General features: G+C 66.1%; 114 protein-coding genes, 9 tRNA genes and 1 other RNA gene (2 of these 124 only partly in view). 71 read left to right on the top strand and 53 right to left on the bottom strand.

The genetic code is table 11. From position 1 onward, the window contains the following. A protein-coding gene (aptA, locus tag AC3DET_RS02715; RefSeq protein ID WP_488390640.1) for an omega-aminotransferase AptA crosses the window boundary here: on the bottom strand, positions 1–304 show its start. 1,067 nt of this gene lie to the left of the window's left edge; the window shows 304 of its 1,371 coding nt (coding positions 1–304); its start codon is at positions 302–304; the stop codon falls past the left edge of the window. Between the two features lie 245 nt (positions 305–549). Between aptA and AC3DET_RS02710 the strand changes: the two genes are divergently transcribed. The 3 genes from AC3DET_RS02710 to AC3DET_RS02700 all read left to right on the top strand — a co-directional run bounded on the left by AC3DET_RS02710 (position 550) and on the right by AC3DET_RS02700 (position 4,311). Then, complete coding sequence (locus AC3DET_RS02710) at positions 550–1,098, top strand: cupin domain-containing protein (RefSeq protein WP_446537421.1); 549 nt, start codon at positions 550–552, stop codon at positions 1,096–1,098. A 153-nt stretch (positions 1,099–1,251) separates the two neighbouring features. Beyond that, positions 1,252–2,754, top strand: coding sequence for an aldehyde dehydrogenase (locus AC3DET_RS02705; RefSeq protein ID WP_488390639.1), 1,503 nt, complete (start codon positions 1,252–1,254; stop codon positions 2,752–2,754). Between the two features lie 279 nt (positions 2,755–3,033). Beyond that, a complete protein-coding gene (locus tag AC3DET_RS02700) occupies positions 3,034–4,311 on the top strand; it encodes an MFS transporter (RefSeq protein WP_337730196.1) in 1,278 nt (425 codons plus the stop codon). 51 nt (positions 4,312–4,362) lie between these two features. On the opposite strand, the gene AC3DET_RS02695 is transcribed toward AC3DET_RS02700, so the two are convergent. The 4 genes from AC3DET_RS02695 to AC3DET_RS02680 form a co-directional block, all read right to left on the bottom strand. Continuing rightward, complete coding sequence (locus tag AC3DET_RS02695; protein ID WP_337730195.1) at positions 4,363–4,824, bottom strand: bacteriohemerythrin; 462 nt, start codon at positions 4,822–4,824, stop codon at positions 4,363–4,365. 282 nt (positions 4,825–5,106) lie between these two features. Then, positions 5,107–6,411 carry a diguanylate cyclase gene (locus AC3DET_RS02690; RefSeq protein WP_488390638.1) on the bottom strand — a complete coding sequence of 435 codons (1,305 nt, stop codon included), beginning with the start codon at positions 6,409–6,411 and terminating at the stop codon, positions 5,107–5,109. A gap of 95 nt (positions 6,412–6,506) precedes the next feature. Further along, entirely contained in the window at positions 6,507–7,796 is a 1,290-nt protein-coding gene (locus tag AC3DET_RS02685) for an NAD(P)/FAD-dependent oxidoreductase (RefSeq protein WP_488390637.1), read from the bottom strand. A 154-nt stretch (positions 7,797–7,950) separates the two neighbouring features. Beyond that, positions 7,951–9,330, bottom strand: coding sequence for a glutamine synthetase family protein (locus AC3DET_RS02680; RefSeq protein ID WP_488390636.1), 1,380 nt, complete (start codon positions 9,328–9,330; stop codon positions 7,951–7,953). Between AC3DET_RS02680 and AC3DET_RS02675 the strand changes: the two genes are divergently transcribed. The 11 genes from AC3DET_RS02675 to AC3DET_RS02625 all read left to right on the top strand — a co-directional run bounded on the left by AC3DET_RS02675 (position 9,329) and on the right by AC3DET_RS02625 (position 21,673). Further along, positions 9,329–9,508 carry a hypothetical protein gene (locus AC3DET_RS02675; RefSeq protein WP_488390635.1) on the top strand — a complete coding sequence of 60 codons (180 nt, stop codon included), beginning with the start codon at positions 9,329–9,331 and terminating at the stop codon, positions 9,506–9,508. The two genes, AC3DET_RS02680 and AC3DET_RS02675, sit on opposite strands and share 2 nt — an antisense overlap. Positions 9,509–9,538: 30 nt before the next feature. Continuing rightward, positions 9,539–10,300 carry a gamma-glutamyl-gamma-aminobutyrate hydrolase family protein gene (locus AC3DET_RS02670; protein WP_488390634.1) on the top strand — a complete coding sequence of 254 codons (762 nt, stop codon included), beginning with the start codon at positions 9,539–9,541 and terminating at the stop codon, positions 10,298–10,300. Between the two features lie 104 nt (positions 10,301–10,404). Continuing rightward, positions 10,405–11,796: a glutamine synthetase family protein gene (locus tag AC3DET_RS02665; RefSeq protein ID WP_337730190.1), complete on the top strand. Its 1,392-nt coding sequence runs from the start codon at positions 10,405–10,407 to the stop codon at positions 11,794–11,796. 150 nt (positions 11,797–11,946) lie between these two features. After that, positions 11,947–13,311, top strand: a complete 1,365-nt coding sequence (locus AC3DET_RS02660; RefSeq protein ID WP_488390633.1) for an aspartate aminotransferase family protein — start codon at positions 11,947–11,949, stop codon at positions 13,309–13,311. 91 nt (positions 13,312–13,402) lie between these two features. Then, positions 13,403–14,518 carry a polyamine ABC transporter substrate-binding protein gene (locus AC3DET_RS02655; protein ID WP_337730188.1) on the top strand — a complete coding sequence of 372 codons (1,116 nt, stop codon included), beginning with the start codon at positions 13,403–13,405 and terminating at the stop codon, positions 14,516–14,518. Between the two features lie 204 nt (positions 14,519–14,722). Beyond that, on the top strand, positions 14,723–15,844 hold the full coding sequence (locus AC3DET_RS02650) for a polyamine ABC transporter substrate-binding protein (protein ID WP_192200704.1): 1,122 nt from the start codon (positions 14,723–14,725) through the stop codon (positions 15,842–15,844). A 101-nt stretch (positions 15,845–15,945) separates the two neighbouring features. Then, complete coding sequence (locus AC3DET_RS02645) at positions 15,946–17,091, top strand: ABC transporter ATP-binding protein (RefSeq protein ID WP_298124188.1); 1,146 nt, start codon at positions 15,946–15,948, stop codon at positions 17,089–17,091. Continuing rightward, positions 17,088–18,002, top strand: coding sequence for an ABC transporter permease subunit (locus AC3DET_RS02640; RefSeq protein WP_192200706.1), 915 nt, complete (start codon positions 17,088–17,090; stop codon positions 18,000–18,002). The genes AC3DET_RS02645 and AC3DET_RS02640 overlap by 4 nt, the downstream gene beginning before the upstream one ends. Beyond that, entirely contained in the window at positions 17,999–18,841 is an 843-nt protein-coding gene (locus tag AC3DET_RS02635) for an ABC transporter permease subunit (protein WP_446537411.1), read from the top strand. The genes AC3DET_RS02640 and AC3DET_RS02635 overlap by 4 nt, the downstream gene beginning before the upstream one ends. Positions 18,842–19,295: 454 nt before the next feature. Beyond that, the gene (locus AC3DET_RS02630) at positions 19,296–20,657 is read left to right on the top strand and encodes an NAD-dependent succinate-semialdehyde dehydrogenase (protein ID WP_488390632.1); all 1,362 of its coding nucleotides are present in this window, start codon (positions 19,296–19,298) and stop codon (positions 20,655–20,657) included. A gap of 155 nt (positions 20,658–20,812) precedes the next feature. Next, positions 20,813–21,673 carry a pirin family protein gene (locus AC3DET_RS02625; RefSeq protein WP_337730185.1) on the top strand — a complete coding sequence of 287 codons (861 nt, stop codon included), beginning with the start codon at positions 20,813–20,815 and terminating at the stop codon, positions 21,671–21,673. 45 nt (positions 21,674–21,718) lie between these two features. On the opposite strand, the gene AC3DET_RS02620 is transcribed toward AC3DET_RS02625, so the two are convergent. The 5 genes from AC3DET_RS02620 to AC3DET_RS02600 form a co-directional block, all read right to left on the bottom strand. Next, positions 21,719–22,180 carry a hypothetical protein gene (locus AC3DET_RS02620; protein WP_337730184.1) on the bottom strand — a complete coding sequence of 154 codons (462 nt, stop codon included), beginning with the start codon at positions 22,178–22,180 and terminating at the stop codon, positions 21,719–21,721. Between the two features lie 246 nt (positions 22,181–22,426). After that, positions 22,427–23,149 (bottom strand): aquaporin Z, encoded by a 723-nt coding sequence (gene aqpZ / locus AC3DET_RS02615; protein WP_142123942.1) that lies wholly within the window; start codon positions 23,147–23,149, stop codon positions 22,427–22,429. A gap of 148 nt (positions 23,150–23,297) precedes the next feature. Further along, positions 23,298–24,161, bottom strand: coding sequence for a pirin family protein (locus tag AC3DET_RS02610; protein WP_337730183.1), 864 nt, complete (start codon positions 24,159–24,161; stop codon positions 23,298–23,300). Positions 24,162–24,284: 123 nt separating this feature from the next. Beyond that, positions 24,285–24,950, bottom strand: coding sequence for a deoxyribonuclease V (nfi, locus tag AC3DET_RS02605; RefSeq protein WP_488390631.1), 666 nt, complete (start codon positions 24,948–24,950; stop codon positions 24,285–24,287). Continuing rightward, positions 24,947–25,510 (bottom strand): SixA phosphatase family protein, encoded by a 564-nt coding sequence (locus AC3DET_RS02600; protein WP_488390630.1) that lies wholly within the window; start codon positions 25,508–25,510, stop codon positions 24,947–24,949. Before AC3DET_RS02600 ends, nfi begins: the two co-directional genes overlap by 4 nt. Before the next feature lie 80 nt (positions 25,511–25,590). Between AC3DET_RS02600 and AC3DET_RS02595 the strand changes: the two genes are divergently transcribed. Further along, positions 25,591–27,162: a phospholipase D-like domain-containing protein gene (locus AC3DET_RS02595; RefSeq protein WP_488390629.1), complete on the top strand. Its 1,572-nt coding sequence runs from the start codon at positions 25,591–25,593 to the stop codon at positions 27,160–27,162. Positions 27,163–27,309: 147 nt separating this feature from the next. On the opposite strand, the gene mfd is transcribed toward AC3DET_RS02595, so the two are convergent. From mfd to AC3DET_RS02565, 6 genes are all read right to left on the bottom strand, one after another. Next, positions 27,310–30,897 carry a transcription-repair coupling factor gene (gene mfd, locus AC3DET_RS02590; RefSeq protein ID WP_488390628.1) on the bottom strand — a complete coding sequence of 1,196 codons (3,588 nt, stop codon included), beginning with the start codon at positions 30,895–30,897 and terminating at the stop codon, positions 27,310–27,312. Between the two features lie 104 nt (positions 30,898–31,001). Next, positions 31,002–31,274 (bottom strand): DUF4242 domain-containing protein, encoded by a 273-nt coding sequence (locus tag AC3DET_RS02585; RefSeq protein WP_488390627.1) that lies wholly within the window; start codon positions 31,272–31,274, stop codon positions 31,002–31,004. Positions 31,275–31,294: 20 nt separating this feature from the next. Then, positions 31,295–32,344 (bottom strand): class I SAM-dependent methyltransferase, encoded by a 1,050-nt coding sequence (locus tag AC3DET_RS02580; RefSeq protein WP_488390626.1) that lies wholly within the window; start codon positions 32,342–32,344, stop codon positions 31,295–31,297. 114 nt (positions 32,345–32,458) lie between these two features. Next, on the bottom strand, positions 32,459–33,007 hold the full coding sequence (locus AC3DET_RS02575) for a GNAT family N-acetyltransferase (RefSeq protein ID WP_192200719.1): 549 nt from the start codon (positions 33,005–33,007) through the stop codon (positions 32,459–32,461). 55 nt (positions 33,008–33,062) lie between these two features. After that, on the bottom strand, positions 33,063–34,016 hold the full coding sequence (locus AC3DET_RS02570; RefSeq protein ID WP_337730176.1) for a DUF808 domain-containing protein: 954 nt from the start codon (positions 34,014–34,016) through the stop codon (positions 33,063–33,065). Between the two features lie 79 nt (positions 34,017–34,095). Further along, positions 34,096–34,953, bottom strand: coding sequence for a 23S rRNA (adenine(2030)-N(6))-methyltransferase RlmJ (locus AC3DET_RS02565; RefSeq protein ID WP_488391159.1), 858 nt, complete (start codon positions 34,951–34,953; stop codon positions 34,096–34,098). Between the two features lie 25 nt (positions 34,954–34,978). On the opposite strand from AC3DET_RS02565, the gene creB reads away from it, so the two are divergent. The 7 genes from creB (at position 34,979) to AC3DET_RS02530 (ending at position 40,909) form a co-directional block, all read left to right on the top strand. After that, positions 34,979–35,662, top strand: a complete 684-nt coding sequence (gene creB / locus AC3DET_RS02560) for a two-component system response regulator CreB (protein ID WP_446537402.1) — start codon at positions 34,979–34,981, stop codon at positions 35,660–35,662. A 1-nt stretch (position 35,663) separates the two neighbouring features. Continuing rightward, a complete protein-coding gene (creC, locus tag AC3DET_RS02555) occupies positions 35,664–37,103 on the top strand; it encodes a two-component system sensor histidine kinase CreC (protein WP_337730173.1) in 1,440 nt (479 codons plus the stop codon). 89 nt (positions 37,104–37,192) lie between these two features. Beyond that, the gene (gene creD / locus AC3DET_RS02550; protein WP_337730172.1) at positions 37,193–38,566 is read left to right on the top strand and encodes a cell envelope integrity protein CreD; all 1,374 of its coding nucleotides are present in this window, start codon (positions 37,193–37,195) and stop codon (positions 38,564–38,566) included. 88 nt (positions 38,567–38,654) lie between these two features. Next, positions 38,655–39,059, top strand: coding sequence for a hypothetical protein (locus tag AC3DET_RS02545; RefSeq protein WP_488390625.1), 405 nt, complete (start codon positions 38,655–38,657; stop codon positions 39,057–39,059). Then, positions 39,059–39,355, top strand: a complete 297-nt coding sequence (locus AC3DET_RS02540; RefSeq protein WP_488390624.1) for a hypothetical protein — start codon at positions 39,059–39,061, stop codon at positions 39,353–39,355. Before AC3DET_RS02545 ends, AC3DET_RS02540 begins: the two co-directional genes overlap by 1 nt. A 61-nt stretch (positions 39,356–39,416) precedes the next feature. Further along, a complete protein-coding gene (locus tag AC3DET_RS02535; RefSeq protein WP_488390623.1) occupies positions 39,417–40,022 on the top strand; it encodes a GNAT family N-acetyltransferase in 606 nt (201 codons plus the stop codon). Continuing rightward, on the top strand, positions 40,019–40,909 hold the full coding sequence (locus AC3DET_RS02530) for a carbon-nitrogen hydrolase family protein (RefSeq protein WP_488390622.1): 891 nt from the start codon (positions 40,019–40,021) through the stop codon (positions 40,907–40,909). Before AC3DET_RS02535 ends, AC3DET_RS02530 begins: the two co-directional genes overlap by 4 nt. Before the next feature lie 36 nt (positions 40,910–40,945). Here AC3DET_RS02530 and AC3DET_RS02525 read toward each other — a convergent pair whose 3' ends face one another. The 5 genes from AC3DET_RS02525 to AC3DET_RS02505 all read right to left on the bottom strand — a co-directional run bounded on the left by AC3DET_RS02525 (position 40,946) and on the right by AC3DET_RS02505 (position 43,938). After that, positions 40,946–41,158, bottom strand: a complete 213-nt coding sequence (locus AC3DET_RS02525) for a helix-turn-helix transcriptional regulator (protein WP_488390621.1) — start codon at positions 41,156–41,158, stop codon at positions 40,946–40,948. Continuing rightward, complete coding sequence (locus AC3DET_RS02520) at positions 41,151–41,582, bottom strand: DUF2178 domain-containing protein (protein WP_488390620.1); 432 nt, start codon at positions 41,580–41,582, stop codon at positions 41,151–41,153. The genes AC3DET_RS02525 and AC3DET_RS02520 overlap by 8 nt, the downstream gene beginning before the upstream one ends. A 135-nt stretch (positions 41,583–41,717) precedes the next feature. Further along, positions 41,718–42,269: a phosphatase PAP2 family protein gene (locus AC3DET_RS02515; RefSeq protein WP_192200729.1), complete on the bottom strand. Its 552-nt coding sequence runs from the start codon at positions 42,267–42,269 to the stop codon at positions 41,718–41,720. Further along, complete coding sequence (locus tag AC3DET_RS02510) at positions 42,247–43,392, bottom strand: glycosyltransferase family 4 protein (RefSeq protein ID WP_488390619.1); 1,146 nt, start codon at positions 43,390–43,392, stop codon at positions 42,247–42,249. The genes AC3DET_RS02515 and AC3DET_RS02510 overlap by 23 nt, the downstream gene beginning before the upstream one ends. A gap of 93 nt (positions 43,393–43,485) precedes the next feature. Continuing rightward, positions 43,486–43,938 (bottom strand): helix-turn-helix domain-containing protein, encoded by a 453-nt coding sequence (locus AC3DET_RS02505; RefSeq protein ID WP_488390618.1) that lies wholly within the window; start codon positions 43,936–43,938, stop codon positions 43,486–43,488. Positions 43,939–43,995: 57 nt separating this feature from the next. On the opposite strand from AC3DET_RS02505, the gene AC3DET_RS02500 reads away from it, so the two are divergent. Both AC3DET_RS02500 and AC3DET_RS02495 read left to right on the top strand, forming a co-directional pair. After that, positions 43,996–44,487: a DUF2938 domain-containing protein gene (locus tag AC3DET_RS02500; RefSeq protein ID WP_488390617.1), complete on the top strand. Its 492-nt coding sequence runs from the start codon at positions 43,996–43,998 to the stop codon at positions 44,485–44,487. Positions 44,488–44,514: 27 nt separating this feature from the next. Further along, positions 44,515–44,739, top strand: a complete 225-nt coding sequence (locus AC3DET_RS02495) for a DUF2798 domain-containing protein (RefSeq protein WP_337730164.1) — start codon at positions 44,515–44,517, stop codon at positions 44,737–44,739. 27 nt (positions 44,740–44,766) lie between these two features. Here AC3DET_RS02495 and AC3DET_RS02490 read toward each other — a convergent pair whose 3' ends face one another. The 11 genes from AC3DET_RS02490 to AC3DET_RS02440 all read right to left on the bottom strand — a co-directional run bounded on the left by AC3DET_RS02490 (position 44,767) and on the right by AC3DET_RS02440 (position 57,040). Then, on the bottom strand, positions 44,767–45,189 hold the full coding sequence (locus AC3DET_RS02490; protein ID WP_488390616.1) for a hypothetical protein: 423 nt from the start codon (positions 45,187–45,189) through the stop codon (positions 44,767–44,769). Positions 45,190–45,331: 142 nt separating this feature from the next. Further along, complete coding sequence (locus tag AC3DET_RS02485; protein ID WP_488390615.1) at positions 45,332–45,763, bottom strand: hypothetical protein; 432 nt, start codon at positions 45,761–45,763, stop codon at positions 45,332–45,334. Positions 45,764–45,768: 5 nt separating this feature from the next. After that, positions 45,769–46,152 (bottom strand): YbjQ family protein, encoded by a 384-nt coding sequence (locus tag AC3DET_RS02480; protein ID WP_337730161.1) that lies wholly within the window; start codon positions 46,150–46,152, stop codon positions 45,769–45,771. 200 nt (positions 46,153–46,352) lie between these two features. Then, positions 46,353–46,730, bottom strand: coding sequence for a GFA family protein (locus AC3DET_RS02475; RefSeq protein ID WP_488390614.1), 378 nt, complete (start codon positions 46,728–46,730; stop codon positions 46,353–46,355). A 97-nt stretch (positions 46,731–46,827) separates the two neighbouring features. Further along, complete coding sequence (locus AC3DET_RS02470) at positions 46,828–47,796, bottom strand: aldo/keto reductase (RefSeq protein WP_488390613.1); 969 nt, start codon at positions 47,794–47,796, stop codon at positions 46,828–46,830. 51 nt (positions 47,797–47,847) lie between these two features. Continuing rightward, the gene (locus AC3DET_RS02465) at positions 47,848–49,104 is read right to left on the bottom strand and encodes a sensor domain-containing phosphodiesterase (protein ID WP_488390612.1); all 1,257 of its coding nucleotides are present in this window, start codon (positions 49,102–49,104) and stop codon (positions 47,848–47,850) included. A 166-nt stretch (positions 49,105–49,270) separates the two neighbouring features. Beyond that, positions 49,271–50,791, bottom strand: a complete 1,521-nt coding sequence (ppx, locus tag AC3DET_RS02460; RefSeq protein WP_192201266.1) for an exopolyphosphatase — start codon at positions 50,789–50,791, stop codon at positions 49,271–49,273. Positions 50,792–50,871: 80 nt separating this feature from the next. Continuing rightward, positions 50,872–52,959, bottom strand: a complete 2,088-nt coding sequence (ppk1, locus tag AC3DET_RS02455; RefSeq protein ID WP_446537388.1) for a polyphosphate kinase 1 — start codon at positions 52,957–52,959, stop codon at positions 50,872–50,874. After that, on the bottom strand, positions 52,956–54,296 hold the full coding sequence (gene phoR / locus AC3DET_RS02450) for a phosphate regulon sensor histidine kinase PhoR (protein ID WP_192200739.1): 1,341 nt from the start codon (positions 54,294–54,296) through the stop codon (positions 52,956–52,958). The genes ppk1 and phoR overlap by 4 nt, the downstream gene beginning before the upstream one ends. 314 nt (positions 54,297–54,610) lie before the next feature. After that, the gene (gene phoB / locus AC3DET_RS02445) at positions 54,611–55,300 is read right to left on the bottom strand and encodes a phosphate regulon transcriptional regulator PhoB (RefSeq protein ID WP_142123972.1); all 690 of its coding nucleotides are present in this window, start codon (positions 55,298–55,300) and stop codon (positions 54,611–54,613) included. A 99-nt stretch (positions 55,301–55,399) separates the two neighbouring features. Next, positions 55,400–57,040, bottom strand: a complete 1,641-nt coding sequence (locus tag AC3DET_RS02440) for a M48 family metalloprotease (RefSeq protein ID WP_488390611.1) — start codon at positions 57,038–57,040, stop codon at positions 55,400–55,402. 188 nt (positions 57,041–57,228) lie between these two features. Between AC3DET_RS02440 and grxC the strand changes: the two genes are divergently transcribed. From grxC to AC3DET_RS02420, 4 genes are all read left to right on the top strand, one after another. Further along, the gene (gene grxC / locus AC3DET_RS02435) at positions 57,229–57,519 is read left to right on the top strand and encodes a glutaredoxin 3 (protein WP_225590822.1); all 291 of its coding nucleotides are present in this window, start codon (positions 57,229–57,231) and stop codon (positions 57,517–57,519) included. Beyond that, entirely contained in the window at positions 57,516–57,908 is a 393-nt protein-coding gene (locus AC3DET_RS02430; protein ID WP_192200742.1) for a carboxymuconolactone decarboxylase family protein, read from the top strand. The genes grxC and AC3DET_RS02430 overlap by 4 nt, the downstream gene beginning before the upstream one ends. A 243-nt stretch (positions 57,909–58,151) precedes the next feature. Beyond that, on the top strand, positions 58,152–59,159 hold the full coding sequence (locus tag AC3DET_RS02425) for an isocitrate dehydrogenase (RefSeq protein WP_055941972.1): 1,008 nt from the start codon (positions 58,152–58,154) through the stop codon (positions 59,157–59,159). A gap of 130 nt (positions 59,160–59,289) precedes the next feature. After that, the gene (locus AC3DET_RS02420; RefSeq protein WP_488390610.1) at positions 59,290–60,633 is read left to right on the top strand and encodes a Na+/H+ antiporter NhaC family protein; all 1,344 of its coding nucleotides are present in this window, start codon (positions 59,290–59,292) and stop codon (positions 60,631–60,633) included. 45 nt (positions 60,634–60,678) lie between these two features. On the opposite strand, the gene AC3DET_RS02415 is transcribed toward AC3DET_RS02420, so the two are convergent. After that, the gene (locus tag AC3DET_RS02415) at positions 60,679–61,443 is read right to left on the bottom strand and encodes a Bax inhibitor-1/YccA family protein (RefSeq protein ID WP_337730151.1); all 765 of its coding nucleotides are present in this window, start codon (positions 61,441–61,443) and stop codon (positions 60,679–60,681) included. Between the two features lie 148 nt (positions 61,444–61,591). On the opposite strand from AC3DET_RS02415, the gene AC3DET_RS02410 reads away from it, so the two are divergent. The 13 genes from AC3DET_RS02410 to AC3DET_RS02350 all read left to right on the top strand — a co-directional run bounded on the left by AC3DET_RS02410 (position 61,592) and on the right by AC3DET_RS02350 (position 71,662). Next, a tRNA-Pro gene (locus AC3DET_RS02410) sits at positions 61,592–61,668 on the top strand. Between the two features lie 56 nt (positions 61,669–61,724). Beyond that, positions 61,725–61,801: transfer RNA gene (locus tag AC3DET_RS02405), tRNA-Arg, on the top strand. 36 nt (positions 61,802–61,837) lie between these two features. Further along, positions 61,838–61,914 (top strand) — tRNA-His (locus tag AC3DET_RS02400). Positions 61,915–61,988: 74 nt separating this feature from the next. After that, positions 61,989–62,064: transfer RNA gene (locus tag AC3DET_RS02395), tRNA-Lys, on the top strand. Positions 62,065–62,211: 147 nt separating this feature from the next. Then, positions 62,212–62,297: transfer RNA gene (locus AC3DET_RS02390), tRNA-Leu, on the top strand. Positions 62,298–62,706: 409 nt separating this feature from the next. Beyond that, on the top strand, positions 62,707–63,999 hold the full coding sequence (gene tig, locus AC3DET_RS02385; RefSeq protein WP_446537386.1) for a trigger factor: 1,293 nt from the start codon (positions 62,707–62,709) through the stop codon (positions 63,997–63,999). 76 nt (positions 64,000–64,075) lie between these two features. Continuing rightward, the gene (clpP, locus tag AC3DET_RS02380) at positions 64,076–64,702 is read left to right on the top strand and encodes an ATP-dependent Clp endopeptidase proteolytic subunit ClpP (RefSeq protein WP_142123980.1); all 627 of its coding nucleotides are present in this window, start codon (positions 64,076–64,078) and stop codon (positions 64,700–64,702) included. Between the two features lie 128 nt (positions 64,703–64,830). Then, entirely contained in the window at positions 64,831–66,114 is a 1,284-nt protein-coding gene (clpX, locus tag AC3DET_RS02375) for an ATP-dependent Clp protease ATP-binding subunit ClpX (RefSeq protein WP_142123981.1), read from the top strand. Between the two features lie 184 nt (positions 66,115–66,298). After that, positions 66,299–68,755, top strand: a complete 2,457-nt coding sequence (gene lon, locus AC3DET_RS02370) for an endopeptidase La (RefSeq protein WP_446537385.1) — start codon at positions 66,299–66,301, stop codon at positions 68,753–68,755. 184 nt (positions 68,756–68,939) lie between these two features. Beyond that, positions 68,940–69,245 (top strand): HU family DNA-binding protein, encoded by a 306-nt coding sequence (locus tag AC3DET_RS02365; protein ID WP_343227171.1) that lies wholly within the window; start codon positions 68,940–68,942, stop codon positions 69,243–69,245. 38 nt (positions 69,246–69,283) lie between these two features. After that, positions 69,284–69,358 (top strand) — tRNA-Val (locus AC3DET_RS02360). 84 nt (positions 69,359–69,442) lie between these two features. Beyond that, positions 69,443–69,519 (top strand) — tRNA-Asp (locus AC3DET_RS02355). 166 nt (positions 69,520–69,685) lie between these two features. After that, positions 69,686–71,662 (top strand): peptidyl-prolyl cis-trans isomerase, encoded by a 1,977-nt coding sequence (locus tag AC3DET_RS02350; RefSeq protein ID WP_488390609.1) that lies wholly within the window; start codon positions 69,686–69,688, stop codon positions 71,660–71,662. A 68-nt stretch (positions 71,663–71,730) separates the two neighbouring features. On the opposite strand, the gene AC3DET_RS02345 is transcribed toward AC3DET_RS02350, so the two are convergent. Continuing rightward, a complete protein-coding gene (locus AC3DET_RS02345) occupies positions 71,731–72,912 on the bottom strand; it encodes a lytic transglycosylase domain-containing protein (protein WP_488391158.1) in 1,182 nt (393 codons plus the stop codon). Between the two features lie 14 nt (positions 72,913–72,926). Further along, the gene (gloB, locus tag AC3DET_RS02340; protein WP_488390608.1) at positions 72,927–73,706 is read right to left on the bottom strand and encodes a hydroxyacylglutathione hydrolase; all 780 of its coding nucleotides are present in this window, start codon (positions 73,704–73,706) and stop codon (positions 72,927–72,929) included. 312 nt (positions 73,707–74,018) lie between these two features. Here gloB and AC3DET_RS02335 point away from each other — a divergent pair, with 312 nt between their 5' ends. Genes AC3DET_RS02335 through dnaQ form a run of 4 tightly spaced genes read left to right on the top strand, consistent with a single transcriptional unit; the run spans position 74,019 to position 76,177 of the window. Next, on the top strand, positions 74,019–74,423 hold the full coding sequence (locus AC3DET_RS02335; protein ID WP_192200748.1) for a methyltransferase domain-containing protein: 405 nt from the start codon (positions 74,019–74,021) through the stop codon (positions 74,421–74,423). A 19-nt stretch (positions 74,424–74,442) separates the two neighbouring features. Then, complete coding sequence (rnhA, locus tag AC3DET_RS02330) at positions 74,443–74,892, top strand: ribonuclease HI (RefSeq protein ID WP_142123987.1); 450 nt, start codon at positions 74,443–74,445, stop codon at positions 74,890–74,892. Then, complete coding sequence (locus tag AC3DET_RS02325) at positions 74,889–75,449, top strand: GNAT family N-acetyltransferase (RefSeq protein WP_488390607.1); 561 nt, start codon at positions 74,889–74,891, stop codon at positions 75,447–75,449. The genes rnhA and AC3DET_RS02325 overlap by 4 nt, the downstream gene beginning before the upstream one ends. After that, the gene (gene dnaQ / locus AC3DET_RS02320; RefSeq protein ID WP_488390606.1) at positions 75,449–76,177 is read left to right on the top strand and encodes a DNA polymerase III subunit epsilon; all 729 of its coding nucleotides are present in this window, start codon (positions 75,449–75,451) and stop codon (positions 76,175–76,177) included. The genes AC3DET_RS02325 and dnaQ overlap by 1 nt, the downstream gene beginning before the upstream one ends. 15 nt (positions 76,178–76,192) lie before the next feature. Here the strand turns inward: dnaQ and AC3DET_RS02315 are convergent, their stop codons facing one another. Continuing rightward, positions 76,193–76,897, bottom strand: a complete 705-nt coding sequence (locus tag AC3DET_RS02315) for a PP2C family protein-serine/threonine phosphatase (RefSeq protein WP_192201270.1) — start codon at positions 76,895–76,897, stop codon at positions 76,193–76,195. Between the two features lie 215 nt (positions 76,898–77,112). Here AC3DET_RS02315 and AC3DET_RS02310 point away from each other — a divergent pair. Then, positions 77,113–77,203: transfer RNA gene (locus AC3DET_RS02310), tRNA-Ser, on the top strand. Between the two features lie 267 nt (positions 77,204–77,470). After that, positions 77,471–78,346, top strand: coding sequence for a DUF4365 domain-containing protein (locus AC3DET_RS02305; protein WP_488390605.1), 876 nt, complete (start codon positions 77,471–77,473; stop codon positions 78,344–78,346). Between the two features lie 32 nt (positions 78,347–78,378). Here the strand turns inward: AC3DET_RS02305 and AC3DET_RS02300 are convergent, their stop codons facing one another. The 9 genes from AC3DET_RS02300 to AC3DET_RS02260 all read right to left on the bottom strand — a co-directional run bounded on the left by AC3DET_RS02300 (position 78,379) and on the right by AC3DET_RS02260 (position 85,561). Next, positions 78,379–79,053 carry an AbiU2 domain-containing protein gene (locus AC3DET_RS02300; RefSeq protein ID WP_488390604.1) on the bottom strand — a complete coding sequence of 225 codons (675 nt, stop codon included), beginning with the start codon at positions 79,051–79,053 and terminating at the stop codon, positions 78,379–78,381. A gap of 66 nt (positions 79,054–79,119) precedes the next feature. After that, positions 79,120–81,360: a hypothetical protein gene (locus AC3DET_RS02295; RefSeq protein WP_488390603.1), complete on the bottom strand. Its 2,241-nt coding sequence runs from the start codon at positions 81,358–81,360 to the stop codon at positions 79,120–79,122. A 33-nt stretch (positions 81,361–81,393) separates the two neighbouring features. Continuing rightward, a complete protein-coding gene (locus AC3DET_RS02290; RefSeq protein WP_488390602.1) occupies positions 81,394–81,804 on the bottom strand; it encodes a hypothetical protein in 411 nt (136 codons plus the stop codon). A gap of 112 nt (positions 81,805–81,916) precedes the next feature. After that, the gene (locus AC3DET_RS02285; protein WP_488390601.1) at positions 81,917–82,111 is read right to left on the bottom strand and encodes a hypothetical protein; all 195 of its coding nucleotides are present in this window, start codon (positions 82,109–82,111) and stop codon (positions 81,917–81,919) included. Further along, complete coding sequence (locus AC3DET_RS02280; RefSeq protein WP_488390600.1) at positions 82,108–82,518, bottom strand: hypothetical protein; 411 nt, start codon at positions 82,516–82,518, stop codon at positions 82,108–82,110. Before AC3DET_RS02280 ends, AC3DET_RS02285 begins: the two co-directional genes overlap by 4 nt. Beyond that, complete coding sequence (locus AC3DET_RS02275; protein ID WP_488390599.1) at positions 82,515–82,883, bottom strand: PhoU domain-containing protein; 369 nt, start codon at positions 82,881–82,883, stop codon at positions 82,515–82,517. Before AC3DET_RS02275 ends, AC3DET_RS02280 begins: the two co-directional genes overlap by 4 nt. A gap of 60 nt (positions 82,884–82,943) precedes the next feature. Beyond that, positions 82,944–83,774, bottom strand: coding sequence for a hypothetical protein (locus AC3DET_RS02270; RefSeq protein ID WP_488390598.1), 831 nt, complete (start codon positions 83,772–83,774; stop codon positions 82,944–82,946). Next, positions 83,764–84,186: a helix-turn-helix transcriptional regulator gene (locus AC3DET_RS02265; protein WP_488390597.1), complete on the bottom strand. Its 423-nt coding sequence runs from the start codon at positions 84,184–84,186 to the stop codon at positions 83,764–83,766. The genes AC3DET_RS02270 and AC3DET_RS02265 overlap by 11 nt, the downstream gene beginning before the upstream one ends. A gap of 148 nt (positions 84,187–84,334) precedes the next feature. After that, positions 84,335–85,561: a tyrosine-type recombinase/integrase gene (locus AC3DET_RS02260; protein WP_488390596.1), complete on the bottom strand. Its 1,227-nt coding sequence runs from the start codon at positions 85,559–85,561 to the stop codon at positions 84,335–84,337. A 293-nt stretch (positions 85,562–85,854) separates the two neighbouring features. Here AC3DET_RS02260 and AC3DET_RS02255 point away from each other — a divergent pair, with 293 nt between their 5' ends. Beyond that, complete coding sequence (locus tag AC3DET_RS02255; protein ID WP_446537380.1) at positions 85,855–86,262, top strand: DUF6165 family protein; 408 nt, start codon at positions 85,855–85,857, stop codon at positions 86,260–86,262. A gap of 12 nt (positions 86,263–86,274) precedes the next feature. Here AC3DET_RS02255 and AC3DET_RS02250 read toward each other — a convergent pair whose 3' ends face one another. After that, a complete protein-coding gene (locus AC3DET_RS02250) occupies positions 86,275–87,321 on the bottom strand; it encodes a glycosyltransferase family 9 protein (protein ID WP_488390595.1) in 1,047 nt (348 codons plus the stop codon). Between the two features lie 19 nt (positions 87,322–87,340). Here AC3DET_RS02250 and AC3DET_RS02245 point away from each other — a divergent pair, with 19 nt between their 5' ends. From AC3DET_RS02245 to AC3DET_RS02215, 7 genes are read left to right on the top strand one after another with little or no spacing between them, the layout of a single operon-like run. Continuing rightward, positions 87,341–88,090: a 3-deoxy-D-manno-octulosonic acid kinase gene (locus tag AC3DET_RS02245; RefSeq protein ID WP_192200752.1), complete on the top strand. Its 750-nt coding sequence runs from the start codon at positions 87,341–87,343 to the stop codon at positions 88,088–88,090. Position 88,091: 1 nt separating this feature from the next. Beyond that, entirely contained in the window at positions 88,092–88,844 is a 753-nt protein-coding gene (locus AC3DET_RS02240; protein WP_337730139.1) for an MBL fold metallo-hydrolase, read from the top strand. After that, positions 88,841–89,854: a GTP 3',8-cyclase MoaA gene (gene moaA / locus AC3DET_RS02235; protein WP_488390594.1), complete on the top strand. Its 1,014-nt coding sequence runs from the start codon at positions 88,841–88,843 to the stop codon at positions 89,852–89,854. Before AC3DET_RS02240 ends, moaA begins: the two co-directional genes overlap by 4 nt. A 15-nt stretch (positions 89,855–89,869) precedes the next feature. Further along, positions 89,870–90,352, top strand: a complete 483-nt coding sequence (gene moaC / locus AC3DET_RS02230; protein ID WP_488390593.1) for a cyclic pyranopterin monophosphate synthase MoaC — start codon at positions 89,870–89,872, stop codon at positions 90,350–90,352. Next, positions 90,349–90,594: a molybdopterin converting factor subunit 1 gene (gene moaD, locus AC3DET_RS02225; RefSeq protein ID WP_337730863.1), complete on the top strand. Its 246-nt coding sequence runs from the start codon at positions 90,349–90,351 to the stop codon at positions 90,592–90,594. The genes moaC and moaD overlap by 4 nt, the downstream gene beginning before the upstream one ends. A 2-nt stretch (positions 90,595–90,596) precedes the next feature. Next, complete coding sequence (locus AC3DET_RS02220) at positions 90,597–91,025, top strand: molybdenum cofactor biosynthesis protein MoaE (RefSeq protein WP_488390592.1); 429 nt, start codon at positions 90,597–90,599, stop codon at positions 91,023–91,025. Beyond that, positions 91,022–92,044: a beta-propeller fold lactonase family protein gene (locus AC3DET_RS02215; RefSeq protein WP_488390591.1), complete on the top strand. Its 1,023-nt coding sequence runs from the start codon at positions 91,022–91,024 to the stop codon at positions 92,042–92,044. Before AC3DET_RS02220 ends, AC3DET_RS02215 begins: the two co-directional genes overlap by 4 nt. Before the next feature lie 39 nt (positions 92,045–92,083). On the opposite strand, the gene ffs is transcribed toward AC3DET_RS02215, so the two are convergent. Together ffs and AC3DET_RS02205 are read right to left on the bottom strand one after the other, a co-directional pair. Further along, an RNA gene (ffs, locus tag AC3DET_RS02210) (signal recognition particle sRNA small type) lies at positions 92,084–92,180 on the bottom strand. Positions 92,181–92,254: 74 nt separating this feature from the next. Further along, positions 92,255–92,347, bottom strand: a tRNA-Ser gene (locus tag AC3DET_RS02205). A 131-nt stretch (positions 92,348–92,478) separates the two neighbouring features. Here AC3DET_RS02205 and dnaX point away from each other — a divergent pair. From dnaX to AC3DET_RS02185, 4 genes are read left to right on the top strand one after another with little or no spacing between them, the layout of a single operon-like run. Next, positions 92,479–94,212, top strand: a complete 1,734-nt coding sequence (gene dnaX / locus AC3DET_RS02200; protein ID WP_488390590.1) for a DNA polymerase III subunit gamma/tau — start codon at positions 92,479–92,481, stop codon at positions 94,210–94,212. A 7-nt stretch (positions 94,213–94,219) separates the two neighbouring features. Beyond that, entirely contained in the window at positions 94,220–94,540 is a 321-nt protein-coding gene (locus AC3DET_RS02195) for a YbaB/EbfC family nucleoid-associated protein (RefSeq protein WP_488390589.1), read from the top strand. Positions 94,541–94,598: 58 nt separating this feature from the next. Then, positions 94,599–95,195 (top strand): recombination mediator RecR, encoded by a 597-nt coding sequence (gene recR / locus AC3DET_RS02190; RefSeq protein WP_337730132.1) that lies wholly within the window; start codon positions 94,599–94,601, stop codon positions 95,193–95,195. Between the two features lie 29 nt (positions 95,196–95,224). Continuing rightward, entirely contained in the window at positions 95,225–95,578 is a 354-nt protein-coding gene (locus tag AC3DET_RS02185) for a histidine triad nucleotide-binding protein (RefSeq protein WP_337730131.1), read from the top strand. Positions 95,579–95,650: 72 nt separating this feature from the next. On the opposite strand, the gene AC3DET_RS02180 is transcribed toward AC3DET_RS02185, so the two are convergent. From AC3DET_RS02180 to AC3DET_RS02165, 4 genes are read right to left on the bottom strand one after another with little or no spacing between them, the layout of a single operon-like run. After that, positions 95,651–96,160 carry a Slp family lipoprotein gene (locus AC3DET_RS02180; protein ID WP_142124002.1) on the bottom strand — a complete coding sequence of 170 codons (510 nt, stop codon included), beginning with the start codon at positions 96,158–96,160 and terminating at the stop codon, positions 95,651–95,653. A 17-nt stretch (positions 96,161–96,177) separates the two neighbouring features. Beyond that, a complete protein-coding gene (locus tag AC3DET_RS02175; RefSeq protein ID WP_488390588.1) occupies positions 96,178–98,124 on the bottom strand; it encodes a transglutaminase TgpA family protein in 1,947 nt (648 codons plus the stop codon). Continuing rightward, positions 98,111–99,076 carry a DUF58 domain-containing protein gene (locus AC3DET_RS02170; RefSeq protein ID WP_488390587.1) on the bottom strand — a complete coding sequence of 322 codons (966 nt, stop codon included), beginning with the start codon at positions 99,074–99,076 and terminating at the stop codon, positions 98,111–98,113. Before AC3DET_RS02170 ends, AC3DET_RS02175 begins: the two co-directional genes overlap by 14 nt. A 2-nt stretch (positions 99,077–99,078) precedes the next feature. Further along, on the bottom strand, positions 99,079–100,032 hold the full coding sequence (locus tag AC3DET_RS02165; protein WP_488390586.1) for an AAA family ATPase: 954 nt from the start codon (positions 100,030–100,032) through the stop codon (positions 99,079–99,081). Positions 100,033–100,076: 44 nt separating this feature from the next. Between AC3DET_RS02165 and AC3DET_RS02160 the strand changes: the two genes are divergently transcribed. Beyond that, positions 100,077–101,918 carry a glycosyltransferase family 39 protein gene (locus AC3DET_RS02160; protein ID WP_488390585.1) on the top strand — a complete coding sequence of 614 codons (1,842 nt, stop codon included), beginning with the start codon at positions 100,077–100,079 and terminating at the stop codon, positions 101,916–101,918. Positions 101,919–101,922: 4 nt separating this feature from the next. Here AC3DET_RS02160 and AC3DET_RS02155 read toward each other — a convergent pair whose 3' ends face one another. Beyond that, on the bottom strand, positions 101,923–102,492 hold the full coding sequence (locus AC3DET_RS02155) for a Maf family protein (protein ID WP_488390584.1): 570 nt from the start codon (positions 102,490–102,492) through the stop codon (positions 101,923–101,925). A 124-nt stretch (positions 102,493–102,616) separates the two neighbouring features. On the opposite strand from AC3DET_RS02155, the gene AC3DET_RS02150 reads away from it, so the two are divergent. The 11 genes from AC3DET_RS02150 to AC3DET_RS02100 all read left to right on the top strand — a co-directional run. Beyond that, complete coding sequence (locus AC3DET_RS02150) at positions 102,617–103,123, top strand: YceD family protein (RefSeq protein WP_488390583.1); 507 nt, start codon at positions 102,617–102,619, stop codon at positions 103,121–103,123. A 67-nt stretch (positions 103,124–103,190) separates the two neighbouring features. Further along, entirely contained in the window at positions 103,191–103,385 is a 195-nt protein-coding gene (gene rpmF / locus AC3DET_RS02145; protein WP_192200767.1) for a 50S ribosomal protein L32, read from the top strand. Between the two features lie 87 nt (positions 103,386–103,472). Next, a complete protein-coding gene (locus tag AC3DET_RS02140) occupies positions 103,473–104,468 on the top strand; it encodes a beta-ketoacyl-ACP synthase III (protein ID WP_488390582.1) in 996 nt (331 codons plus the stop codon). Between the two features lie 166 nt (positions 104,469–104,634). Next, on the top strand, positions 104,635–105,579 hold the full coding sequence (fabD, locus tag AC3DET_RS02135) for an ACP S-malonyltransferase (RefSeq protein ID WP_488390581.1): 945 nt from the start codon (positions 104,635–104,637) through the stop codon (positions 105,577–105,579). Between the two features lie 69 nt (positions 105,580–105,648). Continuing rightward, positions 105,649–106,392, top strand: a complete 744-nt coding sequence (gene fabG, locus AC3DET_RS02130; RefSeq protein ID WP_488390580.1) for a 3-oxoacyl-ACP reductase FabG — start codon at positions 105,649–105,651, stop codon at positions 106,390–106,392. 143 nt (positions 106,393–106,535) lie between these two features. Continuing rightward, on the top strand, positions 106,536–106,775 hold the full coding sequence (gene acpP / locus AC3DET_RS02125; RefSeq protein ID WP_014161144.1) for an acyl carrier protein: 240 nt from the start codon (positions 106,536–106,538) through the stop codon (positions 106,773–106,775). A 110-nt stretch (positions 106,776–106,885) separates the two neighbouring features. Next, on the top strand, positions 106,886–108,127 hold the full coding sequence (gene fabF, locus AC3DET_RS02120) for a beta-ketoacyl-ACP synthase II (RefSeq protein WP_488390579.1): 1,242 nt from the start codon (positions 106,886–106,888) through the stop codon (positions 108,125–108,127). A gap of 145 nt (positions 108,128–108,272) precedes the next feature. After that, positions 108,273–109,634, top strand: a complete 1,362-nt coding sequence (locus tag AC3DET_RS02115; protein ID WP_488390578.1) for an aminodeoxychorismate synthase component I — start codon at positions 108,273–108,275, stop codon at positions 109,632–109,634. A 125-nt stretch (positions 109,635–109,759) separates the two neighbouring features. Then, positions 109,760–110,827, top strand: coding sequence for an endolytic transglycosylase MltG (mltG, locus tag AC3DET_RS02110; protein WP_446537363.1), 1,068 nt, complete (start codon positions 109,760–109,762; stop codon positions 110,825–110,827). Then, entirely contained in the window at positions 110,824–111,486 is a 663-nt protein-coding gene (tmk, locus tag AC3DET_RS02105) for a dTMP kinase (RefSeq protein WP_488390577.1), read from the top strand. Before mltG ends, tmk begins: the two co-directional genes overlap by 4 nt. Positions 111,487–111,488: 2 nt before the next feature. Continuing rightward, a protein-coding gene (locus AC3DET_RS02100) for a DNA polymerase III subunit delta' (protein WP_488391157.1) crosses the window boundary here: on the top strand, positions 111,489–111,760 show its start. Its footprint extends 706 nt past the window's final position; the window shows 272 of its 978 coding nt (coding positions 1–272); the start codon lies at positions 111,489–111,491; its stop codon lies off the right edge, out of view.

Genomic DNA, 111,760 nt, shown 5'->3' with positions numbered 1-111,760 from the left:
GCGAACTCATCGAAAAATTGGGCGCGAAGTCGAGCGTGCCGATCTGCTGCCTTACCGCTTCGACGATGCGGGGCCGCGCATGGCCGGCGTTGCAGCACCACAGGCCGGCGGTGGCATCCAGCACCTCGTTGCCGTCGACATCGCGGTAGTACATGCCGGACGCGCTGGCGAGCAGCCGGGGCTTTGCCTTGAACTGCCTGTTGGCCGTGAACGGCATCCAGAAGTGGTCGAGCGAGGCGGGTGCCTCCAGGTTCTGGCGGGCGTAGTGGTCGGCCAGGGCGGAGGAGGTGTCGTCGGCGCTCATCGCGGCTCCAGGGGACGGGACGGATGCGGGCAGCTTAGCGCGTTGAAAAAACTTTACAACTGATGTGCCGTGGGTCCCCCTGAGCGCATCGCTGTTGCAGGAGGGGCTTTAGCCCCGACGCTTTCACACCAGAAGCCTCGGGGCTAAAGCCCCTCCTGCAAATCGCCGGTCCGGGGCTTTCCAGCAGGGTTGCCCAGGGGTGTAAAGTATCCCGCAACACTTTCCGCTTTCCTGCAAGGGTGGTGATGGACATCGGCGCACGCCTGCAACTGGTCCGCAAATCCAAAAGCCTCAGCCAGCGCGAGCTGGCCAAGCGCGTGGGCGTCACCAACAGCACCATTTCGTTGATCGAGCAGAACAAGGTCAGCCCGTCGGTGAGCTCGTTGAAGAAGGTGCTGGACGGCATCCCCATTTCGCTGGCCGACTTCTTCACGCTCGACCTGGAAAAGGGGCTGCCCGACAGCCCGTTCTATGTGGCCGACGAATTGCCGGACGTGGGCAGTAACGGCATCCATTACTTCCTCGTCGGCCAGCACCGCCCGCAGCGCCAGATGTGCATCCTGCGCGAAGTGATGCCGCCGGGCAGCGATACCGGCGACAGCATGCTGGCGCACGACGGCGAGGAGGGCGGGGTGGTGATCGCAGGCGAAGTCGAGGTCACCGTCGGCGACCAGGTGCGCGTGCTGAAGGCTGGCGAGGGCTATTACTTCGAAAGCCGTACGCCGCATCGCTTCCGCAACGTCGGCGACACCGATGCCGTGATTGTCAGCGCCAATACACCGGCGACGTTCTAGATGATTCGAGCCCCTCTCCCGTCGGGAGAGGGGTTGGGGTGAGGGTCCGGCGAAGCCAGTGAGTTACCGGCATCGTGGACTCCGCCGAACACTCATCCGGCGCTTCGCGCCACCTTCTCCCGGTGGGAGAAGGGAACACAGCCAGGAGCTTCCATGAGCAACCCCCGCACGCAACAGGACTGGCAAGCGATGGCCGGCACGCTGTCGATCCGCACGCAGGCCTTCATCGACGGCAAGTACGTCGATGCCGCCTCGGGCAAGACCTTCGACTGCGTCAGCCCGATCGACGGGCGCGTGCTGGGCCGGGTCGCCGATGGGCAGGAAGAGGACATCAACCGCGCCGTCGCCGCCGCGCGACGCAGCTTCGATGCAGGCGCGTGGTCCAACGCGCGGCCGACGCATCGCAAGAAAGTGCTGCTCAAGCTCACCCAGTTGATCGAACAGCATGCGGACGAGCTGGCGCTGCTGGAATCGCTCGACATGGGCAAGCCGGTCAGCGACGCGCGCAGCGTCGATATCGCCGCCACCATCCGTTGCATGGGATGGACCGCCGAAGCGCTGGACAAGGTATATGGCGAAGTCGCCGCCACCGGCCAGGACGAACTGGGCCTGGTGACGCGCGAACCGTTGGGCGTGATCGGCGCGATCGTGCCGTGGAATTTCCCGCTGCTGATGGCGTCGTGGAAGCTCGCCCCGGCGCTGGCGATGGGCAACTCCATCGTGCTGAAGCCGTCGGAGAAATCGCCGCTGACCGCGATCCGCCTGGCCGAGCTCGCGATCGAAGCCGGCATCCCGGCGGGGGTGCTCAATGTGGTGCCCGGCTTCGGCAAGACCGCGGGGGAGCCGCTGGCGCTGCACATGGACGTGGACGGGCTGGTGTTCACCGGCTCCACCGCGGTCGGCAAGCGGCTGCTGCAGTGCGCGGGCCTGTCGAACATGAAGCGCGCGTACATGGAGTGCGGCGGCAAGAGTCCCAACCTCGTCTTCGCCGATGCGCACGACCTGGACGTAGCCGCGAAGGCCGCGGCGGGCGGCATCTTCTACAACCAGGGCGAAGTCTGCACCGCGGCCTCGCGCCTGCTGGTGGAGCGGTCGATCAAGGATGAGTTCGTCGCCCGCGTGGTCGAGGCCGGCAAGGCGATGCGTCCGCGCCATCCGCTGGATCCCGGCGCGCCGATGGGCGCGATGGTGGACGAAGGACAGACGCAGCGCGTGCTCGACTACATCGAGAAGGGCAAGGCCGAGGGCGCGAAGTTGGCGCTGGGTGGCCAGCGCGCCGACGTGGTGAGTGGTGGGTGCTATATCGAGCCGACCGTGTTCGACGATGTGGCGCACGAGCACACCATCAGCCGCGAGGAGATCTTCGGGCCGGTGCTGTCGGTGATCGCCTTCGACAGCGAGGAACAAGCCCTGCGCATGGCCAACGACAGCGAGTACGGGCTGGCGGCGGGCGTGTGGACGCGCGACATCAGCCGCGCGCACCGCGTGGCACGCAAGTTGCGTGCGGGCAGCGTGTGGGTGAACTACTGGGACGGCGGCGACATGACCGCGCCGTTCGGGGGCTACAAGCAGTCCGGCAACGGCCGCGACAAGTCGTTGCATGCCTTCGACAAGTACACGGAGATCAAGGCGACGTGGATCAATCTGGGGAGCTGACGAGGTACTCTTTCTCCCGGCAAGCGGGGGCCACGCTGTTCTTTCTCCCCGCGAGGCGGAAGACATGCTGTTCCTTCTCCCCGCAAGCGGGGAGAAGGTGCCCGGAGGGCGGATGAGGGGCGGGCGCGGCAATGAGCCGGGCGCGCAGCTCTCGCATCTCCGTTCGCCCCTCACCCGCCTTCGGCACCCTCTCCCCGCAGGCGGGGAGAGGGAAGTCCCAGCAAGCACCTCGGCTTGTGGTTCTGCCAGAATCGCCCCGACCCACCGATCGGCTACTCCATGACCGCCAGCGCCGCCGCTTCCACGCCCACCAACTCCCCCGGCCGCGTGCTGTTCGCCAGTCTGATCGGCACCACCATCGAATTCTTCGATTTCTACATCTACGCCACGGCGGCGGTACTGGTGTTTCCGCACCTGTTCTTCCCGCAGAGCGATCCGACGACGGCCACGCTGCAGTCCTTCGCGACCTTCGCACTGGCGTTCATCGCGCGGCCGGTGGGCTCGGCGTTGTTCGGGCACTTCGGCGACCGCGTGGGGCGCAAGGCGACGCTGGTGGCGGCGCTGCTGACGATGGGCATCTCGACGGTGGTAATCGGCCTGCTGCCGACCTACGCACAGGTCGGCATCATGGCGCCGATGCTGTTGGCGTTGTGCCGGCTGGGACAAGGCATCGGCCTGGGCGGCGAGTGGGGTGGCGCCGTGTTGCTGGCGACGGAGAACGCGCCGCCCGGAAAGCGTGCGTGGTACGGCATGTTCCCGCAACTCGGTGCGCCGATCGGCTTCCTCTGCTCCACCGGCATCTTCCTGCTGCTGACCCAGGTGATGACGGACGCGCAATTCCTGGCATGGGGTTGGCGCATCCCGTTCGTCGCCAGTGCGGCGCTGGTCTTCGTCGGTCTGTGGGTGCGGCTGCGGATCACCGAGACACCCGATTTCCAGAAGGCGCTGGATCGCGACGAGCGCGTCAAGGTGCCGATGCTCACCACGGTGCGCGAACATCCCTTTGCGCTGCTGACCGGAACGTTCGCGCTGGTGGCGACGTTCGTGCTGTTCTATCTGATGACCGTGTTCGCGCTGAGCTGGGGCACGTCGAAGCTGGGCTACTCGCGCGAGCATTTCCTGCTGCTGCAGATGGTCGGCGTACTGTTCTTCGCGCTGACGATTCCGCTGTCCGCACTGTATGCCGACCGCTTCGGGCGTCGCAACGCGATGATCGTGGCCACGCTGCTGATCATCGGTTTCGGGTTCGTTTTCGCCCCGCTGCTGGAATCCGGCAGCGACCTCGGCGTGCTCGCGTTCCTGGCGCTGGGGCTGGGCGCGATGGGGCTGACGTACGGTCCCTGCGGGACGATCCTCGCGGAGATGTTTCCCACAGCGGTGCGCTATACCGGCGCGTCGCTGGCATTCAACCTGGCGGGCATCCTCGGCGCGTCGCCCGCGCCCTACATCGCCACGCGCCTCGGCGAACGCTATGGCCTGGCATCGGTGGGCGGGTATCTGGCCGCGATGGCGGTACTGACATTGCTGGCGCTGCTGGTGATGCCGCGCCGCAGGTAGCGTGCGCCATGTGCGGGGCCGTGCGATGCGGGTGAGCGCGCGCGGTGCACGCTAGCCGAACAGTCGCTTCACGGTGCGGCTCAGCCAACCGCCCTGCTGGTGGTCCTTCACGAACTGGTTGAGATGGCGCTTCACGGAATCCGCGTAGGCCTTGTCGTCGTTGCGGATGTGATTGAACAGCCAGCGCGACAGCATGCTGCGCAGTTCGTCCACGATGTCCTCGCCGGCCTCGAAGCGCAGGCGGTATTCGGAAACGCGCTTGGTGAACACTTCATGCACGCGCTTGTGCGCAGCGCTGAAGGGATAGCCCGCTTCCTCCATCAGTTCCTCCTCGAATGCGAAGTGCGATAGCGTGTAGTCGACCAGTTCATCGATCACCTCGGCCACGGCGAAGCGTTCCATCGACTTCTGGGTGATGTGCAGGTGGTTGATCATCTCCACGATGCGGCGGTGCTGGCCATCGATGATGTCGATGCCCGTATCCATGTCGTCCTGCCAGATCAGCAGTGTCATGAGCGTGTCCCCTGCCGGCGGATGCCGGAATGCAGGGGCAATCTAGGTGTGCGCCTGTGTCGCGGCATTGATCGGGATCAATGCCGCGACAGGTGGCCGCAGCAGAGGTTGGCCCTTGTAGGAGCGACGTGAGTCGCGACCATAGACCCAACGGATTCGGCAGACTCGGGTTCTGCCGACGTCGTTCTCGGTGTTGTGCCGGCTTTTCCAGCGTCGACCCGACGCGGTTGTATCGACTTTGCGGTCGCGACTCACGTCGCTCCTACACAAGAGCAACGCCCGTCAGCCGCTGGACACCACCCGGTTCCGCCCACCCGCCTTTGCCAGGTAGAGGCGTCGGTCAGCTTCGCTGAGCAGGTGATTGAGCGTCTGGCCCGGGAAACGCGTCCGGAAGACGCCGATGCTGACCGTCATGCGCAGCTTGTGGCTGCCGATGTCGACTTCCAGCGCTTCTATCGCGGTGCGCAGCGATTCGAAATACTCCACCGCTTCGCTTTCACCCAGGTAGGGCACCAGTGCACAGAACTCCTCGCCGCCGAAACGGGCGACCAGATCCTGCGTGCCGGCGTGACGGGCGATGGTCTGGGCCACCGCCTTGAGCGCCACGTCGCCGGCTTCGTGGCCGTAGGTGTCGTTGATGTGCTTGAAGTGGTCGATATCGATGATCGCCGACGTCACCGACTGCTGCCGTCCCAACGTATTGGGCAGCAGTGCGTGGCATTCGGCCAGGAAGTGGCGGCGGTTGGGCAGGCCGGTGAGGAAGTCGCGCGTGGCCAGGTCCTGCAGCGTGCCAATCAGTTCCAGCTGGTCGATGTTCTGCGAGACGCGGCAGAAGAATTCTTCGCGCGAGAAGGGCTTGTGCAGGAAGTCGTTGGCGCCGCTCTTGAGGAAGCGCGGCACCAGGCTGCCATCGCTGGTGCCCGAAATGCCGATGATCGCCAGGTGGTCGCGCGCATGCCGTGCACGCAGGCGCCGGGTGAACTCATGCCCCTTCATGCCGGGCATTTCCTGGTCGACGATGGCCAGACGGATGTCCGGGTTGGCATCCAGCATCGTCAGGCCGGCCTCTCCATCCGCCGCTTCCACCACGCGGAAACCGTACATCGACAGCAGCGCCGCCGCATGCTGGCGGGCCGAGCGCGAGTCGTCGACGATCAGCGCGGCGATGCGGCGATTGCGTTCCAGCCGCTGCACCAGCCAGACCAGGTAATCGATGCTGCCCGGCGTGTTCTTGAGTACGTAGTCCACGACCTGCCGTCGCAGCACCTGTTCGCGCAGGCCGTCGTCGTAGACGCCGCTCACCACCACCGTGGGCAAGTGGCGCGAGAGGAAGAACTCCACCACCTCGTCGTGGCTGCCGTCGGCCAGCACCAGGCTGGTGACCACCATGAACCAGTCCGGATGCTTCTCCAACGTCGCGCGCGCCTCGCCGAGGGTCGAGGCATAGACCACCGGGAGACTGAGTTTCTGCTCGATGGCCTCGCCGATCAGCCGCGCATGCGTGCGCGAGTTCTCCACCACCAGGATGCGTTGTGGCAGGGGCGAATTGCTTGCAGGGGCGGTTGGAACACGCAGGGGTGTCGGCATCGTCATCGGCGCCACGGGGTATCCATGTACCCGTTATCGGCCGCTCCGTGAGGGACTTGAGAGCGCCGTCACGAAAACCGGTGCGTGCAGCGGCGTCACCAGAGGGCGTCGCGAAGCTTGTACCAGGCCATCGCGGCGACCAGGAGCGGGGTGCGCAGGGCGCGTCCGCCGGGGAAGGGGTGATGGCGGATCCTGGCGAACAGGTCCAGCCGTTCGGCCTGTCCGCGGATGGCATCGGCGATCACGGTACCGGCCAGCCCGGCGGCGATCACGCCATGGCCCGAGAAGCCCTGCGCGAAGTACAGGTTCGGTGTCAGACGGCCCCAGTGCGGGGCGCGGTTGAGGGATATGTCGATCATTCCGCCCCACAGATACTCGATGCCCACGTCGCGCAACTGCGGGAAGACGCGATGCATGCGCCGCGTCATCACGCCGCGCAGGTTGGGTGGCGTCATCGTCGAGTAGCTCGCGCGCCCACCGAACAGCAGGCGGTGGTCGCGGCCAAGACGGAAGTAGTCCAGCGCCCAGTTGGTGTCGGCCACGGCCATGTCGTTGCGGATCAGCTCGCGCGCACGCGCCTCGCCCAGCGGGGGCGTGGCGGCGATGTAAGTGCCGACCGGCATCATCCGCGATTCCAGTTCGGGCGCGATGCCGCGCAGCAGCGCGTTGCCGGCGAGGATGACCGTGTCGCAGACGACTTCGCCGCGGGCGGTCTTCAGCACGGGTCGCGCACCACGGACCAGTTGGATGACGCGCGAGCCTTCGAAGATCCGCGCGCCGGCGGCCAGCGCCGCACGACCCAGGCCAAGCGCATAGGCGAGCGGATGCAGGTGGCCGCTCAGCGGGTCGTACATCGCGCCCAGGTAGCGGTCACTGGCCAACTCGGCGCGCAGCCGCTCGCGGCTCCACCACTGCACGGGGTGGCCGTAGCGTGTGTTGAAGTCCTCGATCGCGTGCTCGACCTCGCGCTGTTGGCGCGGCTTGATCGGCACGGTGGCGTGGCCATCGCGCCAATCGCAGTCGATCCCGTGCCGGTCGATGCGACCCCGCAGCCAGCGCAGGCCGTCCAGCGACAGGTCGAACATCTTCTTCGCGTCGTCGAAACCGACCAGCGCTTCCAGCTTCGCTTCGCCGCAGCTGAAACCGGCGATCGCCTGCCCGCCGTTGCGCCCCGACGCGCCCCAGCCGATGCGCTCGGCTTCCAGCACGACGACCTTGTAGCCGGCTTCCGCCAGTTCCAGAGCTGCCGACAGGCCGGTATAGCCGGCACCGAGGATGCAGACATCGGCGTCCACGCGCCCCTGCAGCACCGGTTGCGCAGGTAATGGCGTGGCGCTGGCGGCGTACCAGCTGTCGGGGTAGGACATGCCGGGGGAGACGGTCATGACGTTTCCCTGCCGTCATTCCGGCGGACGCCGGAATCCACGTTGCTGTTTCGCTGTCCGGCAGCAGCGAGAGCAAGATGGATGACCCGCCATTCGGCGGCTGAGAGCCCGGCGTACGCCGGAATGACGGCTGGAAGAGCGCGCGACATTCGTCTCACACCGACCGCAGGTACCACGCGTACTCCAGATCCGTCACCTCGGTATAGAAGCTGTGCATCTCCTTGAGCTTCTGCTGGCCGTAGATGTGCTGGAACGACGTGCCGAACTGCGCGCGGATGAACTCGCTGCCCATGAACGATCCGATGGCCTCGCGCCAGAACGGAGTGCGGATCTCGGTCTGGTCGTAGGCGTTGCCGGTCACCGGAGGACCGGGGTCGAAACCCTCCTCCATGCCGTGCAACATGCCGGCGAGCACCGCTGCGGTGACCAGGTAGATGTTGGCATCGGCACCGGCGATGCGGTGCTCGATGCGCGTGTTGGCTTCGTCGCTGTGCGGGATGCGCATGGCGACGGTGCGGTTGTTGTAGCCCCACACGTCGTTGAGCGGCACGAACGCATTCAGCACGAAGCGGCGGTAGCTGTTGGCATGCGGTGCGAACAGCAGCAGGCAGTCCTGGTCGCTGCGCTGCAGGCCGCCGATGGCGTGCTTCAGGGCCTCTGCCGGCGCTGAAGGCGGCGAGGCGAAGATGTTGCGATCGCTGGCATCCAGCACGCTGGCATGGATATGCATGCCGCTGCCGGCCTGCTCGGCGAACGGCTTGGCCATGAAGCTGGCCATCAGTCCCTGCTGCTGCGCGGCGGCCTTGATCGCGCGCTTCAGGTAGATCGCATCGTCGCAGGCGAGCAGGGCGTCGTCGCGGTGCTTGAGGTTGATCTCGAACTGTCCCGGCGCGTACTCGGCCACCGCCGTGTCGGCGGGAATGCGCTGCGCCCGGCAGATGGCGGCCACCGCATCGGTGAAGCCCCGGTAGTCGTTGAGGTCTTCCATGTAGTAGACCTGCGTGCTGGTGTTGCGCTGGCCGGTCGCCGGATTGATCGAGGTGCGTGGGCGGCCGGCGTCATCCATGCGCTGGTCGAACAGGTAGAACTCCAGTTCCACCGCCACCACCGGCTTCAGCCCGCGTGCGGCGTAACGCGCCAGCACGCGCCTGAGCACTTCGCGCGGATTGGCCTCGAACATGCCGCCCTGCGCATCCTCCATGCTCAACAACAGTTGCGCAGCCGGGCGTGGCGACCACGGCACCGGCCGCAGCGAACCGGGCACGGGCCGGCACACGCGGTCCTCGTCGCCGATGTCGTAGCCCAGGCCGGTTTCCTCCACGGTGTTGCCGGTGATGTCGGTGGCGATCAGCGACATCGGCAGGCACACGCCGTCGCGGTACACCTTCTCCAGTGCATCACGGGTAACGCGCTTGCCGCGCAGCAGGCCGTTCATGTCCGGCAGCAGCAGGTCGATCTGCTCGCAATCGGGGATCGAGGCCAGCGTGGCGGCGTCGTCGACAGGCAGGGAAGGCGCGGCGGAATCGGGGCGCATGATGGTGTTCCTGGAGGCTGCGGGCAGCTTAGCAGAGCTGCCGGTGCGTCAAGAATACTCAACGCCTGAATTCCTTCAGGTCGATGAAATGCCCGAAATTGGTGCCGCAGCGCACCATATCGGCGCCGAAAACGCCATCCTGGCGTGTCGTGTTGTAAAAATAAAACGGCCGGGTTAACTTGCCTGCAAGCCACTTCGGGCTTCCTGCATGACCCCGCTGCCGCGGGTCGGTCTGCCGACCGACCACAAGCAAATCGGTGCACATCCCTTCCTCGCTGTCGGCGAGAAATATGTGCGCGCGGTGGTCGACGGGGCAGGCTGCCTGCCGCTGCTGGTGCCCACGCTGGACCCGGTGCTGCCGCTGCGCCAGGTGCTGGAGGGACTCGATGGCCTGCTGCTGACCGGCGCGGTCAGCAATATCGAACCGCATCATTACAGCGACGAATCCAGCTACGAAGGCAACCTGCTGGATCCCCGCCGCGATGCCACCAACCTGCCGCTGATCCCGCTGGCGATCGAGATGGGTGTGCCGGTGCTGGCGATCTGCCGCGGCTTCCAGGAAGTCAACGTCGCCTTCGGGGGCAGCCTGTACCAGAAAGTGCACGAGCAGCCCGGCTTCATGGATCATCGCGAGAACAGGGACGATCCGCTGGACGTGCAGTACGGCCCTGCGCACGACATCGCGCTGGTGCCGGGTGGCGTGCTGGCCACGCTGGTCGGTGACACGCGTGCCACCGTCAATTCGCTGCATGGCCAGGGCGTGCGCCGCCTGGGCGAAGGGCTGGTCGTCGAAGCGCAGGCGCCGGATGGACTGATCGAGGCGTTCCGCCACGACGGCGCCGCCTTCATGCTGGCCGTGCAGTGGCACCCCGAATGGAAGGTCGCCGAAAACCGGTTCTACCTTGCGCTTTTCCGGGCATTCGGCGACGCCTGTCGCGCCCGTGCGGCAGGGCGCGGAGGCGTGGCATGAAGCGGCGGCATCCACCGCCATGGGAGGGCGGGCGCTGAAGCGCCCGTATCCAATGCCGCCGGCCGTCCCGCGCCGGTGCCTCCCTTCCCAGGACCGTGTTCCCCATGAGCCAGAAACAGACACAGCGAAAGAAAGCCGCCGCCGCCGAGCCTTCCGAGAGTTCACTGCGCCGCTGGCTGAAAGAGCGCAGCATCACCGAGGTCGAGTGCCTGGTACCCGACATCACCGGCATCGCGCGCGGCAAGATCATCCCCGCCGACAAGTTCAGCCATGACTACGGCACGCGCCTCCCCGAAGGCATCTTCGCCACCACCGTCACCGGCGATTACCCCGACGACTATTACGAGCTGACCTCGCCGTCGGACTCGGACATGTTCCTGCGGCCCGACCCCGACACCGTGCGTATGGTGCCGTGGGCCACCGACCCCACCGCGCAGGTGATCCACGACTGCCACACCAAGGATGGCAAGCCGCACGACCTGGCCCCGCGCAACGTGCTGCGGCGTGTGCTGGCCGCGTACGAGAAGGAAGGGCTGCGCCCGGTGGTGGCACCGGAGCTGGAGTTCTTCCTGGTGCAGAAGAACACCGATCCGGATTTCCCGCTGCTGCCACCCGCCGGTCGCTCCGGCCGCCCCGAAACCGCGCGGCAGTCGTACTCCATCGATGCGGTCAACGAGTTCGACCCCATCCTTGACCTGATGTACGACTACTGCGATGCGATGGAGCTGGACGTGGATACGCTGATCCACGAATCCGGCGCTGCGCAGCTGGAAGTCAACTTCACCCACGACGATGCCCTGTCGCGCGCCGACCAGGTGTTCCTGTTCAAGCGCACGATGCGCGAAGCGGCGATGCGGCATGGCGTGTACGCCACCTTCCTGGCCAAGCCGATGGAAAACGAGCCCGGCAGCGCCATGCATATCCACCAGAGCCTGCTGGACGTGAAGACCGGCCGCAACGTGTTCACCGGCAAGACCGAGGGCAAGGGCAGCAAGCTGTTCGGCCATTACCTGGGCGGCCTGCAGAAGTACGTGCCGATGGCGATGGCGTTCTTCGGTCCCAACGTCAACTCCTACCGGCGGCTGGCGCTGGGTCAGGTGGCGCCGATCAACGTGCAGTGGGGTTACGACAACCGTACCTGCGGCCTGCGCGTGCCGATGGACACGCCGGAAAACATGCGGGTGGAAAGCCGCTTTGCCGGTTCCGATGCCAATCCGTATCTCGCCATGGCCGGCACGCTGGCCTGCGGCCTGCTGGGCATCCGCGAACAGCTCAAGCCGACCGAACCGCTGTCCAGCAGTGCGCAGGACATCGGCTTCGAGCTGCCGCGCTCGCTGGGCGAGGCGCTGGACGAACTGGAAGGCTGCAAGCCGCTGCAGGACCTGATGGGCGCGCGTTTCGTGCGTGCCTACGTGTCGGTGAAGCGCAAGGAATACGAGACCTTCTTCCGCGTGATCAGTTCGTGGGAGCGGGAGTTCCTGTTGTTGAACGTCTGAATGCTGTTCCCTTCTCCCGCCGGGAGAAGGTGGCGCGAAGCGCCGGATGAGGGTACGGCGGCATCGGGATGATTCACCGCCGATGGTTCTGCCGGACCCTCACCCCAACCCCTCTCCCAATGGGAAAGGGGCCCAATCATTGGAGCGTGTATGAACCAACTCGACACCCGCACCCTGCAGAAGCTCGATGCCGAGCACCACCTGCATCCGTTCAACGACAACGCCGCGCTGGCGAAGAAAGGCACGCGCATCCTCACCAAGGGGGAGGGTTGCTACGTGTGGGATGCGGAAGGCAACCAGCTGCTCGATGCGTTCGCCGGCCTGTGGTGCGTCAACATCGGGTATGGGCGCAAGGAACTGGGCGAGGTGGCGTCGAAGCAGATGACGCAGCTGGCCTACTACAACAGCTTCTTCCAGTGCACCACCGAGCCGACGATCGCACTGGCGGCGAAGCTGGCCGAGCTGGCGCCGGGCGATCTCAATCACTCCTTCTTCGTCAATTCCGGGTCGGAGGCCAACGACACCATCCTGCGCCTGGTCCGCCATTTCTGGGCCGTGCAGGACAAGCCGCAGAAGAACATCTTCATCGGCCGCCACGATGGCTACCACGGCACCACCATGGCCGGCGCCAGCCTCGGTGGCATGAAGGGCATGCACAAGCAGGGCGGGTTGCCGATCCCCGACATCCACCACATCGATCCTCCGTTCTGGTTCGCAGACGGCGGCGACATGGACGAGGACGAGTACGGGCTGGTCGCCGCGCGCCGGCTGGAGGACAAGATCCTCGAACTCGGCCCGGACCGCGTGGCCGCCTTCATCGGCGAGCCCATCATGGGTGCCATCGGTGTCTACATTCCGCCGAAGACCTACTGGCCCGAGATCGAGCGCATCTGCCGCAAGTACGACGTGCTGCTGGTGGCCGACGAAGTGATCTGCGGTTTCGGCCGCACCGGCGAGTGGTTCGGTTCGCAGTACTTCGGTTTCCAGCCGGACATCATGCCGGTGGCCAAGGGCATCACCTCCGGCTACATCCCGCTGGGCGCGGCGATGTTCAACGACCGCGTGGCCAAGGTGCTGAAGGAGCAGGGCGGCGAACTGGCGCACGGGGCCACGTACTCGGGCCACCCGGTGTGCGCGGCGGTGGCGCTGGAGAACATCCGCATCCTCCAGGACGAGAAGATCGTCGAGCGCGCGAAGACCGAAGTCGCGCCCTACCTGGCGCAGCGCTGGGCCGAGCTGGGCGAACACCGGCTGGTCGGGCAGGCGCGCATCGCCGGCATGGTCGGCGCGCTGGAACTGGTGCCGGACAAGCGCAAGCGCGCGTTCTTCCCCGAGCGCGGCACCGTCGGTCCTCGCTGCCGCGACCACGCGCTCAGGCACGGGCTGATCCTGCGCGCCACCTGGGACGCGATGCTGCTGTCGCCCCCGCTGGTGATCACCCGTACGCAGGTGGACGAGCTGTTCGACAAGACATGGAAGGCGCTCAACGACACTGCCGACGATCTGGGGCTGTGAGGCCGCGCCGCGATGCGTGCGCTGCGTCACGGCGTCGCGGCCCGGGCGTATGATGTTTCCATCCCCCGATCCTGATTCCATGGAGACCCCGATGAAGCTCAAGACCCTCACCGTCATGCTGGCCGCCGCCGTGCTGGCAGCCTGTGGCGGCAAGGACGGGCAGGCCACGGCCGACGCGCCCTCGAAGACCCTCAACGTCTACAACTGGTCCGACTACATCGCCGAGGACACGATCCCGAACTTCGAGCAGCAGTCGGGCGTCAAGGTCACCTACGACGTGTTCGACAGCGACGAGATGGTCGAGACCAAGCTGCTGGCCGGCAGCAGTGGTTACGACGTGGTGGTGCCTTCGCTGAGCTTCCTGGGACGGCAGATCCAGGCCGGTGTGTTCCTGCCGCTGGACAAGAGCAAGCTCCCGAACCTGAAGAACCTCGACCCGAAGATGCTCGAGCGCATCGCGCTGCAGGACCCGGGCAACCAGTACGCCGTGCCCTACCTCTGGGGCACAAGCGGCATCGGCTACAACGTCGACAAGATCAAGGCCATCTTCGGCGACACCGCCGTGACCGGCAGCTGGGACGTGGTGTTCAAGCCGGAGAACGCGGCCAAGCTGAAGGACTGCGGCATCACGGTGCTGGACACGCCGTCGGAGCTGATCCCGATTGCGCTGAACTACCTGGGCGAAGATCCGCACAGTTTCGATCCGGCCACCATCGACAAGGCGGCGGCGCTGCTGAAGTCGATCCGCCCCTATATCCGCAACTTCCACTCTTCCTCGTACATCAACGACCTGGCCAACGGCGATGTCTGCCTGGTGGTGGGCTGGTCGGGCGACATCATCCAGGCGCGCGACCGCGCCGCCGAAGCGGGCAACGGCGTCAACGTGGCGTACTCGATCCCGAAGGAAGGCGCGCCGCAGTGGTTCGACATGCTGGCCATCCCGAAGGATGCGAAGAATGTCGACAATGCCTACGCCTTCATCAACTACCTGCTCGACCCGAAGGTGGCGGCGGCGAACACCAACTACGTGACCTATCCGAACCCGGTGCCGGCGTCCCGGCCGCTGGTCGAGAAAAGCATCGCGGATGATCCGACGATCTATCCGCCGGCGGACGTGGACGCGAAACTGTTCACCTTCGCGGTGCTGCCGCCGGAAGTGGATCGCCAGTACACGCGCATCTGGACGGAGCTGAAGACCGGACGCTGACACACACGAGGGCGCGGGCCATGACGGACGCGCCCTTCGTCATCGTGGCGTCACCCACGGGAGCGGGTGGCGACACAGGGGAGGGGAGAAGGGGAGCAACGCCGGCACGGAACAGGCCATTGCAATGACAGCATGCCCGCGGCGGCCCCAGGCCGGTACGGGACCACATCAAGCCGCCCTTGCGGGCCGAACGGAGAGAGATTGATGAAACTGCGCGTACTGGCAACCACCCTGGCCCTGTGCACCCTCGCCGCATGCGGCGGAAAACCCGCCGGGGAAGGCGGCACCGACACCGGCGGCGCCAAGCAGGTCAACGTCTACAACTGGTCCGACTACATCGCCGAAGACACCATCCCGAACTTCGAGAAGAGCACCGGCATCAAGGTGACCTACGACGTGTTCGACAGCAACGAGGTGCTGGAAACCAAGCTGCTGGCGGGCAGCAGCGGTTACGACGTGGTGGTGCCGACGATGAACTTCCTCGGCCGGCAGATCCAGGCCGGCGTGTTCCTGCCGCTGGACAAGAGCAAGATCCCCAACTACGCCAACCTCGACCCGGCCATCATGAAGCGGCTGGAGAACCAGGACCCCGGCAACCAGCACGCCATTCCCTACATGTGGGGCACTACCGGCATCGGCTACAACGTCGACAAGGTGAAGGCGGCCTTCGGCAACACCGACATCGCCAACAGCCTGGACATCGTGTTCAAGCCCGAGAACATTTCCAAGCTGAAGGACTGCGGCGTGACCTTCCTGGATACGCCTTCGGAGATCATCCCGATTGCGCTCAACTACCTGGGCGAGGATCCCAACAGCCAGGACGCGGCGGTGATCGACAAGGCCGCCGCGCTGCTGAAGACGATCCGCCCGTACATCACCAATTTCCATTCCTCGCAGTACATCGATGCGATGGCCAATGGCGACACCTGCCTGGTGGTGGGCTGGTCGGGTGACATCATCCAGGCGCGCGACCGCGCCGCCGAAGCGGGCAACGGCGTCAACATCGCCTATGCCATCCCGAAGGAAGGCGCGCCGCAATGGTTCGACATGCTGGCCATCCCGAAGGGCGCCAAGCACATCGATGAGGCCTATGCCTTCATCAACTACCTGCTCGACCCGCAGGTGATGGCGAACAATTCGAACTTCATCAGCTATCCGAACGCGATCCCCAAGGCGAAGGACCTGATGGAGAAGACGATCACCGAGGATCCGACGATCTATCCGACGCCCGAGGTGGAGGCGAAGCTGTTCACCTTCGCCATCATCCCGCCGGAAGTGGACCGCCAGTACACCCGCATCTGGACGGAACTGAAGACCGGCAAGTAAGCGCCGCGGCCGGTACGGGCGATGCCCGTGCCGGTGTCCGGCGGACCCACGCGATATATCGATGGCCGGCGCCCACGCGGTCCGGCGACCAGGGGAATTCCATGGCGGCAGAACAGGGCAACGGCGGCAAGGACGCGGGGCAGGGCGGCAAGGCGAACCCGCAGGAGTACCTGCGCATCGTCGACGTGCGCAAGGAGTTCGACGGCTTCGTCGCCGTGGACGACACCAACCTGACGATCCGCAAGGGCGAGATCTTCGCGTTGCTGGGTGGATCGGGCAGCGGCAAGTCGACGCTGCTGCGATGCCTCGCCGGTTTCGAGAAGCCCTCGTCCGGCAAGATCTACCTGGATGGGCAACTGCTCAACGACCTGCCGCCGTATGAGCGGCCGCTCAACATGATGTTCCAGTCCTACGCGCTGTTCCCGCACATGACGGTCGAGCAGAACATCGCCTTCGGCCTGAAGCAGGACGGCCTGTCGAAGGACGCGATCAGGAAGCGCGTGGAGGAGATGCTGGCGCTGGTACAGCTGGGCAAACTGGCCAAACGCAAACCGCACCAGTTGTCCGGTGGCCAGCAACAGCGCGTCGCGCTGGCGCGCTCGCTGGCGAAGGGCCCGAAGCTGTTGCTGCTGGATGAACCGATGGGCGCGCTGGACAAGAAGCTGCGCTCGCAGATGCAGCTGGAGCTGGTCAGCATCATCGAGAAGTCGGGCGTGACCTGCGTGATGGTCACCCACGACCAGGAAGAGGCCATGACCATGGCCACCCGCATCGCGCTGATGGACCAGGGCTGGATCCGCCAGGTCGGCACGCCGGACGAAATCTACGAGCAGCCGACCAGCCGCTTCGCCGCCGAGTTCATCGGCTCGGTCAACCTGATCGAAGGCGTGGTGGAGGAAGACGAAGCCGACTACGTCACCATCCGTTCGCCGCAACTGCCGGACCCGATCTACATCGGCCATGGCATCTCGGGCTTCGAAGGACAGGAGGTCGGCTTCGCGGTACGGCCGGAAAAGCTGGGCATCGGCAAGCAGGAACCCGAACAGCCGCACAACAAGGCGAAGGGCGTGATCGAGGACATCGCCTATTTCGGCAGCCACTCGGTCTACCACGTGCGCCTGCCGAGCGGGTACAAGTTCATGGCCAACTTCGCCAACGTGCAGCGCTGGGCCAGCGAAGGCCTGACCTGGAACGACGAAGTCTGGGTGTGGTGGGGCGACAACGACGGCGTGGTGCTGACCTCATGAACATCCTCCGTTCCCTGGGCAAGCGCCTGCCGGGGCCGCGCTGGGGCGTCATCTCGGTGCCCTACGTGTGGCTGCTGCTGTTCTTCGCCATCCCGTTCCTGATCGTGCTGAAGATCTCGTTCGCCAAGCTGGCGATCGCGATGCCGCCGTACACGCCCATCCTCGAGTACATCGACGAGGCGTTGACACTCAAGCTCAACCTGGGCAACTACACCGCGCTGTTCACCGACTCGCAGTACATCCAGGCGTATCTGAGCTCGATCAAGATCGCCGCCATCTCCACCTTCCTCGCGCTGCTGGTGGCGTACCCGATCGCCTACGTCATCGCACGCCTGCCACCGTCGTCGCGCAACATCGCGATGATGCTGGTGGTGCTGCCGTCGTGGACGTCGTTCCTGATCCGCGTCTACGCATGGATCGGCATCCTCAAGAACAACGGCCTGCTCAACAACCTGCTGATGAAGATCGGCATCATCGACGAGCCCCTGCAGATCCTGTACACCCCGCTCGCGGCGTACATCGGCATCGTCTACTGCTACCTGCCGTTCATGGTGTTGCCGCTGTACACCAACCTAGTGAAGCACGACAACCGCCTGCTGGAGGCCGCCTACGACCTGGGTGCGAAACCCTGGAAGGCGTTCTTCACCATCACGCTGCCCCTGTCCAAGGCCGGCATCATCGCGGGGTGCATGCTGGTGATGATCCCGGCGGTGGGGGAATTCGTGATTCCCGAACTGCTCGGTGGCCCGGACACGCTGATGATCGGCCGCGTGCTGTGGGGCGAGTTCTTCAACAACCGCGACTGGCCCGCGGCGTCGGCGGTGGCCATCGTCATGCTGATCCTGCTGCTGGTCCCCATCCTGATCTTCAACCGCGTACAGCAACGCGAGCTGGAAGGGAGGCTGACATGAGCCGCGTCGGACAACGTACCGTCAACTGGCTGGTGCTCGGGCTGGGTTTCGCTTTCCTGTACGTGCCGGTCTTCATCCTGATGGTGTACTCCTTCAACGAATCGCGCCTGGCCACGGTGTGGTCGGGCTTCTCGTTCAAGTGGTACGGCGAGCTGTTCCGCGACGAGAAGATGCTGCGTGCCGCCTGGATCAGCATCAAGGTGGCGTTCTGGACCGCCAGTGCCGCGGTGGTACTGGGCACGATGGCGGCGCTGGTGATGACCCGCATGCGCCGTTTCCCCGGCAAGACCCTGTTCGGTGCGCTGATCACCGCGCCGCTGGTGATGCCGGAGGTGATCATCGGCCTGTCGATCCTGCTGATGTTCGTGTCGCTGGGGCAATTCATAGGCTTCAAGCCGGGCGGCATCCTGTCGATCTGGATCGCGCACGTCACCTTCACCCTGGCCTTCGTCACCGTCGTCGTGTCCTCGCGCCTGTCGGAACTGGACAAGTCGCTGGAGGAAGCCGCGATGGACCTGGGTGCCAACCGCATCAAGGTGTTCTTCCTGATCACGTTGCCCATCATCGCGCCCGCCCTGGTGTCCGGCTGGCTGCTCGCCTTCACGCTGTCGCTGGACGATGTGGTGATCGCCAGCTTCGTCGCCGGTCCGAGTTCGACCACATTGCCGATCGAGGTGTTCTCGTCGGTGCGGCGGGGCCTGAGCCCGAAGATCAATGCGCTCGCCACCTTGATGATCCTGGTGGTCAGCGTGGCGGCATTCCTGGGCTGGTGGTTCATGTATCGCGAGGAGAAGCGTCGCCAGCGCGACGTGCAACTGGCGTTGCAGGAGAACGGATAGCAATCGGGAGGAGGATGGGCGGGTCGCCGATGGCACGTCGCAGCGCTTGCCCGTCATCCCAGCGTAGGCCGGGATCCAACTTGCTTCTGTCCTGGATCCTGTGGGATTACGCGAAAGTCAAAATGGATCCCGGCTTGCGCTTGGATGACGGTGGAGGAGTCCTGGAACGTCAACGGGCGTTGCAGGAGAACGGGTGGCAAGTTGGAAGCGGGTGGCAGGTCGCGGATGGCATGACCAGCGCTTGCCCGTCATCCCAGCGTACGCTGGGATCCAACTTGCTTCTGTCTGGGATCCGGCGGGACTGCGCGAAAGTCAGAATGGATCCCAGCTTGCGCTGGGATGACGGGGTGGGAGTGACAGTGCGCGGCAAGCGGGACCCGCCACGGTGGCGTAACGTCGCGGCTCGCAGAATACACTCGGCTTTTTCCACGTATCACGACATCGAACGAACGCCATGACCATCGAAACCGTCAATCCCGCGACCGGACAGGTCGAGTACCGCCACGAACTGATGACTTCCGCGCAGATCGATGCCGTGCTGGCGGCGTCGCAGCAGACGTTCCCGGCCTGGGCAGCGCTGTCGCTCGCCGAGCGGGGCAAGGTGCTGCGTGCGATCGGGGCCGAACTGCGCCGTCGCCGCGATGACATCCAGCGCACCATGACGGCCGAGATGGGCAAGCTGCGCAAGGAAGCCCTGGCCGAAGTCGACAAGTGTGCCGGCGCTTGCGACTACTACGCCGACCACGCGGCCGATTACCTGCAGGACCAGCCTGTCGCCACCGATGGCCAGCGCAGTTACGTGCGCTACGAACCCATCGGCTGCGTGCTGGCGGTGATGCCGTGGAATTTTCCCATCTGGCAGGTCTTCCGCTTCCTCGCGCCTGCCTTGATGGCCGGCAACGTGGCCGTGCTCAAGCACGCGAGCAACGTGCCGCGCTGCGCCGACGTCATCGGCGAGGTGCTGGCGACCGCCGGCTTGCCTGCGGGCGTGTTCGGTGTGCTGCACATCGACAACGACCAGGCAGCCGAGGTGATCCGCGATGCGCGCGTGGCCGCCGTGACGTTGACCGGCAGCGAACGCGCCGGACGCTCCGTGGCATCCAACGCCGGCAGCCAGTTGAAGAAGAGCGTGATGGAGCTCGGTGGCAGCGACGCCTTCATCGTGCTGGACGATGCCGACCTGGAGAAAACCGTGGCCGGCGCTGTCGCGTCGCGCTTCGGCAACGCGGGCCAGACCTGCATCGCGGCCAAGCGCTTCATCGTGCAGGACGCGATCGCGGACGAATTCGTGAAGCGCTTCGTCGAGGCGTCATCGAAGCTGCAGCTCGGCGATCCCCAGGACGAGGCCACCACGCTGGCACCGATGGCGCGCCAGGACCTGCGCGATGAACTGCACAAGCAGGTGCAGGCCAGCGTGTCGAAGGGCGCGAAGGTGTTGCTGGGCGGCGAGCCCGATGCGTCGCATGCGGGCTATCCGGCGTCGATCCTCGATGCCGTGGTGCCGGGCATGCCCGCCTACGAAGAGGAACTGTTCGGCCCGGTCGCCAGCATCCTGCGCGTCAGGGACGATGCCGAAGCCGTGCGCGTGGCCAACGACACCACGTTCGGCCTGGGCGCCAGCGTGTGGACGAAGGACGTGGAGCGCGGCGACCGCATCGCACGCCAGCTGCAGGTAGGCGCCGCCTTCGTCAACGCGATCGTGCGCAGCGATGTGCGCCTGCCGTTCGGCGGCACCAAGCGCTCGGGATTCGGTCGCGAGCTGGCCGGGCATGGCATCCACGAGTTCATGAACATCAAGTCGGTCTACGTGGCCTGACCTGCGTGGTGGAGCCGGGCTTGCCCGGCTCCGTCTTGGTCGAGAAAGCCCCTCCTGCAGCGGGCATGCCATCGGTGGAACGGATGGTTACGTGGGTTGCCGTTCCTAAGCCGCCATGCCGGTGCCATCTTGTCGGCAGTTGAACTGGAGGCACCATGAACACTCTGACCGACACCACGCCCGCCCGGGTGATCCGCACGATCCGCGGCCGACCCACGTCCGATGGCGCGGGCGTCAAGTTGACGCGCGTGATCGGCGGCCCCGACCTGCCGGACCTCGATCCGTTCCTGCTGCTGGATGAGTTCGGCACGGACAAGGCCGAGGACTACCTCGCCGGTTTCCCCGAGCATCCGCACCGTGGCTTCGAGACCGTCACCTACATGCTGGACGGCCGCATGCGCCATCGCGACAACCACGGCAACGAGGGCCTGCTGACGCCGGGCGCGGTGCAGTGGATGACGGCGGGCCGGGGCCTGGTGCATTCGGAGATGCCCGAGCAGGAGTCCGGGCGGATGCGCGGGTTCCAGTTGTGGGTGAACCTGCCGGCGCGTGACAAGATGACGGCGCCGAAGTACCAGGAGTTCGCACCCGAGAAGATCCCGGTTGCGCACCCGGCCAAGGGCATCGACGTGAAGGTGATCGCCGGTGCTGTCGGCGATACGCAGGGACCGATCTCGCAACCGGCCACCGATCCGGTGTACCTCGACATCGCGCTGCAGCCGGGACATGCATGGGAGTACACGCTGCCCGTCGGTCACAACGCGTTCGCCTATGTGTTCGAGGGTGCGGTGACGGTGGGCGAGGGCGACGAAGCCCGCCCGCTGGACACGCACGAGATGGGGGTGCTGGGCGGTGGCGACACGCTGCAGGTGCGTGCCGGCAGCCAGCCGGCACGGCTGATCCTGGTGGCGGGCCGGCCGCTGCGCGAACCGGTCATGCGGCATGGCCCCTTCGTGATGAACACGCGGCAGGAACTGATGCAGGCTTTCGTCGACTTCCAGGAAGGCCGGTTCTGACGCGAAGGGCGGCATGCCTTCCCGTCGAGGATGCCGCCGGCGGCGTCAGTTGCCGGCGGACAGCTGCGCGCTGGCCGCACGCACGTCGAGTTGCTGGGCCAGCGAAATCATCGAGCTGAGTTCCTGCGCGGAGTCCGCGTTGATCCAGACCTGCGCGTACTGGTCGTCGCCGAGTTCGACCACGGTGATGCGGCGGGATGCCATGGCCGGTGTGGTTTCCTGTCCGCCCAGGTCCAGCTTGTACCAGTAGATCTCCTCGCCGGAGAACGTGCTCTCTTCTTCGCGCAGGCGCCGTTCCAGGCGGATCTTCGGATCGCGCGAGGTCAGCATCACGTTCAGTACCTGGCGTCCATCGGCGGTGATCGCCTTGCAGGCAATGAAGCTGGCATCGGCGCGCTGCTCCCACTGCAGGCCGGCGCTGGCGGGCAGGGTGGGGCACGAGGGTGCAGCCTGCGCCCACGCGGAGGCGGAAAAGAGGCCAAGGCAAACAGCAATCACGGTCTTCATGGATATCCCCTGGGTGGAGCGCCCCGGTAGGCGGAGCCAACTCGTCCGCGCGTCGTGGCAGGCCGCGTGCGGCCGCTGCGTAGTCCCCTGGCATTCCACGACGTCGGCTGCCGTTTTCCCCCGGCAGTTGACCCGACCATAGCCCATGCTGCGTCGCAAAACAACGCAAGCGATGGCCGAACGGCGACACCCGTCACGCCGCAGGTCGGGCCTGTGCCCGGTGGTTCCGGGCACAGGCTGCAGGGCTCAGTCGCGATCCCGTCCCATCCAGCCGTAGAGCATGCCGCCGATCAGGCCGCCCAGGATCGGGGCCAGCCAGAACAGCCACAGCTGCCCGATGGCCGCCGGGCCGGCGAACAACGCCACTGCGGTTGAGCGTGCCGGGTTCACCGACGTATTGGTGACCGGGATGCTGATCAGGTGGATCAGGGTCAGCGCCAAACCGATCGCGATCGGTGCGAAGCCGGCGGGCGCGCGTCCATGGGTCGAACCCATGATGACGATCAGGAAGAACGCCGTGAGCACCACTTCGGTCAGGAATGCCGCCGCCACCGAGTAACCGCCGGGCGACATCGCGCCATAGCCGTTGCTGGCGAATGCGCCCGCCGCGTTCGGGTCGACCGCGAAGGCCGGATTGCCGCTGGCGATCTGCCACAGGATGAAGCCGGCCGCGAGGCCGCCGAGCACCTGCGCCACGATGTACGGCACCAGGTCCTTGACCGGGAACCGGCCACCCGCCCACAGCCCGAAACTCACCGCAGGATTGAAGTGACCGCCCGAGATATGGCCGAACGCGTACGCGCCTGTCAGCACGGTCAGGCCGAACGCCAGTGCCACGCCGAGAAAGCCGATGCCGAGCGGGTTGCCGTCACCGCCGAAATGGGCTGCCAGTACCGCGCTGCCGCAGCCGCCCAGCACCAACCAGAATGTCCCCAGGAACTCCGCTGCGAGCTTCTTTGCCAGACTCATGCCAACCCCCATCGGTGTGCGTCCCGTCACATGACGGTGCGCGCACGATAGCGGAAGCCGCTCGCTGCAAGTGTTTGCTTTGCGTTATGCCGGGCGCATTCAAACGGCAATGAAGGAAGTGTCACATTCGCCGCGCGTGCGGGGTCCATCAGCGTTCGGGCAGGGGAATGAACTCGGTTTCGCCAGGGACATGGCCGAAGCGCCCGTCCAGCCAGTCCTGCTTGGCCTGTTCGATGCGCTCCTTCGAACTGGAGACGAAGTTCCACCAGATATGGCGGGGCGCGTCGAGCGGTTCGCCGCCCATCAGCAGGCCCTTGAGCGGTGTCTTCGCGCGCAGCACCGGTCGGGTGCCACGGTCGAACACCACCAGGTGCTTCTCCGGGATGTCGGCGCCGTCCACCTGTGCGTCGCCCTCGAGGATGTAGAGCGCGCGTTCGGCGTGGCCGTTGTCGATCTCCAGTTCCGCGTCCGGCTGCAGGTCGACGGCGACATTGAACGTACCGCTGAATACCTTCACCGGTGACTCTTCCCCATACGCATGGCCGGCGATGACGCGCAGCCGGACGCCCGGGCGTTCCAGCACCGGCAGCGTGGCCGCCGTGTGGTGGTGGAATTCGGGTGCGACCTCTTCGTACGACGTCGGCAGTGCCACCCAGGTCTGCATGCCGTGCACCGTGTGCTGGCCGGTGCGGATATCCACCGGCGTGCGTTCGGAGTGGGCGATGCCGCGGCCGGCGGTCATCCAGTTGACGTCGCCGGGCGTGATCACCTGTTCCGAACCCAGCGTGTCCTTGTGGTTGATCGCGCCGGACCAGAGGAACGTCACCGTGGCCAGGCCGATATGCGGATGCGGGCGGACATCGATGCCGCGCCCGGGCTCGAACACCGCCGGCCCCATGTGGTCGACGAATACGAACGGCCCCACGCTGCGGGCCTGCAGGCTGGGTACCGCGCGGCGCACATTGAAGCCGCCGCCGAGGTCGTGCACGCGGGGAGCGATGATCGTGGTCATGGGGGCGTCCTGATCGGGGTGGGCGGAAGCATCGCATGTGGGGCCGTGGCGCCGGCAGACGATACGGAAACGATCCGTTGCAGCGCATCCCCCATCAAGGGCATGAGCCGACGCCGGTCGCCGTCACTCCCGTCGCGATGCCAGCCGGTCGGCCAGTCGCGTGGGTTCGGGCAGGCGATAGCCCCGCAAGGTCAGCAGAACGCCGTCGAGCGCGCCCTGCATCGACACCCGGTGGCCGGGCGACACGATCAGCGGATTGCAACGCAGCTTGCTGCGCAGTGCCCAGCCGATCTGCTCGCCGCGATGGATGAGCGGCGTGCGCTCACCGGGCGCCGCGCCGAGTGCATCGTGCTTGCCGCACAGCAGGTTTTTCGCCACGCCGATGCTGGGCAGTCCGGTCACCACGCCGAAATGCGCGGCGATGCCCAGCCGGCGCGGATGCGCGATGCCCTGGCCATCGATGAAGGCCAGGTCCGGCGCGCGCGGCAGGCGTTCCAGCGCCGCCACCAGCGCGGGCAGTTCGCGGAAGCTCAGCAGGCCGGGGACGTAGGGCATGGAGGTGGGGACGCGCACCACCTCCGATGCGACGGGTTGCAGCGTGTCGGCGGCGAGCAGCACGGCAGCGGCGCGCGTGATGGCGCCTTCGTCTTCGAAACCGACATCGAATCCCGCCAGCCAGCGTGGTACCTCGGGCCTGTCGTCGCGCAGCACGACTTCCGCCGCCAGCAGCTCCTGCAGCCGGCGTGCGTGCGCGATGCTGCCATCCCAGTCGCCGAACAGGGCCTTCATCGCGCGGTCGGTGCGCCGTAGCGCTGCACCTCGAGGGTTGCCGGCCGATCGGCGTGCACTCGGACGATGGAGACGCGGTCGTACTCCGTCTCGTCCATCGGCGCCGCAGCGCATTCACACAAGGCCGCGACCAGGTCGGGCACGGTATTGCTGTGGCCCACCACCAGCACGGTGCCGGCGCGATGCCGCTGTTTCCACTGCGCGGCGACTTCACCGGCCGGGCCACGCGCGTAGTACGCCTCTACCGGCAATCCGTGGGCGGTGGCGGCCGGATGCGCTGTCTGGCGGGTGCGGCGGAACTCGGTGGCATACACCGCGACGAGCGGGACATCGTGCAGGCGTTGGGCCAGTGCATCGGCGCGGGCCAGGCCGGCGGCGGAGAGACTCGGATTCTCCGGGTCGTCGGTGGCCTTTTCGGCGTGCCGCACCACGATGAAGGTCAGGGGGGCCGAGGCGGCCTCCCGCGCCGGTCCGGAAGCGCAGGCAGCGAGCAACGGGAGCATGAGCAGCAGGGCGAAAAAGCGGAGCAGGTACGGCAGGCGCATGGCAATCCCGGACATGACGGAAGCATCGAGCGTGCAACGGTGGGCAGGACCGCGCAAGCGGTGTCCTCACACGGCTGCGGCTACGATAGGGCTCCATGCGTGAAGAAGGGGGCACCATGCGCAGGTGGTTGCGTCGGCTGGGTATCCTGCTGCTGATCCTGGTGGTGGCGTCGTGCACGGCGCTGTACAGCTACGGAAGGTTCGCGGAGGCCGCGCGCGGGCCTGCCTCGATGTCGCTGCCGATCGCCGCCGATGCCACGCCGCTGGACCGCGCCATCGCGCCCTTGCTGCGCGAGCATCCGGGGCGGAGCGGGATGGCCCTGTTGCAGGACAACCTGGACGCCTTCACCGTGCGTGCCGCCACGGCGCGCGCGGCAGGCCGCAGCCTGGACCTGCAGTACTACATCTGGAACCAGGACTTCACCGGCAACCTGCTGAGCTACGAGGCCCTGCGCGCGGCCGATCGCGGCGTGCGCGTGCGCCTGCTGCTGGACGACATGACCGCGCATGGCAAGGATTCCCAGCTCGCCGCACTGGATGCACATGCCAACATCGAGGTGCGCCTGTTCAATCCCTCGCGCAGCCGTGCCGGCGTGCTGGGCCGTGCCAGCGAGATGCTGTTGCGCCCGGTCAGCATGAACCGCCGCATGCACAACAAGGCCTGGATTGCCGATGGGCGCGTGGCGGTCGTGGGTGGCCGCAACGTGGGCGACGAGTATTTCGACGCCGCCGCGCAGACCAATTTCCTCGATCTGGATGCGGTACTCATCGGACCTGCGGTCGCGCAGGCAGCGGCGATCTTCGACGACTTCTGGAACAGCGCCTCGGTCATTCCACTCGCAGCGCTGACGACCGCGGAGAAGGGCGCGCTGGAGCGGCTGCGCGAGAACGGCGATGCCGGGTATGCGTCCGCACAGGCGGGCGACTACGTGGCGAGGTTGCGGCGTTCCCCCGGCGTCCGCGCGCTGGTGGGAGGCACCACGCTGCATTGGCTGGATGACGTGGGTGTGTATTCCGATCCCGCCTCCAAGGGCCAGGGGGAAGGACAGGGCCAGTGGCTGGTCCATCGGCTGGGCAGGGCGATGGGCGAGGCCAAGCGCCAGCTGCGGGTGATCTCGCCGTACTTCGTGCCGGGCGACGAAGGTGCGCGCTGGCTGGTGGCCAGGCGCGCGCAGGGCGTGGACGTCGGCGTGCTGACGAACTCGCTTGCCGCCAACGACGTCATGGCCGTGCATGGGGGTTACGCACCCTATCGCGTAGCGTTGCTGGAAGGCGGGGTGACGTTGTTCGAGCTGATGCCGCATGGCGAACAGGACAGCAGCCTGTTCGGTTCCAGCGGTGCCAGCCTGCATACGAAGGCGTTCGTCGTGGACGATGACGCCGGCTTCATCGGTTCCTTCAACCTCGACCCGCGCTCGGTCAACCTCAATACCGAGATGGGCGTGCTGTTCCGCGATCGCGGTGCCGCGGCCGCGCTGCTGCGCAGCTACCAGGCCAAGATCGCACCCGACCGGAGTTATCGCGTGTCCCTGAAAGATGGCGCGCTGCGCTGGGAGGACGCGGCCACGCAGCCGCCGAAGGTGTGGGAGCGTGAACCGGAAGCCAGCGCGTGGCGCCGATGGGTGGCGCGCGCCGTCGGCTGGCTGCCGATCGAATCGCAGCTGTAGCGCCAGGGTCGCACGCGGTCGCGACGGATTGCATCGCCTCACCCCCGCAGCAGGGGCTTCAGCCCCGATGCTTCTTCCTGCGTCGTCGTCCCTCACCTGACCGGAAAAAATCGGGGCTGGAGCCCCTCCTGCAAAGGCCAATTCGCATCACACCGCCAGGGTGGTCAGCAATGCCTTGGCCGCATTGAAGCGGTCGGGCGCGTCCGGCAGCGGCACCTTGATGCGCAGCTTGTCCGGACCCTCCATCGTGTAGAGCTTGGGTTGCTTCTGGATCAGCTGGATCACGGCCATCGGGTCGATCTTCGGCTTGGCTTCGAACACGATGCGGCCGCCATGCTCGCCGAGTTCCAGCTTGCGTATGCCCATCTCGTTCGCGGCGAGTTTCAGTTCCGCCGTGGCGAACAGGTACTTGGCCGGATCCGGCAGCAGGCCGAAGCGGTCGATCATCTCCACCTGCAGGTCGCGCAGTTCGTCCTTGTCGCGCGCGCTGCTGATGCGCTTGTACAGCGTCAGGCGCGTGTGCACGTCGGGCAGGTAGTCGTCCGGGATCAACGACGGCACGTTCAACTCGACCTCGGCTCCGCGGCGTTCCTGGCCCAGGTCCACGTCGGGCAGGTGGCCGGCCTTGATCGAACGCACCGCGCGCTCGAGCAGTTCGGTGTACAGGCTGAAGCCCACCTCGGCCATCTGGCCGCTCTGGTCCTCGCCCAGCAGTTCACCGGCGCCGCGGATTTCAAGATCGTGCGTGGCCAGCGTGAAGCCGGCTCCCAGTTCGTCCATCGAGGCGATGGCTTCCAGTCGGCGTTGCGCATCGGCGGTGATGCTGCGCTTGTCCGGCACCACGAGGTACGCGTAGCTGCGGTGGTGCGAACGGCCGACGCGCCCGCGCAACTGGTGCAGCTGCGCCAGGCCGAACTTGTCGGCGCGGTTCATGATGATGGTGTTCGCATTCGGGATGTCGATGCCCGATTCGATGATGGTCGTGCACAGCAGCACGTTGAAGCGCTGCTTCTGGAAATCCAGCATCACCTGTTCCAGCTCGCGTTCGGGCATCTGCCCGTGCGCGACGCCGATACGTGCTTCGGGCACCAGCTCCTGCAGGTCGCGCTGCATGCGGCCGATACTCTCCACGTCATTGTGCAGGAAGTACACCTGGCCACCGCGCGCGAGCTCGCGCTGGAACGCCTCCTTCAGCATGGCCGCGTCCCACGGCGTGACGAAGGTCTGCACCGCCATGCGGTTGGCCGGTGGGGTGGCGATGATGGACAGGTCGCGCAGGCCGGCCATCGCCATGTTGAGCGTGCGCGGGATAGGCGTGGCGGTCAGCGTCAGCAGGTGCACGTTCGCGCGCAACGCCTTCAGCGCTTCCTTCTGGCGCACGCCGAACCGCTGCTCCTCGTCCACGATCACCAGCCCGAGGTCCTTGAACTTCACGTCCGACTGCAGCAGGCGATGCGTGCCGACGATGACGTCCAGCTTGCCTTCCGCCAGGCGGTCGAGTTCGGCCTTGATCTCCTTGGTGGTCTTGAAGCGCGACAGGACCTCCACTTTCAGCGGCCAGTCGGCGAAGCGGTCGCGGAAGTTGCGGTAGTGCTGCTCGGCCAGCAGCGTGGTCGGCACCAGCACCGCCACCTGCTTGCCGGCGCTGGCCGCAGCGAAGGCGGCGCGCACGGCCACCTCAGTCTTGCCGAAGCCGACGTCGCCGCAGACCACGCGGTCCATCGGCTGGCTGCTGGCCAGGTCGCGGATGACCGCTTCGATGGCATGGTGCTGGTCGGGCGTCTCCTCGAACGGAAAGCCCGCCGCGAACGGCTCGTACATCGCGCGATCCAGGTGCAGCGCCAGGCCGGCGCGGGCCTGCCGGCGCGCCTGGATCTCGAGCAGCTCGGCGGCCACGTCGCGCACCTTCTCCGCCGCCTTCTTCTTCGCCCTGGCCCAGGCTTCGCCCCCGAGCGAATGCAGCGGTGCCGTTTCCACCGACGCGCCCGAGTAACGGCTGATCAGGTGCAACTGCGCGACCGGCACGTACAGGCGATCGCCCTTGGCGTATTCGATCTCGAGGAACTCGCCCGGCATGCCGCCCACGTCCATCGCGATCAGGCCGCGATAACGGCCCACGCCATGATCCTCGTGGACGATGGGCGCGCCCTCGGTCAGCTCGCCGAGGTCGCGGATGATCGCTTCCGGTTCGCGGCCGGTGCGCTTGCGCCGGTGCGCCTGGGTGGCGCGCTCGGGGAACAGCTGGCGTTCGGTGAGTACCGCGATGCGCGGATCGTCCAGCGCGAAGCCATCGGCGAGCGGCGCTACCGCGATGGCGAAGCGAGGAAGCCCCTCTCCCTGCGGGAGAGGGGTTGGGGTGAGGGTGCGTGACGTGCGCGATGATTCGGTTGCCGGCGCCTTCGCCGCACCCTCATCCGGCGCTTCGCGCCACCCTCTTCCGGCGGGAGAAGGGAGAAAGGCGCTGAAGTCTGCCACCACGTCGGGCTTCAACTCCGCCGCCTGCAGGACCTCAAGCAGCGCTTCGCGACGGCCGGGCGAGTCGGCGGCGATCAGCACGCGGCCCGGGTAGTGGCCGAGGAATGATTTCAGCGCGTCGCCCGCAGGCGCGTCCTTCGCCGCGACCGGCAGCGGCGGCAACGGCTGGTCGCCCAGCGGCAGCGCATCGGCGTACCGGCTGTGCTGCGCGCCGCAGACCTCGATGCGCGCACGCCGGTTGAGCTGCTCGCGCAGGCCGTCCGGTGACAGGTACAGCTCGTCCGGCGGCAGCAGCGGGCGCTCGATGTCGTGGCGGCGCTGCTCGTAGCGGTTGCGGGTCTGTGCCCAGAAGGCCTCGGCGGCTTCACCGAAGCCGTCGGTGAGCACGGGCAGCGTGTTTTCCTGCAGGTAGTCGAACAGCGTGGAGGTCTGGTCGAAGAACAGCGGCAGGTAGTACTCCACGCCCGCCGGTGCCAGCCCGGACTTCAGATCCTGGTACAGGGCACTGCGGCGCGTGTCCACGTCGAAGCGGTCGCGCAACAGCGTCATCGCGCGTTCCACCGAACGCTCGTCCAGGGGTACTTCGCGCCCGGGCAGCAATTGCACGGCATCGGTCCTGTCGAGCGAGCGCTGGCTTTCCGGATCGAAATGGCGGATCGAGTCGATGCTGTCGTCCAGCAGTTCGATCCGCAGCGGCGCCTCCGCGCCCATCGGATAGACATCCAGCAGGCCGCCACGCACGGCGAAGTCGCCCGGGTCCAGTACCTGCGGCACGTGCCGGTAGCTGGCCGCTTCGAGCCGGCGCTTTTCGGCGTCGAAGTCCAGGCGCTGCCCGACGCGATAGTCGAAGCTGCCGCCGACGATGTGGCGCAGCGGCGACAGGCGCTGCATCAGCGTCTGCACAGGCACGACCACGATCGCGCGTGACAGTGTCGGCAGGCGGTGCAGCGCGGACAGGCGCTGCGACACGATGTCCGGGTGCGGGCTGAACTGGTCGTACGGCAGCGTCTCCCAGTCCGGGAACGGCACCACCGGCACGTCGGCCGCCGTGTCCAGCAGCGTGTGCAGGTCCGCTTCCAGCTGGTGCGCCTCGTGGTTGTCGCGCGCGACAACCAGCACCGGGCCGGCATGCGCGCGCGCGGCCGCGGCGATGGACCAGGCCAGCGCGGTGGGCGACGCGGGCGCGCGCCACCAGGCGCGGGATTGGCCGCCACGAGGCAGGGGCGGAGCGGGCAGGGCGGGTTTCTTGGTATCGGTCATGGGTACACAAAACAGCGGCAGCGCCGGACACCGTGGGGTGCCCAGCGCGAAGGGAGGTGGAGTTTACCAAGCGCGCGCCGGCCGGCCGTCACGCCCGGCTGGGGTCACTCGGCGGTCAGGGGGTCGATCACCTGCGTCACCGCGGAAATGCGGTTGGCCGGAAACCCGCCGAGGCGTGCGTGTTCGCGGACCAGTGCTTCGCTGGGCGCGCGGTAGACGCAGTAGATCTTGTCGTCGGTGACGTAGCTGTGTTCCCACTGCACCTGCGGGCCGAGTTCGCCCAGCACGCTGCACGACTTCCGCGCGACCGTCCTGAGCTCGGCCGGCGTCATCAGGCCGGCGCCTTCGATATCGCGTTCGATCAGGTAGCGGGGCATGGCGGATTCCTCGGCAAGGTTCAGGGGCGGGCTTCCAGTACCAGGTTGAACGGCGTTTCCGCCGCGCGCCGGAAACGCCGGAATCCGCCTTCGGCCATCACCTGTTGCAACCGGGCCTGTCCGGCCTGGGCACCCAGCGCGGGGCCGTGGCGGGCGAGGGATACCGGTACGCAGATCTGCGAAGAAGCGCCGTAGTAGACGCGCCCCACCGGGTTGAGGTTGTCCTGTACGTGGTCGCCGGCTAACGGCTCCACCAGCAGGCAGTGGCCATCCGGCTTGAGGGCCTGGTACGCATGCCGGGCCGCGCCGATCGGATCGCCCATGTCGTGCAGGCAATCGAAGAATGTCACCAGATCGAGGTCTTCTTCGTCATAGCCCACCGCATCGGCCACCTCGAAACGCGCGTTGCGGATGCCGGCGGCGCTTGCACGCTCGTTGGCGGTACGGACGGAATCGGCATGGTAGTCGTAGCCGACGAACTGCGAATGCGGGAAGGCTCTTGCCATCAGCAGCGTGCTGGCGCCATGGCCGCAGCCCACGTCGGCCACGCGCGCGCCGTGCCCGAGTTTCTCGACCGCGCCATCCAGCGCGGGCAGCCATTCGGTCAGCAGGTGGGCGTGGTAACCGGCACGGAAGAAGCGTTCCGTACCGTGGAACAGGCAGGCATGGTGTTCGCCCCATTCCATGCCCTGGCCGGTGCGGAAGTTCTCGGTCGTGCGTTCCAGCGCATGGAAGGCCGCTTCGACGATGTAGTAGGCGCCGGCCAGGTCGACGGGACTGTCGGGGCTGGCCAGGCAGAGCGCCTGCGCGTCATCGAGCGAGTAACGTCCGCTGTCGGCGTCGTAGGTGACGTAGCCGCCGGCCGCCTGGTTGGCCAGCCATTCGCGGATGTAGCGCTCGTGCGTGTGCGTGCGCTGCGCGAGGTCGGCAGGCGTGGCAGGGGATGCCGCCAGCGCGCGGTACAAGCCCAGGCGGTCGCCGACCAGCATCAGCGTAGCGCTGATCGCCGCGCCCAGATCGCCGACAGCGCGGCCGAGGAAGGTGTTCAGGCGATCATTGTCGATAGCCATGGGCCGCGACCTGGGCGAACACGGCAGGGCTTGCCGCCAGCCCCCTGCACGGCAGCCTACGCCTGCGCGCCGATGCCGGGGCGGCCGTTGATCGGAACGCCAGCGCTGCGCGGCTCAGGCTTCTTCGTTGAGATCCAGTACCACGCGGACCAGACCGGAGCCGTCGTTCTCGCGCACGCGCTTGAACCCCAGCGACTGCGCCAGCGCGAGCATCGGCTGGTTGGAATCCAGCACGTCGCCATACAGGCGGTCGAGCTTCTTCGAGCGCGCCCATTTGGCGAGCTTGCGCATCAGGTGGCGGCCCAGCCCCTGCCCGGCGATGAAGTGGCTGACCAGGATGGCGAACTCGGCATCGCGCGTACGCGGCACCATGGCCGCGCGGGCGACGGCGCCCACCAGCGCTTCGCCCGGCGGCAGCGTTTCGGCGGCGACCAGCGCGAATTCGGTATTGGGGTCGGGATGCGCCAGCCGCTGCGCCATCTCCGGCGTGAGTTCCTTCAGTGCGTAGAGGAAGCGGTGGCGTATTTCCTCGGGACCCAGCAGTCCGAACGCGCCCTGGATGGGGCCGGCGTCTTCGGGCCGGATCGGCCGGATCAGCAATTCGCGCCCACTGGGCAGGCGGAAGTGTTCATGCCAGGGCGGGAGGCGTTTCGGCGCGGTCATGGTGTGATGCTCGCATGAAATCCGGAGACGGGGCGAGGGCCGTGGCGTCGCTGGTTCAGGCGCCGTGGCGTTTGCCGCGCAGGCGCGAGATGGCGGTGACCACGGCCACGATGATCGCACCGGCCACTACACCGACGCCTGCATTGAACAGGCCTTCCCACAACCAGCCCACGCTGCCTTCCGCGTAAGGCTGGATGAAGTGATGCAGTGCCGGGATGCTGTGGACGAGAATGCCGCCACCGACGAGGAACATCGCGGCGGTGCCGGCGATGGAAAGGAATTTCATCAGATAGGGCGCGCTGTAGAGGATGCCGCGGCCGAAGGCGCGCTTGAACCGCGCCCAGCCGCTCTCGCGGACATCGGAGGTCAATGCCAGGCCGGCATCGTCCAGCTTCACGATGCCGCCCACCAGGCCGTAGACGCCCACGGTCATGATTGCGGAGATCGCCACCAGCGTGAGCACCTGCTCCATGAAGGTGCGTCCCGTCAGCGTGCCCAGCGAGATGACGATGATCTCCGCCGACAGGATGAAGTCGGTGCGGATGGCGCCGCGGATCTTGTCCTTCTCGAACGCGACCATGTCCACGTTCGTGTCCTGCACCGCCTTGACCAGTTCGGCGTGGTGCTGGCTGTCCGTGTCCTTGCCATGCAGGAACTTGTGCGCCAGTTTCTCCACGCCCTCGAAGCACAGGAAGGCGCCACCCAGCATCATCAGCGGCGTCACCAGCGGGATGTTGTAGCCCTTGCCGTGCAGCCAGGTTTCCAGTGCGCTGATCGCCAGCGCGGCCGGCACCAGGATGGCCTTGTTGACCACCGATCCCTTCGCCACCGCCCATACCACGGGCAGTTCGCGGTCCGCCTTCACGCCGGTGACCTGCTGGGCATTCAGTGCCAGGTCGTCGCCCAGTACGCCTGCCGTCTTCTTCGCAGCGACCTTGGTCATCACGGACACATCGTCCAGCAGCGTGGCGATGTCGTCGATCAGGGCGAAGAGGCTGGATCCGGCCATGGATGAGGGTCGTCGTGAAGGGGAAGGGCGCGATTCTCGCACAGCGCCCTGACCGGGCCGCGTGATCCCGCCGCCGGGGTCAGTCCGGTGCGCGCAGCCACTCCAGCCGGTGGCTGGCGCCGGCCTCGCCCAGGGCGGCAGCGAGCGCCGGCAGCACCGGCGCCAGCGCCTTGTCCAGTTGCCAGGGCGGATTGAGCACCAGCATGCCGCTACCGGTGAGGCGCAGCGGCGAGTCGTCCGGCCGGACCTGCAACTCGGCGACGAACGCCCCCTTGGAGGGCAGCGAAGTCGCCTTGCGGAAGAACGGCGCCAACGTGCGCCGCTGCTTGATGGGATACCAGACCGCGTAGGTCGCGGCCGGCCAACGCTCCAGGGCATCGCGCAGCGAGGCGATGATCTGCGGGTACTCGGCATCCTGGGCTTCGTAGGGCGGATCGATCAGCACCAGGCCGCGAGCGATGCGCTGCGCGCCTGCACGGGGCGGCAGCAGCGCCTTCATCGCCGCGTAACCGTCGCGCGCATGGACGGCAACACGGTCGTCGCCGGCGAACAGGTCCTTCAGCGCCTGCGCCTCGTCCGGTTGCAGTTCGCAGGCCGCCAGCCGGTCCTGGGCGCGCAGGGCCTGCGCGGTCAGCAGCGGCGACCCGGGGTAGGCGACCAGCGCGCCGACCGGGTTGCTCGCCTGCACCGCACGAAGATAGGCCTCCACGAGTTCCGGCATGCGTGGCGCGTCGAGCAGCTTGAACACCCCTTCGTCGGCTTCGGAGGTCTTGCGGCTTTCCGCGCCGCCGAGCAGGTAACGGCCGCGACCGGCATGCGTGTCCAGCACGAAGAACGGCGCGTCCTTGCGTTTCAGCGCATCGATCATGGCCAGCAGCACGATGTGCTTGAGGACATCGGCGTGGTTGCCGGCGTGGAAGGCATGGCGGTAATTCATGGCGCGCAGCATATATGCTTGCGCCATGCCCCGTGTATTGATTGCCGAAGACGAAGCCGCCATCGCCGATGCCGTGCTGTATGCCCTGCGCAGCGAAGGCATCGAAGCCGACCACTGCCTGCTGGCGCGCGAGGTCGCGCCGCGCGTGCGCGCCGGCGGCGTGGACGTGGTGGTGCTCGACGTCGGCCTGCCCGACGCCAGCGGCTTCGATGTCTGCCGCGAACTGCGCGGTTTCAGTGACGTGCCGGTGATCTTCCTGACCGCACGCAACGACGAGATCGACCGCGTGCTGGGGCTGGAACTGGGCGCGGACGACTACGTCACCAAGCCTTTCTCGCCACGCGAACTGGTGGCGCGCGTGCGCGCCCGCCTGCGGCGTGCCGGCGGTACGGTCAAGGCCGTGGAGGGCGAATGGACCGCGCGCGGTGACTTCGCCATCGACCGCGACGGCCACCGCATCCGCTACCGGCAGCAGTTGCTGGACCTGACCCGCTACGAGTACGCGCTGCTGGATGCGCTGCTGCAGCGGCCGGGCGCGATCCTCAGCCGTGCGCAGTTGATGGACCGCGGATGGGACAGCGACGCCGACAGCGCCGACCGCACCGTCGACACCCACGTCAAGACACTGCGCGCCAAGCTGCGCGCGGCTGGCGCCGACCCCGACCCGATCCGCACCCATCGCGGCCTGGGTTACGCGATCGAGGCCTGAGATGCGGCTGGGGCTGAAGCTCGTCCTCGGCTTCTTCCTGATCGTCGGCATCGCCGCGTTCTTCGTGATGCGGGTGTTCGTCAACGAAGTGAAGCCGGGCGTGCGGCAGGCGATGGAATCCACGCTGGTCGATGCGGCCAACATGCTGGCCGAGATGGCCGCCGACGACCTGAAGGCGGGCCGCATCGCCGGGGGAACCTTCGCCGGCAACGTGGCCCAGGCGCAGCAGCGTGATCCGAAGGCCTGGGTATGGCGTTTCCAGAAGCGCTCCGTGGACTATCGCGTCACCGTGACCGACGCGCGCGGCACGGTGGTCTTCGACTCGCAGGGACGCGATGTAGGCCGCGACAACTCGCGCTGGAACGATGTCTACCGCACCTTGCGCGGCGAATACGGGGCCCGTTCCAGTCCCGAAGCGCCCGGCGACGAGACCAATACGGTGATGCACGTGGCCGCGCCGATCTACGATCCGGCCGATCGCGCCACGCTGCTGGGCGTGCTGACGCTGTCGCAGCCCAACCGCAGCATCGAGCCCTTCATCGTCGCCAGCCAGCGCAGCATCCTGTTGCGCGGCGCCTGGCTGATCGGCATCTCCGCCCTGATCGGCGTGCTGATGACGTGGTGGCTGGTGCGCGGCATCGGCGGGTTGAACCGCTACGCGCAGGCGGTCAGCGCGGGTGAGCCGGTGCCGCCGCCACGCCCGCGCGCCGACGAGATCGGCGACCTCGGCCGCGCACTGGAGACCATGCGCCGCAAGCTGCAGGGCAAGGCGTACGTCGAGCAGTACGTGCAGTCGCTCACGCATGAGATGAAGAGCCCGCTCGCCGCGATCCGCGGTGCCGCCGAGCTGCTGCAGGAGCCCCTGCCCGAAGCGGACCACCAGCGTTTCGTCCGCAACATCCAGACCCAGGAACACCGCCTCACCGAGACCATCGACAAGCTGCTGGCCCTGGCCGAAGTGGAACAGCACGGCTGGCTGCAGCGCCGCGAACGCGTGGATACCTCGGCGCTGGCGGACGAGGTGGTGCAGGGCCTGGACGCCAAGCTCACCCCGCACGGCGTGGACGTGGTGCGTGTGCCGCAGACGGGGGCCTGGGCGGTGGAAGGCGACGCCTTCCTGCTGCGGCGCGCACTGGGCAACCTGCTGGACAACGCCATCGCCTTTTCGCCGCCGGGCGGCACGGTGGAGCTCGCGGTCGAGGCCACGGACGGACTGGTGCGCTTCATCGTCCGCGACCGCGGGCCGGGCGTGCCTGACTACGCACGCGAGCGCGTGTTCGAGCGCTTCTATTCGCTGCCTCGGCCCGATGGCGGCCAGCGCAGTTCCGGCCTGGGCCTGCCGTTCGTGCGCGAAGTGATGCGCCTGCATGGTGGCGAAGCCACGCTGGACAACCGCCACGACGGTGGTGCCGAAGCGGTGCTGTCGCTGCCCAGGCTCTAGTCCGCACTTCACACAGCCTTCAAACACGCTTCCTGCCGGTTGCACACCGGCACCGGACGATGCATCCCGTATCCAACCGGGGCATCGACATGAAGTCATTGAAGTTGCTGTTGCGTTTCCTCACCGTCGGCGGGCTGGTCCTGCTGCTGCTCATTCCACTGGTGATGATCCGCGGGGTCATCCAGGACCGCGAGCGTTACCGTGCGCTGGCCGAAACGCGCGTCTCGCAGAGCATGGCCGGGCCACAGCAGGTGGTCGGCCCGCTGCGTGTCATCCCGTGGCGCGAAGAGCGCCTCGTCAACGCGTTGAACGAAGACGGCAAGCCCGAGGTGCGCCGGGATGTGAAGGAGGGCTACCTGCTGCAGACCCCTGCCACCCTGGCCGTGGACGGTCGCCTGCAGCCGGGCGAGCGGCGCATCGGGCTGTACACGGTCAATGTGTACGAATGGAAGGCGGCGATGAAGGCGAGCTTCGCACCCCTGCAGGTGCCGGGTGCCGACGGGCGCGTCTACGGGCAGCCCTACGTGGTGGTCGGGATGGCCGATGTGCGCGGCCTGGTCGGCACGCCGTCGCTGAAGGTCGATGGCGTGCCGCGGACGCTGGCCGCCGGCACCGGCGCGATGTCGTCGCGGATGGAAGGCATCCACGCGCTGCTGGAGGTACAGGGCGGCGCCCTGCCCGCGAGCGAGGTGCACCTGGACATGGCATTGGCCGGCACCCAGACGCTCGGCATCGCGCCGATCGCAGACAGCAACGACATCGCGATGAGCTCCCCCTGGCGGCAGCCGCTGTTCGGTGGCCGCTTCCTGCCCAACAGCAAGACGCTGGGCGATGCGGGCTTCACCGCGCGCTGGCAGGTCTCTTCGCTGGCGAGCGCGGCGCAGAGCCAGCTGGAATCCGCATCGGGCAAGCTGACCCAGCCGCCGTCGTTGAGCGCCACGCCATCCGGCTACGCTGCCGACGATAGCAGCGACACCGCCATCGACAGCGCGGTGGTCAGCCTCGCGGACACCGTTGACGTGTACACGCAGGTCGACCGCGCCAGCAAGTACGGCATCCTGTTCGTGGTGTTGACCTTCGTCGGTTTCGCGCTGTTCGAACTGATCAAGCGCCTGCCGATCCATCCGCTGCAGTACCTGCTGGTGGGCCTGGCGCTGGCGATCTTCTTCCTGTTGCTGCTCAGCCTGTCCGAGCACATCGCGTTCTGGCAGGCCTATCTCGTCTCCGCGGCCGCCTGCATAGGACTGCAGTTCTTCTACCTGTCGGGCGTGCTTCAGAGCTGGCTGCGCGCGGCGGGTTTCGCCACCATGCTGACCGCGCTGTACGGCGTGCTGTACATCCTGCTGAAATCCGAGAACAACGCGCTGCTGATGGGCTCGCTGCTGTTGTTCGGCATCCTGGCCGTGATCATGTGGGTCACCCGCAAGGTGGACTGGTATGCGCTGGGTACGGAACTGCGCTGAGGCGGCCATGAATCGGGTGCGTATCTATCATCGGGCGCAACAGTTGCTCCCCGCCGCGATCCAGACTGCAGGCCTGCACGGAGTGGCGATGTCCTCTGGACAGCTGCGATACCTGCTCTTCGGTCTGCTATTGGGGCGCGAGTCGCGTGGTGCGGTCGCGCTGGAACTGGCACGTCACGCGGTCGACGCCATCCAGCACGAGGGCCTGGCCTATTTCAACGGAGCGACATGCTCGCGCGGCGCACTGTCGGGTGGCGCACTGTCGTACTACGAAGCCTGGCGGCACCTGTCACCAGAGGGACAGGGAGGACACGCGGTGGTCTGCGGCGAATGGATGGGCACGGCGCACGACGGCATCGCGCCGGGACGGTGGCGCAGCCTGGAGGCGTCTTTGGGTGACGGCGCATACCTCACCCGAGAGGTGGGCCGGGATGCCTGGCTCGCGGTACTACCGACGGCGCGTCTTGTCGTCTACGGCTGGCGGGATCGCTGATGATGCTCTTGCTGGCAGCCACGATGGCATTCGCACTTCCCTTGGGTGTCATCGCTCTCGTCGCGGCAGTCGCCGGCTTTTTCTTCAGGCCACTGCAACCGCTTATCCTGGTGGCGATGGCGTGGAGCGTCGGGTGGTTCTGCAACGGGCTCGCTGTGGAAGAGATGTTTGCACCTGCGATGGTCCTGCCGGTGTGGCTGGCCCTTCTCGTCGCGATCTGCGCGAGTATCGCGGTACGCCGGGGGATGGAGCACGGGTATCGGCTCGAAGCCGGAGGAGCGGGCGCGTCGGAGTAACGCACAGCGGACGGATTCGGGTTGCCTCGCCCCGGCCGGTGGCGTGCGCTAGAGTTCAGGGATGAACTCTGCGCACACCATCGGCCTCTTCCGTGGGCCGGAAATCACGCCCTGGCTTGACGATGTCGCGCGCCTGCGCGTGACCGTGTTCCGCGACTGGCCCTACCTTTACGAAGGCGATCTGGACTTCGAGCGCGATTACCTGGCCGCGTATGCGCGCTCGGCAGAAAGCGTGTTCGTGCTGGCGATGCAGGGTGGGGAGGTGGTGGGTGCATCCACCGGCCTGCCGTTGGCGGACGACACCGAAGCCTTCCGCCAGCCGTTCCTGGACAGCGGGATGGATCCCGAGGATGTCTTCTATTTCGGCGAATCCGTGTTGCTGCCGGCCTACCGCGGCCATGGCATCGGCCACGCGTTCTTCGACCACCGCGAAGCGCATGCGCGGGCGCTGGGACGGTTCGGGTGGACGGCGTTCTGCGCGGTGGACCGTGAAGCGGACGACCCGCGCAGGCCCGTCGGGCATCGCACCCACGAGGCGTTCTGGGACAAGCGTGGCTACACGCGGCAGCCCGGCATGACCATGCGGCTGGCATGGAACGAGATCGGGCGCGGCGAAACCGAGCACGCGCTGACGTTCTGGCTGCGCGGGCTGGAGGGCGCGCGATGAAAGTCGCCGTGGCCAAGCATGTCGTCCAGGCACCTGCGGATTTCACCGCCTTTGCCGACCGACAGGCGACGGCATTGGGCGAGGTGGCCGCGCAGGGCGCACGCATCGTCGTCCTGCCGGAGTATCTGTCGCTGGAACTGGCCGCCACGTTCGACGCCGGCGTGCGCGGCGACCTGCACGCTTCGCTGGCTGCGATACAGCGTTATCGCGACGACTGGCTCGCGCTGTATGCACGGCTTGCACGGACGTTCGATCTGTACATCGTGGCCGGTACGTTCCTGCTCGCCCACGGCGGCGGCCGCTACCGCAACCGCTGCGATGTGTTCACCCCCCAGGGCGCGTATGCGTGGCAGGACAAGCTGCAGCTCACCGGGTTCGAGAAGACGCTGGGCGTCATGGAGGGCGGCGACGCGGTGAAGGTGTTCGACATGGACGGTGTGCGTGCCGCCGTGGCCGTCTGCTACGACAGCGAATTCCCGCTGCCGGTGCGTGCGCAGGCCGAGGCCGGCGCACGGCTGCTGCTGGTGCCCAGCTGCACGGATACGGCGGCCGGTGCCACCCGCGTGCGCGTGGGATGCCTGGCACGCGCGCTGGAGAACCGGATGTTCGTGGCGCAGTCGGTCACTGCCGGCGAGGCGGCGTGGAGCCCTGCGCTGGACATCAATACCGGTGAGGCCGCGATCTTCGCGCCGATGGATCGCGGGCTGCCCGACGATGGCATCGTGGCGCAGACCGCCGACCAGGCCGCCTGGGCCATCGCGGACCTGGATGTCGACGCCCTGGACCGCAGTCGCGCCAGTGCCCAGGTGGCCAACGATCGCGACTGGCCGGGCCAACTCCAGCCCGCTCTCCTTCGCGCGCGAGCCACCGCATTCGAAATGCCTTAGGAGCGCCCGTCGGGCACTCCTGCAGGCCCGTCGTGCTCAACGCTCCCAGCCGAACACTTCGACCAGCGGCTTGTCGAACACCTCGGCGATGCGGAACGCGCATTCCAGCGTCGGCGAATACTTGCCGGCCTCGATCGCGGCAATGGTCTGCCGGGTCACGCCCACGCGTTTGCCGAGGTCGGCCTGGGTCATTTCGCCGGCCAGGAAGCGCAGCGTGCGGATCTGGTTGGTGACCCGGGCCTCAGCCACGTACGCCTCGACGATAGCCGTGGATGATCAGGCCGGAGTGGACGAACTCGGCGGCGGCGATCGCCAGCAGCGTTGCATGCACCAGCGTCCAGCCACCGGCAAGGAACGGCATCACGCAGCCCACGATGATGATGCCGGCCATAAGCACGTAATAGGCGTAGACCGACGCGCGCGACTCGATCCGGCGATCGCGCTCGTCGGTGGGCGTGGGCGAGCCGTCTTCCTCGCGCTGCCGGCCCAGCAGGTAGGTAAGCCCCGCGATGATCCCCAGCGATCCCAGCGCGAGCGCCAGCAGGCCGATGCGCTGCCCCATGTGCATTGCCGCGACGGCATCGGCATAGACCGCGAGGTAGGTGAAGTACAGCGAGAACACGACGGCCAGCGCCGTCAGCCAGACCCAGGCGAAACGTTCCTTCGACAGCATGGTGGTGCTCCCCGTTGGTGGATGGACGGGGAGTAAGGTAATGTTTGATTTACTCAATGTCAATAAAATCTAACATTGAGATGACAAAAGATAACTCTGAGTTCGCTCTTCTTGTCGCTGTGGGCGTTGCCCAGCTCAGCCCAGCAGGCTTACGCCCGGCACCAGCCAGATCGAAAGCGTCGCCAGTGCGGTGCCGATGACCGTCGCTGCCAGCACGTCGCTGGGGTAGTGCAGGCCCAGTACCACGCGCGAGACCGCCACGCAGGCGGCGAACGGGATCAGCAAGGGGGCCAGCACCGGGTAGTGCGCCAGCGCCACGATGGTGAAGGCCACCGCGTGCAGCGTGTGGCCGGACGGGAAGCTGAACTCGTCCAGCGGCGCGATCCATGCGCGGATGCGTACATCCGACGCGAACGGGCGTGGCCGCTTCGTCCAGCGCTTCAATGCCTTGTACAGCGTCAGCGCGATCACACCGGTCGCCGCCAGGTGCGCCGAAGCTGCCAGCCCGTCCAGGCCATCGGCGACCACCAGCGCCGCCATCAGCACGTACCAGAACACGCCGTCGCCAAGCCGGCTGACAAGGGCGAAGAAACGACGCACGCCGTTCCATTCGCCCCAGCGATTGGCGAGCAGGCACCAGCCGGTGTCCCGGCCGATGAGGGGATTACGCGGCAGCAACGGACGCATGGTGGCTTCTCCGTGTCAGGGCGAGATCGGTCAGCAGGGCATCGAAGTCGGCGGACACCTGGTCCGGGTGAAGCGCGCGCATCGCGTCGCTGGCGGCATCGGCCATGGCGCGGCGCGCAGGGGCATCGCCCGCCAACCGCAATGCCGCCCCGATGAAGTCGTCGTCGTTGTCGACGGCGGCGCCGCGCACGCCGTCGATCAGGTGCTCGCGCGCGGCACCATAGTTGAACGCCACCGTCGGCACACCGCTGGCCATCGCTTCCAGCGTCACGTTGCCGAAGGTTTCGCTATGGCTGGAGAACAGGAACAGGTCGCCGCTGGCGAAGTGCCGCGCCAGCGCGTCGCCACGCTGCACGCCGCAGAAGATGAAGTCCGGATTCTCCTGCGCGAGCCGCTCGCGCACCGGTCCGTCGCCGACCCAGACGAATTTCGCCGTCGGCTGCAACTGCTGGATGCGGCGGAATGCCCGGATCGACAACTCGAGGTTCTTCTCCGCAGCAATGCGACCCACGTAGATCACGGCGAGGTCGTCCGGCCCCAGGCCCCACGCCGCACGCAGCGTCGCGTCGCGTCGCGATGGGCTGAAGTGGCGCGCGTCCACGGCGCGCGCCAGCCGCACCACGCGGTGGAAGCCCTGCGACTGCAGGAAGTCGGCCAGTTCGCGCGTCGGCACCAGCGTGGCGTCCGCGCCGTTATGGAAGCGGCGCATCCAGCGCAGTGCGGTGTGCTGCAGGAAGCGCACGCCGTAGTCGCGCATGTATTCGTCGAAGCGGGTGTGGAATCCTGTCGCCACCGGGATGCCGAGCCGCCGCGCGGCACGCAGCGCCGACCACCCCAGCGGGCCTTCCGTCGCCACGTAGATGGCATCGGGAGGGGAAGCCTTCCACTGCGCCACCAGGCGGCGCGTCGCAGGCAGGCCGAACTTCAGTCCGGGGTAGCGCGGCAGGCTGGCGCCACGCACCAGCAGGGTGTCTCCGCTGTCGGCGGCGTCGGCGGGCTGGCGCGGCCGGATCAGGGAGACGGCATGCCCGCGCTGGCGCAGGCCGGTTTCCAGCCCCTGCACGGTCAGGGCCACGCCGTTGACTTCCGGCGGATACGTCTCGGTGACGATGGCAAAGCGCATGCGCAACTCCACGTTTTGCGCATGCTGGGGGCGGGAGATGTAGCGAGTATTGCGGTGGGGTTACCGGTACATGACGCTGCCGAAGAAGGCCACTCAGCGCTTCTTCGGCTTGTCTGAGCGGCGGCCGCCCGTGGTCGCCTGGCTCAGCAGATGCCGGAACCGTGGGCATTCCAGGTGGCTGGGGGCGGAGCAGGCCGCGGCGTGGCGCAGTCCGTCGCGCATCGCGGTCAGGCGCAGGATCATCATGTCCAGTTCGCGCGCCTTCGCGCGCAGGCTGCGGCGGTCGATGTCGGGTCGGCCATCGGCGCCGAACATCGCCGCGATTTCGTCGAGCGAAAACCCAGCCGTCTGCCCCAAGGCGATCAGCGCCAGGCGTTCCAGTACGTCCGGATGGAAGGTGCGGCGCAGGCCATGGCGTCCGATGGACGCGATCAGCCCTTTCTGTTCGTAGTAGCGCAGTGTCGACGCCGGCAAGCCGGATCGTTTCGCAACCTCGCCGATGTCCACCAGAACCCCGCTTGACTTCAAGTCGACTTGAAGTGGCATCGTGCGCGCAACGGTCGTGCGGCACAAGCCAGCGCCGGACCTTTCTTGGAGATCGACATGGATTCTGTGATCCGCACGCTGCTCATCGGCATCGGCGCCACACTCGCGATGGATGCCTGGGGCCTGCTGCGGCGCGGCCTCTTCGGCGTGCCGACCGCCGACTATGCCCTGGTGGGCCGCTGGTTCGGCCATATGCCGACGGGGCGATTCCGCCATGCCGCCATCGCCCGGAGCGCCTCCGTCCGCGGCGAACGGACGCTGGGCTGGTGCGCGCACTACCTGACCGGCATCGCCTTTGCCGGTGTGCTCCCCATTGTCTGGGGCGTTGCGTGGCTGCGTGACCCTACGCCGGGACCGGCACTCCTGGTGGGCCTGGTCACCGTCGCCGTTCCGTTCCTGCTGATGCAGCCTGGCATGGGCGCCGGCGTCGCGGCGTCCAGGACGCCGCGTCCGGCCAATGCGCGCATGCACAGCGTGTTGAACCACCTGATGTTCGGTGCAGGGCTCTATCTGTCGGCCCTGCTCGTACGTCTGCTGTTTTCCTTCTGATCCCGTTCTTCCAACAGGAGTCTCGCCATGCGTATTCCCGCCCGTTTCGCGCCGCTGCTATTCGGCGCGCTGCTCTCCGCCATCATGGTGTCCTTGGTGTCCGCGTTCGTGCTGCTGATCAACCAGGGACTGCATGCGGACTTCCTGGCAACCTGGGCGCGCAGCTGCGCCACGACGTGGCCTGTGGCCTTCATCGCCGTCACGCTGGTGGCGCCCGGGGTCCGTCGGATCGTCGCGAAGCTGACAGCCTGATTCCATCGCGGGTGAAGGCGGCCGCCTTCAGGCCGCGCGTTGCCCCCGCGCCGCCATCCGGTGCCCCAGCCACGCCATCGGCAGGTAAGCGAACACCAGATCCACCACGGTGAACCAGAGCGGCGAGGGCAGCATGGCGATGGCGGCGATGCCGCCGATCAGGAAGCAGGCGCCGACCGCCCACGCGGGGCCGCGGGTCCGGCCGGGCGTCGCCAGCGTGGCGACGAAGGCGCCCACCAGCGTGCCGATGGCGTGGGCCAGGAAGGGGAACAGGAAATGCTTCGGTTCGAACAGCGGCATCGCCGCCTTGAGGCCTTCCGCCGTGGTGGTGTCCACGCCGGCCGGTGGCGGGATGACATGGCCGCTGAGCATGACCAGCGCCATGTTGGCGATGCTGCCGACGAGCAGGCCGGCAATGACGGCAAGGATCAAACGGAACACGCGCTTCATGACAACCTCCGGCAAGGATGCGAGGGACTGCCCGTCGGCGTGGGGCCGGCCGCGACTGGGGGCGACTATAGCCGAGCCCGCGCCGGCCGAGAGACACGCTGTCGGACATGGGGGTTGATGCCACCCGGAACGCGCCACAGGGTCACCACGCGAACCCTTCCTTCCACGCGCTCTGCGGCAACCACGTCGTCTGGTCCGGTGAAGCAGCGTCGATGCAGCCTGATGCCACGCGACGCGCCACCATCGGCTCGATGTCCGCGAACCGGGTCGCGCGCGATCCGATCCCTGCACCGATCAGGTTGTTGTGGATGTCCATGGTGTTGGCGCGCTTTCCGCGCCGCTCCATGACGCCATTGACGAGGTGGACGGCACGCGCGTCCAGGGTATAGGCCACGATCGCGCTGGCCAGGGTGTGCCGGTACGCGTCCAGCGGCCCATGCCGGCCACCCGGGAGTGGGCTCTGCAGGACGTGGGACCAGGTGTAGGTCAGGACGGACGCGGGATACGCCGCCAGGATCAGGGCGGCCAGCACGAGCCTGCACAGCCACGGACGCTTGCGCTTCGACGGCTTCATCGGAGTCAGTAGTCGCGCGGCTCGACCACCACCGCCGTGCCGTAGCACAACACTTCGGTGAGGCCTGCCATCACGTCGGTGGCGTCGTAGCGGACGGCGATGATCGCGTTGGCCCCCAGTTGCCGGGCGTGCTGCATCATGTCGCGGTAGGTCTCGTGGCGCGCCTGTTCGCACAGCTCGGTGTAGATGGTGATGTTGCCGCCGAACAGTGTCTGCAGTCCGCCGAGGAAATTGCCCACGATCGAGCGCGACCGTACCGTGATGCCCCGCACCAGACCCAGGTTGCGAATGATGCGGTAGCCCGGCAGTTCCAGTGCTGTGGTGACCATCGTGTCGTTCAGAGGTGAAGCCGTCGGGCGCGCTGCCGGGGAGTTGTAGGGGTCAGCCATGCGGTCTGCCTGTGGTGGTGTCGGATGCCAGACGGCGTACGTCGGCAAGAGGATCGAGGTTCTTCGTCTCGCGTGTCCAGGTCCTTCCAGCATCCGTTCCCGTCGACCCATCAAATGATGCATGCGTATCGATCTGCCACGGATGCCGACAACCTCGATCACGTCATGGACTGCCTTCCGGCGAGGATCTGGAAGCAATGTCAGGGTGAAACCAGCGATTGCGCCGCACCATTGCTGGCGCCTATCTCCCCGATGCTCGCGAGATCGATCCCCTCGATGCACGCCAGGTTGTAGCCGTATTCCGTCGGGACGCTGCGGCGCTGGTGATGCGTGTAGATGCCGCAGATGCTGCAGAAATAATGCCTGGCGATCTTCGTGTTCCACTGGTACAGGCTGAGCTTGTCCTCGCCACGCGTGACGCGCAACCGGTCCACGGTGACGCCCGCCATGATGGCGCCCCGGCGACTGCACATGGAGCAGTTGCAACGGCGTATGTTCTCGTGGCCGTTGATCAGGTCGACCTCGAACTCGACGGCCTTGCAATGGCAGGTTCCCTTGACGGTCTGCTGAGTGATCACCGCTGCGCTCTCTTTGTCGGCTGGCCGGCGGGTCCGCCGTGATGCGGCATCATAAGCGCGGACTGCCGCGGGTAGACAGGTGGGGCCAAGGACTGCCTCAGGGCACGCGTTCGCCGCGCGCCGCAGTGAACAATGCGTACCAATCTTCCCGGCTCAGCTCGACGCTGTCGGCCGCGCAGCACGTTGCCAGGCGAACCGGGTCGGTGGTGCCGACGATGGGTTGGATGCCGGCAGGGTGGCGCAGCAACCAGGCAAGCTGGATGGCCTCCGGGGTGACATCTTTTTCTTCCGCCAGTTGGCGGAGCAGGGTCGAGGTGTTGCGGACCACCGGATCGGCGAATTCCGAAGCAGTCGCGAACTTGCCGCCCGCCAGCGGCGACCACGCCTGCACGCGGATATCGTGCAGGCGACAGTAGTCCAGTGTGCCGGCCGCTGCCGCGTAGGCATGGCCGGTGGTGTTGGCCACCACGCCGTCGTCGATCAGGTGATGGTGCAACAGGCTGACTTCCACCTGGTTGGCAACCAGCGGCTGCCGCACATGCCTGCGCAGCAGTGCGATCTGTCCGGCCGTGTGGTTGCTCACGCCGAAATGGCGCACCTTGCCGCTGGCATGCAGCGCGTCGAATGCACGCGCGACCTCCTCCGGCTCCACCAGCGCATCCGGGCGGTGCAGCAGCAGCATGTCGAGATGCTCCACGCCCAGTCGCGACAGGCTGCGCTCGACGGAGGCCACGATGTGGGCCTGGCTGAAGTCGTAACGTCCCGGTGAGCCTGCCGGATCATCGGCAAAGCGGATACCACACTTCGACTGCAGCACCATGCGCTGGCGCAGGCCGGGCGAGGCGCGCAGCACGTCGCCGAACACCTGCTCGGACTTGCCACGCGCATAGATGTCGGCATGGTCGAACAGGGTGATGCCATGGGCCAGCGCGGTTTCGACCAGGCGCTGTGCCTGGCGGCGTTCGTCGGCGGTCACCGGCGTGCTGTCCCACGCGCGGCTCAGCTGCATGCAGCCGTAGGCGATGCGCGAAACCGGAGTGTCGTCGGCGAGGAGGAAGGTCTTCATCATGTGCGTGCGGAGGGAGGAGGCGGCATCATGCCAGAGCGCTCCGGTGGTTCAGTTGCGCTGGCGTTCGGCCATGAGCTTCTGCGCCAGCGCCTCGACCTCCAGCGGTCGTGCCAGGTAATAGCCCTGCACATCATCCACGCCGAGCGCCTGCAGGGCGGCCAGTTCCGACGCGGTCTCCACGCCTTCGGCGACCACGCGGGACTGCGTCTGGCGGGCGAACTCGATCAGCGCCGCAGCCAGCGCACGCCGTGGTGAATCGGTGTCGATGTCGCGGGTCAGGCTGAGGTCGAGCTTGATGATGTCCGGATGGATGGCCAGCACGTGCCGCATGCTGGCGTAGCCGGCGCCGGCATCGTCCACCGCCACGCGCACGCCGGCCTCGCGGAGCGGCACCAGGCGCTCGTTGAGCAGCTTGTAGTCTTCGACCAGCGAATGCTCGGTGATTTCCAGCACCACGCGACGCGGGTCCAGGTCGTCGATGTAGCCGTCGATGCCGCCACTGATGATGGTCTGCGGCGAAACGTTCAACGCCACGTAGAAGTCGCCATGGACATGGCGGAGGCCATCCAGTGCCGACAGGATGGCGTTGAGCTCCAGGCGCACGCCCAGGCCGATCTCGCTGGCTTCGGCGAACCACACGTCCGGCGTGCGGCGGGGTTCCAGGTCGAAGCGCGAGAGGCATTCCACGCCGATGATGCGGCGCGTGCTGCTGCGGTAGATGGGCTGGTACACCATGTGCGGCTGGCCCAGTTCCAGCACCGCGGTGATGCGCTCCACCTTCGCCTCGTGTTCCTGCACGGCATCCAGATCGCCGTCGATCTGGTAGGCCAGCAGGTCGGCGAAGGCACGCATCATGTGCAGGTCGCGCTGGCCCAGCGAGAGGTTGGACGACAGGCTGAAGCAGCAGAAGGTGCCGTACACGCGTCCGTCGCGCAGCTGGATGGGGACACTGATGTGCGCGCCGATCGGCACGGTGCGCGTTTCGGGCAGGTGCTCGAGCAGCGGGATGGCGGCGGTGTCGGGAATCAGCTGCGGGATGCTGCCTTCGACCACCCGCATGCAGTAGCCCTCGTCGAGTGGGCTGGAGTCGCCGGGCAGGATGGGCGCGCGGTCGAGCCGCGTGGCGACATGACGGAAGACGCGATGACGGCCATGGAATTCGCTGACGAAGGCCACGTCCATGTCGAGATGGCGGCGGACGGCATCCAGCAGGCGGTCCACGTTGCGGCTGATGGACACGGCTCCCGGGCCGCCTTCCAGCCAGGCGTCGGACAAGGGCGCCTCGGGATTACTTCGATCGATCACGGCTTCCTCCTGAATGCACGTACGCGACGAATCATGGCCGTCGGACCGGCTCCCGCCACAGGAGCGGACGGGGAGGATGGCGTGGGGGAAAAGGGATGGGCCACGCCGCAAATCCGGGGCGGGTCCGAGTGTAACCTCAAGTCACACTAGAGGGGACGTGGGCCGTTCACGCCACGAAGGGCTTGAACGCCACGCCCAGGCCCTGCATGTCTTCGGGTTCGCCGACCAGGTCGGAGCGGAGCAGGGGGCGCGAGTCGATCCACTTCTTGCTGACCACCAGGTCGAGACGATCGCCGTTTGCGGTCAGATCCAGCCGCGGGATGGCCTCCGCATCATGCGAGCGGTGCAGCAGCACCGCCAGCCGCAGCAGCGCGGCCTTGCGCTTGGCGCTCAGCAGCAGGCGGTCGGGCAGGGCATCGAAGGCCGTCTTGGGTACGCCGCGGCGGTGGGTGCGGACCAGCGCGGACAACACCTGCTGCTCCTGGCGCGAGAAGCCCTCAATGTCGGAATGCTCCAGCAGGTAGGCGCCGTGCACGTGGTACTGGCTGTGTGCGATGGCCAGGCCGATCTCGTGCAGGCGCGCGGCCCAGCCGAGCATCCGCGCGTCGTCGTCGTCCAGGCTCCAGCGCTGTTCCACCTGCTCGAACAGGCGCATCGCGGTGGCTTCCACGCGCGCGGCCTGGAATTCGTCGATGCCGTAGCGCTGCATCAGCGCCGCCGTGGAAAGATCGCGCGGATCGTTGTCGCTGCCGCGGCCCAGCATGTCGAACAGGATGCCTTCGCGCATGGCGGCCTTGCTGACCATCAGGCGCTGCAGTCCCAACGCCTCGAAGGCCGCCTCCAGCACCAGCACGCCGCCGGCGATGATCGGCCGGCGGTCACTGGACAGGCCGGGCAGGTCGATGTCTTCGATGCGGTCGGCCTGCAACAGGCGGTCGCGCACCTGCGGCAGGGCCTCGGCGGTCACCGCGCCCTTGGTCAGCTTCATCGCCGCGCAGATGTCGCCGATGGCCTTGTTGGTGCCGGACGAGCCGATGGCTTCCTGCCAGCCCAGGTTGCGGTACAGGCCGGCGAACTGCTGGAACTCGGCGCCGATTTCGGTCAGGGCTTCCTTCCAGCGCTTGCGCGACAGCTTGCCGCCGGGAAAGAAGCGTCGCGTGCTGGCGATGCAGCCCGCCTGCAGGCTTTCGCGTTCCAGCGTCTCGAAGCCGCGGCCGATGATGAATTCCGTCGAGCCGCCGCCGATGTCGATCACCAGCCGGCGCTGATTGGACTTCGGCGGCTGCGCGTGCGCGACGCCAAGGTAGATGAGGCGCGCTTCCTCGCGGCCCGAGACCACTTCGATGGGTTTGCCGAGCGCGGCTTCCGCGGCGACCAGGAAATCCTGCGGGTCACGCAGTTGCCGCACGGTATTGGTGGCCAGTGCGCGCACGCGCGTGCCGGGGATGTCGCGGATGCGCTGGCCGAAACGCGACAGGCAGTCGAGGGCGCGCTGGCGGGCCGCAGCGGACAGTCCGCCCTTGCCATCCAGGCCATCCGCCATCCGCACGGTCTCGCGCAGCCGGTCCACCACGCGCAGCTGTCCCAGCAGTGATCGCGCGACCACCATGTGGAAGCTGTTGGAACCCAGGTCGATCGCGGCCAGCAGGTCCCCGTCCTGGAGCGGCGGGGAGGTGGAAGAGGTCAGGGGCGCCATGCGATCAGTTTAACGGGTGCGGGCACGCAATGTGTCAGCGCGATGATGCGACGCAAGGTCGCAGCGTCGCATCACACCTTCGCCAGCAGGGTGCCCTGCGCGGAATGCGGCGCTTCCTCGCCCGGCGACAGCTTGAGGTAACTCCCGTCCGCCTGCAGTTCCCACGCATTGCAGTTATCGTCCAGGTAGTTCTGCAGGCCATCCTTGAACACGCGCGCGGCGAGCTCCTTGTCGAGGATCGGGAAGCAGGTCTCCACCCGGTGCAGCAGGTTGCGCTCCAGCCAGTCGGCGCTGGCGCAATACAGTTCGGGCGAGCCGTCGTTGCCGAACCAGTAGATGCGGCTGTGCTCGAGGAAGCGCCCGACGATGGAGCGCACGCGGATGTTGTCCGAAATGCCGGGCACTCCAGGACGCAGGGCACACGCGCCGCGCACGATCAGGTCGATCCGCACGCCCGCCTGCGATGCGGCATACAGGGCGCGGATGATGCGGGGTTCGTTGATCGCATTGATCTTGGCGATGATGCGGGCGGGCTTGCCGGCCCGGGCAAGCTTCGCCTCGCGTTCGATCTTCCTGATCAGCCCCGGGTGCAGGGTGAACGGCGACTGCAGCAGGCGCTTGAGCTTGGTGGTGGGGGCGAGGCCCGACAGCTGCTGGAACAGCAGGTGCACGTCGGTGCCGATATCCGGGTCGCTGGTGAGCAGGCCGATGTCGGTATACGCGCGCGCCGTGCCGCTGTGGTAGTTGCCTGTGCCCAGGTGCACGTACCGGCGCAGCTTGCGGCCTTCGCGACGCACGATCAGCAGCATCTTGGCGTGGGTCTTGTAGCCCACCACGCCGTACACGACCTGCGCGCCGGCTTCCTGCAGCTTGTCCGCGACGCCGAGGTTCGCATCCTCGTCGAAGCGCGCACGCAGTTCGACCACGACGGTGACGTCCTTGCCGTTGCGCGCGGCCTGCACCAGTGCCTCGACGAGCGCCGAGTCCTTGCCGGTGCGGTACAGCGTCTGCTTGATGGCCAGTACGTCCGGATCGACAGCGGCCTGCTTGACCACCTCGAGCACGGCCGCGAACGAATCGAACGGGTGGTGCAGCAGCACGTCGCCGTCGGCCACCTTCTCGAAGATCGCATCGCTGTCGCGCAGCGTGCGCGGGGTGAACGCGGGGTACTTCAGTTCCGGACGCTGCACCAGGTCGTAGACCTGGATCACGCGATTGAGGTTGACCGGCCCGTTGATCGGGTACACCGCGTTGTCGGGCAGGGCGAAGTTCTGCAGCAGCTGCCGCACGATGGGCTTGGGGCAGTCGTGCGCGATCTCCAGCCGCACGGCCGGCCGGTAGCCGCGACCGACCAGTTCATCGCGCAGCGCCAGCGCCAGGTTCTCCACTTCCTCCTCGTCGACCACGACTTCGGAGTTGCGGGTCACGCGGAACTGGTAGGAGCCCTTGACCTCCATGCCCGGGAACAGTTCGTCCACGAACACCGACAGCACCGACGAAAGCAGCACGAAATCGTTCTCGCCACCGGACACGCGCTGTGGCAGGTGGATGATGCGCGGCAGCGAGCGCGGCGCGCGCACGATGGCCAGGTGGCCGGCGCGGCCGAACGCATCCTTGCCCTTCAGCACCACCACGATGTTGAGCGACTTGTTGAGGATCTTGGGGAAGGGGTGCGCCGGGTCCAGGCCCAGCGGCGACAGCACCGGCATGATCTCGTTGCGGAAGTAGGCGCGCAGCCAGCGCTTCTGGCGCGCGTTCCAGCTGTCGCGACCGAACACGCGCACGCCGGCTTCGGCCAGACCGGGGCGCAGCACGTCGTTCCAGCACTTGTACTGGGCATCCACCAGCTCGGCGGCGCGATCATGGATCCTGTTGAGCACCGTGGCCGGACTCATGCCGTCGGCACCGGGGGGCAGGCCGAAGTCCAGCGCATGCCGCACGGTGGCCGCGCGGATCTCGAAGAACTCGTCCAGGTTGGTGCATGAGATGCACAGGAAGCGCAGGCGCTCCAGCAGCGGCACCGACGGATCCTGCGCCTGCGCCAGGACGCGGAAGTTGAAGTCCAGCTGCGACAGTTCGCGGTTGAGGTAGAGCGAGGGGTCGCGCAGCGCGTCTTCGCCGGTCGCGGGGGCGGGCGTCGTATCCAGGGCGGCGTTCATGCGGTCTGGCTGTCCGTGATGATGGGGTGGGGGGCGTCGAGGCGTGGCTCCACGCGCTCGGCGCCGAAATGCACGGAGAACGTGCTGCCTTGGCCGACCTCGCTCTCGATCTCCAGGCGCGCCTGGTGCAGGTTGAGCACGTGCTTGACGATGGACAGGCCCAGGCCGGTGCCGCCGCTTTCACGCGAGCGGCTGGTGGAGACGCGGTAGAAGCGTTCGGTGATGCGCGGCAGGTGCGAGGAGGGAATGCCGTAGCCGGTGTCGCGCACGCTGAGCATGGCACCGTCGCCTTCGCGCGCGAAACGCACGGTGATGGTGCCGCCCGCAGGCGTGTAGCGCACCGCATTGCTGACCAGGTTGGAGAACGCACTGTGCAGTTCCTTGTTGGAGCCGGACAGGTCCAGGGGAGCTTCGTCCTGGATGACGATCGTGTGGCGGCGCTGGCTGAGCGCTTCGGCTTCACGGCGCAGGGTGGCCAGCATGGGTGCCATCGCGACATTCTCGTCGGGCAGGCTGTCCTGCGCTTCGAGGCGCGAGAGCGTGAGCAGGTCTTCGACTAGCTGGGTCATCCGCTGCGATTGCTTCTGCATTTCACTCAGCATCGGCGCCCAGTCCGGATACTCGGTGGGTTCCAGCATGTCCAGGTAGCCATGCACCACGGTCAGCGGCGTGCGCAGCTCGTGCGAGACATTGGCCACGAAGTCGCGGCGCATTTGCTCGAGCCGCAGCATCTTGCTGACATCGCGCGCGACCAGCAGCCAGTACTCGTCGGAATACGGAATCAGGCGCAGATTGAGGCGCAGGTTCGGATCGACCGGCGAGGCTGCATCCAGCATCGGTTCGGCATTGCGGCCGGCGGCCAGCCAGTGCGACATCGGCAGCGGCTGCAGGCGATCACCGACCGGGGCGCCGATGTCCGTCGGGTATTGCAGGCCGAGCAGGCTGGTGGCGGCCTTGTTGAACCACTGCACGCGCTGGCTGTTGCGTTCCACCACCACGACGGCGTCCGGCAGCGCGGCGGCGGCGGCGCGATACGCGCGCAGCATGTCGAGCAGGCGGCGCTTGCGGGTACGCATTTCGGCCTGGCCACGGAACAGCAGGCGATCCAGCTCGTTCCACACCCCCCTGCCTTGCGCCGGCTCGAGTCGCTGGCGTGCGGTCAGGCGCAGCAGCACCTTGCGCAGGCGCCAGTAGTGCCACACGACCACGCCCAGCGCGGCGATGGTCACGATCGGCCACACCTGGCCGACCAGCAGGCCCACCACCACGGCCAACGCCAGGATCAGCGCCAACTGGCCGAGCGTCTTGAACCAGGCGGAACGGATGTCATGGGGCATGGGGCGATTGTAGGCAGATGTGTATGACAGGAGGGATGGGACTGCGGGGGGCGTGATGGGTAAAGGGATCGGAAGATGGTCAGCCGGGGCGCGATGTGCCGTGCGGGCAGTGGTCCGTCGTCATCCCGGCGAAGGCTGGGATCCATGTCGCTCTTGGCGCTGCTTGCGTCACTCCAGAGCAGGAACAACGGCGAACGCAAAATGGATCCCAGCCTTCGCTGGGATGACGAAAGGGGGCGGTAGTTTGTTCCTCACATCCCCAGAGCGGTGGGAAAAGGCGCGTTCACACCGAATGTCCGGACCTTCCGGAATCGTCACATCGAGGCCGAGAAGCGGTAACCGGAACCGCGCACGGTCTGCACCATGTTCTCCAGGCCGTGCGGTTCAAGCGTCTTGCGCAGGCGCCGGATGTGCACGTCGACCGTGCGTTCCTCGACGTACACGCTGCCGCCCCAGACGTGGTCCAGCAGCTGCGTGCGCGAGTAGACACGCTCGGGATGGGTCATGAAGAAGTGCAGCAGGCGGTACTCGGTGGGGCCGATGGCGACCGGCGTGTCACCGGCGAACACGCGGTGGGCGGCGCCGTCGATACGCAGGTTGCCCACGGCGACGCTGCCGTCTTCGTCATCGTCGCGCGAGCGGCGCATCACCGCGCGGATGCGGGCCAGAAGTTCGCGCGCGGAGAATGGCTTGACCACGTAGTCGTCGACGCCGGCTTCCAGGCCGCCTACGCGATCGTTCTCTTCGCCACGGGCGGTGAGCATGATGATGGGCACGTCGCGGGTCATCGCGTCCTTGCGCCAGCGGCGGGCCAGTTCCAGCCCGCTGGTGCCGGGCAGCATCCAGTCCAGCAGGATCAGGTCCGGTACGCGGTCGGCGATGGCGTTCTGCGCCTCGCGGGCGTCGCCGGCATGGATGGGCTCGTATTCGCCCTTGCGGAGGGCGAACGCCACCATGTCGCGGATGGCGGGCTCATCGTCAACGATCAGGATGTGCTTCTGCACGCAAAATCCGGGGGCGAGGGGGACCGTGCCAGTAGACGACAATTTTATGACGTTTACATGACGCGCCGTCGGACTGTCACAAGGCGCGCCGAATGAGGGTCAACGGCGCTCGACGTCGGGGTCGCGGATGCCCTGGCGGCGCAGTTCGAGCACTTCCGGGGTGATGGCGGCGATGCGGGCATCGATCCTGGCGCGGGCGTAGAAATCCAGGTCGCCCTGGTTCTTGAGATTCTGCAGCTGGATCAATGCCTGCTCCGGCCGGCCATTCAGGTAGGCGGCCTCTGCGTAGGCTTCGCCGGCACGGGCGGTGTCGCCCGCCAGTTCGTTGGCCCTGGCGAAGTGCTGCTGGAACACCGGATCGTCGCCCGCGCGCGCCATCAACGGGCGCAGGATGGCTTGCGAGCGCTGCCCGGCCTCGCGTCCGCCCTGTTCGTTCAGCACCTTCGCATAGGTCAGGACCGCCGGGCGGTTCTGCGGAAGTCGTTGCAGCAAGGCGTCGAAGCGACGGTTCGCCGCCACCGGATCGCCGGTGCGCGATTCCGCCTCGCCCAGTGCCAGCGTTATCCAGAGGTTGTCGGGATGTTCGTCGTCCAGGCGGCGCAATTCCGTCAGCGCGGTCCTGCTGTCGCCGCCCTGCAGATGGGCGATGGCCAGTCCGTAGCGCTGGGGTGCCGTCAACGGCTTGCCGGCCTGCCGGCGCAGCGTTTCGTACTCCCGTACGGCGGCAGAAGGCGTGCTGGCGCTGAGTGCCCGCAGGCGTTCGCGCGCCCAGTCGAACTGGCCGGTATCGCCACGCTGGAAGACCTGGGAGGGCAGGGTCACAGGGATGGGCAGCAACGGGTTGTCGCTACGCGACTCCGGCAGCGTCACGCCTCGCCGGTCGAAGCGTTCAACGTGCTCGCCACCGGGAACGCGGGTGGTCGCGGTGATCTGGTCGCCACGCAACTGGTCGGCGCGCTGGCGGGCTTCGCTGATGCGCGTGGTGGTGACCGGGTGGGTCTGCAGGTAGTCCGGCACCTGTTCGCGCCCGCTGCCGCGGCTGGCGCGGGTGGCCTGCTGGAGTTTGGCGAAGAAGCCGGCCATGGCGTCGATGTCGTAGCCGGCGCGGGACAGGGTGCGGATGCCGACGCGGTCGGCCTCGGATTCGTTGGAGCGGGTGTAGTCGATCTGGCGCTGCTGCATCAGGCCCATGGCCGAAGCGATCGCCGCCTGGGAGGCATCGCCGCTGGAACTTCCGCCCGCCGCCTGGGCCAGCACGATGGCGCCCAGCATGCCCAGCAGGATCGGAACCTGGTCACGTTGCGCCCGCTCCACGCCGCGCAGCACGTGTTGCTGGGTCACATGGGCGATTTCGTGGGAGAGCACCGCCGCCATTTCGTCTTCGCGATCCGCCGTCAGCACCAGGCCGGCATTCATGCCGATGTAGCCGCCCAGCGTGGCGAAGGCATTGATCTGCCGGTCGCGCATCATGAAGAACGTGTACGCCTGCTGCGGGTTGTCGCTGTCCGCACCCAGCCGGCTGCCCACGGTCTGCAGCCAGTCCGTGATCAGCGGGTCTTCCAGCAGGTACCCGTAGTTGCGGAGTTCGCGCAGCATCATGCCGCCGTACTCGGCCTGGCGCGCCGGGGTGAGCAGCTCGCCCGCGGATGAGCCGATATCCGGCAGGCGGCTGTCCTGGGAGGCTGCCAGCGGTGCCGCGAGGGCTAGGGTCAGGGCAGTGGCAAGCAGGATAGGACGCAAACGGGGGCTCCGTGGCGGATAATGGGGGTCTCGATCAGGATGACGGGTCGCTGATCCGGGCGAGTGAATACGTGGTTAACCGGACCAGTACCGGTCCGCACTGTTCCATGTCGCCGGCTGTAACCCGACCCCGTCGACCCGATATTGGTTGGGACCACAGCATGTCCCTTTCGTTCCGGAGAACTCCCTTGAGCGACACCCCGCAAGGCGCCCCCGCCCCCGAGATCACTCTCTACAGTACCGCCATCTGCCCTTACTGCGTGGCGGCGAAGAACTTCCTCAAGAGCAAGGGCCAGACCTGGACGGAAGTACGCATCGACCTTGACGCGGACGCGCGCGAGAAGATGATCGCCAAGGCCAGGCGTACCAGCGTGCCTCAGATATTCATCGGCGAAACCCATGTGGGCGGCTACGACGACATGATCGCGCTGCACCGTGCAGGCAAGCTGGAAGCCCTGCTCGCAGGGGAGGCGGCATGAGTGCGGCCGACGACAGCCAGGACCGCGTGAAGGCATTCACCGAGTTCCGGCAGCGGATGAACAAGCGCATCCTGGATGAACCCAACCAGGTCGTCCGCCGCTTCTTCGCCCTGGACACGCAGACCTACCAGGCAGGCGCGCTGGACGTGAAGACGAAGGAACTCCTGGGCCTGGTGGCTTCGATGGTACTGCGTTGCGACGACTGCATCAGCTACCACGTCGCCCAGTGCAAGGAGGCCGGCGTCACGCGCGAGGAATTCTTCGAGACGTTCTCGGTGGGCCTGGTGGTGGGCGGCTCCATCGTCATCCCGCACCTGCGCCGGGCGGTGGATTTCCTCGACCAGCTGGAAGGCGGGCAGGCTGACGCGCCGTCGGCGCACGACCACTGAGGCTGGGACAGGGACAGGACGCAGGCATCCCCGAGCACCTCGGCTGCCTTCGTGCAGTCCGTTCGTCCCACTCCCGTCATCCCGGCGCACGCCGGGATCCGACTGGATCTTGGCAATGCCTCCGACCATCGTCGATTTGGGCCCCCGAGGGGGCCTCGGGCATAATGGCGCGCACAGACCTTCCCCTTTGCGTCCGCGCCGGCCCCCGGCCAGCGCGCGCCCCTGTTCGGAAACACCACTCAAATGACCCAGACGATTACGGTCATCCGCGGCGACGGTATCGGCCCGGAGATCATGGACGCCACCCTGCACGTGCTTGACGTGATGAAGGTCGGCCTGACCTACGAAGAAGCCGATGCTGGCCTGGTCGCGCTGGAAAAGCACGGCGACCTGCTGCCGCAGGCCACCCTGGATTCGATCCGCAAGAACGGCGTGGCGTTGAAGAGCCCGCTGACCACGCCGGTGGGTGAGGGCTTCAGCTCGATCAACGTCGCGCTGCGCCGCCACTTCGACCTGTACGCCAACGTGCGCCCGGCCAAGTCGTTCCCGAACACCAAGTCGCGCTTCCCGACCGGCGTTGACCTGATCACGGTGCGCGAGAACACCGAAGGCGCGTACATCGGTGAAGGCCAGTCGATCTCGGAAGATGGCGAAACCGCCCTGCTGACGCAGAAGATCACCCGCAAGGGTTCCGAGCGCATCGTGCGTTACGCCTACGACCTGGCCCGCAAGACCGGCCGCAAGAAGGTCACCATCGTCCACAAGGCCAACATCCTGAAGACCACCTCGGGCCTGTTCCTGAAGGTCGCGCGCGAAGTGGCCGCGCTGTACCCCGAGATCCAGACCAACGAGATGATCGTGGACAACACCTGCATGCAGCTGGTGATGCGTCCGGAGCAGTTCGACATCATCGTCACCACCAACCTGTTCGGCGACATCATTTCCGACCTGTGCGCCGGTCTGGTCGGCGGCCTGGGCCTGGCACCGGGTGCGAACATCGGTGTCGACGCCGCGATCTTCGAGGCCGTGCACGGCTCGGCGCCGGACATCGCCGGCAAGGGCGTCGCCAACCCCTGCGCGCTGCTGCTGGGCGCGGCCCAGATGCTGGACCACCTGGGCCAGCCGGAAAAGGCCGAGCGCCTGCGCGCGGCGATCATCGCCACGCTGGAAGCCAAGGATTCGCTGACCCCGGACCTGGGCGGCGAGGGCACCACGATGTCGTTCGCGAAGGCGATCGCCAGCCGCGTCTGAGCCCACATAGCCAGGCAACGCACTGACGGGACGCACAGCGTCCCGTTTTTGTTTGCATGTGTCCCATCCATGAGGTTGGATGGGAGACCGAGGGCACGCACAATCCGGGCCCCACGCAGAAGGCCCCGTCATGTCCGTCCGTCCCAGCGCGCTGGCGCTGACTCCGCTGCTGCTGTTCCTCGCGCTGTTCTTCGGTGCCGGGTTGTACTTCACCGCGCAGGGCGAGGCGATGGGGTTCTATCAGTTGCGCGCGCCGGTGGCGATCCTGCCGGCGCTGGCGCTCGGCGTATGGCTGGCGCGTCGTCGTGGCCTGCCTGCGCAGCAGACGCTGCTGGCTGGCATGGGCGACAGCAACGTCATGCTGATGTGTCTGATCTTCCTGCTGGCAGGCGCGTTCGCCACGGTATCCAAGGCGATCGGTGCGGTGGATGCGGTGGTGGCGCTGGGCCTGGGCGCCTTGCCGGCGAGCCTGATCCTGCCGGGATTGTTCCTGGCGGCGGCGTTCGTTTCGCTGTCGATCGGCACCTCGATGGGGACGGTGGCGGCCGTGGTGCCCATCGCATTGGGCGTTGCCGATGCCGCAGGGCTGGACCGGGTGCTGGTGGTCGGCGCGGTGCTGGGCGGCGCCATGTTCGGCGACAACCTGTCGATCATCTCGGACACCACCATCGCCGCCACGCGCAGCCAGGGTGCGGAGATGCGCGACAAGTTCCGCGAGAACTTCAAGATCGCGTTGCCGGCCGCCATCGCAACGCTCGCGGTACTGGCAACGCTCGGCGACGCGGCGCCGGTGGCCGCGCCCGATGCGGCTTCACCGTGGCTGGTGTTGCCCTACGTGCTGGTACTCGGGCTGGCCCTGGCCGGGCTGGACGTGGTGCTGGTATTGGCCATCGGGCTGGTCGCGGCGGGCATCTTCGGTTTCGTGCTGGCGGACGACTACGACGTGGTGTCCTACGTGGGCGACATCTACGTGGGCTTCGAGGGGATGGTCGAGATCACGCTCCTGTCCATCCTCATCGGCGGACTGGCCGCCCTGATCAAGGCCACGGGAGGACTGGACTGGCTGGCGCAGGTCATCGCGAAGTTCGCGCGGGGGCATACGGGGCGCCGGTCCGGTGAAATCAGCATCGCGGCGCTCGCGGCTGGCACCGACGCACTGACGGCGAACAACACCGTCGCGATCCTGGTCACCGGCAGCCTGGCCAGGGACATCGCCCAGCGCCATGGCATCAGTCCCCGGCGCGCGGCGAGCATGCTCGACATCTTCGCCTGCGTGGTGCAGGGCGTGCTGCCCTACGGCGCACAGATCCTGCTGGCGGCCTCGCTGGCTGCCGTGTCGCCGCTGGCGCTGGCCGGCAGCGTGCACTACTGCTGGTGGCTGGCGGGGTCGGCGCTGGTGTTCATCGCCTGGTCGACGCGGCGCGCCGCCGAGGTCGCAGGCCCAGCGCCACCTGACGAGACGGTCGGCTCATGAAAAAAGGGGCGCCGAGGCGCCCCTTTTCTTTCGCGAGGAATGGAATCAGTCGCGCGATTGCAGTTTCGACAGCAGGCGCAGCAGTTCCAGGTACAGCCACACCAGCGTGACCATCAGGCCGAAGGCGCCATACCACTCCATGTACTTCGGTGCGCCCTGTTCGACGCCGGTTTCGATGAAGTCGAAATCCAGCACCAGATTCAGCGAGGCGATGACGACGACGAACAGGCTGAAGCCGATGCCGACCAGGCCGGACTCGTGGATCAGCGGGATCTTGATGCCGAAGAAGCCCAGCGCGATGCTCGCCAGGTAGACCAGTGCGATGCCGCCGGTAGCCGCCACCACGCCCAGCTTGAAATTCTCGGTGGCCTTGATCAGACCACTGCGGTAGGCGAACAGCAGCGCGAACAGGATGCCGAAGGTCAGCATCACCGCCTGCATCACGATCCCGCCGAACTGCGCGTTGTACACCGCAGAGATCGCGCCCAGGAAGAACCCTTCGACCAGCGCATACAGCGGTGCGGTGACGGGCGACCAGGTCTTCTTGAAGACGGTGATCAGCGCCAGCACCAGGCCGCCGATGGCGCCACCCCACATGTACACCGCGAAGCCGGGAGCGGGCAGGCCGTCCGGGCCGAGCGCCTGGTTCCACGAGAACGCCGCCGTCAGCACGGTCAGCAGCAACAGGATGCCGGTCTTGTTGATGGTGCCGTTGAGCGTCATCGCCTCGCCGTCGCGCGAGACGACCGTCCCGCTGCCAAGGTCGAGGAAGGTGGATTCCTTCAATGCCGGATTGCCGCTGCGCATCATCGTTCCCTCATGTGGTTGCCGGACGTCTGTCCCCAGCGCCCGAGCATATCGCAAGCGAAGGAACATCAGGTTTCGTTTGACAGCAGGGCCGCAGGTTCCGACAATACGCGACCTCGTTGGCGTCCAGACGCCATGCCGGGACCCTCGTCGGGGTATAGCGCAGTCTGGTAGCGCATCTGCTTTGGGAGCAGAGGGTCGGGGGTTCGAATCCCTCTACCCCGACCAGTCTGATGCAGTGCCAGTGTGTTCCGGCATGACGGGGATGCGACAATCCGGACCGGGCGCCCGTAGCTCAACCGGATAGAGCACCGGCCTTCTAAGCCGGCGGTTACAGGTTCGAGTCCTGTCGGGCGCGCCACTTCCGGTGCGATCCGGAAGGATGCAGGTTTCAGTGGTGGCTGTAGCTCAGCTGGTTAGAGTACTGGATTGTGATTCCAGATGTCGGGGGTTCGAGTCCCCTCAGCCACCCCACTGATCAAGGATCTCCGCACTGCGGGGGTTCACAGAAAAAGAAGATGCGGTTACACTACGCAGCCAGTTTTTCGGGGCCGTTAGCTCAGTTGGTAGAGCAGTTGACTCTTAATCAATAGGTCCAAGGTTCGAATCCTTGACGGCCCACCAAACCCGAGAACGCCCGGCTCACGCCGGGCGTTTTTCTTTGCGTGACGATGCGCCTTGGCATGGGTCGGTGGGTGCCGGCGGATGGGGTCGACAGTCGCCTGTCGTCTTCCGGCCCCGGCCGGCTCGCGCGTACAATCATCAGGCCTTGCGAAAGTGGCGGAATTGGTAGACGCACTGGATTTAGGTTCCAGCGGGTAACCCCCGTGAGGGTTCGAGTCCCTCCTTTCGCACCACGCCGCGCCGTAGGCCGGAAAGTACGGTCGTGAACCCGCCAGGGCGGTGAGCGGCCGGCTTCGTGAGCGGGTGATCCCGGTACCGGGCGCCGAAGAGGGCATGGCGCCATGCGTCCTGGCGTACGCCGATGATGAACCGCCGGCCATCCCTGCCGTCAGAAACTCGTTGATGAAGCTCCAGCGACGAGTCCCATCGATCTCGTCGAGGCCCCGGGGCCGGGCATGGCGCGGAAGCCCCAGAGCCTGGACCGGCCCATGCCCCTCACCCGAAACGCCCGCCCCGCTGGCAGCCCGCCCCGGAATCAGCGAAACTAGCAAGTTCCGCCGGGCGGGCCTTGCGCGCTTGCCCCGGGCGTCCCGGATTATCAACATCGCCCCGGCTGTGCCGTGGCCGCAGGAGTCAGTGAGTATGCAAGTTTCGGTCGAATCGGTCGGCAACCTCGAGCGCCGCATGAGCTTCAGCCTGCCGGCTGAGCGTCTGGACACCCACATCGGCGGTCGCCTGCGCGAACTGTCGCGCACCGCGCGCATCAAGGGTTTCCGTCCCGGCAAGGTGCCGGCGAAGGTCATCGAACAGCGTTATGGCGACCAGGTCCGCGCCGAGGCGCTCGACGGCCTGCTGCGCGAGACGTTCAACAATGCGGTGCGTGAGCAGGAACTGCAGCTGGCCGGCAATCCGCGCATCGAGAAGCAGGGCGAGGGCGAGCTGGATTTCGTGGCCACGTTCGAAGTGGTGCCGGACTTCGGCGACGTCGACGTCTCCAAGCTGACCGTGATCCGCCACGCCGCCGAAGTGACCGACGCCGACATCGACCAGATGGTCGACAACCTGCGCATGCAGCGGCGTACGTTCCAGGTCGTCGAACGCGGCGCAAAGGAAGGCGATCGCGTGGCGCTGGAGACCTGGTCGCAGGCCGGTGACGAGCGCATGCCGGCGGAGGGCATCGAGAAGGGCGCCACGCTGATCGGGTCGGGCGTGATGTTCGGTGAGATCGAACAGGCGCTCGTGGGCCTGGCCAAGGGCGACGAAAAGACGGTGTCGGTCACTTTCCCCGCCGACTGGCGCGTTCCGCCGCTGGCGGGCAAGCAGGTCGACGTGCACGTCAAGGTCACCGAGGTGGCCGAGTCGGTGCTGCCCGAGGTGGACCGCGAGTTCATCCGCAGCTTCGGCGTGAAGAGCGGCGACGCCGAGCAGTTCCGGGCGGATATCCGCAGCAACCTGGAGCGCGAGCTCAAGGGTGCCCTGATGACCCGCCTGCGCCGCGAGGTCGGTGAGCAGCTGATCGCCGTCTACTCGCACGTCGAAATGCCGCCGCGCCTGGTCGAGAACGAGGCGCGCGTGATGGTCCAGCAGGCGGCCGAGCAGGCCCGCCGCCAGGGCCAGCAGGTGCAGGTCCCCGACAACGCCTACGAGGGCTTCCTGGATGCGGCGCGCAAGCGCGTGCTGGTTGGCCTGCTGGTGGGCGAGGTGGCCCGCCGCAACCAGCTGCGCCTGGACTCCAAGCGCCTGAACGAGACGTTGCGTCTGATCGCCTCGACCTACGAGGAGCCGGAGCAGGTCATTGAGTTGTACCGCAACGATCCCCAACTGATGAACAGTCTGCAGGGTCGTGTGATGGAAGAGCAGGTGATCGACTGGATCGCCGAGCGCGCCCAGCACACCGAGCAGACGCTTTCCTTCCAGGAAGCCATCCGCAACTGAGCCGGGCACCCGTCCGGGCAGAAGGTCCGGCTATCCTAGGCCGGACCTTTCCACGAACGACAGGCGCGAGAACCGAATGAGCATCCAAACCCAAGCCCTCAACCTGGTGCCGATGGTGGTCGAACAGACCAGCCGCGGCGAGCGCGCCTACGACATCTATTCCCGCCTGCTGAAGGAACGCGTCATCTTCCTGGTCGGCGGCGTGGACGACCACGTGGCGAACGTCATCGTGGCCCAGATGCTCTTCCTCGAAGCGGAAAATCCCGAGAAGGACATCAGCCTGTACATCAACTCGCCGGGCGGCGTGGTGACGGCGGGCATGGCGATCTACGACACCATGCAGTACATCAAGCCCGACGTCAGCACCATCTGCGTGGGCCAGGCGGCCAGCATGGGTGCGCTGCTGCTGGCATCCGGCGCGAAAGGCAAGCGGTATGCGCTGCCGAACTCGCGCGTGATGATCCACCAGCCGCTGGGCGGCTTCCAGGGTCAGGCCACGGACATCGACATCCATGCCCGCGAGATCCTGACCCTGCGTGCCCGGTTGAATGAAATCCTGGCCAAGCACACCGGGCAGTCGCTGGAGACGATCGAGCGCGACACGGAGCGCGACAACTTCAAGAGCGCGGCCGATGCCCAGGCCTACGGACTGGTCGACCAGGTGCTGGAACGTCGCCCCGACGACTCCATCCAGTCGGCCTGATACCCCGGATTGCCCGCTTTTACGGCACGAATCCCCCTGTTCACGGACCCGGCTGACACGCCGGGGCCGTGTGCTATTCTCCGACCGCAAGCCCCCGAGGGCAGGTTGAGCGACCGAGTATTACCAGCATGAGCGAAGATCGTCAGGGCCGTTCCGGCGACAGCACCAAAATCCTGTACTGCTCGTTCTGCGGCAAGAGCCAGCACGAGGTGCGCAAGCTGATCGCGGGTCCCAGCGTGTTCATCTGCGATGAATGCGTGGAGCTGTGCAACGACATCATCCGCGAGGAGCTGGAGGAGAAGGCGCAGTCGGCCCGTAGCCACCTGCCCAAGCCGCGCGAGATCCTCGAAGTCCTGGATCAGTACGTGATCGGCCAGAACCGCGCCAAGCGCACGCTGGCGGTGGCGGTCTACAACCACTACAAGCGCATCGAGAGCCGCAGTAAGAACGATGAGGTCGAACTGGCCAAGTCGAACATCCTGCTGGCCGGCCCGACCGGTTCGGGCAAGACCCTGCTGGCCGAGACGCTGGCGCGCCTGCTCAACGTGCCGTTCACCATCGCCGACGCCACCACGCTGACCGAGGCCGGTTACGTGGGCGAGGATGTGGAGAACATCATCCAGAAGCTGCTGCAGAAGTGCGACTACGACGTCGACAAGGCTCAGCAGGGCATCGTGTACATCGACGAGATCGACAAGATCTCACGCAAGAGCGAGAACCCGTCGATCACCCGAGACGTGTCCGGTGAAGGCGTGCAGCAGGCGCTGCTGAAGCTGATCGAAGGCACTGTGGCCAGCGTGCCGCCGCAGGGCGGCCGCAAGCACCCGCAGCAGGAATTCCTGCAGGTCGATACCAAGAACATCCTGTTCATTTGCGGGGGCGCGTTCGCCGGCCTGGACAAGATCATCCAGCAGCGCAGCACCGAGGCCGGCGGCATCGGGTTCGGCGCCAAGGTGAAGAGTTCCGAGAAGAAGTCGGAAATCGGCAAGGTGTTGTCGGAGGTCGAGCCGGAAGACCTGATCAAGTTCGGCCTGATTCCCGAATTCGTGGGCCGCCTGCCGGTGGTCGCGACGCTGGAGGAGCTGGACGAGACCGCGCTGGTCAAGATCCTGACCGAGCCGAAGAACGCCATCACCAAGCAGTTCAAGAAGCTGTTCGAGATGGAAGGCGTGGAACTGGAGTTCCGTGCAGACGCCCTGTCCGCCATCGCCCGCAAGGCGCTCAAGCGCAAGACCGGTGCCCGTGGCTTGCGGACCATCGTCGAATCGGTGCTGCTGGATACGATGTACGAACTGCCTTCGCTGGAAAACGTCAGCAAGGTGGTCGTGGACGAGTCCGTCATCGAGCACAAGTCCGAGCCGTATCTGATCTATCAGAATCCGCCCGCACCGAAGGTCGCGGCCGCCGAGTGATCGGCCCCGTGATGCGGTCGACGACAGGCGCCCTCGTGGCGCCTGTTCATTTTTCGCGCGCCGATTCCAACCCACTGCTTTTGTTGCGGTTTCAGGCCCGCTATTGCATCCCGATGCCGATGGCCCCATAACGGCCCCATTGGTGTTTCGACACCCCCGCATTCCGCACTTCGCTGGAGCCCCCATGCCCCGCCATCCCCAGACTGAAACCCTCGACCTGCCGGTCCTGCCGCTACGCGACGTGGTGGTGTTTCCGCACATGGTCATCCCGCTGTTCGTCGGGCGCGACAAATCCATGCGTGCGCTGGAACAGGCGATGGAGGCCGACAAACGCATCATCCTGCTCGCGCAGAAGTCCGCGGAAACCGACGATCCCGCTGCCGCCGACCTGTACACGGTCGGCACCCTGGCACAGGTGCTGCAACTGCTGAAGCTGCCCGACGGCACGATCAAGGTGCTGGTCGAAGGCACGTCGCGCATCAGCGTCTCCAACGTGGACGAACGCGATGGCGCGCTGTACGGGCAAGGCGAGGAGATCGACTCCACCGACGGACGCGAGCCGCGCGAGATCGAGGCCGTTGCGCGTTCGCTGATGGGCCTGTTCGAGCAGTACGTGAAGACCAACCGCAAGCTGCCGCCCGAACTGCTGCAGACGCTGGCAGGCATCGACGAACCCAGTCGGCTGGCCGATACCATCGCCGCGCACCTGGGCGTCCGCCTCAGCGACAAGCAGCGTTTGCTGGAGACGATCGAAGTCGGTGAACGGCTCGAGCTGCTGGTCGGTTTCGTCGACGGCGAGATCGACGTGCAGCAACTGGAGAAGCGCATCCGCGGCCGCGTGAAGTCGCAGATGGAGAAGAGCCAGCGCGAGTACTACCTCAACGAACAGATGAAGGCCATCCAGAAGGAACTGGGCGAGCTCGACGAAGCGCCCAACGAACTGGAGGACCTGGCGCGACGGATCGCCGAGGCGGGCATGCCCAAGCCGGTGGAGACCAAGGCGCGCAACGAGCTCAACAAGCTCAAGCAGATGTCGCCGATGTCGGCGGAAGCCGCCGTCGTGCGCAACTACCTGGACTGGGTGCTGGGCGTGCCGTGGAACAAGCGCACCAAGGTCCGCAAGGACCTGAAGGTCGCACAGGACACCTTGGACGCCGACCACTACGGTCTGGAGAAGGTCAAGGAACGCATCCTCGAGTACCTCGCGGTGCAGTCACGGGTGAAGAAGCTGCGCGGACCGATCCTGTGCCTCGTGGGCCCGCCGGGCGTGGGCAAGACCTCGCTCGGGCAGAGCATCGCGAAGGCGACGAACCGCAAGTTCGTCCGCATGTCGCTGGGTGGCGTGCGCGACGAGGCCGAGATCCGTGGGCATCGCCGCACCTATGTGGGTTCGATGCCGGGCCGCATCGTGCAGAACCTCAACAAGACCGGCAGCAAGAATCCGCTGTTCGTGCTGGACGAGATCGACAAGATGTCGATGGACTTCCGCGGCGATCCCTCGTCGGCCCTGCTGGAGGTGCTCGATCCCGAGCAGAACAACGCATTCAACGATCACTATCTGGAAGTGGACCTGGATCTGTCCGAGGTGATGTTCGTCGCCACCTCCAATTCGTTGAACATTCCGGGTCCCTTGCTGGACCGCATGGAAGTGATCCGCATCCCGGGATACACCGAGGATGAGAAGGTCAACATCGCGCAGCGCTACCTTGTCCCGAAGCAGTTGAAGGCCAACGGCCTGAAGGCGGACGAGCTGAAGATCGCCGAAAGCGCGATCCGCGACCTGGTCCGCTACTACACCCGCGAGTCGGGCGTGCGCAACCTGGAGCGCGAAGTCGCCAAGATCTGCCGCAAGGTGGTGAAGGAGATCGCGCTGGGCGGCGCCAAGGCGCTGGCAAAGAAGAAGACGGCGAAGGCGGCGACCGTGCAGGTCGGCTCGAAGAATCTGGAGAAGTACTCCGGCGTGCGTCGCTACGACTTCGGGCGCGCGGAGGAGCAGAACGAGGTCGGTCTGGTGACCGGTCTGGCATGGACCGAAGTCGGTGGCGATCTGCTGCAGATCGAGGTGGCGCTGGTACCCGGCAAGGGCGGCATGATGCTGACCGGACAGCTGGGCGACGTGATGAAGGAGTCGGGCTCCGCCGCCTTGTCGGTGGTGCGCAGTCGTGCGGCCAGCCTGGGTGTGGATGCGGAATTCCTGCAGAAGCACGACGTGCACCTGCACGTGCCGGATGGCGCCACGCCGAAGGACGGACCCAGCGCCGGCATCGCGATGGCGACCGCGCTGGTGTCCGCGCTGACGAAGAATCCGGTTCGCGCCAACGTCGCCATGACCGGCGAGATCACGCTGCGGGGACGGGTCACCGCGATCGGTGGGCTGAAGGAAAAGTTGCTCGCAGCGCTGCGTGGCGGCATCACTACCGTGATCATTCCTGACGAGAACAAGAAGGACCTCGCGGATATCCCCGCCAACGTCACCGAGGGCATGAAGATCGTGCCGGTGAAGTGGATCGACGAAGTGCTGGACCTGGCGCTGGAACGTCCGCTGGCCCCGGTACCCGCCGATGGCGGAGGCGAGCGCACGGTGCCGACGGCGGAGAAGGAAAGCGACAAGGGATCGCAACAACCGGGCGTGAAGCATTGAACGATGTGACGGATGGCGGCTGGAATCGCCCCGAAACCCGCGTCATTGCTGGGTTTTCGGCTTGCGTGGCATTTTTTGCACTGGTATAACGGCGTCACCCGCGCACATGGGGCGATGCCTCACTGTGCGTGGATATAACGACCGGTTCCCGTGAGGCGAGCGAGCCCCGAGGTCCCGGTTACTCATTCCGCGGTTGTGCCGCAAAGGGAGTTACTCAATGAACAAAACCGAATTGATCGATGCCGTCGCCGACGAAGCCGAAGTGTCCAAGGCCGAAGCTGGCCGTGCCGTCGACGCCGTCATCTCCAGCATCACCAAGGCCCTCAAGAAGGGCGACACCGTGACGCTGGTCGGCTTCGGCACCTTCCAGGTCCGCAAGCGCGCAGCGCGCACGGGCCGCAACCCGAAGACCGGCGATACCATCAAGATCAAGGCTTCCAAGAACCCGGCCTTCAAGGCTGGCAAAGCCCTGAAGGATGCCGTAAACTAGTCGACTCGCTGCCGATGGCAGGGTGCGTGATGCACCTGGGGTGCTTAGCTCAGCGGTAGAGCGTCTCCCTTACACGGAGAGGGTCGGGGGTTCGAAACCCTCAGCACCCACCACCTCGGGGCGATGCAAGGTTAAAAAATTTGCAGGACGGTCTAGCGGAAACCGCGCAAATCGTCTTACAATGTTTGTCTCAGCGCGGAGTGGTAGTTCAGTCGGTTAGAATGCTGGCCTGTCACGCCGGAGGTCGCGGGTTCGAGTCCCGTCCACTCCGCCATTACACCCGGAAAGCCCGCGAAAGCGGGCTTTCTGCTTTCTGTACGCGTCACGCCGCATTGTGGCCGGGAAGATGCTCCCCGGCGGCGGGATCCGCCAGGTGGCGAGACGCCGTTGTCCCGGCACGCTAAACTTCGCGGCTGAAAGAATCCGAGCCCCGTGCACACATGCTGCAGAAACTCCGCGACAAAACCTCCGGCTGGGTCGCCAGCCTGATCCTGGGTCTGCTGATCATTCCGTTCGCCTTCGTCGGCGTGAACGAGTACATGACCGGTGGCACCGCCAGCGACGTTGCCCTGGTCGAAGCGCCGCCGACATGGTGGGATTCGGCACCCCAATGGTGGCCGGCTTCGATGCTGTGGCAGCGCGAGGAAGTCACCCAGGATGAATTCCGCGCCGCATTCGAGCAGGCGCGCCAGCAGCAGCGACAGGCGCAGGGTGAAGCGTTCGATCCGCGCGAGTTCGAGAGTGTCGACAACAAGCGCAAGGTGCTTGAGCAACTGATCGACCAGAAGGTGCTGGCGCTGGCGTCCAAGCGCGCCGGTATCGTCGTGGGCGATGCAGCCGTGCAGAAGATGATCCTGAGCGAGCCCGCGTTCCAGATCGACGGCAAGTTCAGCCAGGAGCAGTACCAGATGCTGCTGTCGTCGCAGGTACCTGCGATCTCCCCGCTGAAGTTCCAGGAAGACCAGCGCGAACGGCTGCGCATGATGCTGGTGCCCCAGGCGATCAGCGATTCCGACTTCGTCACCGAGGGCGAGCAGGAGCGCATGTGGAAGCTGCTGGGCGAAACGCGCGACATCGGCATTGCCCTGTTGCCGCCGGCCGCGGAGGACGCCACGCCCGTCAGCGATGCGGATATCAAGGCCTGGTACGACGGACACAAGGACGACTTCAAGCAGCCGGAGCAGGTCTCGCTGGAGTATCTGGAAATCAATGGTGCCGCGCTGCCGGTCACCGCCACCGCCGACGAGGCTGCGTTGCGCAAGCGCTACGACGCCGAGAAGTCGCGTTTCGTCTCTCCCGAACAGCGTGTGGTCGCCCACATCCTGATCGCGGCTGACGCGAACGCCGATGCCGCCACGCAGAAGAAGGCGGAAGAAAAAGCCGCTGCGCTGGCCAAGCAGGCGCGTGAGGGCGCCGACTTCGCGGCACTGGCGCGCGCCAATTCGGAAGACCCGGGTTCGAAGGACATGGGGGGCGAGCTGCCGCCGTTCGCGAAGGACGGTTCGATGGTGAAACCCTTCGAGGACGCCGCGTTCGCCATGCAGGCCGGTGAGATCCGTGGACCGGTGAAGAGCGACTTCGGTTACCACGTGCTGCAGTTGAAGCAGGTCACCGGCGGTACCGGCCGCAGCTTCGAGGAGGTGCGCGAGGAACTGGCGGCGGAAGAAGCCAGCAGCGAGCGTGATCGCGCGTTCAACGACCTGGCGGGCCGCGTGGTCAATGAAACCCTGAAGAATCCGACCGCGCTCGCCCCGGCCGCGCAGGCGACAGGGCTGCCGCTGCAGAAGGTCGGCCCGTTCTCCCGCACCGATCCCCAGGGCATTGCGACCGTACCGGCCGTGTTGCGTGCCGCCTTCTCGGACACGCTGGTCCAGGACGGCACCATCAGCGATCCGATCGAAATCGCGCCCAACCACAGCGTGGTCATCCGGGTCGCCCAGCACACGCCGGAACAGGCGTTGCCGATGGACAAGGCGCGCGACGCCGTCGTGCTCGCCATCCGTGCCGACCGCCGCGAGAAGGCCGCCCAGGCGGCTGCGGACGCGCTGGTCGCACGCGTGCAGAAGGGTGAGTCGCTCGCGACCATCGCTGCGGCCGATGGCCTGCGCTACAACGAGTTGCCCGGCCTGCGTCGTGGCATGCCGATGCCGACGGCCGAGGCGAACGAAGCGATCTTCGCGGCGGCGCGCCCGGCGGAAGGCAAGGCGACGGCGGGCAAGGTGGCGCTGGGTGATGGCGCTTACGCCATCTTCACCGTCAACAAGGTGACGGAGGGTGCGATTGCCGACATGCCAGCCGAAGAGCGCGCGACGATGCAGCAGCAGATGACGCAGTTGAACGGCGGCGTTGCGACACAGGCGTACGTCGATGCACTGCGCAAGCGTTTCAAGGTCGAAGTGTTCGAAGACCGACTCTGAGCCGGGCACCTCTCGCGACATGAAGAATCCCGCCGAACGGCGGGATTTTTTTCAGCCCGGCCCGCGCATCAGGCCGGATCGTCGTCCAGCTTCAGCACCATGCCGGGGCGAAGGACGGCGCCCGCTTTCAGGCCATTCACGCGCAGCAGGTGCGTGGTGGAAATGCCGTACCGGCGCGCGATGGTCCAGGCCGACTCGCCGCTTTTCACAACGTGCGTGCGTGAAGGGGCGGGTTCGGTGCCAGGCATGTCCGCACTGGCGACGGCGGGTGGGGCGGCAGGGGTGTCATTCGTGCCGGTTGCGCTGTCGTCGCCGGCGATGGCGGGCGCTAGCAATCGCAGGGGCTTCGTTCCGCGACTGAAGCGGCCTGCAAGCGCAGGATTGAGGCGTTTGAGAAGCGTGGCGGGTTGTTGCTGGCTGCGCGCCCAGGATTCCAGCGTGGCGTCCCCTGGCAGCGTGTGTGCCGCCAACCGGGGCACGGGGCGATCCATCTGCCGCAGCCAGGCATCGCGGTCGTCGGCCTGCTGGAAGACGCAGGCCAGTGCGTGCAACTTCTCCACGTAGGCGTACGTGATGCCGGAGAGCCCGGGCAATTCCGCCGGCCTTGCATTGCGTGCGTTCATGCCTGCGCGGCGCATGGATTGCAGCACGCGGTATTCCCCCGCGTTGTATGCCATCACCGCCAGCCTCCAGTCGCCGCCGAACATGCCGTGCAATGTCTTGAGGTAGCGGATGGCCGCCTGCGTGGAGTCCACCGGCGATAGCCGTCCGTCGTAGCCCTCGCGCATGGGGACGCCGTGGTTGCGGGCCGTGATGCCGATGAATTGCCAAAGCCCTGCCGGGCCGCTGGGGTTGCGCGCACCGGGCTTGTAGCCACTTTCGACGAACGGGATGAGCGCGAACTCGGTGGGCAGGTGGGCATCGCGCAGGGCGTCTACCACGTAGCCGAACAGCGGCAGCAGGTCTTCCTGTGCGCTGGCGAGCTGGCCTGGCGCATGGCTGAAGTGCTTTTTCCAGCGACCGTTCGTTGCCTGGCTGTCGCACTCCGGATCGGCGAGACCGTCACGGAAGCGCTGGTAGATGTCCAGGCCGCTGCGCTGGTGCGTGGCGGACAGGCTCGCGGGAGCAAGCGGATCGACCGCTGGCGCTTCTGGCAGCTGCGCCTGCGTTTCGATGGAGGGCGCAGGATCGGCAGCCATCACGGGGTGGGCGATGATGGCCAGGCCGGCGGCGAGGATCGTCCGATGCATTCGGTTGCGTCTGCTCATGCGCGAAAATCGTTCTTCCATTGCCTCAGTGTCGCGAACGTTTCCACCCGGTCGGCAGGCGGCCTTCCCAGTCGATGCGTGACCGCTTCGCGCACGGCTTCATCGTCCACGCGCAGGAAGGGATTGGTGGCCACCTCGGCCGCCAGCGAGGTGGGCAGGGTGGGGCGGCCGGCACGGCGCATGGCGCGGGCTTCCTGGATGCGCAGGCGCAGGGCGGGGTTATGCGGATCCACGGTTTCGGCGAAAGCGGCGTTGGCCAGGGTGTACTCATGGCCACAGCAGACCAGCGACGAGTCCGGCAAGGCGGCCAGGCGTTCCAGCGAAGCGAGCATCTGCGGCGGCGTACCTTCGAACAGTCGACCGCAGCCCAGGCTGAACAGCGTATCCCCGCAGAACAGGTGGGGCGGACCCTCGCTGCCTCCCCCGTGGAACGCGATATGGCTGCGGGTATGTCCGGGGACCGACAGCACCGACAGTCGCCAGCGCTTCACCTGGACGACGCTGCCGTCGCCCACGCGCTCCGTGGCATCGGGAATGCGTTCGTCTTCAGGCGCGAACACCGGCAGCGTCGGCCAGCGGTCCCGCAGGGCGGCGATGCCGCCGGCATGGTCGGGGTGATGGTGGGTAATCAGGACCGCGGCAGGCCACAAGCCGTTGCCGGTGGCCGCAAGGACAGGCGCCGCGTCGCCGGGGTCCACCACGAGCGCGTCACCGTCGTCGTCCACCAGTGCCCAGATGTAGTTGTCTTCGAAGGCGGGCAGGGCGAGCAGGCGCATCGGGGGACGGGCTCCGGGCAAGAACGGACGGCCGGGCGCGGCGTCCTCTACAATCCGAACATGCCTGCCTTCGCATTTACCCGTCAACCCGATGCCCTGGCGTGGTTCGGGACGGGCCGAGGCGGGCCGATACTTGCGTCGGAGCATGCCCGGGTAAGCCAGGCGCTCACCAGTCGCACCCCACAGCCCTGGCTTTGGGTCTTGCCGGAGGGCACGGATCCCTCCGCCACCGCTCCCGCGACGCGCGGGCTGCGCCTGAGGGCAACCGCGGGCTCGCATCGTCTGTCAGGGCCTGTCCACTGCGGGTTGCCCTTGCCGCTGCCCACCGAGGCCGTGGGCGTGATCGTGCTGCAGCACGCCCTGGACGCCGGCGATCCGCAGCCGCTGCTGCAGGAGTGCGCCCGGGTGCTGGAGCCCGGAGGACGCCTGTGGCTGTTCGTCCTCAATCCGTGGAGCCCTTATCGCCTGCGCTGGCGCGGCACCGGGTTGAAGTCGCGTGCGCTGGACCAGTGGCGCCTCCAGTTGGCGGCGGCGGGGCTGACGATGTCGCAGCATGTCCTGCACTACGGCCCGGTCTGGCGCGGCATGCCGGACGCTCCCGGCAACGGCCCTGCACCGTTGCGCGCCGCCCGCCTGCTGGAAGCGGAGAAGCGCGTGGCCGGCCTGATTCCCCCCGCGCCCGTGGCGCGCGCGTGGCGCACCGCGCCCGCAGCCTGATACCCGACCAAGAGGACACATGAAGCACGTCAGCATCCATACCGATGGTTCCTGCCTGGGCAACCCGGGCCCCGGCGGCTGGGCAGCGCTCCTGCGCTACGGCGAAAAGGAGCGGGAAGTGGTCGGCGGCGAGGCGCAGACCACCAACAACCGGATGGAGCTGATGGCCGCCATCGCTGCGCTGGAAGTGCTGACGGAAGGCTGCGAGGTCACGCTGCATATCGATTCGCAATACGTTCGCCAGGGCATCACCGAATGGATGCCCGGCTGGGTGCGGCGCGGCTGGAAGACCGCGGGCGGCGATCCGGTGAAGAATCGCGATCTGTGGGAGCGCCTGCACGCGGCCACGGCTCGCCACAAGATCGACTGGAAGTGGGTCAAGGGCCATAACGGCGACCCCGACAACGAGCGCGTGGACGTGCTCGCGCGCAACGCGGCGGTGCGCTTTCGCAGCGGTGCCGTGGCGTGACCGTGCCGCTCCTGCCGGGACAGGTTGTCGCCCAGACCGCCCGATTGCGACTGTACGCGATGTCCGATGACGCGCACGCCGACGCGGCCCTGATGCTGGTGCTGCTCAACGATGCCGCCTTCATCCGCAACATCGCGGACCGCGGCGTCCGCAGCCTGGAGCAGGCGCGCGACTACCTGCGCAATGGCGCGCTGCGCAGCTATGCGGAACACGGGTTCGGGATGTACGCCGTCCAGCTGAAGGACACCGGTGCGTTGATCGGGAACTGCGGGCTGGTGCGGCGCGAGGGCCTCGATGGGCCGGACCTGGGTTATGCATTGCTGCCCGACCATTGCGGCCGGGGCTACGCATGCGAGGCCGCGCATGCGGTGATCGCCGATGCGAGGACCCGGCTCGGCATCACCCGGCTGCAGGCCATCGTCAATCCGGACAATGCGGCCTCCATCGGCCTGTTGCAGAAGCTGGGATTCGAATTCGACAGGATGGTCGTCCTGCCGCACGTCGAGCATGCGCTCGATCTGTTCCACCTGAATGTACCTACGGAAGCCAACGCCTGATGCGCCAGATCATCCTCGATACCGAAACCACCGGCCTGGAGTGGAGGAAAGGCAACCGGGTGGTCGAAATCGGCTGTGTCGAACTGCTTGAACGCAGACCCACCGGGCGCACGTACCATCAGTACATCAACCCGCAGCGCGAATTCGAGCAGGGAGCGGCGGAAGTCACCGGGCTCAGCCTGGAATTCCTGTCCGACAAGCCACTCTTCGCCGCCATCGCGGATGAATTCCTGGCCTTCATCGACGGCGCGGAGTTGGTGATCCACAACGCCGCGTTCGACGTGGGCTTCCTGGACTATGAGCTATCGCGGCTGGGTGAGCACTACGGCCGCCTGGCGGACCGGGTCACCGTCGAAGATTCGCTGCTGCTGGCGCGACAACGCTATCCCGGCCAGCGCAACTCGCTGGACGCGCTGTGCAAGCGGCTGGGCGTGGACAACACCCACCGGCAATTGCACGGCGCCCTGCTGGACGCCCAGCTGTTGTGCGACGTGTACCTGAACCTCACCGCCGGCCAGCGGGAAATCGGGTTCGGAGGAGCGGAAGACACGGCGCCCGGGTCAGCCGCGACCGTGGTGCATCGGTTCGATTCCGCCAATACCGGCGCCCGCCCGCGCGTCTCGCCCACCGTGGACGAACTGGCCGCACACGAGGCGCGCCTGGCGACCCTGCGGAAGAAGGCGGGTGGGCGGTGCCTGTGGGACGCGCCCGCGTTCGAGGCCGTTTGAGCGGCCCCTGATGCGTCAGTGGCAGCGCACCAGGACGGCGGTGACGTTGTCCGAGCCGCCGCCATCCAGCGCAGCGGCGATCAGGGTATCCACGCACTCCTGGGCGCTGCAGTCGTCATATTTCAGCGTGGCGGCGATGCTGCCGTCGTCCACCTCTTCGGTCAGGCCATCGCTGCATAGCAGGAGCTGCATGCCGGGCCGGAGTTCACCGGTCATGGTTTCCACGTTGAGATGGTTGGGGTCCGTGACGCCCAGGGCCTGGGTGACGACGTTGCGGTGCGGGTGGGTGCGGGCCTGTTCACTGGTGAGTGCGCCCTGTGCGATCAGTTCCTGCACGTAACTGTGGTCCTGGCTCAGTTGCGCCAGTTGGCCTTCGCGCCACAGGTAGGCGCGGCTGTCGCCGACCCAGGCCACTTCGAACCGGTTGCCCTGGATGCGGGCGGCCACCACGGTGGTGCCCATCGGCAGGGTGTCGTTGCGTCGGCGCGACGTGCGGATGATCTCCTCGTCGGCGATCCGGATGGCCTGCGCCAGTGGCGTGCCGTCGCGGATCTCGCGCACGATGGTCTCCCGCGCCAGCGCGCTGGCCACCTCGCCGCAGGCGTGGCCGCCCATGCCATCGGCCACCAGCCAGAGCCCGAGCTCGCTGTCGCCGTAGTAGGTGTCCTCGTTGAGCTCGCGCCGGAGCCCGACGTGGGAGATGTGGCCGAATTCGATCATGGTGCCCTGTCTGTTCGGACGGATTTCGCCTATCCGGTCATACGCAATGATCCGGTCGGACAGGACATCGGGCAAGGTTGGCGTGGTTCCGGACGGCAACCGGGGTTCATTCACGTGCAGACGGAGTGATGCGGCCACGCGGATTGTGCCTTCCGGCTTGTCCGGATGCGGTCCGCCACGTATCATTCACGCCCCCGGCAAGCCCCGGGGCCACCGGAGAGGTGGCAGAGTGGTTGAATGTACCTGACTCGAAATCAGGCATACGTTAATAGCGTATCGAGGGTTCGAATCCCTCCCTCTCCGCCAGATATAGCCCGAAAGCCCGTAGAAATGCGGGCTTTCGCGTTTCTGGGTGGAAATCGGTCTACGCTTTGGGATACGCGCGGCGGGCGGCAGATCGAAGCGCCTACAGGTCGGGTGGAATTCTTGGTGGCGCTGGACTGCGGGCGGGAAATGGGGGGCGGTCGCGGGCATCCAGCCTGATTGGAGGCCATGCTGCGGGGCGCCGCCCGCGAATAGGGGGAGGCAGATGCCTGTACGCTTTCCAGCAAACGGCCGAAAAGGAGGTTCACCGTGGGGACCAAAAGGACGCTCACGCATATCGTAGATTCGCGCTCAGTTCGGCGGGTCCTTGAGATGCTGCCCGACCACTGGGTGATCCGAGATCTTACTGAGCGCGACTACGGCATCGATCTGATGGTCGAGATCTTTGCTGTCGCGGGAATCGATAGCGATGGTCACGAGTACTACCACTCGTCCGGTTCTACTTTTCACATCCAAGTAAAAGGCACCTCTAGTTCGCTAGCAGTCAGTGCGGACGGAACGATCCACTACCAAATGCCGAAGAATGCGTTGCTGTACGCGGAGCGCTTCAGCACACCATTCTTTCTCTTCCGTGTAGATGTGTCTGATGCAGAAGCGAAGTCATACTTCATTTGGGTGCAGCGCTACATTCAAGAAATTCTGGATGCAGAAAATCCATACTGGCGAGATCTCAATCAGAATTCCTTTGTAGTTCGAATTCCAGAAGCGAACGAAGTCAGAAGCGCTAGCGGAAAAATAGAGAAAATTGCAGCCAGACCAAAGGTTATGGAGGAGCTTTTGGAGTTCAGGCAGCATTACGCGTATCTCGCTGATCAACTGGACTCCGCATCCAAAGGTCAGTTCACGCCCGACAAAATTTCAATTGGCAATATGAAATTTATGGCGAGACGGATTGCAAGCCTATCGGCCCTCTACAGTTCAAGTCACGGCAGAGACTGCTGTATAGATGAGCAGTGCGCGAAGGAGCTGAAGCAGTTTGTTGATGACTTGGACGAAGATTCAGAAATGAGTGAGTTTTCCAATCATCCACACGATGCCAACTTTGCACTTCTCGCTCAAAGCATCGAATCGATGAATCTGGTGGAGAAATTCATTGCTGATAACGAAGACGAGACCGTGTACTGATAGCGCAAGAATTGACGCTGCTGAAGGCGGCGCTATCGACTTGTGAAGACGTCTTCTGGCTGAAAGCTGTGTGGGTCGCTCTTCCAGCGCGCGATGGTCTTCTCCGCAACGGAAAGGGAGAAAAGTAGTGATTGTGAGTTCCCGCGCATAAAGCTTAGATCCATGTCCAGGTACTTCTTGCAGAAACGTTCGTAAATGATCTTTACCAAGGACTGCAGGTTCTCGATCGCGGCCTGAACTTGCAGCCTAGTGATGCCGGTTAGTTCTTCCTCGCGCTGGAAAACAGCGGTCGCCAAATCGTAATGCGCAAGTCGTTTGTTGCGATGATCCTTCACAAACGCGCACTGATGTTTGCATTCAAGGACAAGGTCATCTATATCCTTTCGAAACGCTGGGTCGTCAATCAGTGCTGGGAGCATTTCGATCGATAGATTTTTACGCCCAGCCGATTTCGCAGGCCCTGATAGTCGGGAAATGTGAAGGATCAGGTCATCCCACATCGTGTCTTGCACGATCTGGAAAAGGTGGGGCGATGTGCGGAACAGAAGATTGAAGTTGTCTTCAGTGCCGAAGAGTGTTTTGTACTCTGTCCACTTCATGCTGATCCAGAAGACATCTTTGTAGAGCGGAATGAAAACGGAACTCAGGTTCTCCGGCAATGCCGAACTCAACTCCTCATCAAGACCGTCGATGTTGATTCTTGGCATTGCTAGTTCTCCACCTCACTACGTCTGACGGATCTTCTATCGGAGATTTCAAGGTGCTAGAAGAAGCTATGGATGGATGGCTGCGGCTACCTTCCTCAAAGCATTCTGTGACGCTGCGCGGTCCAGTTCAGCGAATGCAGCTTGAACTGCAGACATTGAAAAGTCGGCTTGATGTAGCGAGCGTGAGGTAGCGAGAATTTCTCTAGCGGCACGTGATCGGGTTGCGTCATCGATTGGATACTTCGCTGCATGGTCCTGAATTTTCTGAAGGAGCGCAGCCTCAGTGATTGCTCCCGCCACCATCAGTGCGGTTGCTGCGGTCAGCGCTGTTTCAAGACTTGCCCATCCAGTCTGATGTCGGCCTGCTTTGAATGCCCATCTTAGTAGGATTTCACAAGCGCTCAATGCCAAAACGGAAGAGCCCCTTTGATGCGTCTTCGCCCCAATCTCAAGCAATACCTCTACGAGTCGAAAGTTCTCGACAAACTGACAGGTCTCTTTGTCGTCGGGAATCCAGTCAAGAGTCATCAGGAGCCAGTCGGCGCTCTTCTCCATCTTGTCCGAAACCTGAGCGCCGTGTGGAGAATTGGCGATCACAATCAGCACTTCCACAACGACGGAATTCCAGTGAAGCAAGTCGAACGTTAGGCTGGATCTCTTTGTGATGGAAACTAGCAGGAGATCTTTGAAGGGTGCGTACAGTCCATCGCTCCAGCGATTAACGTTTCGTGCGACCCGTCGTGCGGATTTCTCGTCTGTTTCCTCGCTCAGGAATGCATTTGCCATTCGTGTAAGAAATCCGACCAGACCTGACGAGGTCGTCGTGCCAAAGTACGCTGCTAGTGAGAATGCGTGCTGCCGACTCATCGCTGTTTCGTTCATCGCCACGACAGTAGCGCTTGCGAGAAGAAATGCCTGCTCGCGCGCGGTATTGATGGCGTAGCTCGCGTCACTGCCACCTTGCATGCGGAAAAGTTCGACCGACATCGATGCGATCTCTTCAACTCCCGTATTCAAAGCGGGTCTGTCTTTCCTATCTTTGATTCCAGAGGCGGAGAAAGACGCAAGCTTCTCGATCACGTTCACGGATTGCTCTGAAGCCCCAACTCTCAACATCTCGACGCCGACCTGGCCCATGCGGCGGAGACCCTCCATTAGAACGTCCGGCATTGATTGGCCAACCACGTTCTCGACTCCGCCAACGAGGTACGCCGTGGATAGTGATGGATGATGCTTGCTGCCGTACTGGGAGCGATATGGAATGGAGAGATAGAGCGTGGTTAGGATAGAAAGCGCTTTGAAGCAATCGGTCAATCCTTTCTCGTCACGCCGAGACATCGATGCCTGAAGACTTTGCCTCAAATGTTCAAGCGTTGTATTTATGAATGCATCAGCGCTCTCCGGAACATTCATAAAAGGGTTATTGTCAGTAAAGGTTCGGCCGCGAGCTCGCACGTACTCTTGATTAATCGCGATGACTGCACCCAGTGCGGCGGCAGAAACTTCGTGATCGCCACGCTCCGAGAATTGTCGAGAGAACGCGATCGCGTAGTTGAGTGCGTTTGTCGAGCCCTGAGTCCATTGCGGATATGTCGAGAAGAGAAAGTAAAGCTCTGTGTCAGGATCAGAGTCTGGATCCCGATTCCGAAGCATTTCGAAGCGCCCAAGCCATAGTCTTATGTCGTCACGCGCGGATTTCACCAAATACGAAATCTGCGCATATGGGCTAACTAGGTGCAAGGCTCGCCGATACGAGTAGAGAAGTAGGATAAGGACCATTCCCGTTGAGGCAGTCGCATACACGATGCATGGAATAGCCCCGAAGCTGTCGACCAGTATTGATGCGCCCGCAACTGAACAAGCCAGTATGAAAGTTGCAACGAAAGTAAGCAGAAGGCGAGCGTCGCTGCTGATTCTATGGAATAAGCCGTGTGGCATCCTCTCCAAATTGACCTGAAGCGCGAATGTCATAAGTGAGAAGGCAATTGCAGTCGCGCCAATTAGTGCGCCGCCGACAGATATGGTTAATTGCTCGGCAAGCGAAGCGACACGAGCTTCCTCAAAGATGCGGAAGCGAGTAGATAGCGCGATGCCTGCGACGGCTCCAAGCGAGTAAAGGACAATGACTGACGTCCACTTCCAGTCATGCAGCCGAAGTGCAAGCGCGCGAAGCGGTGTTGTTCGTTGATACCAGCGAATATAGGATGCGCGCCGAAAGCGATAGAGGTGTACTTTCGCGCGCGACCATGCATTCTCGTACTTCTCGATCGCATTTCTTCGGAATGTGGCGAACACTGTTGCGCCCATTAGAATTTCCCTATAAGCCCCGTCATCAGCATATCACCGGCCGCGGGGAGGGAAGAGGGACCTCCAGTCTCTGCCCGCATTCACCTCAAGAACCCCCTGGTCATTTCTCTGCACGCCCGCCGCAAGAATGCCGGCGCGGCGAGGCAAGAGCCTTTGATGGGGGGTGAGTCGTAGCGAGCGTCGTGAGGCGAGCAGCAGTGCTTTGCACGCCCGCCAGTGCGTGGCGGCGTCGCGTGATTTCCTGTCCGAGATCATTCGCTCATACGCATCACGCTCTTCCACCACGGTTCGTACGTGATCGATCATGGCGGGTTCGTCTTGCGGCAAAAGATGACCGACCGGAGCCCTTGAGAACTCATTCGTCCATGCGCGGAGTTCTTCGTCTGACAAGCCGGAAGGGATAGATTCAGAGCAGTTTTGTTTCTCGCGGACCTTCGTTTTCATGATGTTTTCTGGATTGTTGCCATTCTTTGAAGAGGCGGATTGGGCGCCGGCTGCAGTCCGACTCCCGATATTTCGACCATCCCCCCCCCGGGGTTGGGGCGGCCGTGCGCCTTTAGTTGGGTGGGGTGACTTCGCTAGGTGCCAAGGGATGCGAGTAGTACTCACACCATGCTGCGATGAAGCGCTTCTTCAACGCTTGGGAGGCCTCGGGGCTGAAATGCATATCCAGTTCGGCCCACTGGGATACTGCCTTCTGCATGACGATCAGGCTGTCGGGGATCCGGGGAGGGGCGGTCTTAGTTTTCATTGAATGGTTGCTCCTGATATGGGTTCGATTGGGCATTCGCCTGCGGCGTCGCAGGGCGTGCGCTCTGCCATTGCGCGCGCTGTTTCCAAGATTAGGATGGCGGCGGCACTGCGCCGGTTGGCGATGTCGTGCTCACTTGCAGATAGCTTCTGCTCGGCATCGGCGACGTCATAAAGCATTCTGGAGATTGCGCTCCAGCCGTCGCCCGCAATGTGGCGGCTCGGAGGGGGCGGCGGCGGGGCTGACGGCACGCTGGCCGGTTCGGGACCTTTGTCGTCAGCCATTTCGCGGAGGACCCGACTTTGAAGGTCCGGCGGCAGACTGTGAAACACCAGCGCGTCGATAACGAGTTTTCCCGAACTGTCACGAGTCATAAGGGGCCGGGCTTCATGGGCATGTACGGTCACGTGGTCGTCCTCCCTTCAGAGTTCGGCGCCGTCCATGCTGGGGCGGGCTTCCGCTTCATCTGGGCGTTACGCGCAAGGCTATCGGCCAAGGCGTGGGCGTGGATCAGAGCCTTGTGGTCCCCCGCTTGGGCGATTTCCAAAGCCGACAGTTGGCGTGCCTGTACTTCCAGCACGCGCCCCACCTTGGCCAAACGGGTCATCAGTTGGTCTTGTGCCTGCGTGCGCTTGTAGAGGAGGTCGATCCGGTCGTCTCGTTCGTGAAGTTGGCGAGCCAGCTCTTCGGCTACCCCCTGCAAGCTTGTCCGCACGTAGGACTTCATGCGTTCCACGCTGCAGTACTCGTTCTGTTCGTTCTGTTCGTTCATTCGCGCGCTTCCTCAAATAGTGGTCGCATGGCTACTGATGTCATGCGGATTGGGTTTCCCTTAAGTTGGATTCGTTGCTGGCTTGTTGACCTCCAGAGGCTTCTCGGTTTGGTGAAGTGGGTAGGAGTCCGTGACGATACCGTCGGCTATTGCAGGTCCTTGGAGAATTTCTGAAATCTTGGTAAGTGCCCGCGCGCTTCGCTGGGTTCGTTCGGTGTCGATGGGCTCTCTTGATGTTTGCGTGTTTGGTCCCGACTCCAAGTCTTTTTCGATTTCTGTTGGTGGTGATTCGGAAGAGGCAGATACATAAGTATTCAAAGCAGAAGCCAAGCCGGGCATTTCTGGCGCACCAGAAATCTCTCGGTGCCTGGGGGGTGTCCTAATCTCTATGGCTTTCAATGCCTTGGTGCGTCCCTGCATGCTTGCCTGGTTCTTCAAGCGCTTGGAATTCGTGCGGGTATTGCCCGCGCTATCGGCGGCAAATGACTCAATCACACCAGCAAGGTCCTGATGCCGAACGCATCCCTTGGGAAGTCGCGCGGGTTCCTGTTCGTTTTCGATGTCCAGCGGGTGGCGGGGTGACTTGCTTGGCTTTTCGTTCTTATGGACGTTGTGTATCTCGGAATAGGCGGGAATCCATATCCACCACCTGCCATCCGCTGGATAGACAACGATCAGCTCCTTTTCGAACAGCTCGGACAACAACGTGGGGATATGCTCGTTGGGCCACCACAGGAACGCGGCCCGCGAAAGGTAGTCGATATCGCATTCGACTCGCCCACCTTTGTCCGCCATGCAGTAAAGCGCGAGGATCAAGCGGAACGCCGCATGGGACAGGCGGCCCCATGCCGGCTTGAAGAAAAAGTAGGGCCGAAGTGACCTAGTCTTCATGGTCGAAACTCCCGTTCTCGGCGGGTGCGATTTCCGTCGGTGCGCGCGGTGCAACGTCGAGCGAGGTATTGCCGCTGTCCGGCGTGCTCTTGGGGCGACCGGGACCCCGCGCAGGCGGCGCAGGCTGCATATGCGATCGGCGCTTGTGGTTCGGGCTCGCGATGGGGAGTTGGGTGCGGAACTGATGAATCCACGATTCCCACCACCCGACGCGGTTGGCGGAAACGCGGACAGCAGGCGGGAATCTGCCAGTTGCGACACCAGCGATCCAAGTCGATTTAGAGACCGGAACCAGAGGTGCGATGCCTTTGTGCGCGTTACCGACGATGTCGGTGATCGTCAGGATGCGCTCGTTCGGGCTTGGCGGCGGATAGACAACCGTGCTTGGTACTTGGTGTTGCTGGTAACTCATGCCTGTTCTCCATTCGATGGGGAACAGAATTAGATGACACGATTCGAAGCGTCGCCAGTTTGAATGGCTACGAATCACTCGCCATAGAAAGCAATGCCAAAAAGTCGCTCACTTTCCCGACGAACGGTAGGTTCAACGTTCGTCTATCTCATGCGACGGATTTCAGATTTGGCCGGGCAGGGTGTGTTTCGCAGTGCGTCCACCAGTCGCGGAGCAATGCTTCGCGCTTGGCAAGAAGGGTGCCCCGTCTGTAAGCCTTTTCCGTCTTGTCGGCGATTGCGTGGCCTTGCGCCATCTTTATCGTCTTGTCGTCATGGGAAGTGGCCTCGCTTGCCCAGTCGCGGAAAGCGCTGCGGAATCCATGGGTGGTCACTTCGTACTCTGGGACCAACTTGCGCAATACTTTTAGAACCGCTTCGGTTGAGAGGGTGGGGCGTTTGCCATGACCCGGGAACAGGAATTCGCCCGTGCGGGGTATGCGCTCCACATGGTTGCGCAAGGGGCCAACCAGAGGAATCTCCAGCGCGCGACCCTTCTTCGTGCGGTCGGCGGGAATCGTCCAGATGCCTTCCTCGAAATTGAACTCCTTCCAGCGGGACCCCACGACTTCGGAAATTCGTGTCGCCGTCATGATCGCCAGTTGAAGTGCGCGTGATGCGTCCGAGTCCCTTGCCTTCACCCGCTGCATGCACGTGAACATCTGTTGCCAAGGCATGGCCGGGTGGTTCCTGACGACCTTGACCTTTGACGGCTTCGCCAAAAGGGAGTCCAAGTGGCCTCGCCAACGCGCCGGGTTCTCGCCCTTGAATCGCTCACGTGCCTTCGCCCACGCAATGACGGCTTCAATGCGCTCGCGTAGCCGGCTGGCAGTCTCTGTCTTTTTGTCCCAAATCGGTTTCAAGACGGCCAGAACGTCATCGGTCGTGACAGATTCGACGGGCCGTTCGAACAGGTGGCCGGCGTAAGTCTGGAGGGTGGACTGCCACTGACCCTCTGACTTGCTGCCTGCTTTCCAGCCCGCCGCCTTCGATGCGATTGTTTCGGCGACGCATTCGCCAAATGTTAGGCGACCGGCACCAGCCATCCGAGCCCGGGCGCGTTCTGCACGCTCATCGTCGATCAGCCTCACCCCCGCCCTGAGTTCAGTCTGGCATTGCCGGGCGAGTTCCCGTGCCCGTGGCAGGGTGACAAGGCGCACGGGACCCAGCCCCTTGTTCCGGTCTCGTCCCGTCACTCGGTCCCTGAACCGGAACACCCAGCTTTGGGCGCCTGTGGGGCTGACCTTCAAATACAGTCCGTCACCGTCGGGATATCGACCCGGTGCAGTAAGACTTCTGACGTCGGTGGCTTTCAAGCGGTGATACAGGCGGGCCATGTCCGTTGTAGGTATACGCGGCGGTATACACATTGTAGTTGGCGCTGGCTGATTTTTGTTGGATCTCCCTGCCCGAAGAATGTAGACAAAAACAAGTTAAATCAGTCGCTTGTAAGGCCTGATCGGGTTGCGTGGGGTCTGCTTGGGGGGCAGTTGGGCGGACTCCCTCTCCGCCAGTTTCAAGAAAGCCCCCGCAAGGGGGCTTTTGCGTTGTGGGAGGGCTGACCCAGCGCTGCCGCGACTATCTCGCGGGCGGCTGCGCCTAGAATGGCGTTCTTTGCCCGGGAGCCGTCATGTCCGAAATCCTCGTCCCCGTTTCCTTCGGTGAGCTGCTGGACAAGATCGCCATCCTCCAGATCAAGTCCGAGCGCATGAGCGATCCCGCCAAGCTCGCCCATGTGCGCGATGAGCTGGCGGCGCTGGAACACAGTTGGATGGCCCACCCGGTCGCAGGCCACAACATCGCAGAGCTGCGTGCGCAGCTGAAGGCCGTCAACGAGCGCCTGTGGGTGATCGAGGATGACGTGCGCCTGAAGGAGAAGGCGCAGGCATTCGACGAGGATTTCATTCGCCTGGCCCGCAGCGTCTACATCGAGAACGATGAGCGCGCCCGGATCAAGAAGGCGATCAACCTCGCGCTGGGTTCCAGCTACGTGGAAGAGAAGTCGTACCAGGACTACCGCCCCGGCGGCACGTCCTGACGGGACCCCGGGCTACCCGCCAAGATCGTTGCGGCGACGTTCTAAGGCGGCGATGGCGTCTTCCACGGTGATCAGTTCCATCACGCCATCGTGCTCGATCTTGGTTCCCCACTTCAGCGCCGCGGCCGGCCGGCCCTTGTAGCGGCGCGCGGCATCATCGTAGCGATCCACGCAGTAGCGGACGCTGGAGTAAGGGCCGCTGCGAAGCGGGTTGCTGGCCGCATGCAGTCCCAGCACGGCCGCACCCATCGCGTTGGCGATGTGCATGGGGCCGGAATCCGGCGTCATCACCAGGTCCGCGCGCGCCAGCAGGGCCGGCAGTTGCTTGAGGGTGTCCTTGCCCACCAGGTCCAGCACCGGCGAGCGCATGGCCGAGATGATCGCGTCGGCGGTGCGTCGCTCCAGATCGCTGCGGCCTCCGCACACCACGATGCGCCAACCCTGCGCGGCAGCGTGGTCGGCCACCGCGGCGTAGCGGTCGGCGTACCAGTTGCGCCGTTCGTGGCTCGAGCACGGCGAAATCACCAGCGTGCGCTGGTGATCGGCGCTCCACTGCGCAGCCGCCCAGGCGTGCGCGTCGGCGGGGACCGGCAGGTCCCACACCACATCGGTCTGCCGCAGGCCGAGGGGTTCGCAGAAGCTGCCGATCGCGTCGAGCACGTGGATGCCGGGCCGGTCGGGGATGCGTTCGTTGACGACCAGGCCATGCAGGTCCTTCGAGCGGCTGCGGTCGTAGCCGATCCGGCGCCGGGCAGGAATGAAGGCCGACAACAGATTGGCGCGCAGGGCCACCTGCATCTGCAGCAATGCGTCGAATCCTCCTGCAGGCAACGCGCGGCGCAAGGCGCGCATGCCGGCCAGCCCGGTCTTCTTGTCGTAGGTGTGGAAGGTCACGCCGTCCAGTCCTTCGAGCAGCTTGAATCCGCCCTTGTCGATCACCCAATGCAGGTGCGCCCGGGGCCAGTGCCGTTGCAGGGTGCGCACCAGCGGCACGACATGGGTCACGTCGCCGAGTGCGGACAGGCGGAGCAGGCAGAGTGATTGGGGAATCGTGGACAAGTGTTGTTAGACTCGCTGGATGGTCGGATTTGACGCCTCGGAATCCCTGACGCCGTTCCGCGAAGGCAGCGGATACGGTGCGATTCTGTTCGACCGCAAACACCTGCGGCAAGCGGATCCCGACTGGTTCGCACCGGAGAAGTGGGGAGACCGTGCCCGCCCGGTCGACAGTGGTGGACGGGGCGGGGCCTGGTTCATCGATGCCCCTTCCAGCCAGTGCGTGTTGCGCCACTACCGGCGCGGCGGCCTGGCCGCGCGTTTCAGCCAGGACCGCTATCTCTGGCACGGACCGGACCGCACACGCAGTTTCGCCGAATTCCGGCTCACGCGCGCGCTGCTGGCGCGCGGCCTGCCGGTGCCGCGCCCGGTGGCCGCCAGCTATGTACGTGACGGCATGTTCTACCGCGCCTCCATCCTGCTGGAACGGTTGATGGAGGTGCGTACGCTGGCCGATATCGCAGGCCAGGCCGCCGGCAATGCGCCATGGGAGAGCACCGGCAGGCTGGTGGCGCGCTTCCATCGCGCGGGCCTGGACCATGCCGACCTCAACGCGCAGAACATCCTTTTCGATGGCGGCGGACATGGTTGGCTGATCGATTTCGACCGCGGCCGGCTGCGCATCCCGGCCACCGCGTGGCGCGAGCAGAATCTCGCGCGGCTCAGGCGTTCCCTGCTCAAGCTGCGCGGCGAACGCAGCGCGGACGAAGTGGGCTACGACTTCGCGCACCTGCGTCGTGCCTACGACCATGCCTGGTCGCGAGGCTACTGACATGGACTGGGCGCTACGCTTCCTCGGCGTCGGCAATGCCAGTGCCGTCGAGCTGGGTTCGGCGATGGCCACGCTGGAACGGGGCGGGCAGCCCTGGCTGGTGATCGACTGCGGTGGCGAGGGACTGACGGCGTACCAGACCCGTTATGGCGGGATGCCCGATGCCATCTTCCTCACCCACCTGCACCTGGACCATGTCGCCGGCTTCGAACGCCTGTTCGTGGGCAGCTATTTCGATTCCGCACGGCGGGGCAGGGTACGCCTGTACGTCCCCGCGCCGCTGGTTCCGCTGCTGCACCAGCGCGTCGCCAGTTATCCGAACGTGCTGGCCGAGGGCGGCGCGAATTTCTGGGATGCGTTCCAGCTGGTGCCCGTGGGCGATGCGTTCTGGCACGACGGCCAGCGGCTGGAGGTGTTTCCCGTGCGCCATCACTGGCCCGAGACGGCGTTCGGGCTGCGCCTGCGTGGCAGCGTGGTCTGGACCGGCGACACGCGCCCGATCCCGGAGATGCTGGCACGCCACGCCGATGCCGACGAACTGATTGCCCACGACTGCGCGCTGCACGGCAACCCCTCGCACAGTGGTATCGATGACCTGGAGCGCGAGTATCCGTCGCCGTTGCTGGCCCGCTGCGTGCTGTACCACTACGCGAGCGCGGAAGAAGGCGCGGCACTGCGCGCGCGCGGCCATCGCGTGGCGATGCCCGGCGAGGTGATCCCGCTGGCGCAGCCCCTCCCGACGGTGCTGCCGTGAACAGTTCCACGCTGCCGCGTGACCTGCTGGGGCGGCCGCTGCACGACCTGCGCCTGTCGGTCATCGATGCCTGCAATTTCCGGTGCGGCTACTGCATGCCGGCCGATCGCGTGCCCGAGGATTACGGCACCGACGCCTCGCAGCGGCTTTCCTTCGACGAAATCGAGACGCTGGTTCGCGCCTTCGCACGGTTGGGCGTGCGCAAGCTCCGGTTGACGGGTGGCGAGCCGCTGTTGCGCAAGCGGCTGCCGGAACTGGTGCGACGACTGGCGGGCATTGCCGGGCTCGAAGACATCGCGCTGACCACCAACGGCATGTTGCTGGCGGCGCAGGCGCGTGCGCTGCACGACGCGGGTCTGCGCCGCATCACGGTCAGCCTGGATGCGCTCGACCCCGAAGTGTTTGCCGACATGTCGGGGCGCCGCGGACAGGTGCGCGACGTGCTGGCCGGTATCGATGCGGCCATGGCGGCCGGATTCACCCGCCTGAAGATCAACGCCGTCGTCCAGCGCGGCGTCAACGAAGCGCAGGTGCTGCCGCTGGTCGAACGCTTCCGCGGAACGGGACACGTGGTGCGCTTCATCGAATTCATGGATGTCGGCGACAGCAACGATTGGCGACGTGACCGGATGGTCCCGTCCTCCGCGCTGCGCGACCGCATCGGAGCGCGCTGGCCGCTGCATGCGCTGCAGGCGGACTATCGCGGCGAAGTGGCCGAACGCTATGCCTTCGATGACGGCGGCGGCGAAGTCGGCTTTGTCAGCTCCGTCAGCACGCCGTTCTGCGGCGACTGCCACCGGGCGCGCGTGTCGGCCGATGGCCGGCTCTTCACCTGTCTGTTCGCCTCGGAAGGCGCCGACCTGCGCGCGGTGGTGGGGCAGGGCGAGGAGGCGCTGGTCGCGCACGTCGCCAGCCTGTGGAACGCGCGCGGCGACCGCTACAGCGAACTTCGCGGCAGTCCGGAAGTGCGGGACCGGCGACGCGTCGAGATGTATCTTATCGGCGGTTGAAGCCCCAGGACCCGCATGCCCCGCAAAGCCCTGACCCATCTGGATGCCGATGGCCGACCCGCGATGGTGGATGTATCCGGCAAGGAGGCCACTGCACGCGAAGCCCGCGCCACCTGCCGCGTACGCTTCCCGGCAGATGTCGCGCGCGAACTCAGACGGAATCGCCTGCGCAGCGCGAAGGGCGGCATCGTCGACACCGCCATCATCGCCGGCACGATGGCGGTCAAGCGCACCCACGAGCTGATCCCGTTCTGCCATCCGCTGCCGATCGACGGCTGCCGGCTGACCTTGGACTGGGACGGCGAGTCCACGCTGCGCATCGATTGCCACGTCCGCACCGTTCATCGGACCGGCGTGGAGATGGAAGCGCTCACCGGCGCCACGGTTGCCGCGTTGACGGTCTACGACATGTGCAAGGCGCTGTCGCATGCCATCGTGCTGGGTCCCGCCAAGCTGGTGGGAAAGCGTGGCGGCAAGCACGACGTGGGCCGGGTCTGATGGTCACCGTGACATTGCTCTATTTCGCCAGCCTGCGCGAGCGCACCGGTGTGGCCAGCGAGTCGGTCAGTACCCGCGCCAACGATCTCGCCGGGCTCTATGCCGAGGTCCAGGCGCGGCATGGCATCGCCTGGCCGCGCGAACATCTGCGGGTCGCGATGAACGGCGAATTCGCCCGCTGGCACGATGCTCCCGTCGAGGGCAGCGAGATCGCCTTCATTCCCCCGGTGAGTGGAGGCTGAGCATGCACGGTTTCCGACTCTCCGAGGTTCCACTCGATGTGCCCACGCTGCGCGGATCCCTCCTTGATGCGCGCGCCGGCGGATATGCCAGCTTCGAGGGATGGGTGCGCGATCATCACGCGGGTCGGTCCGTCGACGGCCTCGACTACCAGGCTTATGCAGCCCTTGCCGAGATCGAGGGTGGACGCATCCTCGCCGAGGCGATGACGCGGTTCGATGTGGTGGCAGCGAGCTGCGTGCATCGCGTGGGCACGCTCGCCATCGGGGACCTGGCGGTATGGGTGGGCGTGAGCGCTGCGCACCGCGGTGCCGCCTTCGATGCCTGTCGCTACATCATCGATGAAGTGAAGCAGCGCGTGCCGATCTGGAAGCGGGAGCACTACCGCGAAGGCGATGCGGATTGGCTGCATCCGATGGGGGATGGGCCTTGAAGCCACGGCGCACCCTTCTTCTTTCTGCGTGCCTGGCAACCGTCACGTCGCTTGCCATGCAGGTCGGCAACACGGCGGAGCTTCTCGTCGGCAACAAATCCGCGGACACCGTCTGGCGGCTGTCGTTGCGTGATGGACGCAGGATCGGCGAATTCCGCACGGGCGAAGCGCCGCACGAGATCGCGGTGGCCCCGGATGGCCGTCTTGCCGTGGTGACGAATTACGGTGCGGCGAAATCCGGCAACACGCTGTCGGTGCTGGACTTGCGGAGCGGCAAGCCAACGCGATCCATCGATCTGGGGCAACACAGTGCTCCGCACGGGCTCCGCTTCCTGCCGGACGGCCGCCGGGTACTGGTCACCACCGAAGGCTCGGCCAGCGTACTGGTGGTCGACGTGCCGAAGGGCGAGATCGAGCGCGTGATCGAGGTGGGAGGTGGCACCGGACACATGATGGCGGTGTCGCCGGACGGACGTGTCGCCTACCTCACCAAGATCCAGGCCGGCACACTGAGCCGCATCGACCTGCAGACGGGCGTGAAGACGGTGGAGCGGCCTGCCGGGAAAGGCGCGGAGGGCGTCGCGGTCCGCCCCGATGGCACCGAGGTCTGGGTGACCAATCGCGAGGACGGCACGATCACCGTGCATGACCCGCGTACGCTGGTCGTCAAGCGGCGTATGAGCAGCAAGGGATTCCCCATCCGGGTGGTGTTCTCGCCCGACGGCACACTGGCGTTCGTCACCAATGCACGGGCGGCGACTCTGGCGGTGTTCAACACGCGCACCAGGGTGCCGGTGGCCTCCCTGTCGCTGTCGCGCGAAGACATGACCTACCAGCCCACGATGCTGGGCAATGCGGCGTTGCCGATCGGCGTTGCGGTCGCGGCGGACCGTCCACGTGCCTACGTCGCGATCAGTGGCGGCGACAGGATCGCCGTGATCGACACGCAGCGCTGGCAGGTGATCGACTACTGGGTCACCGGCCGCGAACCGGATGCGTTGGGCATCGTCGCGGACTAGGGATGTGACCGCTGATGTCGCGTGCCCGAAAAGGCGGTGGCCCCGCCGGCTGACCTCGGCGCCCGCATCAGTCGATACCGTTGCTGCCTTCCGGCCCTGGCGGAGTTTTCAACCTAGCGTCGCGAGGGGCCGACGGGGCCACCATAGAAAACGAAACCGCGCTCGGGCGCGGCTGCGTCGTTCATCCCGATGGCTCGGGATGGATGAAACTGGCGGAGAGAGGGGGATTCGAACCCCCGAAGCGCGGTTTAGACGCTTACACACTTTCCAGGCGTGCTCCTTCAACCACTCGGACACCTCTCCGGGACCTGAACGCAACCATGGGCCGCTTTCAGGGCCGTGAATTCTAGCCTTCGCCGGGGCCGGCCACAAGCGAAGCCTTGCGGCGTCCGCGAGCGGAGGGGACGGCGGGCGGGGCGTGGCACAATGTCGGCATGTCCTATCTCGTCCTCGCCCGCAAGTGGCGCCCCAAGCGTTTCGCCGAACTGGTGGGCCAGGAACACGTGGTCCGGGCACTCACCAATGCGCTGGACAGCGGCCGTGTGCACCACGCCTTCCTGTTCACTGGCACACGCGGGGTCGGCAAGACCACGATCGCGCGCATCTTCGCCAAATCGCTGAACTGCGAGAAGGGCACCAGCGCCGATCCGTGCGGCCAATGCGCTGCCTGCCTGGACATCGATGCCGGCCGCTACATCGACCTGCTGGAGATTGACGCCGCGTCGAACACAGGCGTGGACGATGTGCGCGAGGTCATCGAGAACGCGCAGTACATGCCTTCGCGCGGCAAGTTCAAGGTCTACCTGATCGACGAAGTGCACATGCTGTCGAAGGCGGCGTTCAACGCGCTGCTGAAGACGCTGGAGGAACCGCCGGAACACGTGAAGTTCCTGCTCGCCACCACCGATCCCCAGAAACTGCCCGTCACCGTGCTGTCGCGCTGCCTGCAATTCAACCTCAAGCGGCTCGATGAAGAACAGATCCGCGGCCAGATGACGAAGATCCTCGGCGCCGAAGGCATCGAGGCCGACACGGGTGCGATCGCCCAGCTCGCGCGTGCCGCCGATGGGTCGCTGCGCGACGGTCTTTCGCTGCTGGACCAGTCCATCGCGTACGCCGGCGGTGCCCTTCGCGAGGACGGCGTGCGCACCATGCTGGGCACGGTGGACCGCACCCAGGTCAATGCGATGCTGGCCGCCCTGGCGCAAGGCGATGGCGAGGCGTTGCTGCAGGTGGTCGCGCGGCTGGCGGAGTTTTCCCCGGACTGGGCCGGCGTGCTGGATGCCGTCGCCGAAGCGCTGCACCGCATCCAGGTGCGGCAGCTGGTGCCGTCGGCCAGCGTGGAAGCGGAGGGGGTCGACATCGAAGCCTTCGCCGGGCAGCTGCGCCCCGAAGTGGTGCAGCTCTGGTACCAGATGGCGATCAATGGCCGGCGCGACCTGCATCTTGCGCCCAGTGGACGTGCCGGCTTCGAGATGAGCGTGCTGCGCATGCTGGCCTTCAGGCCAGCGCAGGCGGGCGAAATGCGCGGCGATGCTCGCGCTGCGGCAACGGCCGCGCCTGTCCAGACCCCGACCCCCGCATCCACTGCCAGCCCTGCCCGCACGACACCTGCGCCGGAGTCGCTGGCGCAGCCGCAACAGATGGCGCGCGAAGAAGCCCCGGCTCCGCCGCGCATGGCGGCACATGTCGTCGAGGACGCGCCGCCGTGGCTTCCCGCGCAGGCGAACCCGTCACCCGCCACGCCGGCCGCCTCGTCCATGCCGGCGGACATCGGCATCACCGATGCCGAGACGTGGCTGCATTTCGCCGGCAGTTGCGGGCTGAAGGGCGTCGGCAAGCAACTGGTCGACAATGTCGCGTTCGCGGGCTACGCGAATGGCACGCTGACGCTGGCGCTGGACAGCGGCTTCGATTACCTGCGCTCCGAGCGCACGCTCGGCGAGCTTGCCGATGCCATCGCTACTCGTTACGGCGTGGCTCCCCGTCTCGCATTCGCCGCAGCGGCGAGCGATGCCGAAACGCTGAAGGAGCGCAGCCATCGGCAGCGCGACGAACGCCAGAGCGAGGCCGAAGAAACCTTCATGAATCATCCGGACGTGCGGCAGCTGATGCAGCAGCATGGCGCCAGGCTCGTCCCGGACTCCATCCGACCTTACGAAGAGTGATCACGACATGCGTGGAAACATCGCCCAACTGATGCAGCAGGCGCAGAAGATGCAGGAGAACCTGCAGCGCGCCCAGGAAGAGCTCGCCAAGCTCGAGGTGGCCGGCAATGCCGGCGGCGGCATGGTCAGCGTGACCCTGACCGGCGCCAAGGAATGCCGGAAAGTGCGCATCGATCCCTCGTTGCTCTCCGATGCGGAGATGCTGGAAGACCTGATCGCGGCTGCGTTCAATGATGCATCCAACAAGGTCGATGCCGAATCCAAGACGCGCATGGGCGCAGCGACGTCCGGCATGCCGCTGCCGCCGGGCATGAAGCTGCCGTTCTGATATTCGCCAATGGCCGGCCTGTGCGTGGCACCCGCCATCGCCGGTCCGGATGACGATCATGTCCAGTCCGCTGCTCGAACAGCTCATCGAGTCGCTGCGCGTCCTGCCCGGAGTGGGGCAGAAGACAGCGCAGCGCATGGCCTACCACCTGCTCGACCGCGAGCGGGACGGGGGCAAGCGCCTTGCCGGCGTGTTGGCCGAAGCGCTGGACCATATCGGTCATTGCGCGCATTGCCGCGATTTCACCGAAGGCGAGATCTGCACGCTCTGCGCGAGCGGCAGTCGCGACCGTCACCAGCTGTGCGTGGTGGAGTCACCCTCGGATCGCCTGGCGATCGAACAGGCGACGGGATACCGCGGCCTCTATTTCGTCCTGCACGGCCGGCTGTCTCCCCTGGACGGCATCGGCCCGCGCGAGCTGGGACTGGATGCGCTGTCGGCGCGGCTGGCGCAGGGCGAGGTCACCGAGCTGATCATCGCCACCAATCCCACCGTCGAAGGTGAAGCCACGGCCCACTACCTGGCGCAGCTGGCGCGGCAGCAGGGCGTGCGCCCGAGCAGGCTTGCCCATGGCGTGCCGCTTGGCGGCGAACTGGAATACGTCGACCGCGGCACGCTGGCGCACGCGTTCGGCGGCCGCAGTGAAATGACCTGACCGCACTCACACGGGGACGCGTGAACACCATGACCGACACCATCTTCGCCAGGATCATCCGCCGCGAGATTCCCGCCACCATCGTCTACGAGGACGATGAGGTGCTGGGCTTCAAGGACATCGCGCCGCAGGCGCCCGTGCACGTGCTATTCATCCCGAAGAACGACCCCATCCCCACGCTGGATGATGTACAGCCGCAACAGGCGCACCTGATAGGCAGGCTGGCGTTGGCTGCGGCGGAGTACGCGCGCCGGGAAGGCTTTGCCGGGAATGGCTACCGGGTGGTCATGAACTGTCGCGAGGATGCAGGGCAGACCGTGTTCCACATCCACCTGCATCTGCTTGCCGGTGCGGCACTGGGCCGTTTCGGTACGCAGGCCTGAAAGACCGCCATTTCGACCACGCAAGAAAAAAGCCGCTCGTAGAGCGGCTTTTTTCCTTCCCGGCGCGAGGTATTACCACCAGCCCCAACGGCCCCAGCGCGGTCCCCAGAAGGGGTCGTAGTACGGGTAGGGGCGGACCTCCACTTCGCGCACTTCCGGCCACAGATACACCACGTCCGCCGCGACACGGGGAAGCTGGTAGTCGTAGTCGCCGATGCGCGTGCTTTCGTAACCCTCGATCTTGCCAACGAAGGTCACCTCGCGGCCCTCGGAGAACACGGCCGGATCGTAGAAACCCGCGCGGCACGCAATGAAGCGGCCATCGGTCGCATCCGGTGCCGAGGACAGCGGCCGGCCGGTGGCGGCGAGCGGACGCGATACAAGCTGGAAGCAGGTACCGTTCTGGGCCGGGGTGGTACTGATGATGCGGCCGCCCCATCGCACCGGCGCGCCCACCTGTGGCGTACCGACGGAATCCCGCGGGTTGACCGGGGTGAACGTGCCCTGCAGCGGCGCGGGTGCCGTAGCGCAGGCGGAGAGCAGCGCGGCGGCTGCGACGACAACGGCGAAGCGAAGTTTCATGGCCAGTCTCCAGCGGGTTATGGGCGGTGCCGGCGCAGGTCTTCGATCAGTGCGCGGTTGTCCCCCTCATCCGCAGCGTAGCGCGCTGCAGCGAAACGCCGGCTGAGCGAAACCAACGGGTTTGCGCCCTCAGGTCGCTGGGCGACCACTCTGTACGCCCAGGCGCCGGCAGTCTCGTGTGGCTCCCGCCCCAGGCCCAGCCGGGCGTAGCGTGCCCCCAGGCGGTGCCAGGCGCGCAGCAGCGGGTCGCGCTCGCGCTCGCCCCGGGCCAGCAGCCAGGCCATCCAGCCCACCGCGATCATCGCGAACACGCCGAACAATGCGGCCAGTCCGGATGGCCCAAGCTGCTGCGCACCCAGCTGCTGCAGGATGCGCGTCTGGCGCTTGGCATCGAAACCCAGCACCATGTCGTTCCATCCGCGGCGCAGCCAATCGCTCATCTGGCCCAGGCCATCGATGCTGATCAATCCGGCGCCGCCGGCGCGGGCACCGCCAAGCCTGTCCTCGAGAGTGTCGTAGATGCGCTCCGGTGCGACTGCAGCGGTGGGGTCCACGCGAACCCAGCCCCGCTGCGGCAGCCAGACCTCGGCCCACGCATGCGCGTCCATGTTGCGGACGATCCAGTAGTCGCCCAACCGGTTGTAGGTGCCGCCGGTGTAACCGGTGACCACGCGCGCCGGGACGCCACCGGAGCGCATCAGGAAGACGAAGGCCGAACTGAAGTGCTCGCAGTATCCCGCCTGCTGGTCGAAGAGGAATTCGTCGACGGTGTTGCGCCCGGGGAAGGGCGTGTTCAACGTGTAGGCGAAGCTGGAGCGGATCCAGTCGAGTGCGCGCGCGACCTGCACGGCGTCATTGCCGCCGGCTTCGCGCCGCCATTGGGCACCCAGTGCGCGCGTCCGTGGATTGAAGCCGGCGGGCAGCTGCAACGCTTGCCGGCGCACGGCGTCGGGCAGCTGGACATCGAAGCGGGTCGGAGCCGACGATTGCACGCGCCAGCGGCTGAGTGCATTCAATGGAAGGCGCGTACGCGTGCTGTAGTCGCGCGTCAGGCTGGTACCTTCCGGTGCGGCGACGGGAAGGTCCAGCATCACCAGGTCGCGATTGTCGGTCGGCTCCACGTCCATCTGGTAGTCCCATACCGTGGGCGCGCGCATGCTCTCCGCCGGCGGCATATCGGACAGCGGATTACCGCGGGTCCAGGTCCGGCCGTCGAAGTCCGCCAGCACCGGGCCACGCCAGTACATCTGGGAGGTCGGTGGCGTTGCGCCGAAAAACTGCACGCGCAGGGCGGGCGTGTCATCGGCGATCAGGTCCAGCCAGCCGCCGGGGGACATTTCGTCGCTCAAGCCCGGCTTGGAGAGGGCGCGTTCGGGCACTCCCCACAGTGGCGTGGGAAAGCGCGGGAAAAGCCAGAACGCCGCCATCACCAACGGGACACCGATCAGCACGAGCTTCCCGACCTGACGGAGTTGCTGCAGTGGCCGGGCCGGGACAGCGGACAAGGTGACCTCGGCGTCGGCAAGGCGATGCAGCGCGACCAGGCTGCTCAATACGCCGACCAGCCCCAGGGCCATGCTCAGTGGTCCCTGGTCGAGAAGGAAAGCAGCGAATGGTGCGAATAGTGCGAAGCCCAGCAGGCTGCGGTTGTCACGCAGGCTGCGGGTTTCGGTGGGCTTGATGGCCAGCATCGCGGCCAGCAGAGCACAGCCCGTATCGCGCCCGAACTGCATGCCGGTGAAGGCCATGACAGCGACCACCATCGTGATGGCCAGCAGTGCACGCAGAAGCGCGGGCAGCGGACGCTTCCATGATGCGAAGGCGAGCGCGACGCCCGTTGCGCCCAAACCCGTCGCCAAGGTGGGGGGCAGGTGGACCAGCAGGGCGAGCAGGCAAACGCCCGCCGTCGCCAGCGTCCATCGGCGGCTTGCCGGATCCAGCGTCGTGGGCTCAGGAGAGGGCATGCGGCATCAGCGCCAGCGCGCGCAGGCAGAGGTGTCGATGGACGGTGCCTGCGCCGGGACCGAGCGGAGGTTGGCCAGGCAGCAGCAGGCGATAACGACGGCCCTCGCGTTCGGCCAGGTCGATCCAGTGCGCCAGGCGCTGGATGCGGTGCTCGTGGAGCAGTGTGGGCAGCGCGGTCCATGCGAGTTCCACCTCCTGCCCCAGCGGCTGCTCGTATTCGCGTACCAGCAGCTGATCGTGCCGAGCCGAGGGTTTCCATGCGATGGAACGCCGTGCATCGCCCACGCGGTAGTTGCGCAACTGATGCACGTCCTCGCCACCGGCGTGCAATCGCGTGCGGCTCCCGGCCCCCGAGATGTCGGGCAGCGGTGGACCTTGCGGCTCGGGAGCCGGGTAGACCAGCAGAGGGGAGGAGGGCCATACCCAGGCCCAGGCGCGCGCGAGTCCCAGCGGTTGCGTGGTGGACAGGCGGATACGGTCGAGGTCGTACCATCCGCGCTGCTGAGTCGGAAGTGACAGTTCCGCCACGACGCCATCAGATGGCGCCAGCGTGGTGAAGACGTGCCTGTCGCAGGCATCCACGCGCAGGCCATGGCGCGCGCGCGCGTCGCGCGAAGACAATGCCACCTGCAGGCGCAACGGGGTGCCTGCCGGGACGGGGTCGGCGGCGATTGCATCGATCCGCAGGTCCGCCAGTTGCAGGTGCGCGAAGATCAGGCTGGCCATCGCCGTGGCACCCAGCAACAGCGCCAGCAGCAAACCCGGATTGTTGTTGTAGTTCAACGCGCCCAGCGCCATCGTGAACACCAGCGCCGCGAAGAAAAGACCGAACCGCGTGGGCAGCACATAGATGCGCCGGCGGTCCAGCTGCACGGGCAGGGATTCGGGTTGGCGGGGTCTGGCCAGCCTGGCGAAACGGCGGGCGAGGCGGGCGCGCGGCGTGCTTGCCATGCTCAGTCCACGGGCACCGCGTGCAGGATGGCCTTGGTCAACGCGATCGCCTGACCGGTCTCGGCCTCGGCGACGATGCGATGGGAGGCCACGGCGAGGAACAGTGTCTGCACGTCCTCGGGCAGCACATGGTTGCGGCCCACCAGCAATGCATAGGCACGTGCGGCGCGCAGCAACGCGATGCCCGCGCGCGGGGACAGGCCGACACGCACGCCGGGGTGTTGCCGGCTGCGGGCCAGCAGTGCCTGCACGTAGTCGATCAGGGCATCGCTGGCATGCACTTCGCCAACGGCTTTCCGCAGCGCCACCACTTCTTCGGACGACAGCAATGGCATCGCCTGCGCGATCATCATCCGCCGGTCCGTGCCGGCCAGCAGTGCGCGCTCGGATTCCGCATTCGGATAGCCGAGCGCCAACCGCAGCAGGAAGCGATCCAGTTGCGAGTCCGGCAACGGATACGTGCCGGAGAGATCCACGGGATTCTGTGTGGCGATCACGAAGAAGGGCTCCGGCAACGCGTGGGTCACGCCATCCAGCGTGACCTGGTGCTCGGCCATGGCTTCCAGCAACGCGCTTTGCGTGCGCGGAGGCGCGCGGTTGATCTCGTCCGCCAGCAGCACGTTGGTGAAGACCGGTCCCGGATGGAAGCTGAAGGCGCGCGCCTGGGCATCGTAGACCGACACGCCCAGGACATCGGCCGGCAACAGGTCCGAGGTGAACTGCACGCGCTGGAACGTCAGGCCCAGCGTGGCCGCCAGTGCGTGTGCGAGCGTGGTCTTGCCGAGCCCCGGCAGGTCCTCGATCAGCAGATGGCCATCGGAGAGCAGCGCAACGAAGGCGAGGCGTACTTCATGGGCCTTGCCCAGCACCAGGGAGTTGACCTGCGCCTGGGCGCGCTTGAGGGCGTCGGCCAAGCCTTCGGATAGCATAGGGCGGGTGCTGGGAATGGCGGACATCGCGCTCTCGGTTTCCGATCGTGGGTTCAGGGAAGTGTAGCGAGATGGAAGAAGAACAACGCGCGCGCCAATGGTTCCTTGCGGTGTGGACAATCGTGACGGTCGTCAAGATCGCGATCGCCGCACGCTTGCCGTTGTTCGTGGACGAAGCGTTCTACTGGCAGGAAGGCCAGCACCTGGCGGCTGCGTATTCCGACCTGCCGGGATTGACCGCCTGGTTGACGCGTCTCGGAACCGAGTTCGGCGGACATCACGTACTGGCGGTGCGCGCGCCCTTCCTGCTGTTGGCGGCGGTGTTGCCATGGCTGGTGGCCCGGAGCGCGGCACACTGGTTTGGTGCTGCAGTGGGGTGGCAGGCGGCTTTGCTGACCGTGCTGATGCCGCTGTCGGGCACGCTCGGCCTGCTGGCGTTGCCGGACGTGCCGATGGCGGTCGCGACGGTGCTCTGCGCCGATGCCGGTGCGCGCCTGCTGCGTGACGTCGACGCGATGTCGGCGACCGAACTGGCCCTCGGGCTGATGCTGGGCGCGCTGAGCCACTACCGCTTCGTGGGCGTGATCGGCGTGGGCCTCATCGCCCTGCTGTGGTTGCCCGAGGGCCGGAAAGTACTCCGTGACGCGCGGGTCTGGGTCGCGCTTGCGGTGGGCCTGCTCGCCTGGGCGCCACTGCTCGCGTGGAACCTTGAGTACGCCGACGCCGGCCTGCGTTTCCAGTTGCTCGATCGCCATCCCTGGGCCTTCCACGGAGACGGCACGCACTTCCTGCTGGTGCAGGCGGCCCTGGTCACGCCGTTGCTGTTCTGGGCCATGCTCGCGGTGTGCCTGCGCGGCTTGCGTGGCAGCGAGGATGCCGGCACCGCATGGCGTTACTTCGCGTTGCTTGGCGCAATCTCCACACTCGGTTTCTTCCTCATCGGCTTCTTCGCCGACAACGAACGCGTCAGCTTCCATTGGCCGTTGCCGGGCTACCTCGCCCTTCTGATGGTGGTGCCGTTGCTGTTGCGCACGTGGTCTCCCGCGCGGCGCAAGGCGACCTGGGGCATCGCCGGCATCGGCGCGGCGCTGATGCTGGGCTACTACGTGGTGGTGTCTTTGCCGGGGCTGCGCACGCAGATGGCTGGCAGCAAGTACTACCCCGAGAACTTCGCCGGCTGGGACACGCTGGCGGCGGAAGTGCGCAAGGCCCAGGCCGGGTTGCCCGAGGGAACGGTGCTGCTCGCGGACAGCTTCAAGACCGGCGCGGAACTCGGCTTCGCGCTGGGGGATGCGGAAATCCCGACCCTGGATCACCCGTTGAATCGCAAGCACGGGCGGGCTCCCCAGCTCCGGCTATGGGGCCTCGAGCACGATGGCAAGCGCAGCGCACCCACCTTGCTGGTGGTCGCCGCCACCGACGTGAAGTTCAGCGCATTGCTCGCGCACTACCAGCAGTTGTGTGCCGTGGTGGGGCCCTTGCCGCCAGCGGACGTGGTGAACATCGATCATGGCGCGCGGCGTTTCCTGCTGTTCGCTCTGCCGAAGGAACCCGCCGGAGGTGAATGCATGACGCCTGTCGTGGCCAACATCGACGTGCCGGCGGCCGGCGCCACTGTCGGCCGCCGCTTCAGCGTGGGTGGCTGGGCGGTGAAGGACGTGGTGGGCGTGACGAAGGTGGAAGTGCTGATGGATGGCCGGGTCGTCGCCGAAGCCACGGACGCCAGCGCCAATGAATGGTTGACCGTTTTCCTGAAGGGCGCTTCGCGCGATCCGCGCATGCCCCGCGTGCAGTTCAATGTCGAGGTGGACGCCGGCGCGTTGCCGGCTGGCCGGCATTGGCTGGGGCTGCGTCTGACCGGTGGCGACGGCAGTGTGGAGACCTGGGCGGAACAGCCTGTCGTGGTGCGGTGACGCTTCAGGGCAGTTCGAAGCCGGCCTCGCGCAGCATCCGCGCCACCGCGATCAGGGGCAGGCCGACCAGGGCAGTGGGGTCCGACGATTCGATGGCATCGAACAAGGCGATGCCGAACCCTTCCGATTTGAAGCTTCCGGCGCAATCGAAGGGCTGCTCCGCGTCCACGTACCGCTCGATCTCGGCGGAATCCAGGCGGCGGAAGCGTACCGTGGTGACGTCCTGCGCCAGCAGGACCTGCTCATCACGTACCAGGCATACGGCCGTGTGGAAGCGGACCTCCCGGCCCGACATGGCGTTCAGCTGGGCGATGGCGGCCTCGCGCTGGCCCGGCTTCCCCAGGGGCTGCCCGTCGAGCTCGGCAGCCTGGTCCGCGCCGATGATCCAACTGCCCGGGTGCTGGTGGGCGATGGCGTCGGCCTTGGCCCGTGCCAGGCGGCTGGCCATGGCCGGCACGGATTCGCCGTCCAGCAGCACCTCGTCCACTTCCGGGCGCGCGATGTGGAACGGCACGCGCAGCCGCTCGAGCAGCTCTCGGCGGTAGCGGGAAGTCGAGGCAAGCATCAGCGGCATGGCGTCGGGTGACCGGCAGGGGCGGGCGGGGGAGTCTGACGGGCGGCGGGGCGCCCGGCAAGCCATCCTCGTCGGACGGGGTGGTTTGACAGTTCGGTCCTTCATCCTTAACATTCAGCGGCTTATGTCCGTGAATACGCCCGAGATGTTGGATGCTTGGCGCATGGTCGCGGCCCGGCGCAGCTTTGAAGGCCGCCTGCCGTTGTCCGCGATGACGCGTCTGCAGGGTCTTCTGGTCGATACCGAAGGCGATGTGCGCTACACGATCGAATTCGACCGTGACGCGCTGCAGGTGCCTTACATAGGCTTGCGGATCGAAGCGGGGTTGCCGCTGGTGTGTCAGCGCAGCCTGCGGCGTTTCGTGTTGCCGGTGACGGTCGAGCAGCGGCTCGGGCTGGTCCGGAGCGAGGATGAGGAATCCGCGCTTCCGCCCGGCTACGAGGCCCTGCTGGTGCCGGAAGACGGCATGCTGCGCCCCAGCGAACTGGTCGAGGACGAACTGGTCCTCGCCGTGCCGGTGGTGCCGGTGGATCCAACGTCCGAGGCCGTGGAGCGCGAGTGGGCCGCGGATGAAGAAGAGGTGGCGAAGACCAGTCCGTTCGCGGCGCTGGCCTCGCTGAAGAAGAACTAGCCGCTACCGCGGTCTGGCAACACGAACCGCAAGGTTCACCAACAGATACAAGAGCTGGAGCAATCCCATGGCTGTGCAGAAATCCCGCGTTACCCCGTCCCGCCGTGGCCAGCGTCGTTCGCACGACGCGCTGACCGCCAAGCAGCTGTCCACCGACCCGACCACGGGCGAGATCCACCTGCGCCACCACGTGACCGCCGACGGTTACTACCGTGGCAAGAAGGTCATCGCCACCAAGACCACGATGGTCGAGGAAGATTGATCCGCGTGGCGCGCCCTTCGCGGGGCGCGCTTTCCGCATGATCAATGACAATCAGGGCCCTTCGTGGGGCTGGCAACGGGAGTGTGCATGAGCGAGCCGGGTAACAAGGGGCGCATTTATGCGCGCATCGCCGGTACGGGCAGCTATCTGCCCGAGAAGGTGCTGACCAACGAAGACCTGTCGAAGCTGGTGGATACCAGCGACGAATGGATCCAGTCCCGCACCGGCATCCGTGAGCGCCATATCGCCGCCGAAGGCGAGACCGCGGGCGACCTGGGCTACCAGGCCGCGCTCCGCGCCCTCGAGGCGGCCGGCGTCGATGCCTCCGAGATCGACCTGATCGTGGTGGGCACCACCACGCCCGACCTGATCTTTCCCTCGACCGCCTGCCTGATCCAGGCCCGGCTGGGTATCGCGGGCTGCGCGGCGCTGGACGTCAATGCGGCCTGCTCGGGGTTCATCTACGCGCTCAGCGTGGCCGACAAGTTCATCCGCTGCGGTGATGCCAAGACGGCACTGGTCATCGGTACCGAGACCCTCAGTCGCATCGTCGACTGGACCGAGCGCACCACCTGCGTGCTGTTCGGCGACGGTGCCGGCGCGGCGGTGCTGAAGGCCGATGGCGAGACCGGCATCCTCAGCACCCATCTGCATGCCGATGGCAGCAAGAAGGAACTGCTCTGGAATCCGGTCGGCGTGTCGGCCGGTTTCAAGCCGGACGAGCCGAACAACGGCATCCGCATCCACATGAAGGGCAATGACGTCTTCAAGTACGCCGTCAAGGCGCTGGATGGCGTGGTGGATGAAACGCTTGAAGCCAACGGATTGGACAAGCACGACCTGGACTGGTTGATCCCGCACCAGGCGAACCTGCGCATCATCGAAGCCACCGCCAAGCGGCTGGACATGTCGATGGACCAGGTCATCGTGACCGTCGACAAGCATGGCAACACGTCGTCGGGCTCTGTGCCGCTGGCGCTGGATACTGCCGTGCGTTCGGGTCGCGTGGAACGCGGGCAGCTGCTGCTGCTGGAAGCGTTCGGCGGAGGCTTCACCTGGGGTTCCGTGCTGCTGCGCTACTGACGCCTGCGGCAACAGGACGCACGAAAAGGCGACGCCGTTAAGCGTCGCCTTTTCCATTTCCGGCGTGCATGCGCGAAGGGTTTGCGTGCCACGCATACGCCCCGGTACAGACAATCCGGCGTCTTCACCCGTATCATCGCCGCCTGTTTTCACTCAGGGTGTCCTGGTGACTTCCACGCAACTCGCTTTCGTCTTCCCGGGCCAGGGCTCGCAGTCGGTCGGCATGCTGGCCGAGTTGTCCGAATTGCATCCGGTAGTGCGCGAGACGTTCGCCGAAGCGTCCGATGGTGCGGGTGTCGACCTGTGGGCGCTGTCGCAAGGCGGCCCTGAAGAGATGCTCAACCGCACCGAGTACACGCAGCCGGCATTGCTTGCAGCGGGTATCGCGGTATGGCGTGCCTGGCAGCAACAGGGTGGCGTGCAGCCGTCCCAGCTCGCCGGGCACAGCCTGGGCGAATACACCGCGATCGTCGCGGCAGGCGCGTTGTCGTTGAAGGACGGCGCCCACCTCGTGCGCCTGCGCGGCCAACTGATGCAGGAAGCGGCTCCGCAGGGCGTCGGCGCGATGGCCGCCGTGCTGGGCGCCGAGGATGCCATGGTGGCCGAGGTCTGCACGCAGGCGTCCGACAGCAAGGTCGTCGTGCCTGCCAATTACAACTCGCCCGGCCAGATCGTGATCGGCGGCGACGCCGAGGCGGTCGATCGTGCAATCGCGTTGCTCACCGAGCGTGGCATCCGCAAGGTGGTGAAGCTCGCGGTCAGCGTGCCTTCGCACACGCCACTGATGCGCGAAGCGGCCAATCGCCTCGCGGAAGTGATGGCAGGGCTCGACTGGCACACGCCGTCGTTGCCGGTGGTGCAGAACGTGGATGCACACGTGCACGCCGGGGCGGACGCCATCCGCGATGCACTGGTTCGCCAGTTGTACCTGCCCGTGCGCTGGACCGAGTGCGTCCAGGCGCTGGCGTCGAATGGCGCCACGCGCATTGCGGAGTGTGGTCCCGGCAAGGTGCTCGCGGGGCTGGTGAAGCGCATCGACAAGGGTCTGGACGCGCGCGCCATCGGTGGTGTGGGCGACTTCCAGGGCGCGCTCGCCGATTGGCAGGCGTGACGCCCGCGCGGCTCCCTTCCCTTATCCTGACCTCCCGCGCTCGCGCGGAACCGTTCCGAGGACATCATCATGAGCAAGCCCCTGCAGGGTGAAATCGCGCTGGTCACCGGCGCCAGCCGCGGCATCGGCGCCGCGATCGCCGACGCTTTGGCTGCCCAGGGCGCCACCGTCATCGGCACCGCGACCACCGCCGCCGGGGCGCAGGCCATCGGCGAGCGGATGGCCGCATCCGGTGGTCACGGCCGCGAACTCAACGTCACCGATGGCGCGGCAGTCGAAGCCCTGATCGATGCCGTCGCCAAGGAGTTCGGTGCGGTGTCCATCCTGGTCAACAATGCCGGCATCACCCGCGACAACCTGCTGATGCGGATGAAGGACGAGGACTGGCAGGCCATCCTCGACACCAATCTCACCAGTGTCTATCGCACGTCCAAGGCAGTCATGCGCGGCATGATGAAGGCACGCAAGGGCCGCATCATCAACATCGCCTCGGTGATCGGCGTCACCGGCAATGCAGGGCAGGCGAACTATGCCGCCGCCAAGGCCGGCATCATCGCGTTCTCCAAGTCGCTGGCGAAGGAAATCGGCAGCCGCGGTGTCACCGTCAACGTGGTCGCTCCCGGTTTCATTGCCACCGACATGACCAAGGACCTGCCCGAAGAGACCAAGAAGGCGCTCGGTGAGCAGATCGCACTCGGTCGCCTGGGCGAGCCGGCCGACATCGCGAATGCGGTCGCCTTCCTCGCGGGTCCAGCGGCCGGCTACATCACCGGCGAGACCCTGCACGTCAACGGCGGCATGTACATGCCGTAAAGAATTAGCTGTAAGTGGTTGATTCGGTGGCGATTGGCGATACCTGCCCGCCGTCGCCGGTTTCCACTACACTATCCCCGGTTTGCCCTCGCCCCGCGTCGGCAGAATCCAACACGTCACCCATCTCCGTCTGGAGCGAATCCATGAGCAGCATCGAAGAACGCGTCAAGAAAATCGTCGTCGAACAACTCGGCGTGAAGGAAGAAGAAGTCACCACCAGTGCATCGTTCGTCGATGACCTGGGCGCCGACTCGTTGGACACCGTTGAACTGGTGATGGCGCTGGAAGAAGAGTTCGAATGCGAAATTCCGGACGAGGAAGCCGAGAAGATCACTTCGGTGCAGCAGGCCATCGATTACGTCAAGGCGCACGTCAAGGCGTAAGTCCCGCACCTGCAGCAAACCGTGTCGGGGCCGCGCATGCGGCCCCGCGCGTATCCGGCCCCCATGCGCCCGCGTAGGGCGCGGCCGCCAAGATCCATGAGGAATCCGATATGAGCCAGCGTCGTCGCGTCGTCATCACCGGCATGGGCCTGGTGTCCCCCCTGGGCAATGACATGGCCAGCAGCTGGGACGGCATCGTCAACGGGCGGTCGGGCCTGGGTCCGATCACCACCTTCGATACCGAGGGCTACAGCACCAAGATCGCGGGCGAGATCCGCGGTTTCGACCCCACCGCCTTCGTGCCGCCGAAGGACGTGAAGAAGATGGACTCGTTCATCCACTACGGACTGGCCGCGTCGCTGATGGCGATGGACGACTCCGGACTGGAAGTGACCGAAGCCAATGCCGAGCGCATCGGCGCCATCATCGGTGCAGGCATCGGCGGCATCCTCGGCATCGAGGAGACCGCGGTGAAGCTGCACGAAGGCGGCCCGCGCAAGATTTCCCCGTTCTACATCCCAAGTACCATCATCAACATGCTGCCGGGCCACCTGAGCATCATGAAGGGGCTGAAAGGGCCCGGCTATTCGGCGGTATCCGCCTGCGCCACCTCGAACCACTCGATCGGCATCGCCATGCGCAGCATCCAGTACGGCGACGCCGACGTGATGATCGCCGGCGGCGCCGAACGCGGCTCGTCGCCGACGTCGGTGGGCGGGTTCTGCGCGATGAAGGCCATGTCCACCCGCAACGACGATCCTGCCCGCGCCTCGCGTCCGTGGGACAAGGATCGCGATGGCTTCGTGCTGGGCGACGGTGCCGGCATCCTCGTGTTGGAGGAGTACGAACACGCGAAGGCGCGTGGCGCACGCATCTACTGCGAGCTGGCCGGTTTCGGCGCCTCGCAGGACGCCTACCACATGACCGCGCCCAGCGAGAACGGCGAGGGCCCATCACGCTGCATGCGGTCCGCACTGAAGGACGCCGGCCTGAATCCGGACCAGGTGGAATACCTCAACGCGCATGGCACCTCCACGCCGCTGGGCGACCTGGCCGAAACGCTGGCGATGAAGCGCGCGCTGGGCGACCACGCGTACAAGATCATGGTCAGCTCCACCAAGTCGATGACCGGCCACCTGCTGGGCGCGGCCGGCGGCGCGGAAGCCATCTTCTCCGTGCTGGCCATCCACCACGGCATCATCCCGCCGACCATCAACCTGGACGAGCCGGGCGAAGGCTGCGATCTCGACTACGTGCCGCACACCGCGCGCGAGAAGAAGATCGATGTGGCGGTATCGAATGGCTTCGGCTTCGGCGGCACCAACGGCACGCTGGTGTTCAAGCGGATCTGATCCTGTTTCGTCCTTCTCCCTCCGGGAGAAGGTGGCGCGCGGCGCCGGATGAGGGTGCGGCGGAATCATCGACCCCTGAATCATTGCATCTTCTCCGCACCCTCTCCCCAACCCCTCTCCCGGCGGGAGAGGGGCCAGGAACGACATGATCGAGACCCGCGCGCTTCCTTCAGACACCGACCTGCTGGCCCTGCATCGCCAGGATCCGCAGCGCTATCCCGTGCTGCTGGAATCCGTCGCGTCCGGCACCGCGCAGGGACGCTGGGATTTCCTGCTGGTGGCCGATGGCACGGGGCTTCGCCTGGGGGCCGACGGCGTGACCCGCGACCTTCGAGGCAACGCGGAAGCCGGCGATTTCCTCGCCGTGCTCGATCACCACTGGCAGGCGCAGCGCATTCCCTGTGAAGAACCACGCTGGCCGTTCCGTGGTGGCTGGGCGCTGCTGCTGGCGTACGAGCTGGCCCAGCAGGTGGAGCCCGTCCTGCATCTGCCCCACGCGCCGGCGACGCAGCCGGTCGCGCTCGCCCTGCGCTGTCCTGCCGCCGTGCTGCGCGACCGCAGTACCGGTGATTGCGTGGTGGTGGCCGAAGCCGGGCAGGGTGGACTGATCGCCCGCACGGTGGACGATGCCGCCATTGCGGCGCGACAGCCCGCGCTACCTGCTTGGGTACCTCCCGCGCGCATCGACGAAGATGCGCCGCGCCGCTTCACCGACGGCGTGGACCGCATCCTCGACTACCTGCGTGCGGGCGACATCTTCCAGGTCAACCTGTCGCGGGCCTGGCGCGCGCATTTCGATACACCGCTCGATCCCGCCACGCTGTACGCACGGCTGCGCACCGCCAATCCCGCGCCGTTCGCCGGCCTGTTCAGCACGCCGGAATGGACCGTGGTGAGCTCATCCCCCGAACGCTTGGTGTCGGTGCGTGGCGACGTGGTCGAAACCCGGCCCATCGCCGGCACGCGTCCGCGCTTCGAAGGCGATGACGATGCCGCACGCATCCGCGAACTGGTGGGCCACCCGAAGGAGCGCGCCGAGCACGTCATGCTCATCGACCTGGAACGCAACGACCTGGGCCGCGTGTGCACGCCCGGCAGCGTGCAGGTGGACGAGCTGATGACGGTGGAAAGCTATGCCCACGTGCACCACATCGTCAGCAACGTGCGCGGCCACCTGCGTGCCGATGCCACGCCCGGTGATGTCATCCGCGCCACCTTTCCCGGCGGCACCATCACCGGCTGCCCCAAGGTGCGCTGCATGCAGATCATCGCCGAACTCGAACAGACACCGCGTGGTGCCTACACCGGCGCGTTCGGCTGGCTGAACCGCGATGGCGATCTCGACCTGAACATCCTGATCCGCAGCGCCGAGATCGTGGCCGACGGACAGGGCAGCGTGGCCCGCTTCCGTACCGGGGCCGGCATCGTCGCCGACTCGATTCCGGACAGGGAACTGGATGAAACCCGCGCCAAGGCCCGAGGCGTACTGAAGGCGCTGGAAGGCTGATTGCTGTTGCCTCCTCCCCATATATGGGGAGGAGGGGGGCGCCGCTGCGACTGATCAGGCCGCGCCTACAGCCTGAGACGGCGACCGGGTATCCTGCACGGCCTGCTTCAAGCACCGAGGACTACGTGGCGTCAGCTCTCAAGCGCGGTTGCCGCTTCATCGTCATCACCTTCCTCCTGTTGCTGGCCCTGGCGGCCGGTGCGGCGTTCTGGCTGTGGCAGGGCCACCGCGGGTTCGCCGATACCGCCATCGGTGGCGTCAGCGCGGAGGCCACCGTGGAGGTCGCCAGTGGCGATGCCTTTCCCACCGTGCTGCGCAAGCTGCGCGCGCAGGGCGTTTCGCATGGCAGCGACCTGCAATGGCGGCTGCTGGCCCGCGAGACCAATACCGCCAGCCAGCTGAAGGTCGGCGAGTACGCGCTGTCCCCGGAACTCACCCCGCGCGAGCTGCTGCAGCGCATGCGCGAGGGCCGCACGCTGCAGTACCGCTTCACCCTCGTCGAGGGCTGGAACATCCGCCAGGTGCGCGCCGCGCTGCGCAACGCCACGCCCCTGCAGCAGAAGACCGCGCAGATGAGCGATGCCGAACTGATGGCCGCGCTGGGTCATCCCGGGCAGCACCCCGAAGGCCGCTTCCTGCCCGAAACCTACGTCTACACGCGCAGCGAATCCGACCTCGACGTGCTCAAGCGTGCCCATGCCGCGATGGAGAAAGCCGTGGTTGCCGCGTGGGAAGGCCGTGCCAACGGCATCCCGCTGCAGTCGGCCGAGGAAGCGTTGATCCTCGCCTCCATCATCGAGAAGGAAACCGGCATCGCCGAAGAACGCCCGGCCATCGCCGGCGTGTTCGCGCGCCGCCTGAAGATCGGCATGCCGCTGCAGACCGATCCCACCGTCATCTACGGCATCGGCAGCAGTTACGACGGCAACATCCGGCGCCGTGACCTGACCACCGACACGCCGTACAACACGTATACCCGCAAGGGCCTGACGCCCACCCCCATCGCCATGCCGGGCGTGGACGCGTTGAAGGCGGCGGTGAATCCCGCCGATGGCGACGCGCTGTACTTCGTCGCAGTCGGCGACGGCAGCGGACGGCACATCTTCTCCGCCACCCTGGCCGAACACAACGCCGCCGTGGCGCGCTACCTGGTGACGCGCCGCGAGACGCTGCGCAAGGCGGAAGCCCCGTGAGCGAAGCCGTGCTGTCGCAGCCACGCCTGATCACGCTCGAGGGCGGCGAGGGTGCCGGCAAGACCAGTGCGATCGCGGCCATCCGCGACCGTCTGCAGGCCGCCGGCCACGACGTCGTGCAGACGCGCGAACCCGGCGGCACACCGCTGGCCGAGCGCATCCGCGAGTTGCTGCTCAATCCGCAGGACGAAGCACTGGCGGCGGAAACCGAATTGCTCCTGATGTTCGCCGCGCGCGCGCAGCATGTGCGCGACGTCGTGCGTCCGGCGTTGCGGCGCGGCGCATTCGTCGTCAGCGATCGCTTCACCGATTCCAGTTATGCCTACCAGGGAGCGGGACGCGGATTGGACCCCGAGTGGATCGCCGCGCTGGAGCGTCGTGCGGTGGGCCTGAAGCCCGGCCTGACGCTGCTGCTGGACCTGGACGTGCGCGAAGGCCGCGCACGCACGGCGGGGCGCGACCTGTGGCCGGACCGCATCGAGAGCGAGCAGGACGATTTCTTCGAGCGTGTACGTGCAGGTTTCCGCGCGCGTGCGGCTGCCGAGCCGCAACGCTTCCGGGTGATCGATGCCGCGCAGCCGCCGGCCGGCGTGGGTGCCGCCGTCGATGACGCCATCGGCGCCTACCTGCGCACCCTGACGGACAGCGACCTGTCATGAGCATGAGCACCGTGTTCTCGCCTTGGCAGCAGCGCGCCTATGACCACGCCGTCGCGGCGCTGGACGCCGGTCGTCTCGGCCACGGGCTGCTGGTCTGCGGCCCCGCCGGGCTGGGCAAGCGGGCGGTGCTGGATCGGCTGGCCCGCCGCGTGCTGGCGCAGCAGCGCGACGCGCACGGCGAACCCGCCCCCGGCGACCGCAGCACGCGCCTGATCGACGCAGGCACGCACCCCGACCTGCAGGTCATCTCGTTCGTCGCCACCAAGGATGGCAG

The sequence above is a fragment of the Pseudoxanthomonas sp. 97-1-1 genome (assembly GCF_057773125.1).
The sequence above is the reverse complement of the archived record's forward strand: the minus strand, read 5'-3'. Positions and strand labels throughout refer to the sequence as shown.

Coding starts and splice junctions, on each gene's coding strand:
- AC3DET_RS02625 (WP_337730185.1), top strand. CDS start 20,813: ATGAACACTCTGACCGACACCACGCCCGCCCGGGTGATCCGCACGATC.
- AC3DET_RS02245 (WP_192200752.1), top strand. CDS start 87,341: ATGGTCGGATTTGACGCCTCGGAATCCCTGACGCCGTTCCGCGAAGGC.
- AC3DET_RS02480 (WP_337730161.1), bottom strand. CDS start 46,152: ATGGCTGACCCCTACAACTCCCCGGCAGCGCGCCCGACGGCTTCACCT.
- AC3DET_RS02485 (WP_488390615.1), bottom strand. CDS start 45,763: ATGAAGCCGTCGAAGCGCAAGCGTCCGTGGCTGTGCAGGCTCGTGCTG.
- AC3DET_RS02180 (WP_142124002.1), bottom strand. CDS start 96,160: ATGAAACTTCGCTTCGCCGTTGTCGTCGCAGCCGCCGCGCTGCTCTCC.
- AC3DET_RS02710 (WP_446537421.1), top strand. CDS start 550: ATGGACATCGGCGCACGCCTGCAACTGGTCCGCAAATCCAAAAGCCTC.
- AC3DET_RS02270 (WP_488390598.1), bottom strand. CDS start 83,774: ATGAAGACTAGGTCACTTCGGCCCTACTTTTTCTTCAAGCCGGCATGG.
- AC3DET_RS02600 (WP_488390630.1), bottom strand. CDS start 25,510: ATGTCCGGGATTGCCATGCGCCTGCCGTACCTGCTCCGCTTTTTCGCC.
- gloB (WP_488390608.1), bottom strand. CDS start 73,706: ATGCGCCTGCTCGCCCTGCCCGCCTTCGAAGACAACTACATCTGGGCA.
- AC3DET_RS02580 (WP_488390626.1), bottom strand. CDS start 32,344: ATGGCTATCGACAATGATCGCCTGAACACCTTCCTCGGCCGCGCTGTC.
- AC3DET_RS02585 (WP_488390627.1), bottom strand. CDS start 31,274: ATGCCCCGCTACCTGATCGAACGCGATATCGAAGGCGCCGGCCTGATG.
- AC3DET_RS02415 (WP_337730151.1), bottom strand. CDS start 61,443: ATGATGCGCAGCGGCAATCCGGCATTGAAGGAATCCACCTTCCTCGAC.
- recR (WP_337730132.1), top strand. CDS start 94,599: ATGTCCAGTCCGCTGCTCGAACAGCTCATCGAGTCGCTGCGCGTCCTG.
- AC3DET_RS02510 (WP_488390619.1), bottom strand. CDS start 43,392: ATGCGCTTTGCCATCGTCACCGAGACGTATCCGCCGGAAGTCAACGGC.
- mfd (WP_488390628.1), bottom strand. CDS start 30,897: ATGACCGATACCAAGAAACCCGCCCTGCCCGCTCCGCCCCTGCCTCGT.
- AC3DET_RS02300 (WP_488390604.1), bottom strand. CDS start 79,053: ATGCCAAGAATCAACATCGACGGTCTTGATGAGGAGTTGAGTTCGGCA.
- AC3DET_RS02705 (WP_488390639.1), top strand. CDS start 1,252: ATGAGCAACCCCCGCACGCAACAGGACTGGCAAGCGATGGCCGGCACG.
- rnhA (WP_142123987.1), top strand. CDS start 74,443: ATGAAGCACGTCAGCATCCATACCGATGGTTCCTGCCTGGGCAACCCG.
- AC3DET_RS02290 (WP_488390602.1), bottom strand. CDS start 81,804: ATGAAAACGAAGGTCCGCGAGAAACAAAACTGCTCTGAATCTATCCCT.
- AC3DET_RS02645 (WP_298124188.1), top strand. CDS start 15,946: ATGGCGGCAGAACAGGGCAACGGCGGCAAGGACGCGGGGCAGGGCGGC.
- creC (WP_337730173.1), top strand. CDS start 35,664: ATGCGGCTGGGGCTGAAGCTCGTCCTCGGCTTCTTCCTGATCGTCGGC.
- AC3DET_RS02470 (WP_488390613.1), bottom strand. CDS start 47,796: ATGAAGACCTTCCTCCTCGCCGACGACACTCCGGTTTCGCGCATCGCC.
- AC3DET_RS02650 (WP_192200704.1), top strand. CDS start 14,723: ATGAAACTGCGCGTACTGGCAACCACCCTGGCCCTGTGCACCCTCGCC.
- AC3DET_RS02295 (WP_488390603.1), bottom strand. CDS start 81,360: ATGGGCGCAACAGTGTTCGCCACATTCCGAAGAAATGCGATCGAGAAG.
- AC3DET_RS02680 (WP_488390636.1), bottom strand. CDS start 9,330: ATGCGCCCCGATTCCGCCGCGCCTTCCCTGCCTGTCGACGACGCCGCC.
- AC3DET_RS02195 (WP_488390589.1), top strand. CDS start 94,220: ATGCGTGGAAACATCGCCCAACTGATGCAGCAGGCGCAGAAGATGCAG.
- creD (WP_337730172.1), top strand. CDS start 37,193: ATGAAGTCATTGAAGTTGCTGTTGCGTTTCCTCACCGTCGGCGGGCTG.
- nfi (WP_488390631.1), bottom strand. CDS start 24,950: ATGAAGGCCCTGTTCGGCGACTGGGATGGCAGCATCGCGCACGCACGC.
- AC3DET_RS02240 (WP_337730139.1), top strand. CDS start 88,092: ATGGACTGGGCGCTACGCTTCCTCGGCGTCGGCAATGCCAGTGCCGTC.
- AC3DET_RS02495 (WP_337730164.1), top strand. CDS start 44,515: ATGCGTATTCCCGCCCGTTTCGCGCCGCTGCTATTCGGCGCGCTGCTC.
- AC3DET_RS02275 (WP_488390599.1), bottom strand. CDS start 82,883: ATGAACGAACAGAACGAACAGAACGAGTACTGCAGCGTGGAACGCATG.
- AC3DET_RS02610 (WP_337730183.1), bottom strand. CDS start 24,161: ATGACCACGATCATCGCTCCCCGCGTGCACGACCTCGGCGGCGGCTTC.
- AC3DET_RS02175 (WP_488390588.1), bottom strand. CDS start 98,124: ATGCCCTCTCCTGAGCCCACGACGCTGGATCCGGCAAGCCGCCGATGG.
- AC3DET_RS02530 (WP_488390622.1), top strand. CDS start 40,019: ATGAAAGTCGCCGTGGCCAAGCATGTCGTCCAGGCACCTGCGGATTTC.
- rpmF (WP_192200767.1), top strand. CDS start 103,191: ATGGCTGTGCAGAAATCCCGCGTTACCCCGTCCCGCCGTGGCCAGCGT.
- AC3DET_RS02595 (WP_488390629.1), top strand. CDS start 25,591: ATGCGTGAAGAAGGGGGCACCATGCGCAGGTGGTTGCGTCGGCTGGGT.
- AC3DET_RS02565 (WP_488391159.1), bottom strand. CDS start 34,953: ATGAATTACCGCCATGCCTTCCACGCCGGCAACCACGCCGATGTCCTC.
- lon (WP_446537385.1), top strand. CDS start 66,299: ATGCCCCGCCATCCCCAGACTGAAACCCTCGACCTGCCGGTCCTGCCG.
- AC3DET_RS02635 (WP_446537411.1), top strand. CDS start 17,999: ATGAGCCGCGTCGGACAACGTACCGTCAACTGGCTGGTGCTCGGGCTG.
- AC3DET_RS02170 (WP_488390587.1), bottom strand. CDS start 99,076: ATGGCAAGCACGCCGCGCGCCCGCCTCGCCCGCCGTTTCGCCAGGCTG.
- AC3DET_RS02695 (WP_337730195.1), bottom strand. CDS start 4,824: ATGACACTGCTGATCTGGCAGGACGACATGGATACGGGCATCGACATC.
- AC3DET_RS02265 (WP_488390597.1), bottom strand. CDS start 84,186: ATGAGTTACCAGCAACACCAAGTACCAAGCACGGTTGTCTATCCGCCG.
- AC3DET_RS02420 (WP_488390610.1), top strand. CDS start 59,290: ATGTCCGTCCGTCCCAGCGCGCTGGCGCTGACTCCGCTGCTGCTGTTC.
- tig (WP_446537386.1), top strand. CDS start 62,707: ATGCAAGTTTCGGTCGAATCGGTCGGCAACCTCGAGCGCCGCATGAGC.
- AC3DET_RS02545 (WP_488390625.1), top strand. CDS start 38,655: ATGTCCTCTGGACAGCTGCGATACCTGCTCTTCGGTCTGCTATTGGGG.
- AC3DET_RS02535 (WP_488390623.1), top strand. CDS start 39,417: ATGAACTCTGCGCACACCATCGGCCTCTTCCGTGGGCCGGAAATCACG.
- AC3DET_RS02490 (WP_488390616.1), bottom strand. CDS start 45,189: ATGAAGCGCGTGTTCCGTTTGATCCTTGCCGTCATTGCCGGCCTGCTC.
- dnaQ (WP_488390606.1), top strand. CDS start 75,449: ATGCGCCAGATCATCCTCGATACCGAAACCACCGGCCTGGAGTGGAGG.
- AC3DET_RS02630 (WP_488390632.1), top strand. CDS start 19,296: ATGACCATCGAAACCGTCAATCCCGCGACCGGACAGGTCGAGTACCGC.
- AC3DET_RS02665 (WP_337730190.1), top strand. CDS start 10,405: ATGAGCCAGAAACAGACACAGCGAAAGAAAGCCGCCGCCGCCGAGCCT.
- AC3DET_RS02425 (WP_055941972.1), top strand. CDS start 58,152: ATGACCCAGACGATTACGGTCATCCGCGGCGACGGTATCGGCCCGGAG.
- phoR (WP_192200739.1), bottom strand. CDS start 54,296: ATGCCCCATGACATCCGTTCCGCCTGGTTCAAGACGCTCGGCCAGTTG.
- AC3DET_RS02520 (WP_488390620.1), bottom strand. CDS start 41,582: ATGCTGTCGAAGGAACGTTTCGCCTGGGTCTGGCTGACGGCGCTGGCC.
- creB (WP_446537402.1), top strand. CDS start 34,979: ATGCCCCGTGTATTGATTGCCGAAGACGAAGCCGCCATCGCCGATGCC.
- AC3DET_RS02430 (WP_192200742.1), top strand. CDS start 57,516: ATGAGTGCGGCCGACGACAGCCAGGACCGCGTGAAGGCATTCACCGAG.
- AC3DET_RS02220 (WP_488390592.1), top strand. CDS start 90,597: ATGCACGGTTTCCGACTCTCCGAGGTTCCACTCGATGTGCCCACGCTG.
- AC3DET_RS02285 (WP_488390601.1), bottom strand. CDS start 82,111: ATGAAAACTAAGACCGCCCCTCCCCGGATCCCCGACAGCCTGATCGTC.
- clpP (WP_142123980.1), top strand. CDS start 64,076: ATGAGCATCCAAACCCAAGCCCTCAACCTGGTGCCGATGGTGGTCGAA.
- acpP (WP_014161144.1), top strand. CDS start 106,536: ATGAGCAGCATCGAAGAACGCGTCAAGAAAATCGTCGTCGAACAACTC.
- ppk1 (WP_446537388.1), bottom strand. CDS start 52,959: ATGAACGCCGCCCTGGATACGACGCCCGCCCCCGCGACCGGCGAAGAC.
- AC3DET_RS02185 (WP_337730131.1), top strand. CDS start 95,225: ATGACCGACACCATCTTCGCCAGGATCATCCGCCGCGAGATTCCCGCC.
- AC3DET_RS02140 (WP_488390582.1), top strand. CDS start 103,473: ATGAGCGAGCCGGGTAACAAGGGGCGCATTTATGCGCGCATCGCCGGT.
- AC3DET_RS02150 (WP_488390583.1), top strand. CDS start 102,617: ATGTCCGTGAATACGCCCGAGATGTTGGATGCTTGGCGCATGGTCGCG.
- AC3DET_RS02155 (WP_488390584.1), bottom strand. CDS start 102,492: ATGCCGCTGATGCTTGCCTCGACTTCCCGCTACCGCCGAGAGCTGCTC.
- AC3DET_RS02670 (WP_488390634.1), top strand. CDS start 9,539: ATGACCCCGCTGCCGCGGGTCGGTCTGCCGACCGACCACAAGCAAATC.
- fabF (WP_488390579.1), top strand. CDS start 106,886: ATGAGCCAGCGTCGTCGCGTCGTCATCACCGGCATGGGCCTGGTGTCC.
- dnaX (WP_488390590.1), top strand. CDS start 92,479: ATGTCCTATCTCGTCCTCGCCCGCAAGTGGCGCCCCAAGCGTTTCGCC.
- AC3DET_RS02640 (WP_192200706.1), top strand. CDS start 17,088: ATGAACATCCTCCGTTCCCTGGGCAAGCGCCTGCCGGGGCCGCGCTGG.
- AC3DET_RS02700 (WP_337730196.1), top strand. CDS start 3,034: ATGACCGCCAGCGCCGCCGCTTCCACGCCCACCAACTCCCCCGGCCGC.
- AC3DET_RS02165 (WP_488390586.1), bottom strand. CDS start 100,032: ATGTCCGCCATTCCCAGCACCCGCCCTATGCTATCCGAAGGCTTGGCC.
- AC3DET_RS02345 (WP_488391158.1), bottom strand. CDS start 72,912: ATGCATCGGACGATCCTCGCCGCCGGCCTGGCCATCATCGCCCACCCC.
- AC3DET_RS02500 (WP_488390617.1), top strand. CDS start 43,996: ATGGATTCTGTGATCCGCACGCTGCTCATCGGCATCGGCGCCACACTC.
- AC3DET_RS02260 (WP_488390596.1), bottom strand. CDS start 85,561: ATGGCCCGCCTGTATCACCGCTTGAAAGCCACCGACGTCAGAAGTCTT.
- aqpZ (WP_142123942.1), bottom strand. CDS start 23,149: ATGAGTCTGGCAAAGAAGCTCGCAGCGGAGTTCCTGGGGACATTCTGG.
- AC3DET_RS02115 (WP_488390578.1), top strand. CDS start 108,273: ATGATCGAGACCCGCGCGCTTCCTTCAGACACCGACCTGCTGGCCCTG.
- AC3DET_RS02575 (WP_192200719.1), bottom strand. CDS start 33,007: ATGACCGCGCCGAAACGCCTCCCGCCCTGGCATGAACACTTCCGCCTG.
- AC3DET_RS02160 (WP_488390585.1), top strand. CDS start 100,077: ATGGAAGAAGAACAACGCGCGCGCCAATGGTTCCTTGCGGTGTGGACA.
- AC3DET_RS02505 (WP_488390618.1), bottom strand. CDS start 43,938: ATGCCACTTCAAGTCGACTTGAAGTCAAGCGGGGTTCTGGTGGACATC.
- AC3DET_RS02660 (WP_488390633.1), top strand. CDS start 11,947: ATGAACCAACTCGACACCCGCACCCTGCAGAAGCTCGATGCCGAGCAC.
- AC3DET_RS02255 (WP_446537380.1), top strand. CDS start 85,855: ATGTCCGAAATCCTCGTCCCCGTTTCCTTCGGTGAGCTGCTGGACAAG.
- AC3DET_RS02655 (WP_337730188.1), top strand. CDS start 13,403: ATGAAGCTCAAGACCCTCACCGTCATGCTGGCCGCCGCCGTGCTGGCA.
- AC3DET_RS02515 (WP_192200729.1), bottom strand. CDS start 42,269: ATGCGTCCGTTGCTGCCGCGTAATCCCCTCATCGGCCGGGACACCGGC.
- AC3DET_RS02690 (WP_488390638.1), bottom strand. CDS start 6,411: ATGCCGACACCCCTGCGTGTTCCAACCGCCCCTGCAAGCAATTCGCCC.
- fabG (WP_488390580.1), top strand. CDS start 105,649: ATGAGCAAGCCCCTGCAGGGTGAAATCGCGCTGGTCACCGGCGCCAGC.
- AC3DET_RS02570 (WP_337730176.1), bottom strand. CDS start 34,016: ATGGCCGGATCCAGCCTCTTCGCCCTGATCGACGACATCGCCACGCTG.
- moaC (WP_488390593.1), top strand. CDS start 89,870: ATGCCCCGCAAAGCCCTGACCCATCTGGATGCCGATGGCCGACCCGCG.
- AC3DET_RS02675 (WP_488390635.1), top strand. CDS start 9,329: ATGATGGTGTTCCTGGAGGCTGCGGGCAGCTTAGCAGAGCTGCCGGTG.
- clpX (WP_142123981.1), top strand. CDS start 64,831: ATGAGCGAAGATCGTCAGGGCCGTTCCGGCGACAGCACCAAAATCCTG.
- AC3DET_RS02620 (WP_337730184.1), bottom strand. CDS start 22,180: ATGAAGACCGTGATTGCTGTTTGCCTTGGCCTCTTTTCCGCCTCCGCG.
- AC3DET_RS02685 (WP_488390637.1), bottom strand. CDS start 7,796: ATGACCGTCTCCCCCGGCATGTCCTACCCCGACAGCTGGTACGCCGCC.
- AC3DET_RS02350 (WP_488390609.1), top strand. CDS start 69,686: ATGCTGCAGAAACTCCGCGACAAAACCTCCGGCTGGGTCGCCAGCCTG.
- AC3DET_RS02540 (WP_488390624.1), top strand. CDS start 39,059: ATGATGCTCTTGCTGGCAGCCACGATGGCATTCGCACTTCCCTTGGGT.
- AC3DET_RS02315 (WP_192201270.1), bottom strand. CDS start 76,897: ATGATCGAATTCGGCCACATCTCCCACGTCGGGCTCCGGCGCGAGCTC.